Origin of the sequence: Rhodococcus sp. D-46 (assembly GCF_011290655.1) — a bacterium.
In the GTDB taxonomy this organism is placed as follows: domain Bacteria; phylum Actinomycetota; class Actinomycetes; order Mycobacteriales; family Mycobacteriaceae; genus Rhodococcus_F; species Rhodococcus_F qingshengii.
Genome location: NZ_JAANTF010000006.1, coordinates 56,847 through 171,454, shown reverse-complemented (window position 1 = coordinate 171,454; position 114,608 = coordinate 56,847). Strand labels below are relative to the sequence as shown.

At 61.8% G+C, this 114,608-nt stretch carries 107 protein-coding genes (2 of these 107 cut by a window edge); 62 read left to right on the top strand and 45 right to left on the bottom strand.

Translation table 11 applies throughout. The features are described from left to right. The 3 genes in view from G9U53_RS16545 to G9U53_RS16535 are tightly spaced (each overlapping or abutting the next) and all read left to right on the top strand, a layout consistent with a single transcriptional unit that may run on beyond the window. Window positions 1-1,589, top strand: the 3' portion of a protein-coding gene (locus tag G9U53_RS16545) for an AMP-binding protein (RefSeq protein WP_042448397.1). Its footprint begins 115 nt before the window's first position; only the last 1,589 of its 1,704 coding nucleotides appear in the window; its start codon lies off the left edge, out of view; the stop codon is at window positions 1,587-1,589. Beyond that, window positions 1,586-2,416 (top strand): SDR family NAD(P)-dependent oxidoreductase, encoded by an 831-nt coding sequence (locus G9U53_RS16540; protein WP_054187455.1) that lies wholly within the window; start codon window positions 1,586-1,588, stop codon window positions 2,414-2,416. Before G9U53_RS16545 ends, G9U53_RS16540 begins: the two co-directional genes overlap by 4 nt. Next, on the top strand, window positions 2,413-3,294 hold the full coding sequence (locus tag G9U53_RS16535; RefSeq protein ID WP_030536995.1) for an LLM class F420-dependent oxidoreductase: 882 nt from the start codon (window positions 2,413-2,415) through the stop codon (window positions 3,292-3,294). The genes G9U53_RS16540 and G9U53_RS16535 overlap by 4 nt, the downstream gene beginning before the upstream one ends. A gap of 65 nt (window positions 3,295-3,359) precedes the next feature. On the opposite strand, the gene G9U53_RS16530 is transcribed toward G9U53_RS16535, so the two are convergent. Further along, entirely contained in the window at window positions 3,360-4,481 is a 1,122-nt protein-coding gene (locus tag G9U53_RS16530) for a tyrosine-protein phosphatase (RefSeq protein WP_082845730.1), read from the bottom strand. A 55-nt stretch (window positions 4,482-4,536) separates the two neighbouring features. Between G9U53_RS16530 and G9U53_RS33315 the strand changes: the two genes are divergently transcribed. After that, complete coding sequence (locus G9U53_RS33315; RefSeq protein ID WP_207624344.1) at window positions 4,537-4,695, top strand: hypothetical protein; 159 nt, start codon at window positions 4,537-4,539, stop codon at window positions 4,693-4,695. A 36-nt stretch (window positions 4,696-4,731) separates the two neighbouring features. Here G9U53_RS33315 and G9U53_RS16520 read toward each other — a convergent pair whose 3' ends face one another. Next, window positions 4,732-5,295 (bottom strand): GtrA family protein, encoded by a 564-nt coding sequence (locus G9U53_RS16520; RefSeq protein WP_003939753.1) that lies wholly within the window; start codon window positions 5,293-5,295, stop codon window positions 4,732-4,734. Between the two features lie 65 nt (window positions 5,296-5,360). Then, complete coding sequence (locus G9U53_RS16515) at window positions 5,361-6,716, bottom strand: enhanced intracellular survival protein Eis (RefSeq protein WP_165638921.1); 1,356 nt, start codon at window positions 6,714-6,716, stop codon at window positions 5,361-5,363. Between G9U53_RS16515 and G9U53_RS16510 the strand changes: the two genes are divergently transcribed. Beyond that, on the top strand, window positions 6,700-7,920 hold the full coding sequence (locus G9U53_RS16510; RefSeq protein ID WP_007732653.1) for a fatty acid desaturase: 1,221 nt from the start codon (window positions 6,700-6,702) through the stop codon (window positions 7,918-7,920). The genes G9U53_RS16515 and G9U53_RS16510 overlap by 17 nt on opposite strands. 4 nt (window positions 7,921-7,924) lie before the next feature. Here G9U53_RS16510 and G9U53_RS16505 read toward each other — a convergent pair whose 3' ends face one another. From G9U53_RS16505 to G9U53_RS16490, 4 genes are all read right to left on the bottom strand, one after another. Next, window positions 7,925-8,593: a methionine ABC transporter permease gene (locus G9U53_RS16505; RefSeq protein ID WP_007732650.1), complete on the bottom strand. Its 669-nt coding sequence runs from the start codon at window positions 8,591-8,593 to the stop codon at window positions 7,925-7,927. After that, window positions 8,590-9,591, bottom strand: coding sequence for an ATP-binding cassette domain-containing protein (locus G9U53_RS16500; RefSeq protein ID WP_030536999.1), 1,002 nt, complete (start codon window positions 9,589-9,591; stop codon window positions 8,590-8,592). The genes G9U53_RS16505 and G9U53_RS16500 overlap by 4 nt, the downstream gene beginning before the upstream one ends. A 12-nt stretch (window positions 9,592-9,603) precedes the next feature. Continuing rightward, the gene (locus G9U53_RS16495; RefSeq protein ID WP_003940478.1) at window positions 9,604-10,461 is read right to left on the bottom strand and encodes a MetQ/NlpA family ABC transporter substrate-binding protein; all 858 of its coding nucleotides are present in this window, start codon (window positions 10,459-10,461) and stop codon (window positions 9,604-9,606) included. A 114-nt stretch (window positions 10,462-10,575) separates the two neighbouring features. Next, window positions 10,576-11,034, bottom strand: coding sequence for a nuclear transport factor 2 family protein (locus tag G9U53_RS16490; protein WP_030537000.1), 459 nt, complete (start codon window positions 11,032-11,034; stop codon window positions 10,576-10,578). Window positions 11,035-11,164: 130 nt separating this feature from the next. Between G9U53_RS16490 and G9U53_RS16485 the strand changes: the two genes are divergently transcribed. From G9U53_RS16485 to G9U53_RS16460, 6 genes are read left to right on the top strand one after another with little or no spacing between them, the layout of a single operon-like run. Beyond that, window positions 11,165-12,331, top strand: a complete 1,167-nt coding sequence (locus tag G9U53_RS16485) for an acyl-CoA dehydrogenase family protein (RefSeq protein ID WP_003940442.1) — start codon at window positions 11,165-11,167, stop codon at window positions 12,329-12,331. After that, window positions 12,328-13,275, top strand: coding sequence for a MaoC family dehydratase N-terminal domain-containing protein (locus G9U53_RS16480; RefSeq protein WP_042448383.1), 948 nt, complete (start codon window positions 12,328-12,330; stop codon window positions 13,273-13,275). The genes G9U53_RS16485 and G9U53_RS16480 overlap by 4 nt, the downstream gene beginning before the upstream one ends. Further along, on the top strand, window positions 13,275-14,390 hold the full coding sequence (locus tag G9U53_RS16475; RefSeq protein WP_030537002.1) for an acyl-CoA dehydrogenase family protein: 1,116 nt from the start codon (window positions 13,275-13,277) through the stop codon (window positions 14,388-14,390). The genes G9U53_RS16480 and G9U53_RS16475 overlap by 1 nt, the downstream gene beginning before the upstream one ends. Continuing rightward, complete coding sequence (locus tag G9U53_RS16470; RefSeq protein ID WP_003940399.1) at window positions 14,387-14,815, top strand: MaoC family dehydratase; 429 nt, start codon at window positions 14,387-14,389, stop codon at window positions 14,813-14,815. The genes G9U53_RS16475 and G9U53_RS16470 overlap by 4 nt, the downstream gene beginning before the upstream one ends. Further along, entirely contained in the window at window positions 14,815-15,993 is a 1,179-nt protein-coding gene (locus tag G9U53_RS16465) for a lipid-transfer protein (protein ID WP_003940050.1), read from the top strand. Before G9U53_RS16470 ends, G9U53_RS16465 begins: the two co-directional genes overlap by 1 nt. A 12-nt stretch (window positions 15,994-16,005) precedes the next feature. After that, window positions 16,006-16,827: a MaoC/PaaZ C-terminal domain-containing protein gene (locus tag G9U53_RS16460; protein ID WP_165638920.1), complete on the top strand. Its 822-nt coding sequence runs from the start codon at window positions 16,006-16,008 to the stop codon at window positions 16,825-16,827. Between the two features lie 110 nt (window positions 16,828-16,937). Here G9U53_RS16460 and G9U53_RS16455 read toward each other — a convergent pair whose 3' ends face one another. Then, window positions 16,938-17,714, bottom strand: coding sequence for an SDR family oxidoreductase (locus G9U53_RS16455; protein ID WP_003940546.1), 777 nt, complete (start codon window positions 17,712-17,714; stop codon window positions 16,938-16,940). 199 nt (window positions 17,715-17,913) lie between these two features. Between G9U53_RS16455 and G9U53_RS16450 the strand changes: the two genes are divergently transcribed. After that, the gene (locus G9U53_RS16450; RefSeq protein WP_081558427.1) at window positions 17,914-18,675 is read left to right on the top strand and encodes an SDR family oxidoreductase; all 762 of its coding nucleotides are present in this window, start codon (window positions 17,914-17,916) and stop codon (window positions 18,673-18,675) included. A gap of 15 nt (window positions 18,676-18,690) precedes the next feature. Here G9U53_RS16450 and G9U53_RS16445 read toward each other — a convergent pair whose 3' ends face one another. Together G9U53_RS16445 and G9U53_RS16440 are read right to left on the bottom strand one after the other, a co-directional pair. Then, a complete protein-coding gene (locus G9U53_RS16445; protein WP_165638919.1) occupies window positions 18,691-19,467 on the bottom strand; it encodes an SDR family NAD(P)-dependent oxidoreductase in 777 nt (258 codons plus the stop codon). Continuing rightward, on the bottom strand, window positions 19,464-20,102 hold the full coding sequence (locus G9U53_RS16440) for a hypothetical protein (RefSeq protein WP_007732640.1): 639 nt from the start codon (window positions 20,100-20,102) through the stop codon (window positions 19,464-19,466). Before G9U53_RS16440 ends, G9U53_RS16445 begins: the two co-directional genes overlap by 4 nt. A 188-nt stretch (window positions 20,103-20,290) precedes the next feature. Between G9U53_RS16440 and G9U53_RS16435 the strand changes: the two genes are divergently transcribed. From G9U53_RS16435 to G9U53_RS16415, 5 genes are all read left to right on the top strand, one after another. Beyond that, window positions 20,291-21,190, top strand: a complete 900-nt coding sequence (locus G9U53_RS16435; protein WP_065455831.1) for a LysR family transcriptional regulator — start codon at window positions 20,291-20,293, stop codon at window positions 21,188-21,190. A gap of 84 nt (window positions 21,191-21,274) precedes the next feature. After that, complete coding sequence (locus tag G9U53_RS16430) at window positions 21,275-22,306, top strand: hypothetical protein (RefSeq protein ID WP_081558426.1); 1,032 nt, start codon at window positions 21,275-21,277, stop codon at window positions 22,304-22,306. Between the two features lie 5 nt (window positions 22,307-22,311). Continuing rightward, on the top strand, window positions 22,312-23,298 hold the full coding sequence (locus tag G9U53_RS16425; RefSeq protein ID WP_030537005.1) for a hypothetical protein: 987 nt from the start codon (window positions 22,312-22,314) through the stop codon (window positions 23,296-23,298). A gap of 12 nt (window positions 23,299-23,310) precedes the next feature. Further along, window positions 23,311-24,597, top strand: coding sequence for an adenylosuccinate synthetase (locus tag G9U53_RS16420; protein WP_081558867.1), 1,287 nt, complete (start codon window positions 23,311-23,313; stop codon window positions 24,595-24,597). Next, a complete protein-coding gene (locus G9U53_RS16415; protein WP_020909123.1) occupies window positions 24,594-25,244 on the top strand; it encodes an NUDIX hydrolase in 651 nt (216 codons plus the stop codon). The genes G9U53_RS16420 and G9U53_RS16415 overlap by 4 nt, the downstream gene beginning before the upstream one ends. A gap of 6 nt (window positions 25,245-25,250) precedes the next feature. Here G9U53_RS16415 and hppD read toward each other — a convergent pair whose 3' ends face one another. Beyond that, window positions 25,251-26,456, bottom strand: coding sequence for a 4-hydroxyphenylpyruvate dioxygenase (gene hppD / locus G9U53_RS16410; RefSeq protein ID WP_058037677.1), 1,206 nt, complete (start codon window positions 26,454-26,456; stop codon window positions 25,251-25,253). 195 nt (window positions 26,457-26,651) lie between these two features. Here hppD and G9U53_RS16405 point away from each other — a divergent pair, with 195 nt between their 5' ends. After that, window positions 26,652-27,164: an Lrp/AsnC family transcriptional regulator gene (locus tag G9U53_RS16405; protein ID WP_051649709.1), complete on the top strand. Its 513-nt coding sequence runs from the start codon at window positions 26,652-26,654 to the stop codon at window positions 27,162-27,164. Here G9U53_RS16405 and G9U53_RS16400 read toward each other — a convergent pair. After that, on the bottom strand, window positions 27,152-28,696 hold the full coding sequence (locus G9U53_RS16400) for an MFS transporter (protein ID WP_058037678.1): 1,545 nt from the start codon (window positions 28,694-28,696) through the stop codon (window positions 27,152-27,154). The genes G9U53_RS16405 and G9U53_RS16400 overlap by 13 nt on opposite strands. 56 nt (window positions 28,697-28,752) lie before the next feature. On the opposite strand from G9U53_RS16400, the gene G9U53_RS16395 reads away from it, so the two are divergent. Further along, window positions 28,753-29,403, top strand: coding sequence for a TetR/AcrR family transcriptional regulator (locus G9U53_RS16395; RefSeq protein ID WP_030537009.1), 651 nt, complete (start codon window positions 28,753-28,755; stop codon window positions 29,401-29,403). 4 nt (window positions 29,404-29,407) lie between these two features. On the opposite strand, the gene G9U53_RS16390 is transcribed toward G9U53_RS16395, so the two are convergent. After that, complete coding sequence (locus G9U53_RS16390; RefSeq protein WP_208690623.1) at window positions 29,408-30,400, bottom strand: adenylate/guanylate cyclase domain-containing protein; 993 nt, start codon at window positions 30,398-30,400, stop codon at window positions 29,408-29,410. Between the two features lie 314 nt (window positions 30,401-30,714). Here G9U53_RS16390 and G9U53_RS16385 point away from each other — a divergent pair, with 314 nt between their 5' ends. Together G9U53_RS16385 and G9U53_RS16380 are read left to right on the top strand one after the other, a co-directional pair. After that, complete coding sequence (locus G9U53_RS16385) at window positions 30,715-31,434, top strand: DUF6319 family protein (RefSeq protein WP_003940205.1); 720 nt, start codon at window positions 30,715-30,717, stop codon at window positions 31,432-31,434. 74 nt (window positions 31,435-31,508) lie between these two features. Next, window positions 31,509-32,165, top strand: coding sequence for a S1 family peptidase (locus G9U53_RS16380; protein ID WP_007732621.1), 657 nt, complete (start codon window positions 31,509-31,511; stop codon window positions 32,163-32,165). Window positions 32,166-32,178: 13 nt separating this feature from the next. Here G9U53_RS16380 and ilvD read toward each other — a convergent pair whose 3' ends face one another. Beyond that, complete coding sequence (ilvD, locus tag G9U53_RS16375; protein ID WP_003940201.1) at window positions 32,179-33,873, bottom strand: dihydroxy-acid dehydratase; 1,695 nt, start codon at window positions 33,871-33,873, stop codon at window positions 32,179-32,181. A gap of 103 nt (window positions 33,874-33,976) precedes the next feature. On the opposite strand from ilvD, the gene G9U53_RS16370 reads away from it, so the two are divergent. The 3 genes from G9U53_RS16370 (at window position 33,977) to G9U53_RS16360 (ending at window position 37,246) form a co-directional block, all read left to right on the top strand. Then, window positions 33,977-34,183, top strand: a complete 207-nt coding sequence (locus G9U53_RS16370; protein WP_223304509.1) for a hypothetical protein — start codon at window positions 33,977-33,979, stop codon at window positions 34,181-34,183. A 103-nt stretch (window positions 34,184-34,286) separates the two neighbouring features. Next, complete coding sequence (locus G9U53_RS16365; RefSeq protein ID WP_075834393.1) at window positions 34,287-35,975, top strand: alkaline phosphatase D family protein; 1,689 nt, start codon at window positions 34,287-34,289, stop codon at window positions 35,973-35,975. Continuing rightward, a complete protein-coding gene (locus G9U53_RS16360; RefSeq protein ID WP_007732611.1) occupies window positions 35,972-37,246 on the top strand; it encodes an alkaline phosphatase family protein in 1,275 nt (424 codons plus the stop codon). The genes G9U53_RS16365 and G9U53_RS16360 overlap by 4 nt, the downstream gene beginning before the upstream one ends. Here G9U53_RS16360 and G9U53_RS16355 read toward each other — a convergent pair. Continuing rightward, window positions 37,243-37,800 (bottom strand): TIGR03086 family metal-binding protein, encoded by a 558-nt coding sequence (locus G9U53_RS16355; protein ID WP_007732609.1) that lies wholly within the window; start codon window positions 37,798-37,800, stop codon window positions 37,243-37,245. The genes G9U53_RS16360 and G9U53_RS16355 overlap by 4 nt on opposite strands. A gap of 101 nt (window positions 37,801-37,901) precedes the next feature. Between G9U53_RS16355 and G9U53_RS16350 the strand changes: the two genes are divergently transcribed. From G9U53_RS16350 to G9U53_RS16325, 6 genes are all read left to right on the top strand, one after another. After that, window positions 37,902-38,897 carry an aldo/keto reductase gene (locus G9U53_RS16350; protein WP_042924858.1) on the top strand — a complete coding sequence of 332 codons (996 nt, stop codon included), beginning with the start codon at window positions 37,902-37,904 and terminating at the stop codon, window positions 38,895-38,897. 45 nt (window positions 38,898-38,942) lie between these two features. After that, window positions 38,943-40,214 carry an MFS transporter gene (locus G9U53_RS16345; protein WP_019745275.1) on the top strand — a complete coding sequence of 424 codons (1,272 nt, stop codon included), beginning with the start codon at window positions 38,943-38,945 and terminating at the stop codon, window positions 40,212-40,214. 70 nt (window positions 40,215-40,284) lie between these two features. After that, the gene (locus tag G9U53_RS16340) at window positions 40,285-40,713 is read left to right on the top strand and encodes a DUF6325 family protein (protein WP_007732604.1); all 429 of its coding nucleotides are present in this window, start codon (window positions 40,285-40,287) and stop codon (window positions 40,711-40,713) included. A gap of 24 nt (window positions 40,714-40,737) precedes the next feature. Beyond that, a complete protein-coding gene (locus tag G9U53_RS16335) occupies window positions 40,738-41,064 on the top strand; it encodes an SHOCT domain-containing protein (RefSeq protein WP_003939954.1) in 327 nt (108 codons plus the stop codon). Window positions 41,065-41,127: 63 nt separating this feature from the next. Further along, window positions 41,128-43,035 carry an alkyl sulfatase dimerization domain-containing protein gene (locus G9U53_RS16330; protein WP_075834389.1) on the top strand — a complete coding sequence of 636 codons (1,908 nt, stop codon included), beginning with the start codon at window positions 41,128-41,130 and terminating at the stop codon, window positions 43,033-43,035. Window positions 43,036-43,149: 114 nt separating this feature from the next. Further along, window positions 43,150-44,388, top strand: coding sequence for an HNH endonuclease signature motif containing protein (locus tag G9U53_RS16325; RefSeq protein WP_165638918.1), 1,239 nt, complete (start codon window positions 43,150-43,152; stop codon window positions 44,386-44,388). A gap of 67 nt (window positions 44,389-44,455) precedes the next feature. Here the strand turns inward: G9U53_RS16325 and G9U53_RS16320 are convergent, their stop codons facing one another. Both G9U53_RS16320 and G9U53_RS16315 read right to left on the bottom strand, forming a co-directional pair. Next, complete coding sequence (locus G9U53_RS16320; RefSeq protein WP_064074311.1) at window positions 44,456-45,451, bottom strand: endonuclease/exonuclease/phosphatase family protein; 996 nt, start codon at window positions 45,449-45,451, stop codon at window positions 44,456-44,458. A gap of 67 nt (window positions 45,452-45,518) precedes the next feature. Beyond that, window positions 45,519-46,940, bottom strand: coding sequence for a short-chain fatty acyl-CoA regulator family protein (locus tag G9U53_RS16315; protein ID WP_003939891.1), 1,422 nt, complete (start codon window positions 46,938-46,940; stop codon window positions 45,519-45,521). A 167-nt stretch (window positions 46,941-47,107) separates the two neighbouring features. On the opposite strand from G9U53_RS16315, the gene prpD reads away from it, so the two are divergent. The 6 genes from prpD (at window position 47,108) to G9U53_RS16285 (ending at window position 53,022) form a co-directional block, all read left to right on the top strand. Continuing rightward, window positions 47,108-48,610 (top strand): 2-methylcitrate dehydratase PrpD, encoded by a 1,503-nt coding sequence (gene prpD, locus G9U53_RS16310; protein WP_003939787.1) that lies wholly within the window; start codon window positions 47,108-47,110, stop codon window positions 48,608-48,610. Beyond that, the gene (gene prpB / locus G9U53_RS16305) at window positions 48,610-49,527 is read left to right on the top strand and encodes a methylisocitrate lyase (RefSeq protein ID WP_042448311.1); all 918 of its coding nucleotides are present in this window, start codon (window positions 48,610-48,612) and stop codon (window positions 49,525-49,527) included. Before prpD ends, prpB begins: the two co-directional genes overlap by 1 nt. Further along, the gene (locus G9U53_RS16300) at window positions 49,524-50,645 is read left to right on the top strand and encodes a bifunctional 2-methylcitrate synthase/citrate synthase (protein WP_020909098.1); all 1,122 of its coding nucleotides are present in this window, start codon (window positions 49,524-49,526) and stop codon (window positions 50,643-50,645) included. Before prpB ends, G9U53_RS16300 begins: the two co-directional genes overlap by 4 nt. Before the next feature lie 189 nt (window positions 50,646-50,834). Further along, window positions 50,835-51,617: an enoyl-CoA hydratase gene (locus tag G9U53_RS16295; protein ID WP_042925048.1), complete on the top strand. Its 783-nt coding sequence runs from the start codon at window positions 50,835-50,837 to the stop codon at window positions 51,615-51,617. Window positions 51,618-51,677: 60 nt separating this feature from the next. Next, the gene (locus G9U53_RS16290) at window positions 51,678-52,538 is read left to right on the top strand and encodes an SDR family NAD(P)-dependent oxidoreductase (RefSeq protein ID WP_165638917.1); all 861 of its coding nucleotides are present in this window, start codon (window positions 51,678-51,680) and stop codon (window positions 52,536-52,538) included. A gap of 10 nt (window positions 52,539-52,548) precedes the next feature. Then, entirely contained in the window at window positions 52,549-53,022 is a 474-nt protein-coding gene (locus tag G9U53_RS16285) for a MerR family transcriptional regulator (protein WP_165638916.1), read from the top strand. A gap of 5 nt (window positions 53,023-53,027) precedes the next feature. Here the strand turns inward: G9U53_RS16285 and G9U53_RS16280 are convergent, their stop codons facing one another. The 4 genes from G9U53_RS16280 to G9U53_RS16265 form a co-directional block, all read right to left on the bottom strand. Next, entirely contained in the window at window positions 53,028-54,533 is a 1,506-nt protein-coding gene (locus G9U53_RS16280) for an MFS transporter (protein ID WP_037127420.1), read from the bottom strand. Window positions 54,534-54,645: 112 nt separating this feature from the next. Then, window positions 54,646-56,049, bottom strand: coding sequence for a dihydrolipoyl dehydrogenase (gene lpdA, locus G9U53_RS16275; protein ID WP_047269781.1), 1,404 nt, complete (start codon window positions 56,047-56,049; stop codon window positions 54,646-54,648). A 26-nt stretch (window positions 56,050-56,075) separates the two neighbouring features. Continuing rightward, a complete protein-coding gene (locus G9U53_RS16270; RefSeq protein ID WP_230587729.1) occupies window positions 56,076-57,572 on the bottom strand; it encodes an MFS transporter in 1,497 nt (498 codons plus the stop codon). Between the two features lie 240 nt (window positions 57,573-57,812). Beyond that, window positions 57,813-58,448 (bottom strand): TetR/AcrR family transcriptional regulator, encoded by a 636-nt coding sequence (locus G9U53_RS16265; protein WP_037127430.1) that lies wholly within the window; start codon window positions 58,446-58,448, stop codon window positions 57,813-57,815. A gap of 235 nt (window positions 58,449-58,683) precedes the next feature. On the opposite strand from G9U53_RS16265, the gene G9U53_RS16260 reads away from it, so the two are divergent. The 7 genes from G9U53_RS16260 to lipA all read left to right on the top strand — a co-directional run bounded on the left by G9U53_RS16260 (window position 58,684) and on the right by lipA (window position 67,650). Next, window positions 58,684-59,667, top strand: coding sequence for a thiamine pyrophosphate-dependent dehydrogenase E1 component subunit alpha (locus G9U53_RS16260; protein ID WP_030538053.1), 984 nt, complete (start codon window positions 58,684-58,686; stop codon window positions 59,665-59,667). Beyond that, the gene (locus G9U53_RS16255; protein ID WP_007735418.1) at window positions 59,664-60,686 is read left to right on the top strand and encodes a transketolase C-terminal domain-containing protein; all 1,023 of its coding nucleotides are present in this window, start codon (window positions 59,664-59,666) and stop codon (window positions 60,684-60,686) included. Before G9U53_RS16260 ends, G9U53_RS16255 begins: the two co-directional genes overlap by 4 nt. Before the next feature lie 25 nt (window positions 60,687-60,711). Next, window positions 60,712-62,025, top strand: a complete 1,314-nt coding sequence (locus tag G9U53_RS16250) for a dihydrolipoamide acetyltransferase family protein (protein WP_165638915.1) — start codon at window positions 60,712-60,714, stop codon at window positions 62,023-62,025. Between the two features lie 25 nt (window positions 62,026-62,050). Then, a complete protein-coding gene (locus G9U53_RS16245) occupies window positions 62,051-63,148 on the top strand; it encodes an alcohol dehydrogenase catalytic domain-containing protein (protein ID WP_165638914.1) in 1,098 nt (365 codons plus the stop codon). A 25-nt stretch (window positions 63,149-63,173) separates the two neighbouring features. After that, on the top strand, window positions 63,174-64,211 hold the full coding sequence (locus G9U53_RS16240; protein WP_030538055.1) for a phosphotransferase family protein: 1,038 nt from the start codon (window positions 63,174-63,176) through the stop codon (window positions 64,209-64,211). 72 nt (window positions 64,212-64,283) lie between these two features. Next, window positions 64,284-65,495: an acyl-CoA dehydrogenase family protein gene (locus G9U53_RS16235; protein WP_165638913.1), complete on the top strand. Its 1,212-nt coding sequence runs from the start codon at window positions 64,284-64,286 to the stop codon at window positions 65,493-65,495. Window positions 65,496-66,621: 1,126 nt separating this feature from the next. Then, window positions 66,622-67,650, top strand: a complete 1,029-nt coding sequence (gene lipA / locus G9U53_RS16225; protein ID WP_064443745.1) for a lipoyl synthase — start codon at window positions 66,622-66,624, stop codon at window positions 67,648-67,650. 36 nt (window positions 67,651-67,686) lie between these two features. Here the strand turns inward: lipA and G9U53_RS16220 are convergent, their stop codons facing one another. Further along, window positions 67,687-68,208, bottom strand: a complete 522-nt coding sequence (locus G9U53_RS16220; RefSeq protein WP_083056713.1) for a MarR family transcriptional regulator — start codon at window positions 68,206-68,208, stop codon at window positions 67,687-67,689. 94 nt (window positions 68,209-68,302) lie between these two features. Here G9U53_RS16220 and G9U53_RS16215 point away from each other — a divergent pair, with 94 nt between their 5' ends. Continuing rightward, the gene (locus G9U53_RS16215; protein ID WP_165638911.1) at window positions 68,303-69,271 is read left to right on the top strand and encodes an NAD(P)/FAD-dependent oxidoreductase; all 969 of its coding nucleotides are present in this window, start codon (window positions 68,303-68,305) and stop codon (window positions 69,269-69,271) included. On the opposite strand, the gene G9U53_RS16210 is transcribed toward G9U53_RS16215, so the two are convergent. Next, window positions 69,229-70,149 carry a TIGR01777 family oxidoreductase gene (locus tag G9U53_RS16210; protein ID WP_050656413.1) on the bottom strand — a complete coding sequence of 307 codons (921 nt, stop codon included), beginning with the start codon at window positions 70,147-70,149 and terminating at the stop codon, window positions 69,229-69,231. The two genes, G9U53_RS16215 and G9U53_RS16210, sit on opposite strands and share 43 nt — an antisense overlap. Beyond that, on the bottom strand, window positions 70,146-70,823 hold the full coding sequence (locus tag G9U53_RS16205; protein ID WP_042453557.1) for a TetR family transcriptional regulator: 678 nt from the start codon (window positions 70,821-70,823) through the stop codon (window positions 70,146-70,148). The genes G9U53_RS16210 and G9U53_RS16205 overlap by 4 nt, the downstream gene beginning before the upstream one ends. A gap of 145 nt (window positions 70,824-70,968) precedes the next feature. Between G9U53_RS16205 and G9U53_RS16200 the strand changes: the two genes are divergently transcribed. Both G9U53_RS16200 and G9U53_RS16195 read left to right on the top strand, forming a co-directional pair. Next, window positions 70,969-71,373, top strand: a complete 405-nt coding sequence (locus tag G9U53_RS16200) for an EVE domain-containing protein (RefSeq protein WP_030535154.1) — start codon at window positions 70,969-70,971, stop codon at window positions 71,371-71,373. Window positions 71,374-71,385: 12 nt separating this feature from the next. After that, a complete protein-coding gene (locus tag G9U53_RS16195; protein WP_165638910.1) occupies window positions 71,386-71,832 on the top strand; it encodes a MarR family transcriptional regulator in 447 nt (148 codons plus the stop codon). A 6-nt stretch (window positions 71,833-71,838) separates the two neighbouring features. On the opposite strand, the gene G9U53_RS16190 is transcribed toward G9U53_RS16195, so the two are convergent. Then, on the bottom strand, window positions 71,839-72,492 hold the full coding sequence (locus tag G9U53_RS16190; RefSeq protein ID WP_003939740.1) for a TetR/AcrR family transcriptional regulator C-terminal domain-containing protein: 654 nt from the start codon (window positions 72,490-72,492) through the stop codon (window positions 71,839-71,841). Window positions 72,493-72,586: 94 nt separating this feature from the next. Between G9U53_RS16190 and G9U53_RS16185 the strand changes: the two genes are divergently transcribed. The 9 genes from G9U53_RS16185 (at window position 72,587) to G9U53_RS16145 (ending at window position 82,346) form a co-directional block, all read left to right on the top strand. Beyond that, entirely contained in the window at window positions 72,587-73,048 is a 462-nt protein-coding gene (locus G9U53_RS16185; protein WP_047271233.1) for a MaoC family dehydratase, read from the top strand. Window positions 73,049-73,076: 28 nt separating this feature from the next. After that, a complete protein-coding gene (locus G9U53_RS16180) occupies window positions 73,077-74,249 on the top strand; it encodes an acyl-CoA dehydrogenase family protein (protein WP_165638909.1) in 1,173 nt (390 codons plus the stop codon). A 9-nt stretch (window positions 74,250-74,258) separates the two neighbouring features. After that, entirely contained in the window at window positions 74,259-75,398 is a 1,140-nt protein-coding gene (locus G9U53_RS16175; protein WP_165638908.1) for an acyl-CoA dehydrogenase family protein, read from the top strand. Between the two features lie 130 nt (window positions 75,399-75,528). Then, complete coding sequence (gene htpG / locus G9U53_RS16170) at window positions 75,529-77,457, top strand: molecular chaperone HtpG (protein ID WP_054781209.1); 1,929 nt, start codon at window positions 75,529-75,531, stop codon at window positions 77,455-77,457. Window positions 77,458-77,611: 154 nt separating this feature from the next. Continuing rightward, window positions 77,612-78,151, top strand: a complete 540-nt coding sequence (locus G9U53_RS16165; protein WP_165638907.1) for a DinB family protein — start codon at window positions 77,612-77,614, stop codon at window positions 78,149-78,151. A 92-nt stretch (window positions 78,152-78,243) separates the two neighbouring features. Next, window positions 78,244-79,824: an FAD-binding oxidoreductase gene (locus G9U53_RS16160; RefSeq protein WP_165639018.1), complete on the top strand. Its 1,581-nt coding sequence runs from the start codon at window positions 78,244-78,246 to the stop codon at window positions 79,822-79,824. Continuing rightward, complete coding sequence (locus G9U53_RS16155; protein WP_007731349.1) at window positions 79,821-80,738, top strand: diacylglycerol kinase; 918 nt, start codon at window positions 79,821-79,823, stop codon at window positions 80,736-80,738. The genes G9U53_RS16160 and G9U53_RS16155 overlap by 4 nt, the downstream gene beginning before the upstream one ends. Before the next feature lie 46 nt (window positions 80,739-80,784). Further along, window positions 80,785-81,612, top strand: a complete 828-nt coding sequence (locus G9U53_RS16150) for a potassium channel family protein (protein ID WP_007731350.1) — start codon at window positions 80,785-80,787, stop codon at window positions 81,610-81,612. A gap of 47 nt (window positions 81,613-81,659) precedes the next feature. After that, complete coding sequence (locus tag G9U53_RS16145; RefSeq protein ID WP_007731351.1) at window positions 81,660-82,346, top strand: TetR family transcriptional regulator; 687 nt, start codon at window positions 81,660-81,662, stop codon at window positions 82,344-82,346. Window positions 82,347-82,352: 6 nt separating this feature from the next. Here the strand turns inward: G9U53_RS16145 and G9U53_RS16140 are convergent, their stop codons facing one another. Further along, on the bottom strand, window positions 82,353-83,537 hold the full coding sequence (locus G9U53_RS16140; RefSeq protein WP_165638906.1) for a metallophosphoesterase: 1,185 nt from the start codon (window positions 83,535-83,537) through the stop codon (window positions 82,353-82,355). Window positions 83,538-83,660: 123 nt separating this feature from the next. Here G9U53_RS16140 and G9U53_RS16135 point away from each other — a divergent pair, with 123 nt between their 5' ends. Then, window positions 83,661-84,290, top strand: coding sequence for a GyrI-like domain-containing protein (locus tag G9U53_RS16135; RefSeq protein ID WP_007731353.1), 630 nt, complete (start codon window positions 83,661-83,663; stop codon window positions 84,288-84,290). Between the two features lie 3 nt (window positions 84,291-84,293). Here G9U53_RS16135 and G9U53_RS16130 read toward each other — a convergent pair whose 3' ends face one another. The 6 genes from G9U53_RS16130 to G9U53_RS16105 form a co-directional block, all read right to left on the bottom strand. Then, complete coding sequence (locus G9U53_RS16130) at window positions 84,294-84,686, bottom strand: S4 domain-containing protein (RefSeq protein WP_029256216.1); 393 nt, start codon at window positions 84,684-84,686, stop codon at window positions 84,294-84,296. Between the two features lie 24 nt (window positions 84,687-84,710). Next, entirely contained in the window at window positions 84,711-85,604 is an 894-nt protein-coding gene (locus tag G9U53_RS16125; protein ID WP_065351385.1) for an oxygenase MpaB family protein, read from the bottom strand. A gap of 164 nt (window positions 85,605-85,768) precedes the next feature. Continuing rightward, the gene (locus G9U53_RS16120; RefSeq protein ID WP_003940434.1) at window positions 85,769-86,617 is read right to left on the bottom strand and encodes a 3-hydroxybutyryl-CoA dehydrogenase; all 849 of its coding nucleotides are present in this window, start codon (window positions 86,615-86,617) and stop codon (window positions 85,769-85,771) included. A gap of 87 nt (window positions 86,618-86,704) precedes the next feature. After that, window positions 86,705-87,862: an acyl-CoA dehydrogenase gene (locus G9U53_RS16115; RefSeq protein WP_003939784.1), complete on the bottom strand. Its 1,158-nt coding sequence runs from the start codon at window positions 87,860-87,862 to the stop codon at window positions 86,705-86,707. A gap of 159 nt (window positions 87,863-88,021) precedes the next feature. Further along, the gene (locus G9U53_RS16110) at window positions 88,022-88,714 is read right to left on the bottom strand and encodes a TetR family transcriptional regulator (RefSeq protein WP_003939674.1); all 693 of its coding nucleotides are present in this window, start codon (window positions 88,712-88,714) and stop codon (window positions 88,022-88,024) included. Between the two features lie 28 nt (window positions 88,715-88,742). Continuing rightward, a complete protein-coding gene (locus G9U53_RS16105) occupies window positions 88,743-90,347 on the bottom strand; it encodes an acyl--CoA ligase family protein (protein WP_030535166.1) in 1,605 nt (534 codons plus the stop codon). Window positions 90,348-90,478: 131 nt separating this feature from the next. Here G9U53_RS16105 and G9U53_RS16100 point away from each other — a divergent pair, with 131 nt between their 5' ends. Together G9U53_RS16100 and G9U53_RS16095 are read left to right on the top strand one after the other, a co-directional pair. Continuing rightward, a complete protein-coding gene (locus G9U53_RS16100; protein ID WP_058037699.1) occupies window positions 90,479-91,345 on the top strand; it encodes a response regulator transcription factor in 867 nt (288 codons plus the stop codon). A gap of 115 nt (window positions 91,346-91,460) precedes the next feature. Beyond that, window positions 91,461-92,888 (top strand): amidase, encoded by a 1,428-nt coding sequence (locus tag G9U53_RS16095; RefSeq protein WP_058226227.1) that lies wholly within the window; start codon window positions 91,461-91,463, stop codon window positions 92,886-92,888. A 28-nt stretch (window positions 92,889-92,916) separates the two neighbouring features. Here the strand turns inward: G9U53_RS16095 and G9U53_RS16090 are convergent, their stop codons facing one another. The 12 genes from G9U53_RS16090 to G9U53_RS16035 form a co-directional block, all read right to left on the bottom strand. Continuing rightward, window positions 92,917-93,597, bottom strand: coding sequence for a 3'-5' exonuclease (locus G9U53_RS16090; RefSeq protein WP_003940028.1), 681 nt, complete (start codon window positions 93,595-93,597; stop codon window positions 92,917-92,919). Window positions 93,598-93,720: 123 nt separating this feature from the next. After that, window positions 93,721-94,854: an o-succinylbenzoate synthase gene (menC, locus tag G9U53_RS16085; protein WP_003940422.1), complete on the bottom strand. Its 1,134-nt coding sequence runs from the start codon at window positions 94,852-94,854 to the stop codon at window positions 93,721-93,723. Beyond that, window positions 94,844-95,665: a GNAT family N-acetyltransferase gene (locus G9U53_RS16080; RefSeq protein WP_007731362.1), complete on the bottom strand. Its 822-nt coding sequence runs from the start codon at window positions 95,663-95,665 to the stop codon at window positions 94,844-94,846. Before G9U53_RS16080 ends, menC begins: the two co-directional genes overlap by 11 nt. Further along, a complete protein-coding gene (locus tag G9U53_RS16075; protein ID WP_042925004.1) occupies window positions 95,643-96,806 on the bottom strand; it encodes a M20/M25/M40 family metallo-hydrolase in 1,164 nt (387 codons plus the stop codon). The genes G9U53_RS16080 and G9U53_RS16075 overlap by 23 nt, the downstream gene beginning before the upstream one ends. Continuing rightward, window positions 96,803-100,186, bottom strand: coding sequence for a serine hydrolase (locus G9U53_RS16070; protein ID WP_165638905.1), 3,384 nt, complete (start codon window positions 100,184-100,186; stop codon window positions 96,803-96,805). The genes G9U53_RS16075 and G9U53_RS16070 overlap by 4 nt, the downstream gene beginning before the upstream one ends. Further along, window positions 100,183-100,974 (bottom strand): ATP-binding cassette domain-containing protein, encoded by a 792-nt coding sequence (locus G9U53_RS16065; RefSeq protein ID WP_003940215.1) that lies wholly within the window; start codon window positions 100,972-100,974, stop codon window positions 100,183-100,185. Before G9U53_RS16065 ends, G9U53_RS16070 begins: the two co-directional genes overlap by 4 nt. Next, entirely contained in the window at window positions 100,971-102,851 is a 1,881-nt protein-coding gene (locus G9U53_RS16060) for a dipeptide/oligopeptide/nickel ABC transporter permease/ATP-binding protein (RefSeq protein ID WP_225320135.1), read from the bottom strand. Before G9U53_RS16060 ends, G9U53_RS16065 begins: the two co-directional genes overlap by 4 nt. A 1-nt stretch (window position 102,852) precedes the next feature. Then, complete coding sequence (locus G9U53_RS16055) at window positions 102,853-103,866, bottom strand: ABC transporter permease (RefSeq protein ID WP_003940249.1); 1,014 nt, start codon at window positions 103,864-103,866, stop codon at window positions 102,853-102,855. 62 nt (window positions 103,867-103,928) lie between these two features. Then, the gene (locus G9U53_RS16050) at window positions 103,929-105,530 is read right to left on the bottom strand and encodes an ABC transporter substrate-binding protein (RefSeq protein WP_003940335.1); all 1,602 of its coding nucleotides are present in this window, start codon (window positions 105,528-105,530) and stop codon (window positions 103,929-103,931) included. A 227-nt stretch (window positions 105,531-105,757) separates the two neighbouring features. Continuing rightward, window positions 105,758-107,356: an ABC transporter substrate-binding protein gene (locus G9U53_RS16045; protein WP_007731371.1), complete on the bottom strand. Its 1,599-nt coding sequence runs from the start codon at window positions 107,354-107,356 to the stop codon at window positions 105,758-105,760. A gap of 144 nt (window positions 107,357-107,500) precedes the next feature. Beyond that, window positions 107,501-109,102 (bottom strand): helix-turn-helix domain-containing protein, encoded by a 1,602-nt coding sequence (locus G9U53_RS16040; RefSeq protein WP_007731373.1) that lies wholly within the window; start codon window positions 109,100-109,102, stop codon window positions 107,501-107,503. Between the two features lie 49 nt (window positions 109,103-109,151). Beyond that, the gene (locus G9U53_RS16035) at window positions 109,152-110,066 is read right to left on the bottom strand and encodes an SDR family NAD(P)-dependent oxidoreductase (protein ID WP_007731375.1); all 915 of its coding nucleotides are present in this window, start codon (window positions 110,064-110,066) and stop codon (window positions 109,152-109,154) included. A 100-nt stretch (window positions 110,067-110,166) separates the two neighbouring features. On the opposite strand from G9U53_RS16035, the gene G9U53_RS16030 reads away from it, so the two are divergent. After that, complete coding sequence (locus tag G9U53_RS16030) at window positions 110,167-110,784, top strand: TetR/AcrR family transcriptional regulator (protein ID WP_007731377.1); 618 nt, start codon at window positions 110,167-110,169, stop codon at window positions 110,782-110,784. Window positions 110,785-111,086: 302 nt separating this feature from the next. After that, a complete protein-coding gene (locus G9U53_RS16025) occupies window positions 111,087-112,238 on the top strand; it encodes a magnesium and cobalt transport protein CorA (RefSeq protein WP_007731382.1) in 1,152 nt (383 codons plus the stop codon). An 88-nt stretch (window positions 112,239-112,326) separates the two neighbouring features. On the opposite strand, the gene G9U53_RS16020 is transcribed toward G9U53_RS16025, so the two are convergent. After that, entirely contained in the window at window positions 112,327-112,944 is a 618-nt protein-coding gene (locus tag G9U53_RS16020; protein ID WP_007731384.1) for a hypothetical protein, read from the bottom strand. Window positions 112,945-113,053: 109 nt separating this feature from the next. Here G9U53_RS16020 and G9U53_RS16015 point away from each other — a divergent pair, with 109 nt between their 5' ends. Together G9U53_RS16015 and ligD are read left to right on the top strand one after the other, a co-directional pair. Next, complete coding sequence (locus tag G9U53_RS16015; protein ID WP_165638904.1) at window positions 113,054-114,100, top strand: ATP-dependent DNA ligase; 1,047 nt, start codon at window positions 113,054-113,056, stop codon at window positions 114,098-114,100. After that, window positions 114,100-114,608 carry the start of a non-homologous end-joining DNA ligase gene (gene ligD, locus G9U53_RS16010; protein ID WP_165638903.1) on the top strand. The gene runs 532 nt beyond the window's last position, so only the first 509 of its 1,041 coding nucleotides appear in the window; its start codon is at window positions 114,100-114,102; its stop codon lies off the right edge, out of view. The genes G9U53_RS16015 and ligD overlap by 1 nt, the downstream gene beginning before the upstream one ends.

Below are 114,608 nucleotides of genomic sequence, written 5' to 3'. Positions count from 1 at the left end.
CGCGGACGCAGGACTGGAGCTGGGACGAGGTGGTGCGCGAGAGCGCAGCGCGCGGCTCGCTGGCGAAGTCGCTTCGCGCGCCCGGACCGTTTCACATCGGAGTTCTTCTCGAGAACGATCCGGAGTTCCTGTTCTGGCTCGGCGGCGCGGCCCTGACCGGGGCCACGATCGTCGGCATCAATCCGACCAGGCGTGGAGCTGAACTCGAGGCTGAGGTCCGGTACGTCGACTGCCAGCTGATCGTCACCGACAAAGCAGGCTACGAGAAGCTTGCCGGCCTGGACCTCGGGCTGACCGAAGATCGTTTCGTCCTCGTCGACGACGCGTCGTACCCGGACAAGATTGCAGCACATCACGTCGAGTCGCCTCAGATCGACCTCGGTGTCGACGCGTCGACGCTGTTCTTGCTTCTCTTCACCTCGGGCACCACCGGAATGTCCAAGGCGGTGCGGTGCAGCCAGGGGCGTCTGACGCGGTTGGCCTACGCGAACTGCGCCAAGTACGACATCGACCGCGACGACGTCTGCTACTGCTGCATGCCGCTCTTCCACGGCAACGCGTTGATGGCTCTGTGGGCGCCGGCCCTTTCGCAGGGAGCTACGGTCTGCCTCGTTCGTAAGTTCACGGCCTCGGGATTCATGCCGGACGTTCGGTTCTACGGCGCAACATATTTCACCTACGTCGGTAAGGCCTTGGGGTATCTCATGGCGACGCCGGAACTGCCCGACGACATCGAGAACACCCTCACCCACGGCTTCGGGACCGAGGCGTCGCCGGGGGACAAGGCAGAGTTCATCCGTCGTTTCGGTGCACAACTTTTCGAGGGATACGGTTCGAGTGAAGGTGCCGGTTCAGTAGTGCTCGATCCGAACCAACCTGCCGGAGCGCTGGGCCGTCCCGCGAGCGAGAACATCGTCATCGTCGATCCCGATACGCGCGAAGAGCGACCCCGCGCAATTCTCGACGAGCACGGTCACGTGCTGAACCCCGACGAATCCATCGGCGAGATGGTCGACAAGGCCGGATCGAAGAAGTTCGAGGGGTACTACAAGAACGAAGACGCGATCGCCGAGAAGATTCGCCACGGTTGGTACTGGACAGGCGATCTCGGCTACGTCGACGAGGCCGGCTTCATCTACTTCGCGGGACGCAAGGGCGACTGGATCCGCGTCGACGGTGAGAACACCTCGGCTTTGATGATCGAGCACATCCTGCGTCGGCACCCCAAAGTGATTGCCACGGGTGTCTTCGCGGTACCGGATCCGCGTTCGGGTGATCAGGTCATGGCTGCGATCGAGGTCGCCGATCTCGCCGATTTCGATCCGGTCGAGTTCGCCGACTACCTTGCCGCGCAGGCGGATCTGGGTACGAAGGCGGCGCCACGATTTGTTCGCGTTTCGACCGACCTGCCCGTCACGGGCTCCAACAAGGTACTCAAACGTGAACTTCAAGCCGATCGCTGGCGGACCGACGAACCAGTGTTCCACTGGGTGGGCCGAGGCACTCCCGAATACACGTTGATGACCGAAGCTGACGTGGTGAACCTGGAGAAGGAGTTCGAGACTCACGGCCGCACGCGGTTCCTGTGAGTGGAGTTGCGCTGGTGACCGGCGCTTCCCGGGGGATCGGCCGAGAGTGCGCGCTGGCATTCGCGCGCGCCGGATTCGACGTTGCAATCACTGCTCGCACCGTTCGTGAAGGAGAGGGGCGGGCAGCCCCGCGAACGAGGCAAGGCGAGCAAGTGATTCCGGTGCCCGGCAGCCTGGAGACGACGGTTGCCGAGATCGAGTCCTTCGGTGTGCGCGCATTGGCCGTTCCGATGAACCTGCTCGATCTGGCATCCGTCCGCGGCGCCGGTGAACGGGTGCTGGCCGAGTGGGGACGCGTCGACGTGCTGGTGAACAACGCCTATGCGCAGACGGTCGGAAACATGGACCGGGTGCTCGACATCGAGATCGACGACGCTCAGGCGATGGCGATCGGGAATTATCTGCACCAACTCGCTCTGGTCCAGGTGATACTCCCGTCGATGATCAAGAGCGGCAACGGCGTAGTGGTCAATCTGGCATCGGGCTCGGCGACCATGGATCCGCCTGCGCCTCCCGGCGAGGGTGGTTGGGGTCTGTCGTACGCCGCGTCGAAGGCGTCGTTCGGACGTATTGCCGGAGCGATCAACTCCGAGTACCGAGACGCCGGAATCAAAGCGTTCAACCTGAGTCCGGGATTTGTCATCACGGAATCAGGGAAAGCCCGTGGTGGCGCGGACGCAATCGTGGACGCCGGATTTGCGGCCACACCGGCATCCGTACCCGCTGCAGCGGCGGTGTGGCTTGCAACAGATCCCGATGCGGACCGGTACCTCGGTCGCGTCGTGGATGGTCCGAAATTGATGGCGACACTGGAGGAAACGGTATGAAGCTCGGCGTGGTCGTTCCGGTCGAACTGGGTCGAAGCGGAGACCCTGATTGGATTCTGCAATTCGCCCGTGCGGCCGAGTCGCTGGGTTTCGACGAGATCTCGGCAGTGGAGCACTCGGTGGTCATCGCCGACACCGAGAGCGAGTACCCCTATTCTCCGACCGGAAAATCGCATCTTCCCGATGACTGCGACATCCCGGATCCGCTCGAACTGCTTTCGTTCGTGGCGGGTGCCACAACCACTTTGGGCTTGTCCACTGGAGTTCTGGTGCTGCCCAATCACAATCCGGTAGTGCTCGCCAAACGATTGGCGACGCTCGATCGCCTTTCCGGTGGGCGATTGCGCATCTGCCTCGGCCTGGGGTGGATGAAGGAAGAGATCGAGGCGTGCGGCGGTGACTTCGAGCGCCGCGGCAAGGTAGCCGATGAGGCCATCGCGGTGATGCGTTCACTCTGGGCGGGCAAGGAAGCAGTCGATTTCGACGGCGATTACTTCTCGTTCAAGGGTGCGTACAGCTGGCCGAAGCCGCACCGCGAATCCGGAGTTCCGCTCTACATCGGTGGACACAGTCTCGCTGCTGCTCGGCGAGCAGGCCGGTTGGGTGACGGTTTCCAGCCGCTGGGACTGGCCGGTGAAGATCTCGACAAGGCCGTAGCAGCGATGAAAGCTGCTGCGGTGAAGGCAGATCGAGATCCTGCCGACGTCTCGCTGGTACTCGGTGCGACACTGCCCAGGCTCGACGAAGCGAAACTCGAGTGGGCACGCGGGTTGGGAGCCGATCGAATCGTGCTGTCCGCCAGTCGTCGTGGCACGTCGCTGGAACTGATCATCGACGAAATGGCCGAATGCTCGAAGCGGCTGGGGCTGAGTAACTAGGAGTGCGGGCGTGACCGGCAGCCATCGGAGCGGCTGCCGGTCATTGCTGTCGGAACGTCGATCAGTTATTGCTTGGTCAGCAATTTGCTCCGGAGCTTTGCGATCGTGTCGGCGTCAAGTTTCAGCACGTCCTGCGAAAACTTCTCCCACCCACCGAACTGGTCGCGAATCTTGTCGAGTACTGGCTGAATCTGGCTGGGACGCTGCTCCATCAACGGTTTCAACAGATCGACATCGATTCCTTTCGAAGACAGAAACGTGTAGGTCTGTTCGTTCTTGGCTTTGTTGTAGGTGTTCGACAGGACGAAGTCGTCGACGATGGTCTTGTCAGGAACACCCAGAATGCCGAGAAGTAGAGCTGTCATCAGTCCAGTGCGGTCTTTGCCTGCCGTGCAGTGGTAAGCGACTGCGGACTCGGAATCGGCGATGGTCCGTAGGGCTTGGGAATACCCAGTCATTCCGTCAGGCTTGGACAGTTGGTCGACGGCGCCGGTGTCGCTGATCCGGACGGCTTCACCGCCCCCGAGCACCTGCTCCACAATTGCAGGGTCACCAGATTTCAGGGCACTCGTAATCGCTGTGGCAAGAGCCTGAGTGCCGGCATCCAGGACTGCCGTGTTGACCACTTTCACGTTCGCGGGAACCTTGTCTGCTCCGTCCTTTGCGATCTCGCTGTCACCTCGGAAATCGACAACGGTCCGGATGCCTGCGTTCTCGATCGTTTGTTGATCGTCAGCAGTCAGATCGCTCAAGCGGTCGCCACGAAAAACCAGGCCCCACTTGACTGATCGGCCGTCGGCTGTCTCGTATCCGCCGACATCACGCACGTTGGCTGCGCCCTGCAGCGTCACGTGGCGGGTTGACGCGATGGTGGAAGTGCCGTCCTCGTCTATGACCTCGAAGTACCAGCGTGACAGTGGGTCGAGGCCGTCGACCTCAGTGGAGAAGCCGTCGACCGTGCCAATTTCCTTTCCTTCTGCGGCTGGGTTTTTCGGGTCGGTGGCGGCGAATACACGCACCTTTTCCGAGCCGCCGTGTTCCCAGACCAGTGAGTAGTGTCCGGCGGACGCTGATGTCACGTCGAGGTCGGTCGGCGTTTTCGCCGACTCGGCCTTGCTGCATGCGCCGAGTACGAGCATGAGTCCTGCCGCCGACAGCGCAAGAACTCGAGTTTTGCAAGTAGCCATGGGTCCTCCGAATCCAATTGGAAATCGGAGGCTACGCACCAGAGATCACTGTGTCGTGACCGTGTTGTGCAGAGCGGGAAAACTGCAGGCTGGAGTGCTTGTCGCCGATGATGATCAGGGATGGGCCAGCCCGTTCAGGAGCATCGCGCCGACAAAGATGGCACTGCTTGTGCGGGCGCTGCAGGACGGGTTGATCGCAATCGACGAACTCTGATCGAAGCGCGAGCGATCGGGTGCGTCGATCCGGGAGTCAGTCGAGGGCGGTGGCGTCGGTTGTCGGCGTCTTGGTGCCGGGAGTCGCTTCGATGTCGAGAACGACCTGGCTGTCGGTGGCTTCTTCGGGGAAGACGTACCGACGCATGGCCCACCAGCGGAAGGCCGTCGCCAGCAGGGTCCCGATGATCGATCCGCTGATGAAGTCCGCGAAGTTTTCCATCAACACCGACACCTCGGGTTGACGCAGATGGAACACGTACCGGGAGGTCCAGAGTGGTACCTGGTTGATGGCCAAACCGATACCCGCGACGATGAAGAACAGAGCGGCCTCGTGATGGCGCTGTCGACCACCGCGCTGCGCAAACGACCATTCGCGGTTGAGGACGTAGGACAGAACCGTCGCGATCAGGACCGCAAGGATGTTGGCCGTCACCGGGTGCTGAGGCAGAACCGTCCACTTGATGCCGAAGAACAGCACCGTGGTGACGATGAAGGCGATGCCGCCGACCACCAGGAACTTGAGCATTTCTGCGTGCGGCAGGACGCGCACGAGAACCCGCTCAGGAAGCCTATTGACCATCTTTTCGACAAACGCCATTGTTCGAGGCTAACCCTGAATACGACCGAGGGCACAAATCGTCGATGCCCGTGTCGGCAAGATCATCAGAATCCGTACCCGAGAATTGCGGGCTTCTGCGCGTTGAAAGCGAAGTCGAAATTCAGGATCTCCTGCGGATCGGACGCGTGGAGTCGGTGCGCCGCCGCGAAGGTCTTGGCCTGGTGCTCGCCCAGGTACAAGCTGCTCAGGACATCAGAGGGCATCGTGATCGCAGGCACCGCGTCAGTGGCCGTACAGGTGGCCTTGCCGTCCTTGACCTGAAGTGCGAAGGTTCCGCCGGCCTTCAGGAACGGATCTTCGACCTTGATGACTGTGTCCAGGTCAGCAGCATATTCACGAGCCTCGAGAGCCGCGGGAACGTCCATGATGCGCAGCCACAGTCGATCGGAGCGCGTCGTCGTCCGGGCAAGGCGGTAGTCCGTGAGCATCAGCCGGAGTGGATCGGCAGGATGCTGGCGTGTCTCGATCCGGGTGACGAGGTCGAGGCCGCAGATCGTGCGCCACAGCGCCGCGTGCGCATCTTCGGTGATCGTCACGAACTCGTCGATCCGGGCGATGCTGTCGCGGCCCTCGCTCGTGTGCCGGTAAGCGATGTATCCGTCCGCGTGTGTCAGAAAGAACAGTCCGGAGGCGCCGTCACGATCCTCGGACGGGTCGGCGAACATGTGGTCCCAGAGTGGTTGCGGACGGACCTGCGCGCCGGGAGTCTGCAGTCGCCAGCGGTCGTAGATCTCGGGAAGAAGCGTCGAGGCAGCTTTGATGTCGACGATGGACACGCCACCGTTGTCGGGCACCTCGGGGCGGAATCGTGCGAAGCGGCGATCGAGGGTGATGCCTTCGCTGAAGGTGGCCGGGCCGTATCCGAAGCGGTTGTAGATGCCGGCCTCGCTGGCCGTCAGGGCGGCAAGCGGTGCTCCGGTCGACTCGATGTGGGCATGAAGCGCAGTGAACATCGAGCGTAGGACGCCACGACGACGGTGAGTCGGGGCGACGGATACCCAGGTGATTCCGCGCGTGGGGAGTTGGCGTCCGCAGGGCACGGTGAATTCCATGTCGATTTCGATGGCCACGCCGACGGGTAGGTCACCGTCGACGGCGAGGATGATGTCCTCGGGCTTGTAGAGCGCCTTCGTCAGTTCGCTGACCGCGGGAGACGGGTGAAAACCGAACCCCACCGAGTCGAGTAGTTGGAGAGCCGGCCAGTCACTCTCGGTAGCGGTGCGGATGGTGATCTTGTTTTCGGGGCTCACGTGTATCGACTCTGGCATAGATTGCGTGAAGACGCACATGAATATCGGGGCTGACGTTTCCGCACCGGCTCCCAGGGGTACCGCCCGACGGACCAGTCCTGCGGCACGGAGAAAACCGATACGGAGAAACACTGTGGCGATCACCGACATCAAGGAATATGCCCATCTCACCGAGGAAGACGTCGAAGCGCTCGGGCGCGAGTTGGACGCCATTCGGCTCGACATCGAGGAGAAGCGCGGCGCGCACGACGCTCGATACATCCAGCGGACGATCGCGTTTCAACGCTCTCTGATGGTGGCCGGCCGCATCGTCTTGTTCGCCAGCAAGAAGAAGCCTGCCTGGATTCTGGGGACTGCGCTCCTGGGGGTCGGCAAGATCATCGAGAACATGGAACTCGGCCACAACATCATCCACGGCCAGTGGGACTGGATGAACGATCCCGAGATTCACTCGAGCAACTGGGAGTGGGACAACACCTGCCCGTCCTCGGGATGGAAGCACTCGCACAACTTCACCCATCACAAGTTCACCAACATCGTCGGACTGGACAACGACGTGGGCTACGGAATCATGCGCGTCACGCGCGATCAAAAGTGGCACGCCGACTACCTCTTTCAACCGATCACGAATTTTGTGCTCGCGACCCTCTTCGAGTGGGGAGTGGCACTGCATCACCTCGAAACGGACAAACTCCGCAAGGGTGAGGTGAAGTGGTCCGAGAAATCGGAGATGGCCAAGGACGTCGGTAAGAAGATCGCGCGTCAGGTGGCGAAGGATTACATCCTGTTCCCCGCCCTGACCGGCCCCGCGTGGAAGACCACGTTGACGGCGAACGTCGTTGCGAACCTCATCCGAAACTACTGGAGTTACGCCGTCATCTTCTGCGGGCACTTTCCCGACGGTGCCGAGAAGTTCACGCTCGAGGAATTCGAGAACGAATCGCGCGCTCAGTGGTACCTACGACAGATGCTGGGCTCTGCCAACTTTCATGCCGGTCCCGTCATGGCCTTCATGAGCGGCAACCTCTGCTACCAGATCGAGCATCACTGCTTCCCGGATCTGCCGAGCAATCGGTACTCGGAAATCGCGGTGCCGTTGCGCGACCTGTGTGACAAGTACGACCTCCCGTACACGACCGGGCCGCTGTGGAAGCAGTACGGATTGACTCTGCGCACCATCTGGAAGTTGTCGCTGCCCAACAGGTTTCTCTCGGCTTCCCAGGACGACGCTCCGGAGACGCACTCGGAGTTGAAGTTCCGCATCCGAGGCGGAATCAAGGAAGTGTTCGGCGTCGATCCGCAGACGGGTAAGCGGCGCGGACTGCGAACAGCGATCGCGATGGTCTCGAGCTGATCAGTTACCGCTTGTGCGCCATTGAACGAACCACGAGATCGCCGGTCGACTGGATTGCCTGCACCAGCACGATCAAGATCACGACTGCGACGAACAGCACCGGTGTGTTGAATCGTTGGTAGCCGTACTTGATTGCGAAGTCGCCGAGTCCACCGGCGCCGATGGCACCTGCCATGGCCGAGAAGCCGATCAGCATCACCGCCGTCAGGGTTGCTCCTGCTACCAATCCCGGAACGGATTCGGGCAGTAGCACCTTGGTGATGATGTCTTTGTCGGTGGCGCCCATGGACCGCGCTGCTTCGACGCGTCCGGAATCGACTTCACGCAAGGCGTTCTCGACGACGCGCGCAAAGAAGGGCACCGAACCGATGGTCAGCGGGACGATCGCTGCCGTGGCGCCGAGCGCTGTTCCGACGATCGCCCTCGTTGCCGGGATGAGGAGCACCAACAAGATGACGAACGGCAGCGAACGGCCGATGTTCACCACGGTGCCCAGAACCGAATTGAGGACGCGGTTGGGACGGATTCCGTCGGGCGCGCTCGCGTGCAACAGAACACCGAGAGCGATACCGATGATCACGGTGAGCACGAACGAGACACCGACCATGTAGAGCGTGTCGAGTAGGGCTTCCCATGCTTCGCCCAGGGAATCCTGCCAGGACGTCTTGTTCATGAGAACGTCACCTTCACTCCGCGCTGCGAAAGATGTTCTTCGACAGACTTTCTTGTCTCTTCGTTGCTGACGAGTCCCGTGTGCGAGGCGAACTCCACGCGAAGGCGACCGACCTGATGGGATCCGATGTCCTCGATACCGCCGGAGATCACGGTGACGTCGACGTCGAGATCTCTTGAGAGTTGGGAAATCACGGGTGAGGTGGACAGTGAATCGACAAAGGTGAGGAGCGCCGGAATTCCGGTCTTGGACGTTCGTACCGTTCCGGTCGGCAGTAGCGCCTCTCCGAGGGGTGAGTCCGGGTCTGCGACCAGTTCGGTGAGCGTTCCCTCGTCGACGATGCGGCCCTGATCGATCAGCGCAGCGCGATGGCAGATCCGTCGAACCACGTTGAGCTCGTGGGTGATCAGAACAATGGTCACACCGAGTCGTCGATTGAGATCGGCGAGCAGGTCGAGGATCGAATCGGTTGTGTCCGAGTCGAGGGCGCTGGTGGCCTCGTCGCACAGGAGGACGTCGGGTGAAGCCGCCAAGGCTCTCGCGATGCCGACGCGTTGTTTCTGGCCGCCGGACAGTTGCGAGGGGAAGGCGTCACGTCGGTCTTCCAAGCCCACCAACTCGATCAGCTCGTCGACGCGGGCACGTCGATCTGCCCGCGAGTATCCCGCCACTTCGAGAGGGAAGGCGATGTTGGCGGCGACCGAACGGGAATGCAGCAGGTTGAAATGCTGGAACACGACACCGATCCGCTTGCGTGTGTCGCGCAGTTGCGCTGGGCTCAACGCGGTCAGATCGGTGTCGCCCAACAGAATCCGGCCACTGGTCGGGCGTTCGAGCAGGTTGAGGCAGCGCAGCAAAGTCGACTTGCCGGCGCCGCTCTTGCCGATGATGCCGAAGATTTCGCCGTCTTCGATTTTCAGGGATACGGAATCGAGTGCATGCAGAACTTGTGTGCCGCTGCGGTATTCCTTGGAGACCGATTCGATCGAGAAGACCATGACGGGTCTCGATCAGGTAGCGCTGGCCGGAATGACCGAGCCCTGATAGGTCTGCTCGATGAACGTCGCGACGTCGGCGGACGTCAATGCCTCGGCCAACTTCTGTACTCGCGCATCGTTTTCGAGCGAGGTGCGTACGGTCAGGACATTGGCGTACGGGTTGCCCTCGGCCTTCTCGAGCACCAGGGCGTCCTTGGCCGGGTTGAGGCCACCTTCGATTGCGTAGTTGCCGTTGATGATTGCGAGATCGACATTTCCGTCGTCGAGCGTGCGCGGCAGCTGCGGGGGATCGACCTGGGTGAACGTGAGTCCCTTGGGGTTGTCGATGATGTTCTTCTCGCTGATCTGCGTGATGTCGGTGCCGGGGGCGCCCAACTGCTGATCGAGCTTGATCAAACCGGCCTGCTGCAGCAGGTACAGCCCACGGGCGAAGTTCGTCACGTTGTTGGATAAAGCGACCGTTGCGCCCTGGCGCAGGTCGGCCACGTTGGTGACCTTCTTGGAATATGCACCGAGGGGCTCGACGTGGACCTTCGCCACGGCGACCAGGTCGTCGACACCCTTTTCCTTCGACCACGATTCCTGGTACGGCACGTGCTGGAAGAAGTTGGCGTCGGTGTCTCCGGCTTCGAGCACCTCGTTGGCGTCGAGATCGCCGGTGATCTCGCTGACCTCGATCTTGGTGTCACCGAGCAGGCCCTTTTCTTCGACGAACTTCAGGATCTCGGCGTGCGGAACCGAAGAAGCGACGATGCGAAGAGGTGCGTTCTCGTCGGAGGAGTTGTCGCTCGAGCACGCGGCTACGGTTCCGACTGCGACGGCGGCCACTGCGAAGGCAGCGAGGAATCTTCTGGTGCGCGAGCGTGACATGTGAATCTCCAAGACATAGCCGAACGCACGCCGAGATGGCGTGACAGTTGCTGAACGCTAGCCCGGTAAACCTCCCGTGAGGAGATACAGAATCACCGCGATTTTTTCATGTACCTATTGTCCGAGCAGGATGACCGGAACGTCCTCGGCAAAATCGACTACCAGTTCGCGACGCGAGAACAGCCAGGTGCCGTCGATCTTTTCGAAGCTGTCCTGGTAACGAATCTCGATCCGGTTGTCCCGGTGGCCCTCGCCCCGCGGATAGATGTGGTGAGCGGAGCAGTAAGCCTCACCGTGTGCGGTGGTGGGGCCGTCGAGGTCGAGGATCTGCTGCTCGACGATGTGCCGGGTCGAGTGCAGATGTGAGACGGCATCGACCACCGAACTGCTGACGACGGAGTTCCCACGTATCTCCGTCGGCGCACCCGTTCCGTTCAGTGCCGGCGGCAAGACGAATGCCACGTCGTCAGTGAAGAGAGCCGCAAGTGCAGTGGTGTTTCGGCGGTCGACGGCCTGTGCGTACCTGGCGGCCAAGTCGGTGAGAGCGACGCGATCCGAGGAGTCCATGCGCATATCTCACCCTATGTGACGCCGCTCATGTTTCGGCTTCCCGCTCATCGAGACACTCACAGCGCCCACCTGGGCATCTGGTTAGCGTCCAGGCCAAGAGTTGCCAGCCATGAATGCCATAGGAGAAACAGCGATGGATCTGAGGGAATCGCCCGAGCAGCAGGAGCTCCGCAAGGAGTTGCGCGCGTACTTCGCGGCGCTGCTGCCGGAAGAGAAGCGTCGCGCGGCCGGCGAGCAAGGTGTGGGTGGCGAGTACTTCCGCGAGATCGTGAAGTTGCTGGGCAAGGACGGTTGGCTCGGTATCGGCTGGCCCAAGGAATTCGGTGGACAGGGACGCTCCATCGAAGAGCAGTTCGTGTTCTTCGACGAGGTTCAGCGCGCAGGTCTGCCGTTCCCCTTCGTGACGGTCAATACCGTCGGACCGACGTTGATGAAGTACGGCACCGAAGAACAGAAGGAACGTTTCCTGCCCGGCATCCTGGCCGGCGACATCGTCTTCGCAATCGGGTACACCGAGCCCGAGGCCGGCACCGACCTCGCGTCACTCAAGACTCGTGCGGTTCTCGACGGTGACGAGTGGATCGTCGACGGCAACAAGATTTTCACCAGTGGCGCCAACACTGCCGACTACGTGTGGCTGGCCTGCCGCACCGACGCGGATGCCCCCAAGCACAAGGGAATCTCGATCCTGATCGTCCCCACCGAGGACGCAGGCTTCGAGTGGTCACCGATCAACACCGTCGGCGGCTTGATGGTGACGTCCACGTACTACTCCGGCATTCGAGTTCCGTCGAAGGACGTTGTGGGCGAGGTCAACGGCGGCTGGCAGCTCATCACGGCTCAGCTCAACCACGAGCGAATCGGCCTGGCGGCCATCGGTGGTCGCACGTACGGTCTGTGGAACCTGGTCCTGGACTGGGCCAAGGAAAACGGCGCCATCGACATCCCGTGGGTGCAACAGGACTTCGCTCGCACACACGCCAAGCTCGAGGCCATGCGACTGCTGAACTGGAAGATGACGGCAGCCGTCGCACAGGACACGCTCTCCGGAGCCGACGCCGGTGCCACCAAGACGTACGGGACCGAGACTCACGTCGACGTCTACCGCACCCTGCTCGGAATTCTCGGCTCCGCCGGTCGCATCCGCCCCGAGTCTCCGGGCGCTCTGCTTGCCGGTCAGATCGAGCAGATCTCGCGTCAGGGTGTCGTGAACACCTTCGGCGGCGGCGTCAACGAAGTTCTGCGTGACATGGTCGGCACCATCGGCTTGGGACTCGTTCGCGAAAAGAGGGTCAAGTGAGCGACATTTCGGCGCAACTCGACGCTTTTGTCGGCCAGACGCTTGTTCCCACCACCTGGGGGCCAGACGAGGTCAACATCCCCATGATCCGGCATTGGGCCGAGACCATGGGCGATACCAACCCCGTCTACCTCGACGACGACGCTGCCCGCGCCACCGGCCGTGACGGCGTCGTCGCTCCCGCTCAGATGCTTCAGGTCTGGATCATGCGGACCTTTACCGACAAGATGGCGGGCAACGACCCGTCGCAGGTGTGGACCGATCTGATCGCCACCCTCGACGCAGCCGGCTACAGCTCTGTCGTGGCCACCGATTCCGATCAGGAGTTCTTCGCCGAACTGCGCCCAGGCGATCGCGTTAACTACACCGAGGTCATCGAGTCGATTTCGCCGGAGAAGAAGACCGGCCTCGGTGTCGGACACTTCGTCACGACGCTCAAGACCTACCGCAACGGTGACGATCAGGTTGTCGGCACCCAGCGGTGGCGGACGCTGCGGTTCAAACCTCAGGAATCTGCTGCGCCCGAAGCTCCTCGTGCACTGCGTCCGCGTCCGGCTCTCAACGCGGACAACGCTTTCTGGTTCGAAGCAGCCAAGGAGCACCGTCTGGTGATCCAGCGCTGCACGTCCTGCAAGACGCTGCGTCATCCCACCGGCCCGATGTGCGGGGAGTGCCGGTCACTCGAGTGGGACACGATCGACGCGTCGGGTCGTGGCACGGTGTACAGCTTCGTGGTCAATCACCACCCCAAGATCGACGCGTTCGACTACCCGCTCATCGTTGCGGTAATCGAACTCGAAGAGGGAACCCGATTGATCGCCAACATGGTGGGTATCGCGCCCGAAGATGTCGTGGTCGACATGCCCGTGGAACTTGACTGGATCGACGCCGACCCGGATCTGACGCTTCCCGCGTTCCGGCCGGCCGTACGCGAGGAGCACTGATGGACTTCAATTTCAGCGAAGAGCAGGAAGCAATTCGCGCACTGGCCGACGAGGTCTTCACCAGCAAGGCAACGATCGAGCGCACCAAGGAGATCGAACTCTCCGCCGAGCGCGTCGACCGTGAACTGTGGCGCGAACTCGCGAGCACCGGGTTGCTCGGTATCGCCCTGCCGGAGGAGTTCGGCGGCGGTGGCCTCGGCTTGTCCGAGCTGTACGCACTGCTCGAACAGCAGGGACGTCACGTTGCGGCCGTGCCGATCTGGGAAACGACCCTTGCAGCATTGGCTGTCAACGAATTCGGCTCTGATTCCCTTCGCGCCGAACTCCTTCCGGGAGTTGCCGACGGCAGTCGATTCCTGACCGTCGGTCTCGAAGAGTTCGGTCCGTACACTGGCGGCGACCCACTGACCACGGCTGAGCAGGACGCCGACGGCAACTGGACTCTGACGGGTGAGAAGGCAGTAGTGCCGATGACTCACGTCGCGAACCTTGCTCTCGTTTCGGCAACCGCTTCCACTGGTACGGCACTGCTGCTGGTCGACCTGAGTGCCGAGGGAGTGACGCTCGAACAGACGCAGTCCACCAGTTGGGAGATCTGTGCCAACGTCACCTTTGCCGGTGCCCCCGCGCAGCTGATCGGTGCGGCTGACGGCACCACGGTTCCGTGGCTGATCGACCGCGTTCAGCTGGCATTGGCCGCAATCCAATGGGGCGTCGGGTCGGGTGCAGTCGCGCAGGCCGTCACGTACCTGAACGGCCGCAAGCAGTTCGGCCGTCCGCTGGCGACCTTCCAGGCCGTCAATCATCAACTCGCTGACTGCTACATCGATCTCGAAGCGATGCGCGTGACACTGTGGCAGGCCGCCTGGCGCATCTCCGAGGGACTTGATCTCGGCACCTCGGTACTGGTCGCCAAGTGGTGGGCTACCGACGGCGGACAGCGCGTCGTGCATCGCACCACGCATGTTCACGGCGGCATGGGCGTCGACACCGACTACCCGGTTCACCGTCACCTGTTGTGGGGCAAGCAGATTGCTGCCACCCTCGGTGGTTCCAGCTCCGATCTAGCGCGTCTGGGTGCGCAGCTCGCATCCGGTGTGGAGGTGCTCGCATGACCGTACTTGCCGGTCGCAGTTACGCAGACGTCGTTGTCGGAGAGGCATTGCCCGAGTTGGCGATCCCGCTGACCCGCACGTTGATCGTCGCCACGGCAATCGCCACTCGCGATTTTCAGGACGTGCACCACGATCCGAGCCTGGCGCAGGAGCGTGGCTCGAAGGATGTCTTCATGAACATCCTCACGAGCAACGGTCTTGTCGGTCGATACGTCACGGACTGGGCCGGATCTGCATCGACCCTGCGCCGCATCGCCATTCGTCTCGGGGCGCCCAACTACCCGGGTGACACCATGACGATGACCGGTGAGGTCGTGTCCAAGGAAGACGGAGTGGTCGTGGTCAAGGTGCAGGGTGCAAACAGCCTCGGCAACCATGCATCCGGCACCGTCGCAGTCGCTTTCAAGGAAGAGGAGAGGCCCTGATGGCGATCAGCCCACTCTCGGGAGCCGCCGCCATCGTCGGCATCGGATCCACCGAGTTCTCCAAGAACTCCGGCCGCACCGAACTGCAGTTGGCGTGTGAGGCCATCGTCGCGGCACTCGCTGACGCCGGTATCGATCCGTCCGAGGTCGACGGTCTGTCCACCTACACGTCGGAGACGAACGGCGAAGCGATCGTGGCTCGCAACTGTGGTCTCGGCGAGCTGAAGTTCTTCTCGCGCATTCACTACGGTGGCGGCGCTGCGTGTGCCACCGTGCAGCAGGCGGCCATGGCAGTTGCGACGGGTGTTGCCGACGTCGTGGTTTGTTACCGCGCCTTCAACGAGCGCTCCGGTGTGCGCTACGGCCTAGGGCAGCACGATCGCCCCATGGACAGCACCGCGGATCGCGCGGCATATGCGTGGATGACTCCGCAGGGATTGTCGACTCCCGCTCAGTGGGTCGCCATGTTCGCCCGCCGCTACATGCACCAGTACGGTGCGACGAGTGAGGACTTCGGACGAGTTGCAGTGGTGGCGCGCAAGCATGCCGCCAACAACCCGGCCGCTTGGTTCTACGAGCGTCCGATCACGCTCGAGGACCACCAGAACTCGCGCTGGATCGCCGAGCCGCTGCACCTGCTCGACTGCTGCCAGGAAACCGACGGTGGCCAGGCATTGGTCATCGTCTCTGCCGAGCGCGCAAAGGATCTGGCCAACAAGCCCGTCGTCATCAAGGGCGCCGCTCAGGGCAGTAGCAAGGATCAGCACATGATGACCAGCTACTACCGGCCCGACATCTCCGGTATCCCGGAGATGGGCCTGGTTGCTCGTCAGTTGTACGGCCAGAGCGGCCTGACCCCTGACGACATCAACGCCGCGATTCTGTACGACCACTTCACTCCGTTGGTGCTTCCCCAGCTCGAAGAACTGGGCTTCTGCAAGCCAGGCGAAGCAAAGGACTTCATCCGCGAAGGCAACCTCGAGATCGGTGGACGCCTGCCGTCCAACACTCACGGTGGTCAGGTCGGCGAGGCGTACCTGCACGGTGTCAACGGAATTGCCGAAGGTGTGCGACTGGTGCGAGGCACGTCGACCAACCAGCCCGAGGGCGTCGAAAACGTATTGGTCACAGCCGGAACAGCAGTACCCACCAGCGGTCTCGTTCTCGGCGCTGTTTGAGAGGAAAAGACAGTGACAACTTCGGAAGCTGCGAAGACCGCCGGCGATTGGCGTGGAGCCGATCTCGGGACCCGCACCGTGTCGTACACCGAGCGCGACGCAATCCTGTACGCACTTGCCGTGGGCGCCAAGGCGACCGAGCTGGACCTCGTCTTCGAGGATCAGCTTCGGGTACTGCCGACCTTTGCTCTGACGCTGGCGCAGTGGGCTCCCGACGCTCTGGGTTCGGCGGGCGCCTTCGACACCTCGACGGCGTTGCACGGCTCGCAAGAGCTGAAAGTGCTTGCTCCGCTTCCGCGTAGCGGTGACGTGACCTTGAAGGCTTCGGTCGGCGAGGTGTGGGACAAGGGCGCAGCGGCCGTGTTCGAAGTGAAGGTGGAGTGCGAATACTTCGTCGCGACCTGGTCACTTTTTGCCCCCGGTGCCGGTGGATTCGGCGGAGAACGTGGACCCTCACGTCCGGCGGAGCCGACCGGCGAGCCTTCGTTGACCGGTGTGCTGACCACAGCGGAGAACCAAACGGCGATGTACCGGCTCCTGGGCGACAAGCACCACATCCACATCGATCCCGAGGCTGCGGCGCGGATCAACCAGCCGCGTCCGATCATGCACGGCCTGTGCACGTTGGCCGCGAGCACGCTCGAGCTTGCCCGGGTCGCCGGAGTGCATCCGGCGGACCTCGTGAGCCTCGAGGGTCGATTCGCTGCGGCAATCCATCCGGGTGAAGCGCCGTCCATCGTTGCGTGGGGAACTCCCGACGACCTGGACTTCCAGGTCACCAAGGGTGATCAGGTAGCGATTTCCGGTGCACGAGTGAGCTTCTCCGCTCGCTAGTCCCTCCAGACTCAACTGCGGGGTGCTTGACCCCTCGTCGCGCCCCGCAGTTGTTCACACGAAGAAGCAGCCCCCGAGCGAATCCGCTCAGGGGCTGCTTCGTATTTGTTTCAATCCTGGTGGGTCGCCATGTAGCGAGCCGGGTACTCACCGCCGCCGTGAACGGCGATGTCGGCGCCGTTCACGTACGAGGAGAGCGGGCTCGCCAGGAACAGGCAGGAGTTGGCGATATCGGCCGGCACGGCCATGCGCTCCATCGGAATGGTCCTGGTGACCGCAGCGCCGCCGTCGGCGCCGTAGACCTCGGCGGCAGCCTCGGTACGGATCAGGCCGGTGGTGATGTGGTTGATCCGGACCTTCGGCGCCCATTCGAGGGCCAATGCCTTGGTCAGAACGAGGAGGCCTGCCTTGGCTGCGCTGTACGCCGCGGTTCCGGGCTGCGGATCGATCGCCGAGACACTGCCGATGTTGATGATGGCACCGCCGTCGTCCTGAGTCTGCATCACTGCATTTGCGGCCTGGGCAACGTTGAAGGGTGCCAACAGGTTCAGGGCCACGATCTTCTCGACGAAGCGGGGTGACACCGTCGCAGCGTCGGCGTCGGGGGAGCCGCCGGCGTTGTTGACCAGGACGTCCAGACGGCCGAAGCGCTCGACGGCATCCTGGACGAGGGCTGCGGCGTCGGCGGGATCGCGGACGTCCGTGGCGCGAAAGGCTGCGCTACGACCGTCGGCGGTGGGTAGGTTTTCGGGCTCGTTACGGCCACAGACCAGCACGTTCGCACCCGCGGCGAGGAAGGTTTCGGCGATGACGTAGCCGATGCCTTTGGTGCCGCCGGTGACGATCACCGAGCGTCCGCTGAAATCGACGGGGTTGGGCAGTGTCACGGTGGAGCCTTCCTGGTGCGGTGCCGAGCTGAATTGCCGCCCAATGTGATTGACGCGACGTGGTCGCACACCTTAGGGTCAAGCAAGTGCTTGGTTGTTTTGTAGGTCGAGTGTAGACGACAAACAGCGGCAGTCACCAGAATCGACCGGTCCCTCCCGCAAAAGGGACCTCTGCGTCGACGGACATTGGAGTAGTCACATGGGCAAGCTCGAAGGCAAAGTCGCACTCATCACCGGTGCGGGTCAGGGAATCGGGCAGGGGATTGCCCTGGCCTTGGCCAAAGAGGGCGCCGTGATCGCCGTTGCCGGCCGCACCGAATCCAAGTTGCACACCACGTGCGGACTACTGGCTGACATCGGTGCGCGCGGTGAGGCGGTGGTCTGCGACGTCAGCAAGAAGGACGACATCACCGACGCCGTGGACCGTACCGTCGAACTGTTCGGCGGAATCGACATCCTGGTCAACAACGCCAACGACTGCAAGCCCGGCCCACTCTTGAGCGTGCTCGACGAAGACTTCGAGCGTTCCTTCGCGACGGGGCCGCTCGCCACCCTGCGCATGATGCAGGCGTCGTACCCCCACATGAACAGTCGTGGCGGTGGCGTCATCATCAACATGGTCACCTCGGCGGCGGTGCGCTGGGATGCCAGTAACTACGGCGCTTACGGTTCCATCAAAGAAGGCATGCGCTCGTTGACCCGCGCTGCCGCCTGCGAATGGGGCAAGGACAACATTCGCGTTCTCAATGTTGCCCCGCACGCCAAGACTCCCGCGTTGCAGTGGTGGATGGAAAAGAATCCCGAAGAGGCAGCGGCATTTGTCGCAGGTATTCCGCTGGGACGCGTCGGAGACCCCGAGACCGACATCGGTCGTGCCGTCGTCTTCCTCGTCAGCGAAGACGCCGGGTACCTCACGGGTGCCACGATCCCGCTCGACGGCGGCCAGTCGCGCTGGGGCTGACCGCCATCGACCCGATCAGGTCATCACGGCGCCGCCGTCGACGGCAATCGTCTGGCCGGTGACGTTGCGAGCCTTGTCACTGAGCAAGAAGGCGACCATCTCGGCGATGTCTCCGGGCGTCTGAGCTCGACCCATCGGAACCATCTGTGCGACAAAAGAATCGAAGACGTCAGCATCGGAAACATCTGTGAGCGAGGGATCGCGTCGACGCAGTTCCTTGATGGTTCGAAGCCACATGTCGGTGAGGATCAGGCCGGGCATGACCGTATTCGAGCGAAGTCCTCGAGTCGCACCGATTCGGGCGACGCTGTGACTCATCTCGATCACGGCGGCCTTCGACGGTCCGTAGTGCGCGAGCATGTCACCGCCCAAGCGGGCACCGATCGACGCGATGTTGACGATCGATGCCGGACCCTCGGTTCTGCTCACGAATTCGCGGCACATCAGGAAGCTGCCCTTGGTGTTCACCGCAAAGGTGTTGTCCCACTGGTCTTCGGTGATCTCGAGGAACGGAGTGAAGACGCCGATTCCGGCGCCGTTGACGAGTGCAGTCGGGCTTCCGGCCGATGCAGCCACGTCGAAGGCGTTCTTGACGTCACCTTCACGTCGAACATCGCATCGTGCCGTGTGGACTGCTACGCCAAGGCTTTCCAGGCGTGCTGCGGTGTCGGCGAGTGCGGCCTCTTCGATGTCGAGGAGAAGCAGGGTGCCGAAGTCCTCCGCAAGGCGCTCGGCAATAGCGGCGCCCAACCCGGCAGCTGCGCCGGTGACAATGGCTACGGGCGCGCTCACGGCAGGTGCGTTTCGAGCAGTGGGGCAAGCAGTTCGGCTGCGCGCGCCGCAGTGATGACCTCGCTCGGGTCCACCTTGGTCACGACTTTCGAAGCAGAATCTTCGTAGACATGCTCACCGATGAGTCGCCCCTGCTCGTCGTACGGCCAGACAAATGCCAAGGTCCGACGCACGAGATACCAACCGTCGGGGTCGATGTCCGACGACTGTTCGGGGGCTGCGGGGGTGGATCCACCCGATTCGTGCACCGCGCCGAACACCCCGTCTCCCAGAATCGATCCTGGGACGAATTGACTGAAGAGAGTCTCACCCGAGAATCCGCTGTCGGAGACCGCGAAGTCGGACTGTCCGGTCCACATGACAAGGGTGTCCGTCTCGGCGAGTGACTGGTAGAAGTTGGTGACGGCGTCCATGCCGTCGAGGACAATCGACTGCCCGTCTTCGAACAACCGGTAGACGGGTTCTTCGACGGTCATGTCGGGCGAGAGGATTTCCTTGTAACGACCGGAGACCTCGAGCAATGCGTGGCGCCGGTAGTTTCGGAGGATCTTCTGGTGCCGCGGATTGTCGATGGTTTCCAATTGCTTTTCGACGCCATCCATCATGTGGACGAATTCGTGCTCGTACTTGCTCATCACATCTCCTGGTTTCGCGGATTCGGCGGGCTGTCCGGATCTGCGACAACTGTGACCTGACGTGGCATTCGCTGTACATGTAGAACTTCGTTCGACAATTGCCGGTTTGCTTAACTCCGCTGTTCAGATACCGTGATGGTCATCACTTTGCTGGCGAACGGCGGCCTAAGACAACCGAATGGACGGTAATGAAAAAGGCGAGAAGAGGTGAAGATCTGAATCTGCGGTTGGTGTCCTCGTTGCTCGTCGTCGTGGCGGAAGGGCACTTCGGACGAGCGGCAGACCGGTTGTTCGTCACGGCGCCTGCTCTCAGTCAGCAGATTCGTCGACTCGAGGAGCAGGTGGGAGTCGAGTTGATCGATCGCAGTTCGCACCCGGTGGTGCTCACCGCCGCGGGTGAGGTGTTCGTCGCGGATGCACGGCCCGCTCTCGAGTTCGCCGTCCGCGCGATGAACGGGCTCGACGCACTCGAGCGTCGGCGGGCCAGGCGGTTGCGGATCGGATTCATCAACGGGGCGGCCGGAAGTTTGGGACGTGCGGTGATCGATTCGTTGCATGCGGAGGTGGAGCTGGTCCAATTGGACTGGTCCCAACAGGTTTCCGCGGTGGCGAGCGCGACCGTCGATGCCGCCTTCGTGCGCCCTCCACTGCCGGTGCTCGACGGTGTGGTGCTCGAACGGATCGGCGTCGAACCGCGGGTGGTGGCCCTGCCTCGAGGGCACCGACTGGCGGGCCGTACGAGCATCGAGATTTCTGAAATAGATGGGACTGTGCAGGTTTCGAGTGACGGTGCGCCACCCGAATGGGTGAAATGGTGGTCGGTGGACCCGCGCCCCAGTGGTGTACCCGTCCGGTACGGTCCCTCTGTCCGCACGATGGACGAAGCGCTCGAGGTTGTCGCCAACGGTCGGGCGGTGGTGATAACGGCAGCAACCATTGCCGAGTACTACACCCGCTCGGATATCAGTTTCGTGCGCATTTCCGATATCGAGCAGTGTTCGATCGATCTGTGTACCCGTGAGGGCGACAGCAGTCCGGCAGTGATCGAGCTACGCAAAGCTGTTTCAGCCCTCGGTGCCGACAGGTGATTGCTGTGTCCTGATGTGATGCGCATGTACTCGGATGAAATACGCATTCTTGCCGTTTTCGTTTTAGTCGCTTAGACTAAAACCATGAAAACGACGCACACTGCACTCGAAACGGTCGAGACGGCAAAGGTTTCGGCTGATGTGTTCGGGGGAGTCCCCAGTGATCTCGACTCCCGCCGCGCTGCAAAGCGTCGTTTTCATCGGCTCGCCTCAGCCATTCATCCGGACCGGGCGAAGCCCGAAGATCGGGTGCGATACTCGGCCGCAACATCTCGATTGAACGAGCTTTACCGCAGTTGGACAGTGGAGTTCGAGCCGGCAGATTCTCGACCCGTTTATGTCGGCGAGCGGGGCGAGTACATGTTGGGTGGACTGGTAGAGCGCGGCTCGGTCGCTAACCTGTACCGGTCCGATGCCGGTGTCGTACTCAAGATTCCGCGAAACCCTCGGGCGAACTCGATGATCGAGGCCGAACGGAATGTGCTGACGGACATCGAGAATTCGTGCGAAGCCGGTTGGGCAGTCTCGTACTTCCCGCGATTGATCGATCGAATCACCCATGTGGGCAGCGGCACGAGACGTCAGATCGATGTGCTGGACGATCTGACCGAAGGTTTTGTGAGTCTCGCCGACGTCCGTGAGGCGTATCCGGGTGGCCTCGATCCACGGGACTGGGCGTGGATGCACCGACGGCTACTTCGGGCTCTGGCAGCAGCACATGCGACTGGTTGGGTGCACACCGCGATTACCGCGGAGAACGTGCTGATCGAGCCTGATCGGCACGGGGTGGTGCTGGTCGGCTGGTCCTTTGGCACCCGTACGGGCAGCCGCCCGGTGGCGACGATCGGTTCCGATCGTGATTCGTACCCACCGGAACTCGGCGAAGGAGCGTCTCCGGCCTGGGACGTCTACATGGCTCATCATTTGATGCTCCGAATGCTGGGCGAGCAGACCCACGAACGGATGAAGGTGTTTGCCGACGGCTGCATGCAGGACAACCCGAGATTGCGTCCCGACGCGGTCGACCTACTGGGTGAGTTCGACGAACTCCTCGATCTTCTCTATGGCCAGCGGACATTTCGTCCGTTCGCCGTTCCATCCACGAAAGGACAGTGATTGTCATGGGCTACGGATACTGGGACGACAACACCTATTTGGCGGGCAAGACTTTTCGTGCCGCACGCGGTGTCGACGATTTCGGTTACACCGATTCGCTTCGGTCGCGTCCGCGAAGCAGTTGGAAAGCGGACCCGACCCTCGACCCCTTCGGCGTCGACAAGCGTGAATGCCGAGACTCGGCCGGGCACCCCGATTCTCTCCCGATAGCAGTGCTTTTCGATGTCACCGGCTCGATGGGCGCTGTTCCGCGAATCATGCAGGACAAGCTCGGAAAGCTGCACGGGCTGCTGCAACGCAAGGGATACGCGGATGATCCGCAGATTCTGTTCGGTGGTATCGGCGACGCCGATTCCGATCAGGTGCCACTACAAGTCGGTCAGTTCGAGTCGGGTAACGCGATGGACGAGCAGCTTCGGACGATCTTCCTCGAGGGCAACGGTGGCGGACAGAAGTCGGAAAGCTATGAATTGGCAGCATATTTCATGGCGCGCCACACCAGTACGGATGCCTGGGAGAAGCGCGGAAGGAAAGGCTACCTCTTCATCATCGGCGACGAGCTGAACAAGCCGCGGCTCTCGGCTCGTCACATCCGTTCGGTGATCGGGGACAAGGTACGTCAGGACGTATCGGTCTCGTCGATCTACCGTGAACTCGAAGAAAGATGGAATGTCTACTTCGTTCTGCCAGATCAGTCGTCGTACTTCAACGATCCGGAAATCGCGGATCACTGGAAGAAGTTGCTCGGTGAACGCTTCGTCAAACTCGACGACCCCGCTGCGGTGTGCGAACTGATCGCGCTGACGGTCGGAATCGGCGAGGACCGCATCGACCTGCGTGACGGACTGGCGGATCTCCGCGACATCGGTTCAAGAGCTGAAGCCGAGACCGTCGGCAAGGCTCTCGCTCTAATTCCAGGGCGCAGCACCGCGACGGTGGCCGGGTTGCCCCACGATCTCGGAACCGATACGGACGATGTCGATTTCGCATAGAAGGAGAGCATGATGGAGCCGTTCGAAGACCGCGATATCGTCGTCGTAGACCTCGGGTTCGGAGATGCGGGGAAGGGAGCAACCGTCGATTGGCTTTGCTCCGACCAAGCCGATTTGGGTGTGGCCGCAGTGGTCCGCTTCAACGGTGGGGCACAGGCAGCGCACAACGTGACGGTCGGCGAGCGCCACCACACGTTTTCGCAGTTCGGTTCGGGAACGCTGTCCGGCGTCCCGACGTTTCTCTCGAGATTCGTGTTGGTCGAGCCCATCGCGCTCGCCCGGGAGGCGCGTGCTCTGGAAGCGCTCGGAGTTCGAAATCCGTTCGATTTGATACGGATCGACGCGCGCGCATTGTTGACGACGCCGATTCACGTGGCCGCCAACAGGGCCCGTGAGGATGCTCGCGGCGGTAACCGACACGGCTCGTGTGGCAAGGGGATCGGTGAGACCGCGGCGTACGCGCTCGAAGTTGCGAATGCGCCTACGGTGGGAGACTGCCGGCGACCTGACTCCTTGCGTCGTAAGTTGTCGGCGTTGGTCACATTCTACGGACCGTTGATCGCGGAGAGTCGCCACGGTTTTCCGCCGATCGACGACATGGTCGACATGTACGCGGAATTCGGTGCCGTCGTGGACATCGCCGACCCGGATGCGCTGGGCGCGTTGGGTGCCGGTGGTCGTCTGGTATTCGAGGGGGCACAAGGTGTCCTTCTCGACGAGTGGCGGGGGTTTCACCCACACACCACGTGGTCGACGGTCGAGCCGTCCAACGCGCGAGCAATGATCGACGAGTTGGGCCGGGACAGTTACGTACTCGGCGTCACCCGCACCTACATGACACGACACGGAGCTGGGCCCTTCCCGACGGAGGATCCGGAGTTGGCGAAGGTGTTGCCCGAGCTGCACAACGGGACGGGTGAGTATCAAGGCGGATTCCGGACGGGCCACTTCGACGAGTTGTTGTTGCACTACGCAATCGAGGTGAGCGGTGGCGTCGACGGTTTGGCGCTTACTCATCTCGATGCGATGGATCGCGCGCGGGCTGCAGGCATCCCGATCCACGGGGTGCACGCGTACGAAGGATTGCCGTTCGTTCCCGTCGGAGAGTGGAAGGATCTCGATCACCAGCAGGCGCTGACAGATTCCCTGAAAGCCGTAGGGGTCGTGCCGAAGGAACTTCCGGCCGACCCGGAGGATTTCGCCCGGTATCTGAGCGAGGAAATGGGTGCGCCGGTAGTGCTGACCGCGAACGGTGCCGACCGGGTCGATCGTCAGGTGCGCTGCCCAGTGCCTGCATGATGGACGGTGTGGACCAGTCACTTGTCTCGATCGATGTCATCGCGCTCCGGTTCGGCAATCCGGAACCCGGGATGTTGCGATTTGCCGTCACTCCGCGGCAAGCGGAGCCGTACACCGGGCAGTTGGCGCTGCCCGGTGTACTGCTGGGCGCCGGTGAGCGGTTGCAGGACGCCGCCAGGCGAGCCGTGACCACCAAGCTCGGAATTCCCGACGAGAAGATCCTCGTCAGCGGTCAATTGACCGTGTTCGACGAACCCAATCGAGACCCCCGCGGTCCGACGCTCTCGGTGACCATGTGGGCAGTGATCTCGTCGGACGAGGTGCCGGGTTCGGCCGAATGGGTGAGCTGGGACAACCCGGGGGACCTTGCGTTCGACCACAATCGGATAGTCGCCGATACCCGCCCGATCCTTGCTGACACCCTGTTGTGGCGAGATCAGGCATTCACGCGGGCACTACTGGGTCCGTCGTTTCCGGCGTCGTACGCGCTGGCCGTGGCGGAGGAGCTTTCCGGTGTGCGTCCGGACCCGGGCAATTTGAACCGGACGCTCAAAGCGTTGCCAGGGCTGGAACGTACGGACGAACGAGTCCGGGTCAGTGCCACCGGGCGACCCGCGGTGGTCTGGGCGTGGACCGAAAACAGCTGACCTACCTCAGAAGTTGCCCCGCGCGGCCTGCTCACGCTCGATCGCTTCGAACAGGGCTTTGAAGTTTCCCAGTCCGAATCCCAGTGAGCCGTGGCGTTCGATGATCTCGAAGAACACGGTGGGACGATCTCCGATCGGCTTGGTGAAGATCTGAAGAAGATAGCCGTCCTCGTCGCGGTCGACGAGGATGCCTCGCTTCTGCAATTCCTCGATCGGAACTCGAACCTCTCCGATACGCGCGCGCAATTCGGGATCCTCGTAATACGAAGCCGGAGTAGAGAGAAACTCGATTCCTTCGTCGACCAGAGCATCGACTGCTCCGAGGATGTCGTTGGTCGCAAGCGCGAGATGCTGAGCGCCGGGACCTTGATAGAACTCGAGGTACTCGTCGATCTGTGACCGCTTCTTCGCGATGGCAGGTTCGTTGAGTGGGAACTTGACTCGGTGATTGCCGCTCGAGACGACCTTGCTCATCAGCGCGGAGTAGTCGGTGGCTATGTCGCCGCCCACGAACTCGGCCATGTTGGTGAATCCCATGACCCGGTTGTAGAAGTCGACCCACTGGTCCATCTTGCCGAGTTCGACGTTGCCGACGACGTGGTCGAGGGCCTGGAAGATGCGCTCGGGCGCGCCGTCACGCTTGCGGTACGACGACGTCCGTTCGACGTATCCGGGAAGGTAAGGGCCGGTGTAGCGGGAACGGTCGACGAGGGTGTGCCGAGTCTCGCCGTACGTCGCGATGCTGGCCAGGCGAACGGTGCCGTGCTCGTCGGTGACGTCGTGCGGTTCGCTCAACACCGTCGCACCTTGGGTGATGGCGTGCGCGATGCACTTGTCCACGTCAGGGACGCTGAGCGCGATGTCGCGGATGCCGTCGCCATGACGGCTGTGATGCGCGATCAACTCGCTTGTCGGATCCACAGCACCTTTGACGACAAAGCGCACGGCACCGCTCTTGAGTACGAACGCGTGGTGGTCGCGGTTTCCCGTCGACGGGCCTGAATAGGCCACCAATTCCATGCCGAATGCGGACTGGAAGAAATGTGAAGTCTGCGTGGCGTTTCCGACGATCCATTCGAGGCCGTCCCAACCACTCACCGGGAAGGGATCGTGATCGCTGTCGTACTCGACCAGTCCGACCAGCTGGCGTAATTGCTCCAGATCCAGGCCGGCCAACTGTTCGTCGTCGGTGAGAGTCTGTTCGACGGTCATGGTGAGTCCCCTCTGAGTGCGATGTACACAGCGCGGTGCTCGAGTTATGTTCGGCACTGCCGGTACAAACAGATAAGTCCTTCAGAGGTTGGGTAGTCAACGGAGGTAGTTGAAAGTAGACACAGCGCCGGAATGCGAAGATGGTGGCACTGTTTTGTAGGCAATTTGCATAGTTGAACGACGAGTGGAGCGGACGTGAATCTCGACGCAGTGGATCTGGCTCTGTTGGACGCGATGAACAAGCACCCGAGAGCCGGTGCGTTGGAGCTTTCGCGTCAGGTCAAGGTTGCGCGGGCGACAGTGCAGGCGAGATTGAAAAGGATGGAAGATGCGGGCGTCATCGCCGGATACGCGCCGCACGTCAATTTGGCTGCAGCGGGTTTCGGAGTACAGGCATTCGTGACTTTGCAGATCGCCCAGGGGGCGCTCGACACCGTCACCGCGGAACTCGAGGCGATCCCCGGTGTGCTCGAAGCCTTTGCCACCACCGGCTCCGGCGACGTGCTGTGCCGGATTGCCGCTGCGTCGCACGAGGATTTGCAAGCGACGCTGCTCGAACTGAATCGGTCGGGGATAGCCACCCGGTCGACCAGCGTCATGGTTCTCTCGGTTGTGGTGCCGCTCCGGTCGATGCCCCTCCTGCAGACTCTGCAGTCGGAGCAGACAACCAAGGCCCCGGCGTACCGACGAGGCGGTCAGTCTCGCTGACGACCCGGAGCCCAGAATCCCAGAACGATCGCGGATACCCACATGATCGCAGCGAGCGTGAGTGCTCCTTGATCCATGCCTTTGATGAAGGCTTCACGGGCGAATTCGGCCAACTGGGCACCCTGCGGCCCGGCTGCTTCGGCGACGTGGAGAGCGGCGGCCAGAGAACCGGATACCGGCTCCTTGGCCGGTTCGGGTAGCAAGTCGACCGCGGGCTGGACGTGATTTCCGTAGCCGGCGGCGAGGATACTTCCCGCCAGTGCAACGCCGATGGCGGAGCCGATCTCACGGGTTGCGTCGTTGACTGCTGATGCAACACCCTGTTTGGAGTCCGGTGCGTTGGAGACGATGGCAGCAGTGGCGGGGGTTGTCGACAAACCCAATCCAATAGCGGCCACTACCAAGGGAACACAGACTTCGGCATAGGTCGAACTGGCGTCCAAGCGCGTCAAGAGCGCAATTCCGGTTCCGAGGAAGGCAACCCCGGTGGCGGTGAGGGCGCGAAGGCCGATACGCGGAATCAGCAGGGGAGCAACCACGGACAGCGCCATCACCGGCACGGCGATCGGCATGAGGGCGAGCGCCGATTGCAGGGGGGAGTAGTCGAGCACCAGTTGGAGATACTGCACGATCAGGAAGAACAAGCCGAAAGTCGCCAGGAATTGCAGGGTCAGTGACGCTGCGCCGCTGCCGAATGCACGATTGGCAAACAGTCTGACGTCCAGAAGTGGGTGGCGAGTGCGTAATTCGACCCAGCTGAAGATTGCTGTCATGGCAATTCCGCCGACCAGCAACGCGAGAACTACCGGATCGAGCCAACCACGGGCCGGCGCCTCGATCATCCCCAGGACGAACAGTCCGATCGAGCCGGCGATCAGCGCTGTACCAGGTAGATCGAGTGGAGTTGCCTCCGTGTCCTTCGACGTCACGATCGTGAACGACACCACGAGGATGAGGACCGAGACGACGGCCAGGCTGACGAAAATCGAATGCCAGGACCATTTTTCGAGGAGTAGCCCGGAGACGACGAGTCCGGCGATTGCACCGGACCCTGCGACGCCGGACCAGACTCCGACGGCGCGGGCACGCTGCGCCGGCGGGAAACCTGCAGTGAGTAGAGACAGCGTCGCCGGCATGACAAATGCGGCGCCGACGCCGGATATCACGCGGGAGACGATGACCCACGACGGTTCGTCCGCGAAGACCGGAATCGACGAGCCGGCAGCAAAAACGAGTAGTCCGAACATGAGCAGTTCTCGTCGACCGTATCGATCGCCGAGTGCGCCCGCCGGCAACAAGAGACAAGCCAGCGTGAGCGTGTACCCGTCCACGATCCACGTGAGCTGGCTCTGTGTTGCACCGGTATCGCGGGCCAAGTCGGGAAGGGCCGTGTTGAGAGCGGCCATCGCTGCGACGACCAGCGCGACGGCGCAGCACGCGACCGTCAGCATCCAGATCTGTCGGATGGTCCACGTGGACTGTTCGAGCGTCGTATCGCTACTCACGAAACCTCCCGATAGAAACAAGACCATCAGTATCGTTACAAGAACAGCAGTTCCACAACCCCCAAGTGGGTATAACTGAAGTTGTGACGGTGGGAATCGACAAGCAGGGAATCGAACAGCAGGGAAACGACGAGGACCCGCGCAAACAGCGTTCCAGGTCCAGGTTGCTCGACGCAGCGACCACGCTGCTGGCAGAAGGCGGCGTCGACGCCGTGACGATCGATGCCGTCACCAAGTTGGCCAACGTCGCGCGTGCGACGCTGTACCGCCATTTCGACAGCGGCACGGAGTTACTCGCCGCGGCATTTGCACGTCTACTGCCGCCGGTGCCGGAGATGTCCGGTGAAGGCGATCTCCGCGCGCAGTTGCTCGAGTTGTTGACCAGTCAGGCCAAGGCCATCGAAAGCGCACCGATCCAGGTGACGGCGATGTGCTGGCTCGGCTTGGGGCCGGAACTGAAGGGTTATTCGAGCGTCGATGCCCTGTCCACGGACAAGCCCGAATTGCGATCGCTGCGCCAGACGGTTTTCGAGCAGTACCGACACGCGTTCGATCGGATCCTGCGCTCGCCGGACGCGATCGACGCGTTGGGGGAGTACGACTACGACGTCGCACTTGCTCAGTTGGTCGGACCTTTGGTGCTCACCAAGCTGGCCACGCTGACGCCTCTCGGGGAGGCTGCGTGTGAGCAGATCGTGGACGACTTTCTGGCTGCACGCGGAGTGTCGAGCTGAGAGCTCACGGCTCCAGATTGCGGCGTAGCACGTACTGCTCGAGCCTGTCGATGCCGCGCACTCGTCGCGGACGAAGGTGTCGCAGTTTGAAATTGGCGTCCGAGCCGAGCTGGGTGGCCAGCTCGGAGTCGATCAGCACAGTGCCGGGACGAGCAGAGCTGGTGAGACGCGCGGCCTTGTTGACCACCGAACCGTAGAGATCTCCGAAGCGAACCAACGTCGGCCCCATGGCCAGACCCACCCGAAGCTGCGGATCGTCGTGATCGGCGAGGACCGCCTGCTGGATCTGCAAAGCGATCTCGGCGGCGTGATGAGGACTCTCGGCGGCAAACATGACCTCGTCACCGACGGTCTTGACCACCCAGCCGTAGTTGCGACCGATGATTTCGGTGGACGCGGACTCGAACCGCTCGAGCAGATCGTTGAGTTCGGCGGAGTCGAGGCCGCGGGTCAGCGAGGTGTACCCGACGATGTCGGCGAAACCCACGACCAGAACACGACTCGCTACTTCTTCGCCCGGGTTTCCGACGTTGCGGCCCGTCGACGACGCGACGTGGCGCTTCCACACGTACGTCTGCAGAGATTCGACAGCGGGAATGATCTCGGCGCCGAGGCGCAGAACGATCTTCCGGATCGCTTCGGGCTCGTGATCTGCCGAGTCGGCGAGCTGGTCGATGATGTGTGTGCTGATCAGCGAGACCTGCCACTCAGCCAACCTCGACATCGACTGCCCCAGTGAACGGGCGGCAGCCACCTCACTGCTCTGCGAGATGACTCCTCGATTGACCATGTCGATGATCGTCTTGAGGGCGTTGGCGTCTTGCTGGGTGAACATGACGGCGTCGGGATCCTCGTCGACGGCAAAGCCCATCGCGACCCACAAACGATCGGCACGCTCGCGTGTCACACCGGCGAATTCCGCGATCTGCGATTGCGTGAAGCAGCGCGGTCCGCCGAGGAGGGACTCCTCGATGTCGGCTTGAATCCGGCTGAGCAGATGAGCATCGACGTCGACCGGATCAGCGGTGTGAGGTTCGGCAACGTGAGATTCAGCAGGGGCGGGTTCGGTGACCTCGTCGATCCACTCTGACTCCGAACTGCTCACCGTGCTCCTTATTGCCGCAACGAATTTCTGTCCACCATCTTCCACGCGGTGCCACGAGAACAGTACTGAATTGGCCGAACCGTCTACGGATCCTCGGGCTCAGGCGGGCGGTGAGAGTCAACACGTCGGTGGCTTGTGCAAGAGTTGCCCCGAGAAAAGCACTGTCGATACCGAAATGCACGAGATACTTCTGAAAGGACCTGCGCATGCCACCCCGTAGACGTTCCGGCGCTGCCGCATCAACGCCGGATCACCTCACTGCGGACAATCTGGCAGCGCTCGCCACGGCTGTCGCCGAAGGCAAGCGCGCCACCGTCTATCTGCGCGAGGCGACTCCCAGCTTGGGGATCGAAGCCGGTACCTCGGCGAAAGTCGTGTCGGTGGACGGCAACACCGTGATGATCCGCCCCAAAGGCGTCAACGACGAATTGCCTTTCGAGGCAGAGGAATTGCGCATAAACCGCGTCTCCGCGGCACCGGCCAAACCGGCGCCACGGCCCAAACCAGTTGTGGAGTCCGAGCCCCTGATGGAGCCACTCGTAGAGCCTGTTCGACCGAAGCCGCGTGCGCAGCCTGCACCCGCTCCGGTCCCGACTACCACTGCTGCCCCTGCCGCGACACCTCGTCCGGCCGTCAAGCGTGCGAAGAAACTGCCGGCCGGCATCAGCGTCACGATCCATGCGGGCGCGGACAACGACTGGAGCGTGACGGTCACACAGGGCGCCAAGCGTCCGGGCAAAGCAGTTCCGGTCGCACCCGATGCGGTCGAGCGAGCTGTCCGCGAGTTGGGTGAGCCCACCGCAATCGAGGCTGTCGAGTCCATCATCGTCGCTGCACGGGACATGGCTGCAGCGCGAGTCGACGAGTTGAGTCGTCAGCTCGAGGAGGCACGCAAGATGCTCGAAGCGCTCGGAGCTACCGACTAGAAACGCTGCGTAGGTCCGCACTTTCCGGGGTATGCGTTTTTTGCAGCGGGGAGATTACCGGCGGAGAGATTGTGATGTTGCAGCGAATTGTTTCGGCTCTGGCAGCGTTGGTCTTGGCACTCGGACTCGGGTTCATCGTCAGCAGCAACGCTGTTGCTGCACCCACGCCCATGGGTGGTGGTTCGGGCATCATCATCGACAATCAACTGGTCTGTACGTTGACCACTATCGGTCACGACAACGGCGGCAGACTCGTGGGTATCACCGCAGGTCACTGCGGTGGTCCTGGATCGTTCGTGATCCCGGAAAGCAACGAGGACGCAGGCGTGGTCGGCACGTTCGTCGAGTCGAACCCGGACCTGGACTACGGGGTCATCCAGTTCGATCCGGGCAAGGTCACACCAGTTCGAACGGTGGGCGCGGCAACCATCACCTCGATCGGCGCTCCGGCCAGCTTCCCGGCTACAGCCTGCAAGGAAGGCCGTACGACGGGCACGACCTGCGGCGTCGTCTGGGGAGACCTGAGCGCCGACGCATCCACCTGGACTCAGATCTGCGTCGACCACGGTGATTCGGGAGCCCCGGTCACGGTCGGGACGACGCTGGTCGCGATGGTCAACGCCTACCTCTGGGTGCCATGCCTGGGGCCGGAACTCGGCACCAACATGACCTCCATCGTGGACACGATCAATGCCCACGGAGGCGTCGGCGCCGGGTACCGGCCCATCTAGCAGCGGGCTGGGATCAGCCGCACACTGCTCCACCCGAGGCTGATCCCACGAGCTTGGAGTACTTGGCCAACACACCACGTGTGTAGCGAGGCGGCAACGGCTCCCAGCCCTTCTTGCGGGCTTCCAATTCGGAGTCGTCGACCAACAATTCGAGTTGTCCGGTACCCACGTCGAGTCGGATCTGATCGCCGTCGCGAACGAACGCGATGGGACCGCCGTCAACCGCCTCGGGCGCAACGTGTCCGACACACAGGCCGGTGGTGCCGCCCGAGAATCGTCCGTCCGTCAGCAGCAGGACGTCCTTGCCGAGACCCGCGCCCTTGATCGCGCCCGTGATGGCCAGCATCTCGCGCATGCCGGGACCACCCTTCGGGCCTTCGTAGCGGATGACGACAACGTCACCGCCGGTGATGGTGCCGTCCTCGAGAGCATCCATCGCGGCGCGCTCGCGTTCGAAAACCCGTGCAGTGCCGACGAATACATCAGACTCGAATCCTGCCGACTTGACCACCGCGCCGCCGGGCGCGAGTGACCCCTTCAAGATCGTGATGCCTCCGGTGGGGTGAATGGGCTTGTTCATCGCCCGCAGGACCTTGCCGTCCGGATCGGGCGGGGTGATGTGCGCGAGATTCTCCGCCACGGTCTTACCGGTGACGGTCAGGCAATCTCCGTGCATGAGTCCCGCGTCGAGCAATGCCTTCATGATCACGGGGACGCCGCCGATACGGTCGACGTCCGTCATGACGTGCTTTCCGAAAGGCTTGACGTCGGCGAGGTGCGGGACCTTCGCGCCGACGCGAGCGAAGTCGTCGAGCGTCAGGGGGACGTACGCTTCGTGCGCGATCGCGAGGAGATGGAGCACCGCATTGGTGGATCCGCCGAATGCCATGACTACTGCAATGGCGTTCTCGAACGCTTCCTTGGTGAGGATGTCCCTCGCGGTGATACCTCGACGCAGGAGTTCGACAACGGCTTTGCCGCTCTCGCGGGCGAAGCCGTCGCGGCGACGATCCGGTGCGGGCGGTGAAGCGCTGCCGGGCAGCGACATTCCCATGGCCTCGGCGGCGCTGGCCATCGTGTTTGCCGTGTACATGCCGCCGCACGCGCCTTCGCCCGGGCAGATCGCCCGTTCGATGGTGTCGACGTCGGCGCGGCTCATCAGCCCACGCGAGCAGGCGCCAACCGCCTCGAACGCGTCGATGACGGTGACTTCCCGCTCACTGCCGTCGGAAAGTTTGGCGACGCCGGGGAGGGTGGAGCCGGCGTAGAGGAACACGCTGGCGAGGTCGAGGCGGGCCGCCGCCATCATCATGCCGGGCAACGACTTGTCGCAGCCGGCGAGAAGGACCGATCCGTCGAGACGCTCGGCCTGCATGACGGTCTCGACGCTGTCCGCGATCACTTCACGGGAAACGAGGGAGAAGTGCATGCCCTCGTGCCCCATCGAAATGCCGTCGGAGACGGAGATAGTGCCGAATTCGAGAGGGAACCCGCCGGCTTCCCGTACGCCCTCCTTGACGGCCTTGGCCAGGCGATCGAGGGACAGGTTGCATGGCGTGATTTCGTTCCAGGACGAGGCGACGCCGATCTGCGACTTGACCCAGTCGTCGTCGCCCATTCCTACTGCACGCAACATGCCGCGCGCTGCGGTCTTTTCGAGTCCGTCGGTGACGTCACGACTTCTGGGCTTGATGTCGGGTTCGGTCATTTTCCAAGCATAGGCGTCAGCGGGGTGTGTTTCCGGCAGACGAGCGACTCGACTTGCCGACAAACGCCGTCCGTCGTGAATAGACTCGTCGCATCGGGTGTGGGTGACTTTCTTTGCCGCTCTGCTGATACTGCCCATCCTGTTCGGCGCGTTGATCGCAGGTTATTCCGCGTTCTCCGAGGTCGACGGGTCCGAGGCTCTGCTTCCGCCGGCGTTCTGGATCCTGATCGCGGCCGGGGGTGCACTCGGCGGTTACATCGGAGTCAAGGTCGGTGTGGTTCGAGGCTCGGCCCTCGATTACCGGTTGTAATCGGGATCGACTCGATCAAACTTCCAGAGAAGCGCAGGCGAAGCCTGGGTGAACATCCCGAAGCTCTCTTGAACGCCCGTTCAGGTGCGGGTTCACTCCTAGCGTGCACACGAATGCCTTCGATCGAATATCCAGACGTGGCCTGCTGCAGGGATCGGCGGCCCTCGCCGGCGCAGTAGGTCTTGGTGTCGCTTCGGCGAGCCACGCCGGTGCCGAGGTTCCGGGTGGCAGCCCGGGCTTCGCGCACGGCGTGGCATCCGGTGACCCGTTGCCGGATGCGGTGATCATCTGGACCCGCATCACCCCGACGGCAGACGCGACGCCCGGTTCCGGCGTCGGGCCGGCGGTGACTCTCAACTGGCAGGTCGCGACCGATGAGGGGTTCGCGAGCGTCGTTGCGTCCGGAAGTGTTGCTGCTTCGGCGGATTCCGATCACACCGCGAAGGTCGACGTCACCGGACTCGATTCGTCGACGGCGTACTGGTACCGATTCACTGCGGGTTCGGCTGTTTCTCCGGTGGGCCGCACCCGTACGGCTCCGTCGAACTCGGCAGATCTCGATCGTCTCCGCTTCGGCGTGGTGTCCTGCTCCAATTGGGAGGCGGGGTATTTCGGTGCCTATCGTCACCTCGCATTCCGCGAAGACCTCGACGCGATCATCCACCTCGGTGACTACATCTACGAGTACGGGCAGGGGGAGTACGGCGCGAGAAACGGATCCGTTCGCCTTCACGAGCCGGCCCACGAGATCATTTCGCTGGCCGACTACCGAATTCGGCACGCGCAGTACAAGACAGACCCGGATCTGGCAGCTCTGCACCTGAAGCTCCCGTTCATCACCACGTGGGACGATCACGAATCGGCCGACAACGCGTACCGGGACGGCGCCGAAAACCACACTCCCGGTGTCGAAGGTGACTGGGCAGATCGAAAGGCCAACTCGGCCAAGGCATATTTCGAGTGGATGCCCGTCCGCCCGTCGGGTAATGGTTCGAGCGTTCAGCTGTATCGTCGGTTCCGCTTCGGGAATCTGGCCGAGATCTCGATGCTCGATCTGCGTACCTACCGCGACGAGCAACCGACCATGAAGCAGGTCGACGATCCGTCGCGCACCATTACCGGACGCGCACAGATGGATTGGTTGACCAACGGAATCGTCACCTCCCCGACGCAGTGGAAGGTCGTCGGCAATCCGGTCATGATCACGCCCTGCGTGTTCCCGCCGCTGGAACCGGCGACCACCGCGGCGTTGACCGAACTGGTGGGTGTGCCGCAGGCCGGTGTCCCGTACAACACGGATCAGTGGGACGGGTACACCGCCGACCGCACCAGGCTTTTCGACGCGATCACCTCGAACGGTGTGGACAACACCGTCTTCATCACCGGTGACATCCACACGTCGTGGGCCTGCGACCTACCGACCAACGCCGCCAACTATCCGGGTGGGCCGACCGTCGGCGCCGAGTTCGTCGTCCCGTCGGTGACGTCGCCCAATATCGACGACATGCTGAAAGTGCCACCGCGCACGGTAACCGTTGCGGCAGAAGAAGCATTCAAGGCCGTGAACCGACACGTGCGGTACGTCGAACTGGATTCGCACGGCTACGGCGTATTCGAAATCGCCCGCGAAGGTACTCAGATGGACTGGTACTACGTCGACGATCTCACCAATCCGCAGAGCAATGCGCACTACGCCGTGAGCTACCGTCTTCCGGCAGGCGCGGGCAGTAGAGTCTCACCCACCTCGGCCGCCCTCGATCAGGCCTCGTACCGACCAGGAGTCGACCAGTGAGCATCGAAGTTTCGCGTCGTAGCGTTCTGATCGGCGGAAGTGTTGTCGCCGGAACGGCATTGCTCGGAACGCCCGCTCGCGCGAGTGTTCCCACCAGCGCCGGAATCCCAGACCTGGACGTGCATGTCATAGTCGTCGACGGCATGCGGCCGGACGAGCTGCGATCGGAGCTCACCCCGACGCTGACCGGGCTTGCGGCCGGCGGTATCCACTACCCGGACGCCAGTGCCATCACGATCGCAGAGACGCTGCCGAACCACACGGCGATGATGACGGGAGTGCTGCCGGCGCGTTCGGGTGTACCCGCCAACTCCGTCTACGATCCGGCCATCGACAAGAAGCGTGACCTCGATCGGCCTTCCGACCTGCAGGCATCGACGGTTCTGGATCGGGTGCGCACCGAACTCGGATTGACCACTGCGAGTGTGCTGTCGAAGCGCTACCTGCACGGGTTGTTCGGTGACCGCGCCTCATTGGTGTGGGATCCGCAGCCGCTCGTTCCCGGTACCGAGCATGCGCCGGACAACTTCACGATCGACGCCTTGATCCGTATCGTCGGCGGGAACTCGCCGCGGCTCTCGTTCACCAACCTCGGTGACGTCGATCGGGTCGGGCACCTGGATCTGTCCGGTCCGTCCATCCGGATCGCTCGCACGGCTGCACTTCAGAACACCGACAACCAGGTTCGCCGCTTCGTCGACTTCCTTCATGACACGGGTCGCTGGAATCGGAGCATTCTGATCGTGTTGGCCGACCACTCCATGGACTGGTCGGAGCCCGCGCGGCTCATCGGCTTGGATCGACCGCTGAACGCGGACCCGTTGCTGGCAGGCAAGATTCGAATCGCCCAGAACGGTGGCGCAGACCTGATCTACTTCATCGGACCCGATGGCGAACGGGCGGAAGCCGTCAGCCGGATTCAGCAGATCGTGGATGGTGTGGACGGCGTCGAATCCAGCCACCTCCCCGCCGAATTCGATCTCGGCACCAATGCCGGTGACGTCGTTGCGTTTTGCGCTCAGGGCTGGCGGTTCAGTGATCCGACTCCACTGTCCAACCCGATTCCCGGCAACCACGGCCATTTCGTGACACTGCCCATTCCGTTCTTCCTCAGCGGCGGGCATCCCGCTCTGGACGGTGGACGGAAGATCGACACGCAGGCTCGCACGATCGACGTCGCGCCGACGGTTGCGGCTCTGCTCGGCCTCGGTGCACCTGCCGGCGGCTGGGACGGCGTCGCCCGCACGACGGGTGTGTCGCTGAACGTCTAACGAGGATCGCGACCGGTCAGGGCAATCAGCTTGTCCTGCAACGACGCATCGTCCGGGAGGTCGACGGGATCGGAGAAGAGTCCGCTCTCGGCGAGCATGTCGCGCTGCCCGTCGAGGTCGGACCAGACGGCCTCGACGAGGTCTGGATCGAGTCGCTCGTCTGCTCCGACCGCTCGCGCGAGGTCCCAGGTGTGGATCGTGACGTCCGAGGTCTGCTGGCGCAGATAGGGTTCCACCTTCACCGTGCCGTACGAGAGGTGAACGTGGGCACTGAGGTCCGTCGATTTCCACGCTTTGATTGCGGCATCGGAGTACTTCTGCCATTCGGTCCACAGGTCGTCCCCGACGGGAACGATGTCCGGTGTCGCCTCGCCGACCGTCAGTCCGGCCAGGAGCGGCGGTACCCACTGCTGCTCCTCGATGACGTGGCGGACGAGGTGTTCAACGTGCCAGTCGGAGTCGGGCGTGGGTGCGTTCCAGTCCTCGACCGCAGCGAGTCGTGAACCGAATTCGCGGTGGGCGGTGAGTACGAGTTCGAGCCAATCGAATGCCATCACTCGAGGGTAACCCGATCAGCGTGACGTTAATCGGTGCGTGAGGCTTCGATTCGGTGAAGACTGTCGGGGTTGTCGCTCAGTCGAATCGAGGAGTTTTCATGACCGTCCCCACCGTCACTCTGGCCGAAGGTCTCACTGTCAGCGCCCAGGGATACGGCGCGATGTCCGTCGCCCCGGTCTACGGCCCGGTGGATCCGGCCGAGGCGCTCGCCACGCTGCACCATGCGGTGGACATCGGGATCACGTTCATCGACACCGCCAACGTGTACGGCGAGGGCTCGAGTGAGCGTGCGGTGGGAGAGCTTCTCAAAGACCGCCGGGACGAAGTGCAGTTGGCGACCAAGTTCGGTCTGGTCGGCAACATCGCCAACGGTCAGCGCGGGATCAACGGAGACCCGGCTTACGTGCCGCGGGCACTCGACGAGTCTCTGGGACGACTCGGCGTCGATCATGTCGACCTCTACTACTTGCACCGGGTCGACCCGAACGTGCCGATCGAAGACACCGTCGGCGCGATCGCGGAGCAGGTGAAGGCGGGCAAGGTCCGCAACATCGGACTGTCCGAGGCGACCGGCGATGAACTGCGTCGTGCGTACGGGGTACATCCGATCGCGGCGATCCAGTCGGAATGGAGCATCTGGAGCCGTGACGTCGAGAACAAGGTAGTACCCACCGCGGCGGAACTCGGAGTCGGGTTCGTGCCCTTTTCACCTGTGGGCCGAGGCTTCTTGGCGGGATCGTTCGATGCGGCGACGCTCAGTGACAACGACCTACGCCGACGCTTCCCCCGCTTCTCGGACTCCGCACTTCCCGCCAATCAGAAGGTTCTCGACGTGGTCCGCGCCGTCGGTGAGGAGCTCGGCGCGACGCCTGCACAGGTTTCCCTGGCATGGCTCGATGCCAAGGGCCGCCAGTACGGGTTGCCTTCCGTTTCGATTCCCGGCACTCGGTTCGCTGCACGAGTCACCGAAAACGCCGGAGCGTTGGACATCGTTTTGAGCGAAGACCAGATCGCTCGCCTCGACTCCCTCGCCGCGATCACCGAAGGCTTCCGTTCGGCCGATCTGAATTGGGTGTCTCAGGGCCGCGAATAATCATGTCCTGAGCCTTGCGAAAGACAGGAGTAACATACAGACCCGATGAAAAAAGTGTGGTTGGTCTGGGGTGTCGGTGTTTTTGCCTACGTGATCGCCGTGCTTCACCGCACTTCGTTCGGCGTCTCGGGTCTGTCTGCTGCTGATCGGTTCTCGATCTCGCCCAGCGTTCTGTCGAGCTTCGTCGTGCTGCAGATCGTCGTGTACGCCGGCATGCAGATTCCGGCGGGAGTCCTCCTCGACCGCTACGGTTCGCGGATCATGATCGCAGTCGGTGCGTTCATCATGATGTCCGCGCAGTTGGCTCTCGCCTTCACCGAATCGCTGCCCGTCGCGATCGGTGCACGTATTGCCGTCGGTGCCGGGGATGCACTCACCTTCATCTCGGTGTTGCGGTTGGTACCGCAGTGGTTCCCGCCCCGGCAGGTGCCGTTGGTCTCGCAGTTCACGGGCATCCTCGGTCAGCTGGGCCAGGTGATGTCTGCGCTTCCGTTCATGTTGCTGTTGTCCGGACCGGGCTGGACTTTTGCCTACGGCAGCGCTGCCGCTGTCGGACTGTTGGCGTTTGCGCTGGCGTTGAGTGTCATCCGCGACGCGCCTCCCGGTGCCGACGTGGTCGCCGTGCCGGCCGGCGCCAAGGAGATCGGGCGACAGATCAAGACGGTGTGGATGCGGCCCGGCACCCGACTCGGGTTCTTCAGCCACATGGGGACTCAGTTCTCGATCACGACGTTCGCGCTGCTGTGGGGTGTGCCGTACCTGAAATCGGCTCAAGGCCTCGACTCCACGACGGTCGGCTCGCTGCTGACGCTGTCAGTCATCTCGGCAATCGTGGCCGGCCCGATCCTCGGTATTCTCACCGGTCGCTATCCCATGCGTCGATCGTGGTTGGTTCTCACCATCATGGTGGCCAGCGCGCTCATGTGGACGATCGTGCTTTCACGAAGCGAACCGTCTCCGCTTTGGTTGTTGACGATCCTGGTGGTCGTCATCTCGGTGGGTGGGCCGGGTTCGGTGATCGGCTTCGACTACGCGCGCACATCCAATCCGAGTTCGGCGATGGGCACCGCCCAGGGCATGGTCAACATCGGGGGATTCCTCGCTTCCCTCATCGTGATTCAAGTGATGGGCGTCATCCTCGGGCACATGGGCGGGTACACGTTCGACGGATTCCGCGTCGCCTGGATGGTGCAATATCCGGTCTGGGTTCTCGGCATCGTCGGCGTGCTCGTCACCCGAGGCAAAGCCCGGCGCGCCCTCGCAGCAGAAGGCGTACACGTACGGCCGATTCGCGAAGTCATTCGTCGCAACAAATAACTCGATCGCATCGGGTAATTCATCCCCTGCGGGTGAGGTTCCCAAGCGTCCGAGCCACCAGGCTTGATGGATGAACGACGCAATGAACATCGGACCGGTCGAGCTCGTGGTGCTGGCATTCCCAGGTTCAACTGTGGATCCTGAAGCTGTCGCCGCGCTGCAGAACGTGGTGGAACGAGGTTTTGTCACTCTGCTCGACCTCGTGTACATCGCCAAGGACGCGGACGGACAGGTGTCGCAGATCGACGTCGACGAAGATCTCACCGACATCGGACTGGCGATTCTGTCCATCGAAGCCAAGGCATTGATCAGTGACGAGGACCTGGACGTGGTCCGTGAGTCACTCGAACCAGGAACGTCAGCCGCAGTCATCGTCTACGAGCAGACGTGGGCGCGTGAGCTCGCGTCGACGGTTCGCGGTGGCGGCGGCGACGTAGTCCTTCACGTTCAGATACCGCGCGAGGTAGTCGTCGCAGCGGTCGAAGCAGCATTTCAGTAGCGACAATTACCCAAGGAGTTCGGCATGGTTTTTCGAGGTGGACGCAGAGGGCGGCCGGGGTTGCTCGGCACGGTGGCGCGCACGGCGGTAGTGGCTGGAACCGCAAAGGCGACGTCCAACGCCATGGATCGACGGAGTCAACGAAAGGCCAGCGAGCAGCAGCAGGAATATCAGCAGGAGTACCAGCAGCAACAGCCGCCGCCGCAGCAGCAGGTCGCCCCCGTGCAGTCCGTTCCCCCTTCAGGCGCGGACGATCTGGTCTCCAAGCTGCAGGAGTTGGGACAGCTTCATCAGTCCGGCGTGTTGACCGATGCCGAGTTCGCGGCGGCAAAGGCGCAGTTGCTGAGCTAGCCCTGCTGTTCTCTTCAATTGCGGCAATGCGCATTGCCGCAATTCGGCGTGAAAGGCTGACTTATGATCGACCCACGTGCGGCATCGGCCGCAATCGAAGCCGCGAACGCCCGAGTCGCCGAGACTCTACCGTTCTCCGACGACGCCGACTTCACCGAGGCGAAGCGGGGTTTCGTCGCCGCGCTCGATCCGGGGCTGGTTGCCGATTCGGACGGGAAAGTCCTGTGGAACAACGATTCCTACGCCTTCCTTGACGAGGACTGCCCGCCAACGGTCAATCCGAGCTTGTGGCGTCAGTCGAAGTTGGTCGCCAAGCAGGGACTCTTTGCGGTGACGGATTCGATCTATCAGATTCGCGGACTTGATCTGTCGAACATGACGTTGATCGAGGGAGATACCGGAATCATCGTCATCGATCCACTGATCTCCCGGGAAACCGCTGCTGCCGGGCTCGCGTTGTACCGGGAACACCGTGGTGATCGACCAGTAGTCGCGGTGATCTACACGCATTCGCACATCGACCACTTCGGCGGGGTCAAAGGTGTGACCACCGACGACGACGTCGCCGCCGGGCGATGCGTGATCGTCGCACCCACCGGGCTCGTGGAGCACGCGGTCGAGGAAAACGTCTATGCGGGAACGGCAATGGCTCGACGCGCGGCCTACATGTACGGGGCGGCCTTACCCCGAGGTCCCCGAGGTAGCGTCGGAGCCGGGTTGGGGCAGACCACCTCAACCGGCACACCGACGCTCATTTCGCCGACGGTGTCGATCTCGAAGACAGGTCACACGGAGACGATCGACGGCGTTCGGATCGAATTCCAGATGACGCCCGGAACCGAGGCCCCGTCCGAGATGAACTTCTACTTCCCGTATTTGCGCGCACTGTGTATGGCGGAGAACGCAACTCATACTCTCCACAACCTGCTCACGCTTCGCGGTGCCCTGGTACGAGATCCTCACGTCTGGTCTGCGTACCTGACGGAATCGATCAATCGTTACGCCTCACGATCCGACGTTCTGTTTGCGTCCCACCACTGGCCGACGTGGGGGACCGAACGGCTCACCGAGTTCCTGTCATTGCAGCGCGACCTCTACGGGTACCTTCACGATCAGACACTTCGTCGAATCAATCAGGGGTGGACCGGTCTCGAGATCGCCGAATCGATCGAGCTGCCAACTGCATTGGCGCAAGCGTGGCACACGCACGGGTACTACGGTTCCGTCAGTCACAACGTCAAAGCCATCTACCAGCGATACATGGGTTGGTTCGACGGTAACCCTGCGCATCTGTGGGAGCATCCACCCGTCGAATCGGCCAAGCGTCACGTGGAGTTCATGGGCGGATCAGCAGAAGTGTTACGGAAAGCTCGGGAATCGTACGAGCGCGGCGACTTTCGCTGGGTTGCGCAGGTGGTGAACTACGTGGTCTTCGCTGAACCGGACAACGTCGAGGCCAAGAATCTGCAGGCCGATACCTTCGAGCAACTCGGGTACGGCGCCGAGAACGGCACCTGGCGGAACTTCTACCTCACCGGTGCATACGAACTGCGCAACGGCTCAGTGGGGACGCCCACGGTTGCCGCGGCGCCCGACATCACCGCAGCGCTGTCGGTAAGTCAAGTCTTCGATGCAGTATCGCTGCGCGTGGATGGAGTGCGCGCAGCGGGCTCGCACATCGTCGTCGATTGGAACATCACTGACGAAAACATCGTTCACCGAACGGAACTCAGCAACGGAGTTCTGATCCATTTCGACGTGGAAGGTGGGTCTGCAGATGCTGGGTCTGTGGATGCGATGTTCAGTTTGAGTCGGCGCGACTTACTCGGTGTGCTGCTCGGTGGTGTGGACTTGGGTGCCGAGATTGCGAATGGAACCATCTCGGTTTCCGGCGACCCGGCGAAGCTCGCAGAACTTGCCGGATACCTCGACGAGCCGGATCCGAACTTTGCGATAGTCACTCCGACCTAGCGCTGTATCAGTCGTGAACGAGCCTGTACTTCAACAGGTCTCGAGTCGCGCACCTTTTTGAAGTTGTCCGTTTTGTCTCTGGTTCTCGAAAGTATGTTCGATTAAACTTTCGGCATGGATAGTCGGGGAGCGTGGCAGCTGGATGGTGAGGACCTCAAGAGTGAGGTTCTGGATCTGGTGCGTGTCCGGCACGAGTTGCAGTCGCGGTTGGTGTTGTTGATCGTGGAGATGTTTTCCCGTGAGGTTCTCGGTGGGAAGGGTTTTCGGGCGATCGCGCTGTGGTTGCATGGTTCGACGAATTTGGAGATCGGTGAGTGCAGTCTGCTGGTCGGGTTGGCGCGGTTGTTGATGCTCGAACCCGTGGTGGGCGATGCGTTTCATCGTGGTGACGTGGATGCGTTGAAGGCGCGGCAGGTGGCGTCGTTTTGTCAGCATCCACCGAAGAACATGACGCCGGCGGATGTGGACAAGGCTCGCGGGATTCTGTTGGGGTTGGCGTCGCAGAACATTGCCGATTGTGATGCGGTGCGGGCGGCGATTCGGCGGATCGAGAAGCAGTACGGCAAGCGCGAAGACGGGGTTCCGGTGGGTGAGGATTCGGAGCGTAACGAGTTCTACGCGTCGAAGGGCTTGTACGGGCGCGTGTCGGTGAAGGGTGATCTGGATGCGGTGAACGGGGCACGGTTGATCACGTTGTTGTCGAGTCTGTCGGCTCCGACGCCGGAGAAGGACGGTGTCAAAGACACCCGCACTCCGGCACTGCGGCGGGCGGACGGGTTCTGCGAATTGTTGCGCCGGTACGAGCGGGCGGGGTTGGGTCCGATCGAGGGCGGGGTGAAACCGCACATCACGGTGACTGCGTCTGCGAAAGACATGACGGACCTCAAAGCCTTGAAGGATCTACTGCCGTCGACTCAGGAACTGGGTTTCGCATGGACGGATTGGGTAGGTCCGATCAGTATCGATACCGCGCGGATGTTGGCGTGCGACTGCACGGTAACGCGGATCCTCCTGGATGAGAACGGTGTTCCGCTCGACTGCGGCAAAGAAGCAAGGACCGCGACGGTACCCCAGCGGCGGGCGTTGGCGGTTCGTGATGGTGGGTGTGCGTTTCCGGTGTGCGGAACTCCGTCGGGGTGGTGCGATGCTCATCATATTGTTCACTGGAACGATGGTGGCCCAACAGATCTCGATAATCTGGTCTTGTTGTGCGGTCATCATCACCGGACGCTGCATCACACGGAGTGGCGGGTGGAGATCGGGCCCGATCGGAAATCGGTGTTCTATCCGCCGATGTCGATCGATCCGTATCAGCAGCCGATCGGCGGGAACAGCCCACCGACAGCGGCGTGAACCGCGACAACTGACGAATACGCCGGGGCACAACCATGCCCCGGTGCTTGCTCAATCCAGTATTTACTCAAGACAACGTGATGTCGGCAATCAGGCCGTGGTGATCGGATCCCTCGATCTCGATCCGTTCCAAGGATGTCGCCACGGCGCCTTTCGTGATGATGTGGTCGATACCGACCACCGCCGGATACCGCTTGTCGGTCGGATAGGTCGGGATCAGGCCGGAACCCAATTGGTCGGCGGCGCTGGTGTATCCGTTCGTGAGAAGATTCCGGAACTGTTTGTTCGAGTACGACGCGTTGAAGTCGCCGCTCACTATCACGTTGTCCCGTCCGGCGACTTTGTCCATGTAAGACCCAAGCCTTCGCTGCTCGTCCGCCCACACCGAAGGCGGTGAGATGTACGCCGGTGCCGGATGCACGGCGAACAATGTGACTGGCTGCGCCAAGCCGACATTCAGTTCTGCGGACAGCGTTTCGGGTGAGAATCCGTCGAGGCTACGCGGATTGGAGAGTGGAAAGCGACTGTAGATTCCTGCCCCGCCACCACCGTCGGTGTACGGGACGAGGAATTGGTGGCTCAGAACCTCGTCAAGCCCGGCGGCTTTGAGCGCGTCGGCTTCCTGGTACGTCAACTCCTGGACCGTCACCACGTCGACCTCGCGTTCGCGGACCATCGCCACAAGCGACTCCGGATCCGCTGCACCGACCATCAAGTTGGCCTGCATGATTCGAATCGATGGACCGTTCGCAGACGTCGACTCCCCAGTTCCGCCGATGTACAGCGGGCTCACAGACCATCCGAACAACCCAAGGACGAGGATCGAGGCGGCGCACACGATCCACTGACGCCCGATACCCGAGACGACGGCACCGATCAGCGGAGCAATCATCAACAAGGGCGCCACCGACGCCAGAACGATCACGATGTTGTGATCGACGTCCGACTGAGTTGCGATCAAGGCAACCAAACCAGTCACGATGCCGGCCACACCGGCCACGGCCGAAAGGCGGCGAAGAACCAGTCGACGAGGGGTCACGGCATCGGGTTGCATGACGTCCATGGAAGCAGAAGAGCGTCGTAGCTCCGGGAAACTGCAGGTGGAGTCGGTGCGCCCTATTGTTTGCGCCCTATTGTTGCGGATACGGAAGATGGCTGCTGCTGTTCTCACTGACGGAGATCGAGCGGCCGAGTTGGGGGAAGGCGCGTTGAGAGCACGCTGGCCTGTCACAGACTTTGCACCCCGCGCCGATCGGCACGATGGTCGCGGGGTCGTCCGTCTGAATTCCGTGTGAGTAGACCATGCGATCGGCGTAGCCGATGTCGCAACCGAGTCCGACGGCGAAGTTGCGCTCGGGTGCGAGGTACCCGAGTCCGCCGCTGTGGGTAGTGCGCGCCACCCAGAGGTATGTCCGGCCGTCGGGCATCTTCGCGACCTGAGTGAGGATGCGACCTGGGCTCGCGAATGCCTCGTGGATGACCCACAGCGGGCAGCTGCCTCCGACTCTGGAGAAGTGAAAGGCGGTAGCAGACTGACGCTTCGAGATGTTTCCGGCGCGATCGGTTCGGACGAAGAAGAAAGGGATGCCGCGTTGGCCGTGTCGTTGGAGAGTGGACAACCGGTGGCAGACTGTCTCGAAGCCGACCTCGAACTTGAGGCTGAGCAGGTCGATGTCGTACCGCAAGGCCTCAGCGGATTGCAGGAATTGGGTGTACGGGAGTAGCAGTGCGCCGGCAAAGTAGTGTGCGAGTCCGACGCGGGCCAGCGCTGCGGACTCGGCGCTCAATGATTCATCCTCGGCGACAAGGGAATCGATCACGTCGGCCTGCGTGAAGAAGGCCAACTGCATTGCGATCTGGAACGCGCGTTGTCCTGCCGACAGACGACGGGCGAGTGTGAGGACCGACTTGTTCGGATCGTAGTAACGCTTGGGGCCGAGCTTGTCGGGTTCGTCGGTACGGATCGTCACGGTGACGCCGTGCTGATCGCGAAGTAGTCGTGCCAGTTGCAAATCCACTGCGCCCACGGACAATCCGTTGTCCAGGAACATCTGCTCGGCAGCGTCGTCCAGAACGGCGATGTGATTCTTTCGGTCGTAGAAGAAGTCCCGAACTTCCTCGTAGGGCATCGGTACGAGTGACACATCGGACGCTGGTTCGCCGGACAACTGCGTCGAGAACTGGTCCAACTGCTCTGTCGCGGCGTGAAGGCGGCGGTGCAACATCACGAGGGTGCGTCCGACCGCCGGCATGCGGGCCACCAATTCGTCCACCTCGGCCAGAGATACGTCTCCAGATTCCGAAGTTTCGGCCAAGGCGTGATGAACGTCCGCAACCAGGCGTGCGTCGGAATCGGAGGCGAAGAATTGCACGTCGAGATCGAACTCGGCGTTGAGCTTGAGAAGGACGGGCACCGTCAGCGGTCGTTGATCGTTCTCCAGTTGATTGACATAGCTGGGGGAGAGTTCGAGTGCCTTCGCCAGTGCGGACTGTGACAGGTTTCGTTCCTCCCGCAGCCGTCGCAGCCGCGCTCCCGCGTACATCTTCTTCATCGAATCTCCTCGGTGCCGATCGCGTTCACCCTACCGAGAAGCTATTCGCAACATTCGCAACATCGCAGCATTGTCATTGCACAAATAGGCAATTGCGAGGGCCTATCCCGAGGTGAATGAGCTGCGTAGCGTGCAAATAGATACCGAAGAACGTGAGAAGAGGACCGATGAAGACGCATCTCGTACGCACTCACCGCTCTGCCGAAGAGTTCCCCAAGGAAGACCACCTCGCGTGGAAGATCGCGGAAGTTGCGACGGATTCCGTCGACGTCACCGACGCCACATCCGACATGATCGTCAACCGGATCATCGACAACGCGGCAGTTGCCGCAGCTTCCCTGGTGCGCCGTCCCGTGGTGAATGCGCGGGCGCAAGCACAGTCGCATCCGTATACGCCGGGCTCCACCGTGTTCGGTATCCCCGGTACGTTCTCGCCTGAATGGGCCGCCTGGGCCAACGGTGTCGCGGTTCGTGAACTCGATTTCCACGACACGTTCCTCGCCGCCGAGTACTCGCACCCCGGAGACAACATCCCGCCGATCCTCGCCGTCGCTCAGCACACCGGCCGTGACGGTCGAGACCTGATTCGTGGTCTGGCGACCGGCTACGAGATCCAGATCGACCTGGTTCGGGCTATCTGCCTGCACGAGCACAAGATCGACCACGTCGCACACCTCGGTCCCTCGGCTGCGGCAGGTATCGGAACTTTGCTGGGCCTGGGCACCGAGACGGTCTACCAGGCAATCGGCCAGGCGCTTCACCTCACGACGGCGACACGTCAGTCCCGCAAGGGCGAGATCTCCAGTTGGAAGGCGTACGCGCCTGCGCTGGCAGGCAAGGTTGCCGTAGAGGCGGTCGACCGCGCGATGCGCGGTGAGGGCGCACCGTCACCGATCTGGGAAGGCGAAGACGGCGTCATCGCCTGGCTACTCGGTGGCCCGGACAAGGAGTACCACGTTCCGCTACCCGGTTCGGGTGAGGCGAAGCGCGCCATCCTCGACTCGTACACCAAAGAACACTCCGCGGAGTACCAGAGCCAGGCGCCGATCGACCTCGCTCGCCGAATGCGTTCTCGTGTCGGTGATCTCGACCAGATCGCGTCGATCGTCCTGCATACCAGTCACCACACCCACGTCGTCATCGGCACCGGTTCCGGCGATCCGCAGAAGTTCGACCCGACCGCCTCGCGTGAAACCCTCGACCACTCGGTGATGTACATCTTTGCCGTTGCGCTACAGGACGGTACGTGGCACCACGAACATTCCTACGCGTCCGAGCGTGCACAGCGCGCGGACACGATCGAGCTGTGGAACAAGATCTCCACGCGCGAAGATCCCGAATGGACACGGCGTTACCACTCGACGGATCCGGACGAGAAGGCTTTCGGTGCGCGCGCCGAGATCACCTTGAAGAGCGGCGAAGTCATCGTCGACGAGCTTGCGGTGGCCGATGCGCACCCGCTCGGCGCACGTCCGTTCGCTCGCGATCAGTACGTCGCGAAATTCCGCACCCTCGCCGAGGGCGTCATCGAGCCGAGCGAACAGGACCGCTTCCTCGATGCGGCTCAGCGCACCGCCGAATTGAAGGCAGGCGAACTCGATCAGCTGACCTTCACCGTTTCCGAAGACGTTCTCGCTCGGGCTCCCAAGGTCGCCAAGGGACTTTTCTGATGTCGGGCCTCATCGCAGCAGCGACGTCTGCAGCCGACAAGCGGATTGCCTTCCGGGCGGGGCTGACGTCCGGAAAGATTCAACGACTCCCGGGTGCGATCAATCCGCTGACAGCCAGACTGATTCAGGAAATCGGGTTCGAGGGTGTCTACGTTTCAGGTGGTGCGTACTCCGCCGGATTGGCACTTCCCGACATCGGACTGACCACCTTGACCGAGGTCGCCGGCCACAGCAAGCAGATCGCGCGCGTCACGGACCTCCCGACGCTCGTCGACGCCGACACCGGTTTCGGTGAACCTATGAGCGCGGCCCGCACGGTCACGATCTTCGAGGACGACGGAATAGCCGGTCTGCACCTCGAGGATCAGATCAACCCCAAACGCTGCGGGCACCTCGACGGCAAAGCGATTGTGCCCACCGAAGACATGGTTCGCCGTGTTCGTGCTGCAGTGTCGGCGCGTCGTGACCCGAACTTCGTCATCTGCGCGCGCACCGATGCTGCCGGAATCGACGGTATCGACGCGGCGATCGAGCGAGCAAAGGCCTATGTGGATGCCGGTGCCGATCTGATCTTCACCGAAGCTCTTGCCACCGAGGCCGACTTCGAGAAGTTCCGCGCAGCGGTCGACACTCCGCTCCTCGCCAACATGACCGAGTTCGGGAAGTCGAATCTCATTTCGGCGAAGACGTTGGAAGAGATCGGTTTCAACGCCGTCATCTACCCCGTGACCACCCTTCGGCTGGCGATGTTCGCTATCGAAAAGGGTCTGCGCGAGATTTTTGCGGAGGGCACGCAAGAAGGACTGCTCGGCGAAATGCAGCATCGCAGCAGGTTGTACGAGATTCTCGAGTACGAGCGCTACAACGAATTCGACAGTGGCATTTTCAATTTCAGCTTGGAGGGGAGTAGGACATGACCGAACAGATTCCGACGATCTACAAGGGCTTGGCCGGAGTTGTCGTCGATACGACGGCTATCTCCAAGGTAGTGCCCGAGACGAATTCGTTGACGTATCGCGGTTACGCAGTGCAGGACCTTGCCGCGAACTGCAGCTTCGAAGAAGTTGCGCACCTGCTCTGGTACGGCGAACTGCCGACTCCCGAGCAGCTCGAATTACTCTGCCTGCGTGAGCGTGCGGCCCGTCGTGCCGACCGCTCACTGCTCTCACTCCTGACCAAGATGCCGGACAACTGCCACCCCATGGATGTTGTCCGCACGGCGATCAGCTACCTCGGCGCCGAGGATCCGGCGGAGGACGACAACTCGGAGAAGGCCAATCTGGCCAAGGCGCTGCGGATGACGGCTGTGCTGCCGACCATCGTCGCAGCCGATTTCCGCCGCCGGCGCGGTCAGGATCCCATCGCGCCGCAGTCGGACCTGGGTTTCGCCGAAAACTTCTTGAACATGTGCTTCGGTGCTGTTCCGGAGCCGGCGATCGTGAAGGCCTTCGAGGTCTCGCTGATCCTGTACGCGGAGCACTCCTTCAACGCCTCGACGTTCGCCGCTCGTGTTGTGACGTCCACACTTTCGGACATCTACAGCGCAGTGACCGCTGCTATCGGCACGCTCAAGGGCCCGTTGCACGGCGGTGCAAACGAAGCTGTCATGCACGACATGCTCGAGATCGACGACCCCGACCGCGCCGAAGCCTGGATGTCGGAGAAGTTGGCTGCCAAGGAGAAGGTCATGGGCTTCGGTCACCGCGTCTACAAGAACGGTGATTCGCGTGTTCCGACCATGAAGCAGGCCCTCCTCGACGTCGCGGCAGCGACCGACGGCGAGAAGTGGGTGCAGATGTACGAGATCCTCGAGAAGACCATGGTCAGTGCCACCGGAATCAAGCCGAATCTCGATTTCCCTACGGGCCCTGCATATTTCCTCATGGGCTTCGACGTCGAGATGTTCACGCCGATCTTCGTGATGAGCCGCATCACCGGATGGACGGCGCACATCATCGAGCAGGGGCAGTCGAATGCACTGATCAGGCCGCTGAGCCAGTATTCGGGCGTGCCACAGCGCACTGTCGTGGCATGACACTTTTTGCTGTCGTGGCATGACGCCCCTTTGATACTGCGTCGGCGAGGTTCGGTTCTGGCATCACCGTCTCCTGGCCTCGTCGACGCTTCTCCGTTCGCACTATCTGCAACTTTGCATCGAGAATTCGCAAAGATATTCAAGTGCAATGTGTTTCGACTTTTCTCTACCGGAAATAACGTGAGTGTCATGACTGAAACGCACGAAGAAATCTTGATCATCCGTCGTGGCGAGACCCTCGACGTCGTGTTCAACCGGCCGGAAAAGCGCAACGCATTGACCCCGCAGATGTACGACGCCATTGCCGGAGCCTGCCGGCGCGCCGACTCCGACCGCGAGATTCGGTTACTCACTCTCCGAGGTGCTGGGGGAGAGGCGTTCTCGGCGGGCTCCGACATTGGCCACTTTCAAACCTTCTCGAGCTTTCAGGACGGGCTCGACTACGAAAGCCGGTTCGTCGGCGTACTGACCGAACTCGAGAAAGTGAGGGTTCCCACCCTCGCGGTCATCGACGGTGTGTGCGCGGGAGCAGGGCTGTTGCTGTCGGCAGCGTGCGATGTGCGGATCGCGACGCAGGGGTCACGCTTCTGCCTACCGATCGCGCGCACACTCGGAAACTCGTTGTCGATCCATTCCGTGGCGTTGCTGGCGGACAGGATCGGCAGTTCGCGTCTGATGTCGTTGATCGCTCGGGCTGGGGTGATGTCGAGTGGCGAGGCTCTGCGGAGCGGCTTCCTCAGCGACTGTGCAACAGAGTCCGAGTTCGCGACCCTGACGGCCCAGGTATCTCGCGATCTACTTGCCGCCGCCCCGATGACCGTCTGGACTATTCGGGAGTCCCTGCGACGCATCAGAACCCGAGTGATTGCCGACAACGATGATCTGATGAGCATGATCTACAGCAGTGACGACTTCAAAGCCGGCGTCGACGGTTTCCTTCGCGGGGAACGACCGCTCTGGGCCGGCGTGTAGTTCGGCGGTAGAACCACAGGCTTGCGTTGGAGCGCGCTCTAACCCCTAGCGTTGCCGACCATGACAACAAAGACCTGGATCATCACCGGAGTTTCTCAGGGTTTCGGCCGTGAACTCGCACTGTCTGCACTTCGATCGGGCGACGCGGTAGTCGCTGCAGTTCGTCGTCCCGAGTCCGTTGCAGATATTGCGTCGGCGAATCCGGATCGGTTCTCGGCGGTGACGTTCGACGTCAGAGACACCGCAGCGGCTCCGGGCGTCGTCGAATATGCGCTCGAGCGCTTCGGTCGCATCGACGTGCTGGTCAACAATGCCGGTCGTGGGATGGTCGGCGCGGCGGAGATGGTGGACGATTCGACCTTGCGGGATCTGATGGAACTGCACCTGATCGGACCCGCCGCGTTGGTGCGCGCCGTCCTCCCGTCGATGCGAGTGCAGGGCAGCGGGACGATCGTGCAGATGAGCAGTCAAGGCGGCCGTATGTCGTTTCCCGGTGTCGGGGCGTACTCGGCGTCGAAGTTCGCTCTCGAGGGTTGGTCGGAGGCTCTCGCCGGTGAGGTCGCGCAGTTCGGCGTTCGGGTGATGATCGTCGAGCCCAGCCGATTCCGTACAGCATTCAACACGCCTGGCGTTCTGAGCTTCGCCGAATCATCATCGGAATACCGTGATTTGCTGGATCCCGTTCTGCGGGACATGGCGGCCGCAGACGGTGTTCAGGAGGGTGATCCGGAGAAAGCAGCAGAGATCATCACCTCGCTTGTGCACAGCGAGAAAGTGCCATTTCGTCTGCCACTCGGAAAGGAAGCCGTGGAGCGTGTCTCCGCGTCGTATCGGAAGAATCTCGCCGAGGTATGCGTCTGGGCCGACCTGGCTCGCAGCGCCGATTTCGCGGATGCTGCCGGACCCGTCCGTCCGTTCTAGGCTGAGAAGCATGGCTACCGAAGACTTGATGCGTAAGGCACTCGAGGCACTTGGGGAAGTGAACGGGCCCATGTCGATCGAGGTGATTCACCGACTCGTCGATGCAGGGGACGTTCAGGAGCCGATGTCGATCGCCGAAGTCTCGGACCTGCTGGATGTCTCGGCACATACGCTGCGCTACTACGAGAAGATCGGTCTGGTCGAGGTCGATCGTGACTCGAGCGGACATCGTGTGTACGGTCCGGAATCGGTTCGCAGGCTGGTGTTTCTGACCCGCATGCGTATTTCAAGTATGGCGATTCGCGACCTGCAGCACTACGTCGAACTGGTCGACGCCGGTGAAGGGACAGTTCCGGAGAGGCTCGACATGCTGCTCGAGCACCGGGACACCGTTCGTCGGCAGATCAAGGAGCTCACGGTGTCTTTGGCTGCGACGGAGTACAAGATTGCGACGTACGGCGGGCGGACCGGAGAGCAGGAGTGATCCGTTCAGTGGATGTGAGTGGCTGTTTTCGTGACTCGCCCTCTTCTGATTCCGATCGAGACGAACGCGCCAATCAGGGAGACGATGGCGCCCACCCACATCGTCGTCTGCAGCCCATACATGAATGCAGTCTCTGTCGCTGATCGCAGTGTGAGGGAAAGAGCCGGGTCAATTTCTGTCACGACTGGTGTGGTGCCCTGGGCGACGGCGCGAACCGCATCTTCCGAGACTCGATCGACTATGAAGTCGGGAATGACGTTGCCCAGTAGTGTTTCGTGGAACTTTGCTGCGGATGCCGCCGCCATCACGGCTCCGAGCACTGAAGTTCCGAGGATACCGCCAACTTGAAGTGAGGTCTGATGGACGCCCGCGGCAGGTCCGGCGTCTGCGACGTTCGCATTCCCTAGGATCGCTTGGACTGACGCAGTCATCACAAACCCGATTCCCAGGCCCAGTACCACAAACGGAATGGCCAGAGAAAGGTAGCTTCCGTGTGGTTCGATGGTGGTGAACAGTAGGAATCCCACTGCGCTGAGCAACATTCCCATAAACAAGGGCGGACGTGCGCCGTACCGTTTGATGATCCAACCGCAACTGCTCGAAGCGATTACATTCGCGATACTCATCGGGAGGATGTGGAGTCCAGCGGCCATGGGGGAGTCACCGTTGATCTGTTGCAAGAACAAGAGAATGAAGAACAGTGAGCCGACAAGCGCAAAGAAGGAGATGATTGTCAGGATGACTCCGAGTGTGATTGACCGGTCAGCGAATAGCCGAAGCGGCACCAAAGGATCCGATGCGCGTCGCTCCGCTTCTACGAAGGCCAAACCAGTGACGGTTCCACCGACCAGCCACCCGATGACATGCCAATCAGTCCAACCACTTTCGGGGGCTTTTATAAGTCCATAGGTTATGGCGAGGAGTGAACTCGTCAGCAAGATCGAACCCAGGACGTCGAACTTTACAGTCCGTACGACCCGGCCCTTGGGGAGCAGAAACAATCCTGTAGCGAGGGAAATCGCCGCAACGGGGACGTTGATCAAGAAGGCCCATCGCCAGCTGGTGTGCTCGATCAGCAATCCGCCGATCAGGGGGCCGGCGGCGGATGAAGCGCCGATCAGCGATGCGAAGACCGCAAGCGCCTTCGGAAGTGTTGCCTCGGAGAAGAGGGACCGAAGCAACGCCAGAGCGTTGGTGACGATCAGTGCGCCGAAAATTCCCTGGCCGAGTCTCGAGAAGATCACCATTTCTACACTGTGCGCCAGGGCAATTCCCGCTGATGCCAGCCCGAAACCGACGATCCCTGAAAGGAATACAGATCGTCGTCCGAAGCGATCGCCCAACCTTCCCGCGAGAACGAGCGTTGCCGCCATCGCGAGCAGATAGATGTTGGTAATCCATTGCAAACCAGAGAGACTCGCGCCTAGATCGACGACAAGAACCGGATTGGCCACTGCCGTTATCGTGCCGTCGAGCGAAACGATGAGAACGCCGAGTGCGATCGCAGTCATGGCGACCCAGGGATTGGAGTCTCGAGGTGGATCGGTGACTGGGAGTGCGTGGATTTCAGTACTGCCAGTAGATGTCACTGAGGTCTACTACTTTCTGATCGATCGGAGTTCTTCAGAGGTTGATCATGTGGCCGGCGAGGCCGTGGATCGCTTCCTGCAGTGCCTCACTGAGCGTGGGGTGGGTGTGGACGTTGCGTGCCAACTCGTTGACCGTGAGGTCCCACTTCTGGGCCAAGGTCAGCTCGGGCAGCAGTTCCGAAACGTCCGGTCCGATGAGGTGCCCGCCGAGCAGTTCGCCGTACTTCTTGTCGGCGATCAGCTTGACGAAACCGGTCGGGTCACCGAGACCGTGTGCCTTGCCGTTGGCAGCGAACGGGAAGTTCGCGACTTTGACGTCGTAGCCCTCGGCCTTGGCCTGCTCCTCGGTCAAACCGAACGAGGCGACCTGCGGCTGGCAGAACGTCGCACGCGGCATCATCCGGTAGTCACCGAGTGTCTGCGTCTCCGCGCCGCCGATGGTCTCGGCAGCGACGACGGCCTGAGCTTCTGCGACGTGCGCGAGCTGCAGCTTGGCGGTGACGTCACCGATGGCGAAGATGTGCGGGACGTTGGTGCGCATGTAGTCGTCGATCGCGATGGCGCCGCGATCGGTCAACGCGACACCGGTGTTCTCGAGACCGAAGCCCTCCACGCGCGGTGCGAAGCCGACGGACTGCAGAACCTTGTCGACGACCACGGTCTCGATCTCGCCGGACTTGTTGTCCTTGATCGAGACGGTGACCTTGCTGCCGTCGTCGCTGATGGACTGCACCGCGGCACCGGTCTTGATGGTGACGCCGAGCTTCTTGTACTGCTTGGCGATTTCCTTCGAGACGTCGGCGTCCTCGTTGGGCAGTGCCCGATCGAGGAACTCGACGATCGTGACGTCGACGCCGTAGTTCTTGAGGACGTAACCGAACTCCATGCCGATCGCGCCGGCACCGACGATCAGGATCGAACCCGGAAGGTCACGGGTGAGGATCTGCTCTTCGTAGGTCACGACGTTCTCGCTCAGCGAGGTGCCGGGCAGCAGCTTGGTGTACGAACCGGTCGCGATGATCGCGTTGTCGAACGTGATCGTCTCGGTGCCACCCTTGCTCAGCTCCACGCTGATGGTGTTGGCGTCGACGAACGTGCCCTTGCCGTCGTACTCCGGGATCTTGTTCTTCTTCATCAAGAAGTGAATGCCCTTGACTCGCCCGTCCGCGACCTTGCGGCTGCGATCGAAAGCGGAGCCGAAATCGAAGGACACGTCTCCGGACATGCCGAACGTCTTCGCTTCTTTCGTGAAGATGTGCGCGAGTTCGGCGTTACGGAGAAGCGCCTTGGACGGAATGCAGCCGACATTCAGGCATACACCGCCCCAGTACTTCTGCTCGATGATGGCGGTGCTCAGGCCCAGTTGTGCCGCGCGGATAGCAGCGACGTACCCACCGGGGCCGGCTCCGAGGACAACGACGTCATAGTGTGAGGTCACGATAATTCTCAGATAGTCGATTCAGATCAGGTCAGTGCTTCCACAGACTGGGGCTTTCGGCCGTGCGGCATGAGGAGAGTCGCGGCGAGTCCGACTATCGCCAGACCTGCTGCAACGAAATAGACTGTTGTGTAGCCAATTCCAGCGTAAATAGGCGTTCCGTCGGCAACCGTTGCAATGTTCAGGGCGAGGATGGCAAAACCAATCTGTACAGCAACAGCACTGCCGACGGATCCCACCACATTGACCGTCGAGGCTGTGACGGCCTGCAGTCGAACCGGCGCGGCGGCGATCACCAGGTTGGGTATTGCCGCACTGATCAGACCGGCCCCGAATGCATATACCAAGTATCCCAACAGTATCGGCCAGAATTCCTTGTGGGAGAGGGCGAGTGATGCGGAGCCGATCGCCATCAAGGCGAAGCCGATCCAGTTCGGCAGGCGTGCGCCCCGACGTTCTGCGATTATGCCGACAAGCAACCCCATTGCGACGGTGGCCACGCCGGCCGGTGTGGTCAACCGCGCCATGTAGCTTGCGCTTTCCCCCAACCCGTAGGTAACGCCGAGGGCGATGGGTGTCTGAACGATGAAGGACAACAAGACGAATTGGAGAACGATGACGGCCTGGCCGGTAAATTGCGCGACCAGTGTCGTCACGACAGCGCGACCACGCAGCACCGCAATGTCGATCAGTGGGTTCTCGATTCGCTTTTCGTATCGAGCCCATCCGATGAAAATTGCCACCGCGGCGATGGCGCAGAGAAGTGTCTTCCACGACGTCCAGCCCCACGTTCCGCCTTCGCCGATGCAGTACAGGAGGAGTGCGATCGAGAGCCCGAGCATGATCCCACCAACCCAGTCGATGGACGTTTTCACTCGGATCGGGGACTCGGGAACAACGAGCATGACCAAGGCACCCAAGAGCACAGGGAAGAGTGCCAATGCGAAGAACACTCCGCGGAATCCGAAATTGTCGATCAAAACTCCGGCAATGACAGGACCGGTGATCGTGGTGACACCAATTCCAGCGGTTGTCATGCTGACCGCCATCGCCAGCATCCGCTTCGGGAAGATGTCGCGCATCAGCGAGTAGGTTATCGGCACGATTGCAAGACCGAGTCCTTCAACGGTACGACCGACTAGTACTACGGAAAAGGTCGGCGCGATTGCGACGATCAGCGAGCCTGTTGCCATGCAGGCGGTTGCGATCAGAAGCCATTTCTTCTTGCCGTCTCGATCTGCGAGCTTGCCGATCAACGGTGCGCTGATAGCGCCGGAGAGTGTGAACAGTGTTGACACCCAAGCGATGTTCGAGGTCTCGAATGAACCGGCCATGCTGGGGAGTGCAGGCGTCACCAGATTGAACGCGTATGCGACTTCTTCGGACAGAAGGCAGAGGATCAGGAGGATTCCGACCCAGCCGGCGGTTGATCGATTTCCCACGCCTTCTATCGCGAGAGTGGGGTTTTCGGAGGAAGACTCCGATGGAGTCGAGGAAGGATTATCCGTGGATGGAGCGGTCATCGTGGCTCCTGCATCTTTCTGACGGGAAGACGGGGCAGTGAGCGGGACAGTCGGCGCGGCGAGTGTGCAGACCCACTGAAGCATTTTGTGATGTGAGGCACAGTAAAATGGATCGATTGATTCTGTCAAGTGATCCACTAAATTTTTCCCGAGAAAATTGCAAAAGCGCGCACGGAGACGGCGCGTTCTGTGGGTAGGTGGTGGATCCGCAACCCTACCCGGGAAGATCCATCCACAAAGCTAGGTCCGGGTTGGATCCATGAGTGACTCGAGTCCGCCTGCGACAAAATCCGCCAGTGTGTCGAATCGACCGTTGGATAGCGCGCGAGATCCCTCGATGCTTGCGTCCGACCATCGTGCCGCCATCACGATCAGCGTGTTCACGGTGAGTGACCAGTTCAGTTCGATCGCGGTGTCGTCGGCTGAGGGGTAGGCGCGTTCGAGTAGTTTGCGCAGCAACTCTGCTGTGTCGTCCTTGACGGGGAATAGCCGAGGATCGTTGGCGAGGCTGAGTTGGCCACAAATAGTCAGCCACCGAACACCTTTGTCAGGTTCCTGATCGAGGAACTGGCGATACGGCAGTGCCAGGAGATCGACGATCTGCCTCGCTGTCGGAACGGTGTCGGAATCGACCATGTTCTTGGCCAGGCGATGAATGTGCGCGAGCACTTCGGCGCCGGAGTCGAGGAGGACGGCGTCGAGGATCGCGTCCTTGGATCCGAAATGATAGTGCGCGGACGCTGCTCCCAATCCGGCTTCGGCATTGATCGCTCGAATCGAGACGGCCTCGACTCCCTCTGCTGCGAACAGCTTTGCCGCTGAGTCGATCAGAGCACGGCGAGTTGCTGCGCCGTCGCGTGGACTGGATCGTGGCATTTCCGCAACCTTTCGGTTTGTTGACCCCATCATATCGCGATGTCGCGGCCTGATTTCCGGCCTGCTGACCCGGTGATGTCTGAGTAGATCTCAGTCGATTTAGAGAATGCACTTGATTGAATCATTTGATCCACATATGGTGATGTGACAGCAGCCACACGAATGGCAATCGATGCCGGGTTGTCAAAGGCGCGAACCTCGTACTTGCATGTCGGACTGTCAGAAGGAGATCGGAATGGCCACGCACACAAGCGAACAGCTGACCGAAGTAGTGGAACCGGAGTCACTCGACCCACGGTTGGCGATCGACATTTTCACCGTCATGGCCCGTGCGCGTGCGATCGAGGACGCGGTGCAGATTCACATCCGGGACCACGGATTTGCCGGATTTTGGCATCCGGGCAAAGGGCAGGAAGGTGCTGTCGCTGGAGCGGTGGCAGCCATGCGAGACGACGACTATCTGTTCTATCAGGGAAGAGGAGCCACATGGCCGCTTGCCAAAGGGATGGCGATGGGGCCGATCATCGGTGACCTGCTTGGAAAAGTGACAGGTTCTACCGGCGGAAAAGGCGCCGGGGTTCCTCACTGGGCAGATCCGGCGCTCGGAATCATGGGGGAGGGGGCGACGCTCGGATCGGTGTATCCGGTGGCAGCAGGCGCGGCGTTGTCGGCGCAAATGAGAGGCACCGGGCAAGTTGCGCTGGCTGACTTCGGCGACGGAACGGCGGCACGTGGCACCTTCCATGAAACTCTGCTCGAGGCATCGCGGTGGAAACTACCGCTGGTCTACTTCTGTGAGAACAATGGAATCTCGGTAACCACCTCTTTTGAGTCTGTAAGTCCGACAAGCACTATCGCCGAACGGGCGTCTGCATACGGGATTCCGGGAGTTCGCGTCGACGGTCACGACGCCGTCGCTGTCTACCATGCGACACAGACCGCGATCGATCGAGCGCGCGATGGTCATGGGCCGTCGTTGATCGAGGCAGTCGTCACCCGGGTCGGCGGACACTGGGAAGGCGACGCGCAGAAGTATCGCCCGGAAGATTTCTTGTCGACGTACCGAGATCCGTTGGACATCATGCGTTCTCGACTCGATGCTTCACTGGCCGACCAGATCGTCGCCGCAGCACGTGCGGAAGTTGCCGAAGCGCTCGCCGAGGCAGAAGCCGCTCCTTTGCCTGACCCCTCCGTTATCATGAAGGACGTTTTTGCATGACTATCACTGACGACACGTCTGTCAACCGCACGGCTCCGGAAACTACGGTGCAAAGCTACGAGGCCGCACAGGGTGCGGCGATTGCCGAAGAGATGCGCCGTGACCCCTCGGTGTTTCTCATGGGGCAGGACATTGCCTCAGGCGGGTTCTTCGGCGGAACCCGAGGCCTGGTAGAGGAATTCGGCCTGGACAGGATCCGAAACACCGGAATCACCGAAGCATTCATGGTGGGTGCAGCTGCCGGTGCCGCCATGACCGGAATGCGTCCGATCGTTCAGTTGGGGTTTGCAGACTTCAGTTTGATCGCCGGGGACGAGATCTTTCAGAAACTGGGTAAGTGGCGCCATATGCACGGTGGTCAATTCGAACTTCCCGCTGTGATCATCATGCCGATCGGGCCGAGCGGTGGTGCAGGACCAGAACATTCGGGTTCGATGGAGATGCTACCGATGCATTTTCCGGGACTCAAAGCAGTTGTCCCGTCCAATCCTGCCAACGCGAAAGCCCTACTCAAGGCCGCAATCCGGGACCCAAATCCTGTTCTGTACTACCCGAGCAAGCAGCTCAACTTCAAACGGGGTGAGGTATTCACCGATCCCGAGTACGTAATGCCCTTGGGTAAAGCATCGATTCCACGGCGTGGCGACACAGTGACCGTCATCAGCTATGGATGTATGGTGCCTCGCTCGCTCGAAGCAGCACTCGTGCTGGCTGCGGAGGGTATCGAACTCGAGGTCGTCGACCTGCAGACGCTGGTTCCGCTGGACCACGACACGATCATCGCGTCGGTGATGCGGACCGGGCGGGCGATGATCGTTCACGAGGCGCCGAGAACCGCTGGTCCTGGCGCCGAGATCGCTGCGCTCATCCAGGAGCGTTGCTTCTACTGGCTCCACGCTCCGATCGCGCGTCTCGGTTCTGTGGATGCGCCTATTCCGGCGAGTCGGTTCCTCGAAGATCATTGCTTCCCAAGTGTTTCCGACATCATCGAGACGGCCCGTCACCTGGTTCGCGACTAATTACTCGACTACGAGGACATTCACCATGCTCACACTATTCGACGTCCACATGCCCCACATGGGGTCGGTGGAATTCGCGTTGCTCACCGAATGGCTGCTCAAGCCTGGGGACAGGGTCGCCGAGGGCGATCCGCTTTGTGAGGTGTCGACCGACAAGGTCGACACCGAAGTCGACTCGCCAACTTCGGGAATCCTCATCAGCTACGTTGCCGCAGTGGATCAGGAGGTTCCTGTCGGTGACGTCATTGCTCGATTTGCCTCACTCGACGCCGACCCGGTAGCCGTCGCGCAAGCCATTGCCGGTGAAGAGGCAGTCGGTGAAGATGTCGCGCCGGCGGCGCCGACATCGGGTCCGATCGCGGGTCCGTTCCCGATCTCGCCGGATCGGGCTCTCGAGAGCGCGGCCCCGACAGTCGCCGCCGAGGGTTCTCGCCCACCCAACGATTCACTGGTGTTGGCTGCGTCGTGGTTCTCTCCGGTCAATCGTCCGCCCGAAGGAAGTCGACGCCTCCGCCTCGATTCGGGCTCGACTGATATGTCGCTGGAGAGCAAGAGCGAATTCTTGCCGGGAGCCAGGGATCGAGTACCGGAAGATGCTGACACCGTGGCGATTCCCGCCGGATACGAGGCGGTGACCTACACGGCTATCGAACACACTCGCCTGCGTAGGGCAATCGCCAAGAATCTGACAGAATCGTGGAATACGGCTCCTCAATTGACGGCGCAGGTTGATGTCGATTTCACTGCGGTCTCAGTAGCCCGAGCGAAGATCAACCGTGAGAGATCAGCTCGAGGTGAAGGGAAACTCAGTTTCCTTCCCTTTGTCGGTCACGCACTGTGCCGGGCGCTCGCAGACCACCCGGATGCCAATGCCACGTTCACGGACAAGCACCTCGTGCGATGGAACACTGTCAACCTGGGAATTGCCGTGGACACTCCGGACGGACTGATCGTCCCCGTCATACGTGATGCGCAGAATCTCGAACTGGAGGCACTGTCGGACGCAATAGTCGCGACCAGTAGTGCGATACTCTCGGGTTCCGCGCAGCCGGAGGATCTTTCGGGCGGAACAATTACGATCAGCAACTCGGGAAGTGTCGGCGGCGTGGTCTCGACTCCGATCCTGACTCGTCCGCAAGTTGCCTCGATCGGTCTCCCAGCCATCGTGCGTACCCCCGTCGCGCGAAAGAGCGTCGACGGTGAATCCGAGCTCCTCACCATCAGGCCCATTGCACGACTCGGATTGACCTTCGACCACAGGGCATTCGACGGCGCCGAAGCCTTGCGCACGCTGATGTCCGTACAGAAGTATCTCGAACAATGGCCGACAAAATCGTAGGCACTTCTCGACGTGAGGACATCAGATGAGGGCAGCAGTGCTTCGAGGTGGAGACGTCATACTTGCCGACATTCCGGAGCCGTCACCGGGACCGAATCAGCTTCTGGTGGAGCCGATAGCTACCGGGATCTGCGGCAGTGATCTTTCGGCCTGGCAGCACACCGATGATTTCCTGGCTGCGCATCGTGAGGCGGACGTGCCGGGAGCGCTGTTCGATCCGGCGCACGATGTTGTATTCGGACACGAGTTCACTGCAACGGTGACCGAGTTGGGAACCGGAGTGGTCGACTACGCAGTCGGTGACCGTCTGGTGGTTCTGCCGTGGGTCGTTGACGACGATGGATTGACTCATACAGTCGGATACTGCAATTCGAAGCCGGGAGGGCTGGCTGAAAGGGTTGTTATCCAGGCTGGAGGGCACCTGCACATCCCTCCGGACGTGGATCCGGTTACCGCTGCAGCGACCGAACCTCTCGCTACTGGTGTTAACGCCGTGCTGCGTTCACGAATCGTTGCCGGCGCCGCCGCAGTGGTGACCGGTTGCGGGCCTGTGGGACTCGGCGCAGTCATCGAATTGGCGCAACGTGGCGTTCACCCCATCGTCGTATCCGACCCTTCGGAACTTCGACGAACTGTGGCTTTGGCGTACGGGGCCGATGTGGCAGTCGATCCGAGGCACTCGGATCCACTGAGCACACTTGCAGGAATGATTCCGGCAGATACCGAAGTATTTGTCGTCGAAGCATCCGGAGCGCGGAATCTACTGGGTTCCTTGATGTCTGTCGTTCCACCGTTCACACGCATTGTGATTGTCGGATCGGCAATGGAGCACGAGTCGATTCGACCCGTAATCGGGATTCTCAAGAATGTGAGTTTGGAATTCGTGGGTGGTCCGGGGCGTGGAGAACATACGTACCAAGCGTTTTCCCGAACTTTCGAACATATCGTGGAGCGTCGTTTCGATCCGGGATTGATGGTCACGGGCTTTGCCGGGCTGGATGCGGTGAGTGAGGTGTTCTCTGCGCTGCGCCCGGCCGCGGGTGACGAGATAGAGCACGTGAAGGTTTTGGTTCGGCCCGACCTGCCCGCCGGTGCGGGTGTGGTGCGTTGTGGCGTCGAGTAACGGACTATGGGATGAGGACGTTGTAATGAATGAGGTTGAATCAATAGCGGAGAGCGAGCAGTTCAACGCCGACTTGGTTCGGTCCAGGTTGGTCGAGATGGGCGAGTTGGGTACGGGCGAGGAACTGACTGTGCGACTATTGGCAGGCGGTCGATCCAACCTGACGTTCGAGTTGGCGAGTAAGTCGAGAAGATGGATTCTGCGTCGTCCGCCGATCGGTCACCGTCTGGAGACTGCTCACGACATGGGTCGGGAAGTGACCGTTCAGCGAGCCCTCGCGGAAAGTGCTGTCCCGGTTCCGCGGATCGTGTTCTCCGAGGAGTTCGACGCGACATCGGGTGGAAGTTTCTACGTCATGGACAAGATCGAAGGTCAGGTGTTGCGAACCGATGACGACTTCGCTTCCGTGGACGAGGGCAATCGCTCCGAGTTGGCGCATCGCTACGTCGATTGCCTGGCTGCACTGCACACGCAAGACTTTCGTAGCCTGGGTTTGTCTGGTTTCGGTAGGCCGGAGGGTTACCTCGAGCGCCAGGTACGGCGATGGAGCAAGCAGTTGGCGTCGTCGAAGTCCCGCGATCTTCCGATGTTGGAAAAACTGGGGGCGCGGGTCGCGTCGTCGATTCCGGGGCAGTCTGCAACCTCGATCGTTCACGGCGACTTTCGATTCGACAACATGATTGTTCGGTTAGGTGCCCCGTCGGACATTGTCGGAGTGCTGGATTGGGAGATGTCAACACTGGGTGATCCGTTGACAGACTTGGGTTTAGTCCATCTGTTCTGGTCGGGATGGGCGGGTATCGATAATCCGATTGCCGGGACGCCCTCTGCGCATGAGGGTTTCCCCTCGTTCGACGACCTTGTCGAAAGATATTCCCTAGGTACCGGGTTCGATACCGATGCGCTGCAGTGGTATTCGAGCTTCGCATTCTACAAGATGGCAGTGATTCTGGAAGGCATCCATCTTCGCTTCGTCAATGGGGAAACAGTCGGCGACGGTTTCGAGGACATCGGCTCGATGGTCGTTCCTTTGGCAGAGCGCGGGCTCTCGGCACTTGCGTAGCCGAAAATTGTTGTGAAACAGTAATTTCTGATCTCGGTCGTACTCGGCCCACGAAGGGTGAAGGTGTGTGACATGGACTTCGAGTTCGACGCGAAGACTATTGATTTGAAGGAACTCGCGTCGGCATTCATGGACGAGTTCGTTTTTCCTAAAGAGCATTTCTTCCACGACAACCCGGAAGCTGGGGATCGGCAGTGGGAGCGTCCGGCGGTGATGGCGGAGCTGAAGGAACACGCGAAGGCGCGGGGGTTGTGGAATTTGTTTCTTCCGCACGATCCGCGTGGTGCGGGACTGTCGAATCTGCAGTACGCACCGTTGGCCGAGGTAACGGGTTGGAGTCCTGAGGTTGCGCCGGAAGCGTTCAACTGCAACCCGCCCGATACCGGGAACATGGAGTTGCTGACGCTGTTCGGGACTGAGGCGCAGAAACATCGGTGGCTCGATCCGTTGTTGAACGGTGACATCAGGTCGGCGTATTGCATGACGGAGCCAGATGTGTCGTCGTCTGATCCCGCGAACTTGACCTGCTCAATCACTGATGAGGGTGATTGTTGGAGGATCAATGGACGTAAGTGGTGGTCGACCGGCGCGATGAGCAGCGATTGTGCGTTGTTGATCGTGATGGGGGTGTCAGATCCTGATGCGGATCCGCGGTCGCGCCACAGTTTGGTTCTGATTCCGCGTGAGACTCCCGGCGTGCGTATTGTCCGGGGGCTGAAGATGTTCGGCTTCACTCACGGTGCCCATGGCGGTCACGCGGAGGTGCATTTCGAGGACGTGCTTGTTCCCAAGGACCACATGCTCGGCGAGCGTGGTCGGGGGCAAGCGTTGGCGCAGGCCAGGCTTGGTCCGGGGCGCATTCATCACTGCATGCGCATGATCGGGATGGCAGAGCGTGCGATCGAGTTGATGTGCCGCCGGGCGAACGAGCGTGAGGCCTTTGGTAGGTCTTTGGCGGATCAGGGGATCATTCAGCATTGGATTGCGCAGTCCCGTGTGAAGATCGATCAGTTGCGGTTGTTCGTTCTGCGGACTGCGTGGTTGATCGACACAGTTGGGGCGCGTGAGGCGCGTACGGAAATTTCGGCTATCAAGGTGGCTGCCCCGGATGCTGTGGGTTGGGTGATCGACAAGGCAATTCAAGTGCACGGCGCCGGCGGAATGACGCAAGACTATCCGCTGGCGATGTTGTGGGCGCAGGCTCGGACCATGCGTTTCATCGACGGCGCTGACGAGGTTCATCGGATGGTTGTCGCGTCACGAGAATTGCGCCTTCATCGATAGCGGTCCGGGTTTCACGAATGACGAATCGATGCCGAATGGGGATAACTGGTGGGAATGCAACTCCCATTCGATATCGGTGAGATTCGACGGCGTCTGATCGACTGTGGCGAGTTGGATCGGTACTCGCGATTCAGTGCTAACAAGGTTTCCAGTTCGCCGCCGGGTCAGGCCTACTCCTTGACCAGCGGTGAAGGAGCATGGATCTTGCGCTGTTCGTCGAGCAGTGATGACAGTCTTGGAACACGAGGAATTCGAGCGGAGGCCACTGCGCTGCACATGCTCGAAAAGAGCAGCATTCCAGTACCTCTCCTTGTCTACCGGGACGAAGTCTCTGGATTGGTCGTCTCTCGACGGGTGCATGGATCATCTCTCCGGACCGACATTCAGTTAGCCGACGTCGAGATCGGCGCGAGAAGCCTGGTAGCGAACTCATTTGCCGACACGCTTGCCGGGATTCATTCGCTCGAAGTCGGCCTCAACGGTGTGAGTGCTCTCCCCGGGATGTGCGGGGAACTGCACAACTACTTGTCCGAGATTGGAATAAGGCTCGCTCGGCACGAATTGAGTGTGAGGCCTGCGTTGAACGCGCTCCTCGATTCCCTCGCGCGATCGGTGCCGGCGCCGCAGAAGCCCTGCTTGCTCCACGGCGAATATCGTCTGGATCGAACGATTTTCGACCTCGCCGACTCCCCACTATTGCGCGCAGTGACAGATTGGCGTCGAGTAGGTTTCGGTGACCCGCTGTTGGACGTTGGTATCGCTTACGTTTTCTGGGCAGGTTTGAGAGGAATTCCCAGCGTTGTATCGGGTTGCCCTTCAGTTCATTTCGGATACCCGGCATTCGAGCAGTTGTTGTCCCGGTATCGAAGGTCAGTTACCTTCGATGTCGATACACGCGTGTTGCCGTGGTTCTACTCGGTGGGGTTTCACGAGGTTGCTGCACGCGTGCTCGAACTGTGCGATGAGAGACGCGAATGGCTCTCGAGCACAAATAGATTCGGCGATGTGTCGGCCTTGGTGACACCATTGATCACCCGCGCAGTTGCAGCCTTGGAAGGCAGTCACCTTGCCGCATCCTTTGTGCTCACGCGATGACAGAGACCCAACGAATGCTTGGAGGAAAGTCGTGACGCACGACAATCGAACCACCGGGGAGGGGCGCAAGCTGCTCCGTCTCGAGATCCGAAACGCGGAGACGCCCATCGAACGCAAACCCAACTGGATCAAGACCCGAGCAAAGATGGGCCCCGAGTACACGGAGCTCGAGGGCCTGGTCAAGCGTGAAGGTTTGCACACCGTCTGCGAGGAAGCGGGCTGCCCCAACATCTACGAGTGCTGGGAAGACCGCGAAGCCACGTTCCTGATCGGCGGTGAGCAGTGCACACGCCGCTGCGACTTCTGCCAGATCGACACCGGCAAGCCCGAAGCCCTCGACCGCGACGAGCCCCGTCGCGTCGCGGAAAGCGTTCAGGCCATGGGCCTTCGGTACTCCACGATCACCGGCGTCGCCCGCGACGACCTCCCCGACGGTGGCGCCTGGCTCTACGCCGAGACCGTCCGCAAGATCCACGAACTCAACCCTGGCACCGGCGTCGAGAACCTGGTTCCGGACTTCAACGGCAAGCCCGAACTGCTCGACGAGGTCTTCGCCTCACGTCCCGAGGTACTCGCACACAACCTCGAGACCGTCCCCCGCATCTTCAAGCGGATCCGTCCGGCATTCCGGTACCAGCGCAGCCTCGACGTCATCACCGCAGCACGCGACTACGGACTGGTCACCAAGTCCAACCTGATCCTCGGCATGGGCGAAACCCCTGAAGAGGTCACCGAGGCGATGGCAGATCTCCACGCCGCCGGTTGCGACATCCTCACCATCACCCAGTACCTGCGACCCTCGCCCCGGCACCACCCCGTCGAGCGGTGGGTCAAGCCCGAGGAGTTCGTCGCACACTCGAAGGCTGCAGAAGAGATGGGCTTCGCCGGCGTCATGGCCGGTCCGTTGGTTCGCTCGTCGTACCGCGCCGGCCGCCTGTATGCGCAGGCCATGGCACATCACGGCCGCGAACTTCCCGAGGCGCAGCGTCATCTGACCGAGGGCGGCGACGCTTCCCAGGAAGCCAGCTCACTCATCGCACGCCTCGTCGTCGATATCTAGTGCGCCGACGTCAGTTCGATACAGGAATTGGGCGACTCAGGTACGCGAACGGGCATCGCTCATCCGATCGAGCCCACTTTCCATGGATACTGCCAGTCGCTCGAGTGCGGCAAGGACCTTCCCCCGGTCCCGGCCGAGTTGGGTGAACAATTCACCGTGAGCGGCGAGTTCGCGAGGAAAGACGTCGTCGACGACAGCGTTTCCCTGGACCGTCATCGTGATCAGTGCAGATCGCCTGTCTTCGGGATTGCTTGTGCGGGAGACGAATCCTCGCTTCTCGAGTCGCGCGAGTGCCTTGCTGACCCCGGCCCGAGACATACCGAGGCGTTCGGCGAGACGAATCGCGGTGACCGGTTCCTCGGCGTATCGAAGTGGCACAAGCAGTTCCACTTCCGACACGGTGAGATCCGCGGTTTGGTATACCGGTTCGACTGCTAGTTCGAGAAGCGCCGTAATCCGTTTGAGTTGCGCGACTACTTCCATGGGCGAGGTGTCGAGGTCGGGATTGTTTTCGGCCCAGAGGTTGCAGGTACGGGAGCGGAGTGTTGGTTCGTTCACGATTCCTCAACTTTGTTAACCGGTAAACAAATTTGCTAGATTGCCAGAATAGCCCACCGTCTCGGGTGGGACGATCTGCGGACTGGGGGAGCACATGAGGTTCGACGTGGTGATTGTCGGTGGCGGTGCGGCGGGGTTGAGTGCCGCGCTTGTTCTGGCTCGTGCTCGGCGGCGAGTGATGATCGTCGATGCAGGTAACCCGCGCAATGGTGTCTCCGAGCACCTGCACGGGTACCTGACGCGGGATGGTGAGAGTCCTACGCAATTACTTGCGGCCGGCCGCAAGGAGGTTCTCGAGTACGGCAGCGAAATGACGACTGGCACCGCAATCCGAATCGAGCGCACGGACGACGGTGGGTTTCTTGTGCAAACCGACGCGACTGCGTCGCTGGAGGCACGGACTGTTCTGGTTGCTAATGGGTTACGTGACGAGCTGCCGAACATCGCTGGGCTGCAAGATCGCTGGGGCGTCGACGTTCTGCATTGTCCCTACTGTCACGGGTACGAGGTTCGAGATTCCCCGATCGGTGTGCTCGGTGGTGGCAATAGGCCGTTCACCATTCATCAGGCGTCGTTGGTGCGTCAATGGTCGGAGGATGTCGTCTTCTTTCCCAACCGTACCGAGCTGACGGGAGCCGAACGGGAGCGGCTGATTGCCAGGGGGATTCGCATTGTCGAAGGCGATGTGGCTGGCGTGTCGGTTGGCGATGGTAGATTGGACGGCGTCGAACTGGCCTCCGGTCAGGTCATTCCGCGAAGCGTAGTGTTTGTCGGCCCACGGTTTGTTCCGCGAGGCGATCTGTTGACTGACCTGGGGTGTGAAGCCGACGAAAATGGTTGGGTGGTAACTGATCCTGCAGGCAGCACAAGTGTGCCTGGAGCCTGGGCCGCGGGGAATGTGTCGGATTCTCCGGCGCAGTTGATCACCGCCGCCGCTGCCGGATCAAAGGCTGCGATTGCACTGAATCACTATCTGCTCGAGCAGGATATCGTGCGAGCGGTTGCGATCGCAGCCGAACTTCAGCCGAGTGAAACCGGAAGCAACCCTCGCGGGGTCTCTTGAGCGATCTGGTTCAGCGCAGACTCCAACGTCGGAAATTGATACTGGAAGCCGCTGTCCGCGAGCACCCCTGGTGAAACCCAGCGACTCTTCGTTACCAGTTCAGCCTCGGTGCGGATGATTCGTGCGCCGAACTCGAGCATCCAGCCCGGCGTCGGAAACCCGTATTGTCGGCCAAGTTTCGCTCGTACCATCCGCATCATGTCGGTGTTGGTTACCGGATACGGGGATGCGATATTGACCGGGCCTGAGATCTCCGGATTCTCGTAGACGTGGATGATCGCGCGAATGACGTCGGCGATGTGAATCCAGCTGAACATCTGTCGGCCGTCGCCCATTCGTCCGCCGAAGCCCATTCGGGCGAGGTTGACGAACGGATTGATCGCCCCACCGCCGGCTCCGAGGACGATCGACATCCGAAGTGCCACTTTGCGAACAGGCGTTGGGGCTGAGAACAATTCGTGTTCCCACGCTCGCGCGACCGCTACGGAGAATCCCTTTCCCAGCTCTCCGTTCTTCTCGTCCATCGGTCGATCTCGTGCGTCTCGGTAGATCGTGCCGGTACTGGCATTCGCCCAGAGTGAGGGTGGCTGCGGCGTGCGGGTCAGCGCACGACCCAACAGTGCAGTCGTTTCCACTCGGGAGGAGAAGATGTCGTCGGCATTGCGCTTGTTGTAGCGGCAGCTCACGGAGCGGCCGGCGAGGTTGACGAGCAGATCCGTGCCGCTGAGTACATCGGCGACGCCGTGCTCGTCGGACCACGTGGCATCGCTCGTTCCTCCCCGGCCGATCGTCCGAACGTCGACCCCGTTGGATTCGAGCGTTCGAAGAAGGTGTTGGCCTACGTAACCCGACGCACCACAGACAACAACGGTCTTCATGGTTTTGTGTTCCCCTCTGCAGAAACGACTTTTGTCATCAGGGCGGCGACATCGCCGACCAGACCTCGTGCCACTGGCAGCCGGGCGAGGGTGAGCGCTTTCGCGATGATCGGTACCAGGCCGTCGACGAGGGATCGGGTACGAGTTTGCCCCGGAGACGCGTCGGTGACCCAGTGCAGCGTCACGCCCAGATAGCTGAGCCACAAGAGCGTGGGGAGCTGGGTCTCCAATGACGCCGGCGTCTTCTGCTTCGACGCCGCCAGTGCTTCACGCATCAGATCGACGGCCATCGATCTCGCATCGGTCGACTCGGCCGAGAACGGGCTGGACTGTGATGTGGTGGGCAGGGCAACGTGCAGAAACGTGCTGCCGAAGCCGTGATAGGGCCCCATGACATCGAGTCCGGTGTGCAGAACAATCCTGAGATTTTCTGTCAGTGACCCACCTTCGCGAAGGAGTGGAAGCGCCCGCGCGCGGTGATCGCGTTGGATGACGAGATACAGCTCGTGAACCAGTTCGTCTTTACTGGCGAAGTAGTAGTAGGCGTTCCCGAGCGAGACCTCTGCCTCATTTGCGATCTTGCGCATGGTCGTCGCTGCGAAGCCTTCGTCGCGGAAGAGCCGCAATGCTGTTTCCACCAGCTTTTCCCTGGTCTCGATCCCGCGAGTACTCATCGACACTCCTTCTTTGAACATGTTCAAGTGCAGCGTACGCCCTGGAGTTGAACACGTCCAAGAGTGGATCTGTTGCGTGAAATATAATAAGCGCGCATACTAAATGTATGAATGAATGTGCTTTCGGTTCGCCAGGGGGCCGGCGATGAATGCCTGGTTAGGGGTTGTCTCTGCCGAACATGTGCGTCGCGCAGTGGATCTCGGTATCGCACAGATCGGGCACGGAAAGAGAGCTGGTTTGGTACGGATGAAAGCAGGTGACGTGCTTGTCTATTATTCGCCGGTCGAGTCCATGGGCGACCGAGATCCGTTGCGCGAGTTCACAGCTCTCGGTGTGATCGAAGAGGGTGAGATCTGGCAGGCGGACGAGGGGTGTTTCAAGCCGTTTCGGCGGCGAGTTCGGTACGAACAGTTCAACCCCGTTCCTCTCGACGCAGTCCGGAGTCGATTGGCGCTGACCTCGGCACCGAATTGGGGGTATCAACTCCGGCGTGGCTTGATTCCGTTGGATGACAACGACGTCGAGGTTCTGCGTTCGACGACGAGCTGACACACTGGCGCTGTGGCGAAGAAACTGGAAACCGACTTCGAGGACGCGGACGAGAGTCCCGGTCTGATGTTGTGGCGTGTCACCAATGCTTGGCAAGCCTCGATTCGCGTGGCGCTGCGACCTTTCGACCTGACCCACGTGCAGTTCGTTCTGCTCGCCGCACTGACCTGGCTGGATGCAGAGACGCCGATAACTCAACGCGGTCTTGCCGAGTACGCGCGCACCGACGCGATGATGACGTCACAGGTGATTCGGACCCTCGAATCCAAGGGGTTTGTCGAACGACGTCCACATCCGACCGATGCTCGTGCTCGCTCGCTTGCCGTCACGCCGGTGGGTGCGGCCTTGGCCGGCAGGGCGAACCGCGCGGTGGAATCTTCGGACCGGGAATTCTTCGCCGCTCTGGGGGATCGTCAGGCGGCCTTCGTCGCGATGCTCGGCACGCTTGATCGACGGTAACAACCCTCAGTTTCGAGGAGGTTGCTCTGTAGTTCTCTGCAGCAGTGCGTATTTGGCGTCCAGCCCGTCCAGTAGGGATTCCAGTGCGAGTTCGAAGCTGGCGCCGTCGATCTCGGTGGCACGCTCACGCAACAGGTGTGCTCGTGTGAGGTGCGGGTAACGCTCGGCGTAGATAGCGGGATCGTCCACGAATCCGCCGGAGAACGTTGCCGTCGCAGCACCCATGACCACGTACTTGACGGAAGCGCCGATCAGCGTTGCCGTGCGCTGCGGCCATCCGGCGCGCACCAGGCCGCCGTGGATGGCGTTCGCGCGATCGAGGGCGATGGGCCTGACGCTCGGACCGTAGGCCAGATAGGGAACGATGTTGGGATGCTTGCCCAGGGCGGCGTGGTAGGACCGCGCCCACGTGCGTAGCGCGCCGCGCCAATCGTCGGAGTCGAAGCCGCTCACGTCGACGGACTCCATGATGACGTTCGCGACGTCGTCGAGTAGCTCATCCTTGTTGGCGTAATGGCTGTACAGCGACGGTGCCTGCACGCCGAGGACGGTGGCGAGTTTGCGCATCGAGAAGTCGGTCAAACCGTTCTCGTCGACCAGTTTCAGGGCGGTGTCCCTGATGATCGGCTTGCTCAGTAGTGGAACCCGCGGTCGCGCCATCGCACAGAAACCTTTCGTCTGAGTACTGGACAACCTTACACTGTGAGTTTATTATCCAATTAACCTAACAGTGTTCGGGAACGTGGAGGATCAGATGACACGGGTGTTCGAGAACAAGTCCGATCTCCTGGGGGCGGTCGGTGAAACGCTGGGCTCGAGCGAGTGGGTCGAGGTCACCCGCGAGATGGTCCATCAATTTGCCGACGCGACCGGTGACCATCAGTGGATTCATGTCGACGACGAAAGAGCCAGGCGCGAATCACCTTTCGGTGGACCAATTGCGCACGGGTATCTGACGCTCTCACTCCTGCCGCTTCTGTCGAAGTCCGTGTATCGCATCGACGGCGCGAAAATGGTCGTCAACTACGGGTCCGACAAGGTTCGATTCCCGAGTCCGGTGCCAGTCGGGGCCAAGGTTCGAAATACCGCAGTGCTCTCCGCAATCGAAGAATTGCCGAACGGTTCACTACAGAGTCAGATCACCAACACCGTCGAGATCGAAGGCGTGGGCAAACCTGCCGTCGTTGCGCAGACCGTCGCGCGAATCTTGTTCTGAAATCCTGCAAGAAGAAAGCAGACTCCACATGAATCTCGAACTGACCACTGAGGAAGTTGCGTTCCGCGAGGAGATGCGAAAGTTCTTCACCACCGAATTCTCGCCCGAACTTCGAGCACGTGCAGCGGGATTCGGAAAGCTGACGCGTGAAGACATCGTTGCGGGCCAACAGATTCTGAACGCACACGGACTGGCGGTTCCGCACTGGCCGGTCGAATGGGGTGGCAAGGACTGGACTCCGGTACAGCGCCACATCTATTCCGAGGAAATGCAGTTGGCGTCGGTACCCAACCCGTTGCCGTTCAACGTGAGCATGGTTGGGCCCGTTATCGCTGCCTTCGGTTCGCAGGAGCAGAAGGAGAAATTTCTCCCCGCTACGGCCAACGCCGATATCTGGTGGTGCCAGGGTTTTTCGGAACCCGAAGCCGGTTCGGATCTCGCTTCACTCAAGACGGCCGCTGTTCGTGACGGCGCAGACTACATCGTCAATGGTCAGAAGACGTGGACTACTCTCGCGCAGCACGCCGAGTGGATCTTCTGTCTGGTTCGTACAGATGCCAGTGCTCAGAAGCGGCAGGCCGGAATTTCGTTCTTGCTCATCGATCTGGCAACTCCCGGCATCACGGTTCGCCCCATCAAACTGATCGACGGCAGCGTCGAGGTCAACGAGGTGTTCTTCGACAACGTCCGCGTACCTGCGGAGAATCTTGTCGGCGAGGAGAACAAGGGCTGGGACTACGCCAAGTTCCTGCTCGGCAACGAACGCACGGGGGTCACACGGGTCGGGTTCTCCAAAACCCTTGTCGCCACGGCAAAAGAGAAGGCGCGGGAGGTCCGCGTCGGAAAAGGCACACTCCTCGATGATCCGTTGTTCGCGGCTCGGTTGGCTGAGCTGGAAAACGATTTGCTTGCGCTGGATCTGACTCAACTGCGAGTTGTGGCGAGTTCGGCAGACGGCAAGCCGAACCCGGCGTCCTCGCTGCTCAAGCTCCGCGGCTCCGAATTGCAGCAGGCAGCAACGGAATTGCTGATGGATGTTGCGGGTCCGGACTCGTTGCCGGTGAATACGGTCGAGATCGACTCGCCGGAGTGGGCGCAGCAAGCGGCGCCGCGCTACCTGAACTACCGGAAGGTTTCCATCTACAGCGGATCAAGTGAGGTGCAGCGCTCCATCATTGCCTCCTCGATTCTCGGATTGTGAGCATCTGACATGAATTTCGAACTCGACGACGAGCAGACGATGCTTCGCGACACGACGCGTGAATTGCTCAACCGCAGCTACGACGCGGAGAAGCGTAACGCCACCTCGGCCACTGACGAGGGATGGAATGCCTCGGTGTGGAAGCAGTTCGCGGAGCTCGGGCTGCTCGGCCTGCCGTTCGCGGAGGCTGACGGCGGAATGGGCGCTGGACCGGTCGAGACCATGGTCGTGATGACCGAACTGGGCCGTGCGCTTGCACCCGAGCCGTACTTGGGTGGTGTTCTGATCCCCGGCGGTTTGATCGCGGCTGTCGGTTCGGCAGATCAGCGGGCGCGGCTCCTGCCGGCGCTCAGCGACGGGACCACTCTGTCGGCCTTCGCGCATACGGAACCCGGCACGCGCTGGCCGGTCGCCACCGTCACGACCACGGCGTCGCAGTCGGGATCGGGATCGGGGTGGACTATCACCGGCGTCAAGAACCCGGTCCTGCAGGGCGACAGCGCGCACGTCGTGATCGTCAGCGCCGCACTTCCAGACGGGGGCACCGGGCTCTTTCTGGTAGATGCGGAAAGCGCGGGTGTCGCATGGAGCAAATACGCAACTCACGACGGCCGTCGCGGTGCGCAGTTCACGTTCACCGATGCCGCGGCCGAACAGCTTGGTGAGGGCGGCGATGTCACGGAGGCGATCGTCGAAGCAGAGGTTCGGGCGCAGGCAGCTCTGTGCGCCGAGGCGATCGGGATCATGATCGAAGCTCTGCGACTGACGACGGAATACCTGAAGCAGCGCAAGCAGTTCGGTGTTCCGCTCGCGAAGTTCCAGACGCTGACTCATCGTGCGGCCGACATGTACGTGGCGCTCGAACTCGCGAGCAGCATGAGTCTGTACGCCACCATGGCCATCGCCGACGGAGTGATCGATCCGACGATCGCGTCGCGAGCGAAGCTGGCTGTCGGTCGTGCCGCGCATCAGATCGGTCAGGAAGCAATTCAGATGCACGGTGGTATCGGTATGACAGCCGAGTATCCGGTCGGGCACTACGTCTCGCGGCTGGTGGCCATCGAACACACTTTGGGCGCATCGGACGATCACCTCAGGGTGCTGGCCGCCGGCGTCTCGAACTATTCGATGGTGAACGTCACCGATTAGATCGGTGGTGAAGATAACGGGAGGTCACGCGCAGGTCGCGTGGCCTCCCTTGTCTGTGCGGGGGCCGACCCGCGGTATTCGCGGTCAAGTAAAATTCCTGTGATCAGTCCGAGAAGAGAAAGGGATCGAAGTGACCGCGCATACCGAGCAGCTCGAGTTCCAAGCAGAAACACGTCAGCTGCTGGATCTGATGGTTCATTCAATCTATACGAACAAGGACAGCTTCCTTCGTGAGTTGATCTCCAACGCTTCGGACGCGCTGGACAAGCTCCGCCTCGAGTCTTACCAGGACAAAGACCTCAACGTCGACGTCTCCGATCTGCACATCGAGATCGACATCGACAAAGCGGCGCGCACCCTCACGATCCGCGACAACGGCATCGGCATGTCGCGTGACGAGGTCGTCGACCTGATCGGCACGCTCGCCAAGTCCGGCACCGCCGAGGTACGTCGTAAGCTCAAGGAAGCCAAGGATGCAGCGGCATCGGAAGAACTGATCGGTCAGTTCGGCATCGGCTTCTACTCCACGTTCATGGTCGCGGACAAGGTCACGCTGCTGACCCGCCGTGCCGGTGAAGATCACGCGACGCGCTGGGAATCGACCGGCGAAGGCACGTACACGCTCGAGCATGTGAACGAGGCACCGCAGGGTAGCTCCGTGACCCTGCACCTGATGCCCGAGGATTCCGAGAACGGCCTGCACGACTACACGTCGGAATGGAAGATCAAGGAACTGGTCAAGAAGTACTCCGACTTCATCGCGTGGCCGATCCGCATGGATGTCGCTCGTACGTCGACGCCGGCCGAGGGCGAGGAGCCCGAGGTCACCATCGAGACCGAGACGATCAACTCGATGAAGGCGCTGTGGACTCGCTCCAAGGACGAGGTGTCCGAGGACGAGTACAAGGAGTTCTACAAGCACGTCAGCCACGCCTGGGACGAGCCTCTCGAGGTCATCCCGATGAAGGCCGAAGGTACTTTCGAATACCAAGCGCTGCTGTTCATTCCGTCGACGGCGCCGTTCGATCTGTTCATGCGTGAGCGCAAGGCCGGGATCCACCTCTACGTCAAGCGCGTCTTCATCATGGACGACTGCGAAGAGTTGGTGCCCGATTACCTGCGTTTCGTCAAGGGTGTCGTCGACGCACAAGACCTCTCGCTCAATGTCTCTCGTGAAATTCTGCAGCAGGACCGGCAGATCGCTGCCATCCGTCGTCGTCTGACCAAGAAGGTCCTCTCGACCATCAAGGACATGAAGGCGAACGAGCCGGAGAAGTACTCGACCTTCTGGACCGAGTTCGGACGCGCGCTCAAGGAAGGCCTGATGGCCGATGCCGACAACCGCAAGACGCTGCTCGACATCTCGTCCTTCGCCTCGACCAACAGCGAAGAGGGCGTGACCACTCTCGCCGAGTACGTGGAGCGCATGAAGGACGGTCAGGAACAGATCTACTTCATGACCGGCGAATCTCGTCACCTCATCGAAAGCTCGCCGCACATGGAGGCTTTCAAGGCCAAGGGCCTCGAGGTTCTGGTACTTACCGATCCCGTGGACGAGATGTGGGTCGACGCAGTCTCGGACTTCGACGGCAAGACCTTCCAGTCGATCGCCAAGGGCGAGGTCGACCTCGACACCGAGGACGAGAAGAAGGCGGCCGAGGCCGAGCGCGAAGAGAAGGAAAAGGAATTCGGCGCGCTACTGACGTGGCTGACCGAAACCCTGTCCGACGACATCAAGGAAACGCGTCTCTCGACGCGCCTGACCACGTCGGCTGCCTGCATCGTCGGCGACGCGTTCAGCATGTCTCCGACGCTCGAGAAGATGTACAAGGCTTCGGGTCAGCCTGTTCCACACAGCAAGCGCATTCTCGAGCTCAACCCGGAGCATCCGCTTGTCTCGGGTCTGCGGGAGGCGCAGGCCGCCAATGACAATGCAGAGAACCTGACGGAGACGGCTCAGTTGCTCTACGGCATGGCGTTGCTTGCCGAGGGCGGTGAACTGAGCGATCCGGCGCACTTCACGCGCCTGCTGGCCGATCGTTTGGCTCGCACAGTCTGATCTCGTCTAGCTCGCTCGAACTCCCGGCACTCACCTTCATCGGTGGGTGCCGGGAGTTTTTTCTTGATCGTTTTCTAATGAGGACCGTTTCTGTCCGCAATAACTTCTAACGTAGTTCTCACAGGGCACGAACCCACGAGCGAAGGAAAACATCATGAACGCACCGATCACCACCGTCACCGGCGAGCGCGCGGATCTCCTCGAGAGCCTGCGTCGGCATCGTGAATTCCTTCTTTTCACTGTCAAGGACCTCACCGACGAGCAGGCTGCTTCGAGGCCGACCGTGAGCGAACTGTGCCTCGGTGGATTGATCAAGCATGTGGGTCAGGCGGAGAAGGGATGGGTCGACTTCATTCTGGAAGGGCCGGCCGGACTTGGTGGGGACTTCGACCCGACCCAGTGGTCGGAAGAGATGCAACAGGAACGGGCGAACGAATTCGCCATGGTCGAGGGTGAAACCTTGGCAGGCATCGTTTCCGAGTACGAGGGGATCGCGGCCAGGACCGACGAGTTGGTGGCCTCGCTGGACAGCCTCGACATCTCGCATCCACTGCCGTCGGCGCCGTGGTTCGAAGCGGGAGCTCGCTGGTCAGCGCGGCGCGCATTGCTGCACATCATCGCCGAGACGGCCCAGCATGCGGGCCACGCGGACATGCTTCGCGAAGCCATCGACGGTTCCAAGACGATGGGTTGATGGATGGATTGATCCACCGGGATGTTTACACATCACACAAATATGTAACACTAGTGTCTATGAGCACCGAAAAGTCTGCCTTGCAACCGCCGATGCAGTGGGACGCCTGGGGCGATCCGGCCAAGAAGCGTGAACTGTCGGACGCAGTCACATCATTGTTGACCGGATTTCTCGGTGTCTCCGCACCGACTCGATCGCGTCTCGCCATCGAAGACGTCCAGGTGGCTCCGTCCGCTATGGCCCAGTCGCATGTCGAAGCGCTGTCCGGGCTGGTCGGGGCCGAGTACGTCAGTACCAAGGATTCCGATCGAATCCTTCGGGCCGGTGGCAAGAGCACCCCGGATCTGCTTCGCCGTCGTAGCGTCGAGCCACAGGACGCACCGGACGCAGTCGTCACCCCAGGGACAGACGCAGAGGTCGAGCAGGTTCTCCGATACTGCTCTGCCAACCGGATCGCAGTGGTCCCGTTCGGCGGCGGCACCAGCGTCGTCGGCGGGCTCGATCCCATCCGCGACGGGTTCGACGCAGTTCTTTCTCTCGACCTGCGTCGGTTCGATCAACTCGTCGGGTTGGACGAGGAGTCGGGCATCGCGACGTTCGGCGGGGGAACCACCGGCCCTCGTGCCGAGGAGCTACTGCGTGAACACGGCTTCTCGGTCGGGCACTTCCCGCAGAGCTTCTTGTTCGCCACTTTGGGCGGGTTTGCCGCTACCCGATCATCGGGACAGGCGTCGGCTGGATACGGACGCTTCGAGGACATGGTCCAGGGCCTCACCGTCGTCACCCCGAGTGGTGTGGTCGAGACCGGGCGCGCGCCGGCATCCGCCGCCGGCCCCGACCTGGGTGAGCTCTTTGTCGGCTCCGAGGGCACCTTCGGCGTCATCACGCACGTGCGTGTGCGGGTTCACCGCCTGCCGGAGACCACAGTGCGCGAAGGGTGGAGCTTCCCCGACTTCGCCACCGGCGCAGCAGCATTGCGTGAGCTTGTCCAGGAAGGATCGGCTCCGACAGTATTGCGGTTGTCCGACGAGGCCGAGAGTGGCGTGAATCTGGCGACCACCGACAAGATCGGCGAGAACGCCTTCACCGGTGGTTGCCTCGGCATCACTACCTACGAGGGCACCGCTTCGCACACCGCTGAACGGATGGCGGAGGCCCGCGCAATTCTCACCGCTCACGGCGGCACGTCGCTCGGTGAGGAGCCCGGAAACAGCTGGGAACACGGGCGATTCGATGCGCCGTATCTGCGTGACGCTCTGCTCGACGTCGGCGCACTGTGCGAAACCCTCGAGACGGCAACCACCTGGGGTAACCTCGCGAACCTGCGCTCCTCGGTCACCGAGGCGCTGACCAAGGCTCTCGTCGAGCAGGGGACTCAGCCGCTCGTGATGTGCCACATTTCGCACACCTACAAGACCGGTGCTTCGCTGTACTTCACCGTCGTCAGCGCGCAGACCGAGGATCCGATCGCTCAGTGGCACAAGGCGAAAACTGCCGCTGGCGATGCGATCATCGCCGCCGGTGGCACGATCACCCATCACCACGCTGTCGGCGCCGATCACCGCCCATGGATGAAGGACGAGATCGGTGAATTGGGCGCGAACATCCTTCGCGCAGTGAAGAATGCAGTGGACCCTGCCGGCATTCTCAATCCTGGAAAGCTGATTCCGTGACCGAAACCCGCAGTCAGATCGAGAAGGTTACCGTCCTGATCAATCCGATGGCGGGACATGGTCACGCGCCTGCAGCCGGACGCAAAGGTGTTGCGCGACTGCGCGCTCGGGGAGTTGCCGTCACCGAGATCATCGGAACCGACGCCGACGACGCCAAGAAATTGGCCCGTCGTGCGATCGAGGAGGGTACCGACGCGCTGGTGGTGGTCGGCGGTGACGGTGCCATCAGCATCGGATTGCAGGCTGCCGCGTTGACCGATACTCCTATCGGGCTCATCCCGGCGGGCACCGGTAACGATCACGCCCGTGAGTTCGGCATTCCCACAGGCGATCCCGAGGCAGCCGCCGATGTGATCGCCGACGGCGTCGTGCAGCAGTCCGACCTGGCGAAGATCACGCTGGCCGACGGTTCCGTCGTCTGGTCGGGAACGATCATCGCGAGCGGATTCGATTCGCTGGTCAGTGAACGGGCCAATCGGATGTCGTGGCCCAAGGGACCGATGCGCTACAACTTGGCGATGCTCGCCGAGTTGGCGAAGATGAAGCCGCTGCCGTACCGGATCGAACTCGACGACGAGGTCATCACGGTGGACGCGACGCTCGTGGCTGTTGGCAACGGGCGCTCGTACGGTGGCGGCATGCTCATCACGCCAGGAGCGTCGAAGTCGGACGGGTTGCTGGATCTGACCGTCGTCGGGCACGGTTCGAGGTTGCGTCTGGTGCGCCTGTTTCCGCGGGTGTACAAGGGAACTCACGTCTCGCTCGACGCCGTGCAAACGTACCGATCCAAGAAGGTCCGGCTGGTCTCCGAAGGCATCATCGCTTACGCGGACGGTGATCGGGTGGGACCGTTGCCTATCACGATCGAGGCAGTTCCCACGGCGCTCAACATCTTGACGCACACTCGGATCTGAGTCGGTTCTGCCGGGCACTAGGTAGCGGTGGTGTCAGACTTCTCGGATGAACGAATCGACGAAGTCGGCGCACCGCCGCACTGCGTGGACGTCGGAGAAATGGCAGCTAGCCACCGACATCCCGTTGACCGCTGCGGCCTGCCTTTTCTTGGTGGCGTACGCGTACCAAGTGCTGGCGCAACCGACGGGCCTTCCACATCGTCTGACCGAATGGACGATGTGGGCTGCGTGGGTCGTTTTTGCCGTCGACTACGCAGTTCGCCTGTGGTTGGCACCTGCCCGCGGTCGCTGGTTCGTCAGGCATCTCTTGGACTTGGCGATGGTGGTGTTGCCCATGCTGCGTCCGCTGCGCCTACTTCGGTTGGTCACACTGCTTGCGATAGTTCACCGCTCGAGCGGGCAAAGCTTGCGTGGACGGGTGGTTATTTACGCCACTGGTGCCACGGCCTTGCTGATCGGTGTCGCGGCGCTGGCCATGCTCGATGCCGAGCGTCACGCGCAGGGCGCTGCCATCACGTCGTACGGAACGGCATTGTGGTGGGCGATGGAGACGGTCACGACCGTCGGTTACGGAGACATGGCGCCCGTTACCACGACCGGGCGCATGATCGCCGGAGCATTGATGATCGGCGGAATTGCGTTGCTGGGCATCGTGACTGCCACACTCGCTTCCTGGTTGGTCGAGCGCGTGGCGGAACAGGACGAGGCATCCCAGGCCGCGACGCGTAAGCAGGTGGCGGACCTGTCCGAGGAAGTCCGAGCCTTGGCCACCCGCACGCACCGAGTCGATCTCGCGTCCGTCGATACCGATTCGCTGCGTCGCGAACTGGCGTCGAGGGGAGTCGTGGCGCAGCATGCACCTTCGGACAATTGACCCGCAGTACAGCAAACAATAGAACGATGGTCTGATAATCTTGCGTGATGGTGGCGACCCACGGATTTCAGCGCGCGCGCAGGCCTGAGCAGATCGAAGCGCGTCGGTGCGCGATTCTCGATGCGGCCCGCGCGATGCTCGGGTCCAGGCCCGTCGCCGACATCAGCCTGCGTGAGCTCAGTGAGAGCGTCGGACTGGCGAAGTCGAACGTGCTTCGCTACTTCGACAGTCGCGAAGCCATCTTTCTCGAAGTGCTCGACGAGAACTGGGTTGCGTGGTTGGACGGGTTGTCCGAGTCGTTGACCCCGACCGGCGACGACTCGCCGTTCGCCACTGAAATCCATGTGGCATCGACGGTTGCGGAATCGCTTGTCGCACAGCGTTTACTGTGTGAGTTGATGAGCGTCATGGCAGGTGTCCTCGAAAGAAACATCTCCGTCGACTTCGCCCGTGACTTCAAGAAGCGGGCAACGGTCAACTCGGGAAGGTTTGCGTCGCTGATTCATTCGCAATTGCCTCACCTCTCGGAGGGCGACGCGGCTCAATTCGCCAAGGTAACCCTGGTGATTGTTGCAGGCTTGTGGCCGACTGCCGAGCCTGCCGAATCCATGGTCGTCGTACTGAACGAGATGCAGGCGCCCCCTGCTGCCGACATGTTCGCAACCGGCCTACGTGAAGGTCTGATCAATCAGCTCGTCGGGCTGTCGGCGCGAGCGGCAACCCGAACGAGCTGAGCCCGTTCAGGCGCTGTGCAGCGTCAGGACGGTGATCTCGCTCGGTGCGAACACGCGGAATGGTGGACCCCAGAACCCGGTTCCGCGGCTTGTGTACAACTGCGTGCGGTCGCCGTGACGGGTGAGCCCGTGCACCGACGGTTGATCGAGTTTGACCAGAAGGTTGAACGGCCAGATCTGTCCGCCGTGGGTATGACCGGCGAGCTGCAGATCCACTCCCGCGGAAGCGGACTGAGTTACCTGCTTCGGTTGATGGGCGAGCATCAGGATCGGCAAATCGGGGTCGGTGCGGGCAAGGGCCATATCGAAGTTCGCGCCGTGACCGTCGAGCTTCGATCCCAGAGCGGTGGCGTCGTCGACTCCGGCGATGACCAGGTTGTCGCCGCCCTTGGTGACGACGAGGTGCCGGTTGTGCAGGGCATCCCAGCCGATCGAGGTCATGTAGTCGAGCCACTCCTGAGCCTCGTGGAAGTACTCGTGATTCCCGGTGACGTAGACACGAGCGAGTCTGGCTTCCACCGACGCGAGTGGGGTGGCTTGGCCGAGGCGCTGCTCCACTGTTCCGTCGGCAATGTCACCGACGTGGGCCACGATGTCGGCGTCGAGATCGTTGACTGCCGCGATCACGCGCTCGGACCACTTCTCGCGATTGATCGGCCCGAAGTGAGTGTCGGTGATCGCGACTACCCGAAGTTTGTCCATCCCCGCACCAAGGCGGGGGATGGTGACGTCGACCTGCTTGATCCGTGGCAGTCTCATGGCTTCCCGATAGCCCCAGATCAGCAGAACGGCCGAGGTGATCAGTGCCGCAACGGCGACGATCCTCGATCGAAGCGGGTCATCCACGCCGCCGACGAGCAGTCCGAGCCTCAGGACTTCACCGAGCAGGGTCCACACGAACACGACCCAGATGATTCCGAGGAGGGCGTCGCCGACCAGGCGAACTGGATCGCGGTCAGTGTGTCCGTGGCTGAGCATCATGGTGGCAGGCAGGGTGATCAGGAGGGCGGCAAATAGAACGGTGCCGAAAACTGCCACCGCTGTCGGCCAGTCCGGCCGGACGAACAAGCTCCACCACGGGTACACGAACAACAGAGCCAAGATCGACGCGACAATCGCGGATATGGCAACGATCCGCAACGGTCTGCGGCGCGGAACTCGAGCGACGTCGGTCGCCTGGGGTGTAGTCACCCCGTCCAGAGTAAAGGTCCACTGGTCTATTAACAAGGGGACGGTGGTCCGCTATCGGAATGTCGGTGTTCTCGGATAGGTTTCCGAACGTTGAAACTCGGCCAGTGATCAGGTGGGTGGCGCATGGAGAAGTACGACGTCAAGAAGGCATACAAGGATCTCTATTCCCCCGGGCGCCGCGATTTTGCCCTCGTGACCGTCCCGCGCTTCGGCTACTTCGCCGTCGACGGTCACGGTGATCCCAACACTGCCACCGAGTACTCCGAGGCGCTCGAAGCGCTGTATTCGGTGTCCTACGCGACCAAATTCGCGAGCAAGAAGGAACTGGATCGCGACTTCGTCGTGGGCCCGCTGGAAGGGTTGTGGCGGGCAGATGACCCCGAGGTGTTCGTGACGCGGGACAAGTCGTCGTGGGATTGGACGATGATGATCTCGCAACCGGAGTGGATCACGGAGACCGAACTGTCTGCGTCGATTGACGCAGTCCGGGCCAAGGCAGTGCGGGCCAAGAAGGAGATTGCCGCTCTCGACAAGGTCAGGTTTCTCGAGTTGGAGGAAGGTCTGTCCGTCCAGATTCTTCACGTCGGCTCGTACGACGACGAAGCTCCTACCCTGGACCGGCTGCACAACACGTTCATCCCGTCGAACGGCCTGAGCTTCAACGGCGATCATCACGAGATCTATCTCAGCGACGCTCGCCGTACACCGCCCGAGAAACTGAAGACGGTTCTGCGTCAGCCTGTTTCGAGGTAGCAATCAGGGCTCGAGGCCGCGCAACTTCTCGAGGTCGCGTCGCTCGCGTTTGGTCGGTCTGCCGGCGCCACGATCACGTCGCGGAATGGACGCGATCAGTTCGGGCGGTGGTGGGGGCGGCGAATTGTCCTGCAGGCAATCGGCGGCCAGCACCGCGCTGACTCGTTTCGTGATCGGCTTGACCACGACGACAATGCGTTCGATGCCGGATACACGCACCCGCACCTCGTCGCCGGCTTTCACCTGCTGAGCCGCCTTTGCCGACGTTCCATTGACCCGAACGTGTCCCGATCGGCAGGCCGTCGCCGCCTGCGAGCGTGTCTTGAACAGCCGAACCGCCCACGTCCAGCTGTCCACGCGGACACTGATCGCGTCGGAGGGGAGTTGGGCTGGCACGCACTCCAGCCTACCGACGAGTGCTCACAGACCCTGCGCGCGGATGCCCGAGTAGGCGCGCGGCGCATACCGCAGTCGTAGCGGCAGCAGATGCCAGAACCGATCTGTCAATGTCAGGAAGCGGGCGAACCAGAAGTACATCCGTTCGTCGCGCGGCGTCCATTCCCATTCAAGGGTCTTGCGTGCCTTCTCCGGCATCAGTGCCTTGCCGATCCAGTTCGCCACGGCCATCGTGGGGCGAGAGCTAAGACGCCACAGCCACGTCGGAACCTTCGGAGCCGGTGCGATGTCGTGCTCGGCGATGCGCGTCGACCATTTTGTGGTGTGGGTGTTGATCAGGTGGTTGTCGAGCATGTCTTCCCAATACGTGCGGAAGCTGACGTAGTCGTCGAAAGCCGGTCGATCGGTGAGTCCGTAACAGCGCCACCAAGTTACGGCCTCACGGACAAGTTGGTCCTTCTGCTCCGCCGTGAACTTCTTGTACGCGAATCGCTCGTTGAAATCGAGTATCACCTCGAAGAACGTGACGTGTGTCCACCAGAAAGTGTCAGGAGCGAGGGCGTGGTAGCGCCCGCCGGTTTCGTCGATTCCTTTGAGATCGGTGTGGAAGTTGCGAACGAGCGTGCCTGTGCCCTCTTCGGTCCGGTCGTACACGACGCCGTAGATGGGCGGCAGTGAGCGGAACAGGCGGTCGAGCGGGTTGTCGAAAAAATTCGAATGGTCCTGCAGCGCTCCACTTACCGCGGGATGCATGTTCTGCAGCGTGCCTGCGCGTCCGAGATACAGCAGACCGCGAACGTCGCCGAAGTGTGTCCACGTCAGGGAACCGGGGCCGATCGGATCTGCTCGCAGGGCCCGGGGCGCTGGCAGTTCCCGGGGCTTCGGCCGACGAGTACCTGTGTCCGCATCGCTGCTCATCTGGTTGACCCTCCGCCTGCGTTCATGTGACAACGGTTGTTGTCACATGATGACTTTTGCTGCGCCGCGCGAATTTGTCAATGGATTCGGCTAGATCTGCCCGAAAACAACTCCGGCCCCTCACCTGCAACAGGTGAGGGGCCGGAAGAGTGAAGCGGTCAGACTCAGGCGTATTCGTAGAAGCCGCGACCGGTCTTCTTGCCGAGGCGACCGGCGTCGACCATGCGGCGAAGCAGCGCCGGCGGAGCGTAGTGCGGTTCTGCGAATTCCGCGTACAGGGACTCTGCCGCTGCGAGGGCAATGTCGAGACCGACGGTGTCGAGCAGCGTCAGCGGGCCCATCGGGTAGCCGCAGCCGCCCTTCATGGCCTCGTCGATGTCTTCTGCTGTGGCGTAGCCGGATTCGAGCATCCGGACAGCCTGGCACAGGTACGGGATGAGCAGAGCGTTGACGATGAAGCCCGAACGGTCGCCCGCGCGAACCGTCTTCTTGCGCAAGGTGTTCTTGGCGTAGTCGGTGACGGCGAGAACGGTCTCTTCGGACGTCGTCAGGCTGACCACGATCTCCACGAGCGGCATGACCGGCACGGGGTTGAAGAAGTGAACGCCGACAACCTGGCCGGGGCGCGAGGTGGCCTTGGCGATCTTGATGACGGGGATCGACGAGGTGTTGGTCGCCAGAATGCCTGCAGGCTTGACGATCTTGTCGAGCTTGCCGAAGATCTCGTACTTGAGAGCTTCGATCTCGGGAGCAGCTTCGATCACCAGATCGCGATCGGCGAACTCTTCCATGTCCAAGGTGACGCGGACGCGTGCGATCGCGGCGTCGGCTTCTTCCTGGGTGATCTTGCCCTTGGCGACGCCGCGGTTGATCGACTTGGCGATCCGTTCGCGAGCAGCGGCGGCAAATTCTTCTTTGGTTTCGAGCACCAGTACCGAGCTACCGGCTTTTGCACAAACTTCGGCAATGCCGGCACCCATGGTGCCGCCGCCGATTACGCCTACGAGTTCCACGATTCTCCTCAAAAATTAGGGGCAAGCCCCTGTGCGCCGTTCCGGTAGTCAGAACTACCAGAAAGGCGCACAGGGGCGCGAAGTGCCTTACTTCAACAGCGCACGCGACATCACGACGCGCTGAATCTGGTTGGTGCCTTCGTAGATCTGCGTGATCTTGGCGTCGCGCATCATGCGCTCGACCGGGAAGTCGGTGGTGTAGCCGGCGCCACCGAACAGCTGCACGGCGTCGGTGGTGACCTCCATGGCAACGTCCGAAGCGAAGCACTTCGCCGCAGCGGAGATGAAGCCGAGGTTCTTCTCGCCGCGCTCGGCGCGTGCTGCGGAGGTGTAAACCATCAGACGTGCGGCTTCGACCTTCATCGCCATGTCCGCGAGCATGAACTGAACAGCCTGGAAGTCGCTGATGGACTTGCCGAACTGCTTGCGATCCTTGGTGTATGCCAGCGCCGCGTCGAGTGCGCCCTGGGCCAGGCCGACAGCCTGAGCACCGATGGTGGGACGCGTGTGGTCGAGGGTCTCGAGTGCCGTCTTGAAGCCGGTGCCCGGTTCGCCGATGATGCGGTCGCCGGGGATGCGGCAGTTCTCGAAGTACAGCTCAGCGGTGGGGGAGCCCTTGATGCCGAGCTTCTTTTCCTTCGGTCCGACGACAAAGCCCTCGTCGTCCTTGTGGACCATGAAAGAGGAGATGCCGTTTGCGCCCTTGTCGGGATCGGTGACAGCCATGACGGTGTACCAGGTGGACTTGCCGCCGTTGGTGATCCAGCACTTGGAGCCGTTGAGGATCCAGTCGTCGCCGTCAGCCTTTGCGCGGGTACGCATCGAAGCGGCGTCGGATCCGGCTTCACGCTCGGACAGTGCGTACGACGCCATTCCGCCGTTGACGAGGTCCGGGAGCACCTTGGACTTGAGCTCTTCGGAACCCTTGAGGATCAGGCCCATGGTGCCGAGCTTGTTCACAGCGGGGATCAGCGAGGAGGAGCCACAGACGCGGGCGACTTCCTCGATGACGATGCAGGTGGCGACGGAATCGGCGCCCTGGCCGTCGTAAGCCTCGGGAACGTGGATGGCGTTGAAGCCGGACGCGTTGAGAGCGGTGAGCGCTTCCTCGGGGAAACGTGCGTTCTCGTCGACGTCCTTGGCGTACGGCGCGATTTCCTTCTCGGAGAGTCCGCGGATAGCAGCCCGCAGTTCGTCGTGCTCTTCGTTCAGTGCGAAGAGATTGAAATCCGGGTTTCCTGCCATGGGAACGCTCCTTGGTGAAGGTGGCTTGAAGGCGGTCGGTGCGGCTCCGGCGTTACCAGCGAGATTCGCGGACAGACCGGTGCCCATGACCCCAGTCAAACACGGCACTGAGTGCCAGGTCAAGGGATGGGTGTGTGAAGTTTCGGTGCACGAGCAGTGTCAGCCGAGTTGTTCGTGGATTTTTCTGCTGATCTCATCAGCGGACGTGCCCGGGGGAAAGGCTACTACCAGCACGGACTTCGATTCTGGCGTGCTGGTCTTGGACCCGGGTGCCACGCCGTATGTCCGCCGAACGTCGAGCAATGCCTGACTTAGTGCATCAGCTGTGGCGTCCTCGTCGCCTTTGATCATGCTTCGCAAGAGGTAGTTGTGGCACGCGGTGACAGCTGCGGCAAAACCGACAACCTCGAGGACAGGCTCGCGGGGCACAGCGCTGCGCAGGTAGTCGACGAAGAGGCGCTCGTAGCGGAATCCGGTGACGAGTTCGCGGTCGCGAAGAGCCGGAACATGCTGTACGACGCGGTATCGCCGCATCGACAGGTCTCGGTTCCTGCGGAAGAAATCGAAGACCAGTCCCGCGGCCTCGCACACGGACGCCCAGGGGTCGGCGGAATCGGACGCGAGGAACTCTGCGACGTGTTCGAGGAGGGACTCGTGATCGGCGAAGATCACGTCTTCCTTGGAGCGGAACTGCCGGAAGAACGTCCGACGCGACACACCGGCGGCAGCGGCGATCTGCTCGACGGTGGTGGCTTCGTACCCGTTCTCCGAGAACAACCGGATCGCTTGAGACGCGACGTGTACCCGAAACTGTGCGGGGTCAGTTCCGGGTACATCGGAGCGCTCGGTCATGGATGCAAGTATCCAGGTTTCGTCGGCGTCAGTTGTCGGCGCGTAGCTGGAACTTGAGAACCTTGCCGGTGGGGGTGCGAGGAAGGTCGAGCGGGAAGACGATGTCGCGGGGAACCTTGTACCCGGCCAGCAAAGTGCGGGTGTGCTCGACGATGTCTTCGGCGGATGCCTGTAATCCCTTGCCCAGCACCACGAATGCCTTCGGGCGCTCGCCCCACTTCTCGTCCGGAACGCCGACGACTGCCACGTCGATCACCGCGGGGTGACTCATGATCGCCTGCTCCACCTCGACGGTGGAGATGTTCTCGCCGCCGGAGATGATGATGTCCTTCGCGCGGTCCTTGAGCTGGATGTATCCGTCGGGATGCATGACGCCGAGGTCGCCGGAATGGAACCAACCACCGGCAAATGCTTCGGCTGTCGCGGCCTCGTCGCGGTAGTACCCGAGCATCACGTTGTTGCCGCGGAGCACGATCTCACCCATGGTCTGGCCGTCGGCGGGGACGTCGTTCATCTCGGCATCGACAACGCGAGCATTTTCGGCCTGCACCATGCCGACTCCCTGACGAGAGAGAAGTGCGGCGCGCTCGGACTGCGGCTTGTCGTCCCAGGCTTCCTGGTATTCGCAGATCGTGTAGGGGCCGTATACCTCGGTGAGGCCGTAGACGTGAACGACGGTGACACCGATGTCTTCGAGTTTTCCGATGATCGTCGGTGACGGGGGAGCGCCGGCGGTGGTGATGCGCAAGGCGTCGACCTTGTGGGCCTGGTCTGCGTCGGCGATGGTGGAGCAGACGGTAGGAGCGCCGCACAGATGTGTCACGCCCAGATTGTCGATGGCGTCCCAGATCGCATCGGCGCGGACCGCGCGCAGGCAGATGTGTGTGCCCGCGGCCTGAGTGACGGCCCACGGCGTGCACCACCCGTTGCAGTGGAACATCGGCAGTGTCCACAGATACTTCGTCGCTCCGTCGAAGCCGTTGTGGAATGTCTCGCCGAGCGAGTTCAGGTACGCCCCGCGGTGGGAGTACATGACGCCCTTGGGTTTTCCGGTGGTACCCGAGGTGTAGTTGATGGCGATACACTGCTGCTCGTCGTCGACGCCCCAGTGCAGTGGCTGATCGGAGAGAGCTTCGCCTTCGGCAATCAGATCGGCGTACTGCCCGGTGACGATTCCGGTGGGAACGTCCGGATAGGGGACGGTGGAGTCCGGGATCTCGACGATCTCACGCAGGCTCCCCACGTTTGCCTTGGACGAGGTGACCGAACCGACGAATTCGGAGTCCACGAACAGGATCGTGGTTCCCGAGTGATCGAGAATGTATTCGAGTTCGGGACCGGCGAGGCGTGAGTTCAGGGCGATCAGGACCCCGCCGGCGAGGGGAACGGCAAAATGCGCGAACAGCATCTCGGGTACGTTCGGCGCCAGGTATGCAACGCGGTCACCGGGCTGAATGCGTTCACGCAGGACGCGGGCCAGAGCCGCGACCTCGTCACCGAACTCTCGGTACGAGTAGGTCCGGTCGCCGTGAACGACGGCGGTGCGCTCGGGGAACACCGCGGCGCTGCGCTCGAGAAAACGCAGCGGACTGAGCGGGGTGTTGTTGGCTGCAACAGCTGTCGGGACAGACACGGTTCCTCCGAAGGCGACGTGGCACGGTTGGTGTCACGATAAGTGTGATCGGCACTACAAATGGCCTGGATGCACGCTATTGCCCAGCCAAAGGTGCCGCTACCCTCTGAATTGGGTACGTGGAGGTGAGAGTGAACAGGGTACTGAGACCGAGCGACGACGACGCGTTGCGCGCCGAACTGCGTCGGCTGCACCCCAAAACCGAGTTGCCGGTTCTGTTCGGCGGCTGCGTCAGCGACCGGTCGCTGACCATCACCGGTCACGTCGGCACGCGCAGCAACATCCTGCGAAACCTGCGGATCGACGCCGAATGCGGACTCGGCGGTCGGGCGATCGCAGAACAACGACCGGGCGCGGTCCAGGACTACGCGAACTCGTCGCACATCACTCACGACTACGACTACGAAGTGGGCACCGAAGCGATCGAATCCTTGATGGCAGTCCCGATCGTCGTACGCGGGGTTACTCGCGGAGCGATCTACGGAGGACTGCGTGCCAACCTGCCGATCGGCGACGTGATCGCCGAGACGATGATGCGATCGTCGTACGCGTTGGCCCGAGAATTCGAGATTCGCGACGAAGTGGATCGTCGGGTGGCGATGCTCGATACCGCTGCGGTGGAACATGGTTCGAACCGCGATGCCCAGATATCCGAAGGGTTGACCGAGAGCGTCCTGGCGCTCGGCGAGATCGCGGCGAACCTCGAGGACATGGCTCTCAGCGCGCAGGTCCTCGCGGTCGAGGCAAAGTTGCGGTCGTTGGCGTCGCCGAAACCTTCCGCGAACACTCCAGTCGCGAACACCGTTGTCCTGTCGCCACGCGAGCGGGAGGTGATGGGGTACGTCGCTCTCGGACTGCGCAATGCCGAGATCGCCGAGAGGTTGTCCCTGAGCGTCGAAACGATCAAGACGTACATGAGGAATCTGATGGGAAAACTCGACGTCCGCAGTCGTCACGAAGCGGTCGTGGAAGCGCGGCGGCAAGGTTTGATTCTGTGAGGGCTTGATTCTCTGATCGGTCCCGCCAAGCGGAATTTCGGAACTGCGTCGCCACTCCGGTTGATATGACGGACCTCACTATCGGCAGAGTTCGACACGAGTGATGAGGGCATCGATGCAGGATTTGTTCGACAACAACGACATGACCGGCCTGGCCGAAGCGATCAAGAGCGGCGACGTCTCCGCCAAGGAAGTCCTCGAGTTCAGTCTGGACAGGCTCGACGAGCGCAACCCGGCAGTCAACGCGGTGATCAGTGAGCGCCGAGAGGAAGCGCGCAACGAGGTATCAGGCGGCCTGCCGGATGGCCCACTGCACGGCGTCCCGTTCGTGATCAAAGACCTCGGCATGGACGTCGCAGGATTGCCGAGCACCAATGGATCTCGATTGTTCGCCGACGCTGTGGCAGAAAAAGATTCGACGCTCGTCGAGCGCTACCGCCAGGCTGGTCTGGTTGTCATCGGCAAGACGAACACCCCGGAGTTCGGCAAGAACGCGAGTACCGAACCTGCGCTGTTCGGACCCACCCGTAACCCTTACGCCCTTGATCGTTCGCCCGGCGGATCTTCGGGTGGCACGGCTGTAGCTGTTGCCGTCGGGATCGTGCCAGGCGGGCATGCCAGCGACGGTGGTGGATCGATCCGTATTCCCGCATCGGCCTGCGGCCTGGTAGGCCTCAAGCCGAGCCGAGGACGTACTCCGACGGCACCGGCGCGCACGCTCTTCTCGTCGCCGATGAGTGTTCATCACGCGCTCACCCGAAGTGTCCGCGACACTGCGTTGCTTCTCGATCTGTCCGCCGGGCCGACAGTGGGCGATCCTTACGTGATCCTGGCGCCGAAGCGGCCGTACATCGAGGAAGTGGGTGCCGATCCCGGACGGTTGCGGATCGGTCTGAGTAACGCTCTTCCTGACGGCACACCGGTGGACCCGGAGTGCTCGGCCGTCGCGACCGGTGTTGCCGGCCTGCTCGAAGAACTCGGTCACGATGTCACCGAGAGTGCCCCGAACTTTCCGCTCGATGCGCTCACTGCCGGGCTTTCGGTGTTGATGGGCATTCCGATGACGATCGAGGTCGACGAACGACTCGACGCCCTGAACCGCGCGATCCGCGACGACGACCTCGAGCCGATGGCGCGGATGATCTACGACCGCGCGAAGTCCGAAAGTGCGACGAACGTCGTCAAGGCGCTGCAGGAACTCGAGCGGGCCGCCCAGGTGATCGGTGCGTTCTTTGTCGATCACGACCTGTTGCTGACTCCGACGATGGCTCGGCCGGCAGCTCCGCTCGGTCTGCTCGATACGGCGAATCCTATGTCGATCTGGGAGCATTCGGCCGGGTACAGCGGCTTGACCAGTCCGTTCAACAGTTCAGGTCAGCCGGCGATTTCCTTGCCGATGGGTCATGACTCGGCCGGCGTTCCGATCGGCGTGCAGTTGGTCGGCGCGTTCGGCCGTGAAGATCTGCTGATTCAGGTTGCGTCGCAGCTCGAAACAGCCCGTCCGTGGTCCATTGCGCCGGTGTGGCCGCCGGTCCCGGCGTAGCGCGCGGTCGTCCGAGCCGGGGAGGACGTCAGGCGATGATGCGAATCGGCCACTGGCCGTTCACATCTGCCACGTCCCTCCCTTGGCTGAGAAGGTACTCGGCGAAATCGCGTTGCCGCTCGGCGTGCCAATCGGCTTGATCGACCATGAGATCGAGCCCCAGGATGTCGGGGAACCGCACGGCCAACTCGCGGGCCAACGCTGCCGCAGCTTTGGCATCGGCCTCGGCTTCGTGCGCCGACTCCAATGAAATTCCGTAGTGCTCGCACACGGCCGCAAGCGTTCGCTTGCCCTTGCGGAACGTATCCATCGCCCGATCGATCACGTACGGATCGATCACCAACCCCGGAACGAATGCAGGCTTGCCGATGCGCAGACCCTCGGCATGCATGACCGTCAGATCATAGGAGGCATTGAACGCCACGACGGCGTGATCGCGCGCCCAGGAATTGTGCAGAGCCTCGCGAATCTCTTCGTAGCCCTCGGAATAATCCTGGCCGTGTTGCGCCGCGAACTCGGTGCTGATGCCGTGAACAGCCGAGGCGCCGGCGGGGATGTCGACGCCGGGATCGAGTAGCCACGTGCGTGTTTCGACACTCGAACCGTCGATCACCGCGACGCAGGCACTGACGATACGAGCGGTCGACGGATCCCGCCCCGTGGTCTCGAGGTCGAACGCGCAGATCGGGCGATCGGACCAGCTACTCATCGGGGGCCTTTCGGTGCAGAACGTCATGTCCGAATCACTATGCACCCCCCTACCGACACAAACGACGAACAGCCACCTCCGGGGTGAAGGTGGAGGTGGCTGCTGCGTAACTGTGTGACGGACCTACAGAATCTCGGTTCCGACCGTGAAGCGATCCATGACGTCTTCGCGCGGAGTCACACCGAAGCCCGGTCCCTGCGGCACGGCGATGTGGCCGTCCTCGATGACAAAAGGTTCGGTGATGTCTTCCTTGTAGAAGCGATCGGACGCCGAGATGTCGCCGGGCAGCGTGAATCCGTCCAGCGCCGCGAGGGCTGCGTTGGCGGCGCGGCCGATTCCGGTCTCGAGCATCCCGCCGCACCACACCGCAATACCGTGTGCCGAGGCGAGATCGTGGATGCGCTTGGCTTCCAGATATCCACCGACACGGCTCGGCTTGATGTTGATGACCGAAGCGGCACCGAGCGTGATGGCATCCGCCGCATCCTTGGCCGACTCGACCGACTCGTCGAGGCAGATCGGAGTCGAGAGGGACTGGGCGAGCTTGGCGTGCTGCACCAAATCGTCCTCGGCCAGCGGCTGTTCGATGAGGAGCAATGCGAATTCGTCCAGGCGGCGCAGCAACTGCGCGTCGACGAGGGTGTACGCGGCATTCGCGTCGACCTGCAGAGGAACGTCGTAGCCGAACTCCTTGCGCACCGCAGCCACGGGAGCGATGTCCCAGCCCGGCTTGATCTTCAGCTTGATTCGCACGTAACCCTGCGACAGATAGTTGCCGACGGTCTCGAGCAGTTGAGGGATGCTGTCCTGGATGCCGACGGACACTCCCGAGGGAACTCGCGTGCGAGTGGCACCGAGGTACCGAGCGAAAGACTGTCCGCGAGCGCGCAATTCAGCATCGAGAATTGCCATTTCGATAGCCGACTTCGACATCTGGTGACCCACGATGTGGTGAAGTACGCTGCCGACCGTCTCGGCGGTGAGCGGTTGATCCGACTGCGACTTACGTAGCGTCGGAACAAGATACTCGCGAAGCATCGCCCGCGCACCAGCGGTGTATTCGGAGTTGTAGTACGGATCGCTGAGCGAGCCGCACTCGCCCCAGCCGACGGTCTCCACCGGACCGTTGGGGCCGTCGGTGGTGCCGCTCACTTTCAGGACGAGGGTGTTGCGCTCGAGCTGGGTGCTGAATGACGTGGTGAAGGGGGAGACGAGAGGGATGCGCAGTTCGCGCAATTCGACGGACTCAATGTGCATGGACTTGCTCTTCTCCGGTTGTCTCGCAGATTTTCGTGAACATGTAATAGCCGCTGGGGTCGAAGCCGGTCGATTGCCATTCCTTCGAGGCGATCAGTGGTTCGAGGTACTCGCGAAGCGCGTGTCGCCAGGCAAAGGCAGAGGCGCGGTCGACTGTTCTCAGATGCTCGATGTCTCTGGGTATTCCGACTGCGATATCGACGCAGTCGGGTGGGATCGGGAGCATTCGAGGCGTACCGTCTTCGGTGGGTTGAAGCACCTTGAATGTATCATTCACGGCCACAGTAGAACTCGGAGATCCATCGACGTCGAGGTCCCAGCTGACGAGCATACGATCGCTGGCGTCGCCTGCGTTGATTCCGTCTGCCATCGACCCGTAGAAATCCGGGTTGTATTCGGCCGGTTCGGCTCCGAGACGCTGAATGTTGAAATAGGCATTTCGTGCGACCAGTGGATCGAAGGTCCACCGGATCGTCCTGACGCCGCGCTCGATGCACCAGTCTCGCTGATGATGCTTGAGGGCGCGGCCGATTCCCTTGCCTGCGTGTCCCGGTAGTACTCCGGCGATGTGTGAGTGCAGAACCTCGCCGAGAGGCTCGACGAAGAATCCGACGCAACCACCGATCATTTCGCCTTCGGAAAAGGCTCCCACCACGTAGTGACCACCGTGGTGAAGCGCAACCAACATCGCAGTGCCGAAATGAGCCGGTCCGGGACTGGTAGCCCAGATCTCGTCGAAAACGGCGGATAGATCGGCTATTTCGCGGGTATCGACCAGTTCTCGAAACTCAACCGCTTTGCTTTTCGACACGAGGGCCCCCTTCAGACGTGATCGAACGAATAAGGCCCGCAACCAACGCCGTTCTCGGAGCGATTGCGGACACGAGCGCATGCTCGGTCTCGGCGTGTGCACCGCCGCCGACGCCACCGAGGCCGTCGAGGGTGGGGATGCCGATGCCGGCAGTGAAGTTTCCGTCCGAGGCTCCGCCGACGGCGAGGCCGACGGGAGGAGTCAGATCATGCTCGAGCGCAACGCGTTCCGCCAACGCCAGCAACGGTGCGGACATCGTCGCTTCGAGAGGGGGACGGTTGACGCCACCCGAGACCGTGACTACGGCTGCGGGGTGGATTGCCTGCAGGGCTCGGATATTCGCATCGACGCGCTCCTGCTCGGCAGCGCTGGTCGCGCGCACGTCCACGTCGACGAAGGCTTCTGCCGGAACGGTGTTGGTTGTGGTTCCGGCTGAAATGACAGTCGGGGTGACGGTGGTTGCCTGCGCAGGCGAGGACAAGTCGTTGATCGCGATCACGAGACGAGCCAGTTCTACTGCAGCGTTGATGCCCTTTTCCGGCTCCAGCCCGGCGTGGGCGGCGCGACCGGCAACATGGATCCGATACAGCGACACTCCCTTGCGGACAGTCTTCAGTTCGCCACCGTCACCGCCGGCCTCGAGAACCAGTACCGCGCCTGCCGCAAGTTCCTCGATGAGGGACCGCGACGTGGGTGAACCGATTTCTTCGTCACCGGTCACGAGGAGTGTGATTCCGTCGAGTGCATCGTCGCCGTGCAGCTCCCGGACGATAGCGAGAGCGTGGATTGCCTGAACGACACCAAGTTTCATGTCGAGTCCGCCCGGACCTCGGAGCGCTCCGTCGGTGACGGCTGCGGGCAGGCGTGTCAGGGTGCCGATCGGCCACACGGTGTCATGATGACCGAGCAGCATCAACCGCGTCGGTGAGCTGCCGAAACGGGTCACCAGATGGGTTCGGCCTTCCGTCACTATCGACTCCGGTGTCACGCCGAGTCGTTCGTGGACAAGATCTGACGTCCACTTCGCGCTGCGGGCAACAGCTTCGAGATCGTGTGACGGCGACTCGACTTCGATGAGCGCGATGGCGTCCTCGAGGATCTGAGGAAGTTGGCGCTCGGCCAGATCGCGGAGAATGGTCATCGGTTGTTCACTCGCGGATACGCGCGGCTTCCGACGTGTAGCAATTGTGTACTCCCGTTGTCGGAGAAAGTGATCCGGATCCAACCTGCTGATTGAGGTAGTTGGGTCGCGAATACTCCAGGGTGAACTTCGATCAGGCTGAGAGAGACGGACTCTGCGCTTTCGGCGGTGACCGAAGGGTCGATGTGATCGGTGCGGCGGGCGGTCAGGGAACCGCCGGTCCTTTCCAAGACGAAATCGGCTGCGGCATCGCGGTACAGGCCGCACAGCGCATCGAGTTCTTCAGGTGAGGACGTGACGCGGGTGTGGGGGTCACCAGGCGAGAATGCCGGTGTCACACTGACGCCGCCTATGGAACCGATTACTTCAGCCAGAAGATCGCCGGAGAGAGCGTCCATTGCTCCACCGTTGGCCATCAGGACCACGGCTAGACCGCACGACGGCACCACTCGCAAGAACGACTGCTGGCCGAGAGTTCCGCCATTGTGGCCATGAGCCAGTACCCCGCCCCAATTGTGCAGCAGCCACGTGGTTCCCATGATGTCCGCTGACGACACGTCACCGATCTGGCGGCGCTCCTCGAGCATCGCCAGATGAGTGGAACGCCGAAGGAGAACCGGGTCCTCGCGCATCGAGTCCTGAGCGAACAGGAGTAGATCTTCGGCCGTGCTGTTGATGAGGCCGGCGGGGCCCATCGAGCGGGGGATGAGGAACTGTGGTGTCTGCTCGAGATTGTCGGCGCCGCCGACGTGCCCGACTGCGGCAGCGCCGACGTGTCCGACTGCAGCGCGGTGCAGTGCCGTCTCCTCAGGCAGGGTCGTGGTTTTGGTCAGGCCGAGCGGTTCGATGATCCGCTCGCGCAGAACCGCGTCCCAACTCTTACCTCGGAGAACCTCGATGATTCGTCCGGCGATCACGAAGCCGGTGTTGCAGTACGACCAATCGGTGCCGGGGGCGAAGAGCTGCACCGTTGATTTCAGTGATGCGACGTATCGCTCGACGCAGTCGTCGCCGCGCCCGCCGTCGATGAAAACGTCACCGTCGATGCCACTGGTGTGAGTCAACAGGTGGCGAGTCGTGACCGTTTCGGTGGCTACCGCGTCGGCAACTGCGAAGTCCGGCAAGATGTTCCGGACAGGTGAGTCGAGATCCAGCAATCCTTCTTCGACGAGCTGCATGATCAGGGTGGCCGTCCAGACCTTGCTGATCGAACCCATCTGGAACAGCGTGTCGGGCGTAGCCGCGACGCCGGTGCGGGTACTGACGACACCGGACGTGACCACGGTGCGGGAGAATCCGCTGCGGGTTGTGGTCAGAATTCCCAGTGAGGCGCCGGGCACCCCGTACTTCGCACTCAGGGTGTCGAGTCGGTACTGCCAGTAGTCGGGATCGACCGTGGTCAGTGCGGGCTTGGGGGAGAGGTGCCGTTCGATCCAGTCGACGAGACGAGTGCTGTACTCCAGTCGGTGGGACGGCCGACCCGTCAACACGAAGGCATGTGACGCGTCCGGGAAAACCACCAACTCGGTCGGGGTGCCGGCCAAACGCAGTCCACCGAACCACTGTTCGGCCTGGTTGACCGGGCAACGGACGTCGCTGCCGCCGTGAAGGATCAGCGTCGGTGTCGTCACCTGGGAGACTCGCCCCAGCGGCGAAAGTTCCTGTACCCGAGATGACTGCGGGTCGAATTCGACCGTCTGCAGCAAGATGCCCTCGTCTGAGGGGCCGGCCGTGTTCGCGATGTCGCAAACGAGACCACCGGCGACTGCGACGGCAAACCGATCGGTGACGGACGTCAGGGCGCACGTCATGAATCCGCCGTAGCTGTAGCCCGTGAGCACCAGTTGCTCCGGATCTGCCATCCCCTCGGCGACAAGGGTTTCGACCGGTTCGAGCAGGTCGGCACGATCCGCCTCACCCCAGCCGTCCCGCACACCGTCGAAGAAGTCGTTTCCGTAGCCGTCACTTCCGCGCGGATTGATCATCAAGACCGTGAATCCCAGCGCGACCAGTTCCGCGTGGTATGCGTGCATCACGGTGGGCGTTCCGGTCCAGGCATTGTGTGGTCCGCCGTGGACGTCCAGAACCAGCGGACCGGCGCCCGTGACGTTCGGGTCGCGCAGGATCCAACCCTGAACACGGGTGCCGTCGCTGATGTCGAACCAACGCTCGGAGGCGACTGGAAACGCGACGGAAGTTGTCAGTTCCGTGTTCAATTCGGTGACCGTTTCGACTGCACGAGTCTCGAGGTCGATGACGGCGACCTCGCCGAAGGATGTCGCCGTTGCCAGCGCGACGACGGCTCGCCCGGACGTCAGGGCAAGGCCTGAGACCACTGTCTGCTCGCCGGTGAGAAGTGGTGAGACGGAGCCTGATCCGAAATCGACCTTGTGCAGTTCGGTGGAGCCGTGGTTGCGGATGCAGAAGACGATGTCGCCGTCGGCGGTGAAACTCGGTGCGCCACCGGGATAACCGGTCCCGCCCGGCATGACGTTTCGGTCGAGTCCGGACGTCAGGCTGCGGTCTTCCGCTCGCTGGTCGCGGTGCAGGACAAGAAGTTCGTTGTTGTGAATGATCGGCGTGTGCCAACCGACGGCTACGACCGCGTCGCCGGCAGGTGTCCATGCAAGTGGTCCTGCGATGCCGCGTGCGTGCCCCAACATCCGCGGAGCGGAGGCGAGATCAGTCAGCGATACGGTCCAGGCGGAACTCGCCCGCGTCAGATCGGCGTCGCCGTCCATCGCCGCGGTGAAAGCCAGTTCGGTGCCGTCGGGACTGTACGCGGGATGCGAAGCGTCCCAATCGCCGTCCGTCAGCTGCCGTAGTGAGCCGGCGGCCAGATCGAACTCGAACAAGTGCGCCCGAACGCTGCCCCGGACACCGGATCCGTCGACCTTGTAGTTGAGGCGCTTCGCCACCAAGAGGCATGACGATCCGGCGGCAGTGCGGTCGACGGGGGCGCTGAAGGCGATCCGAGCGCCGTCGGGAGAGAACACCGGTGCCCCCGCGCCGAGCGGGAGCTGCGCCGTGGTGGTCAGCTGTGTTGCCGGGCCCCCGGTGGCGTCGACCTTCCACAGTTGTGGTGTGCCCGAGGAATCCGGCCGAACGAAGACCAACAGCGTCGAAACGGGATGCCAAGCCGGCGAGGTGTCGGCAGGTCCCGCGGTGAGCTGTAGTTGCGGGGAAGCCAACCAGATCGAGTGCTCGTTGGTATCCGCAGCCGGATTCGCTTCGGTACGTACGTATGCAATGCGTCCCGACGCCGATACGGCGATGCTGGTCGGTGTAACCACGGACGCGTAATCCTGGATTCTCGCCGAACGACGTTCTTCGGCACGGGCTACGGCAGCGGGGGAGTCGAGAGTGGTCGGCGTTGTCATTGGAACATCGGCTCCCCGAATGTCGGGATCGCGGACAACAGCTTTGCCGTGTACGGCTCCTTCGGCGAATCGATCACGTCGAGAACCGGCCCGTGCTCGACGATCTCGCCGCCGAGCATGACTGCGACGTGGTCACAGACGTAGCGGATCACCGCCAGGTTGTGACTGACGAACAGAACCGTCAGACCAAGCTGCTTCTGCAGATCCACCAACAGATTCAGAACCGCGCCCTGCACGGACACGTCCAGAGCAGAGGTGATTTCGTCGGCAAGCAGAACTGCCGGTGCGGCTGCCAAAGCCCGCGCGAGGGCAACTCGTTGGCGCTGACCACCCGACAACGACGATGGGTATTCGTGCGCCTTCTCCACCGGCAGTTGGACGGTGGTGAGGAGTCGAGCGACCTCGGCAGCGCGGTCGCCGCGGCTGCGCCGAGCTTTGTCACGACGCTCGGTGGACCTCAGCGCCTCGGCGAGTGACTGGCCGATGGTCATTCGCGGGTCGAGGCACGAGTACGGATCTTGGAAGACCATCTGGATCCGGTGGCGCAGACGAGCCGTCGCGCCGCGGGCGTGAGCGACGTCCACACCGTCGAGAAGGATCTGGCCGGAACTGGGCTCGGCCAGGCCGACAGTTGCTCGCGCCAGTGTCGACTTTCCGGAACCCGATTCACCGACGAGACCGACCACCGATCCGGAGGGGATGTCGAGATTGATGTTCTTGACGGCGTGGAATTTTTTCGAACCGCTACCGAGGTGGACGTTGACGTCACGGAATTCGAGTCTGCTCATCGGATCTCCTCTGCAACAGCCAACAGTTCTTCCAACTCGATGTCGGCGGTGCTCTCCTCGGCGTCGAGGCTCTCCACCTGCCAGGCTTCGTCGACGGTGGCAAGCGGCTTGTCGCGATCGGTGCTCATGGTGGGGACCGCGGCGATCAGCGCGCGGGTGTACGGATGCTTTGCACGGCCGGCAATCAGATCGTCGACTGCGATGTCTTCGACGATTTCGCCGGCAAACATGACGAGGACACGGGTGCACATGCCGGTGATGACGGCCATGTCGTGCGAGATGAGAAGGATTGCGGCGCCGGTTTCTTCGCGAACCTCATGGAGCAGCCCGAGGACCTCACGCTGAACGGTCACATCGAGCGCAGTGGTGGGTTCGTCCGCGATGATCAGAGCGGGCTTACCCATCAGACCCATGGCGATCATCGCGCGCTGACGCATACCGCCGGAGAACTCGTGGGGGTACTGCTTCGCACGCCTGGGCGCGTCGGGGATCTTGACGGCGTTCAGTCGCTCGACTGCCGCCTTCTTCGCGTCGGCCTTGCTCATACCTTCGTGGAGCCAACCGATCTCGGCGACCTGATATCCGACCTTGAGAGACGGATTCATGGACGACATCGGATCCTGGAACACCATCGCCATACGTGTGCCGAGTTGGCGGGCAACCTTGCGCGAAGCCGCGTCGTCCGGCCGCTTGCCGTCCTTCATCAGCACGGTGCCGTCGAACTCGATGAGCCCGGCGTCGACCACGGTGGGGTGGTCGGTCAGCTGCGCGATTGCCATGCAACTCAGTGACTTTCCGGATCCGGATTCACCGACGATGCCCACGGTTTCGCCGCGGTGAACTGTAAAACTGATGTTGTCGACGGGGCGACGCCAGTCGTCACCCGCGGGGACTGCGACGGACATGTTGCGGACGGTCAGTACCGCGTCTTCGTCGGTGGGCGCCGAATCGGCCTGGGCAGTTTTCCGGTTGATCGGCTTCCACTTCGGCAGGCGACTGCTGATCGGGCTGCGAACTCCCGCGCCGCGAGCAATGGCCTCGCCGAGCAGCGTGAAGGTCAAGCCGGCGAGCACGACGGCGATGCCGGGGGCGAGTGCGGTGGCCGGGTTGACGAAGATCTTCGACAGACCTTCGTTGAGCATCCGGCCCCAGTCGAATGCAGGCGGCTGAATGCCCAAGCCGAGGAACGAGAGTCCGGCGAAGACCACGAGGCCGCTGCCGACAGCGATGCTGGCATTGACGATGAGTGGTTCACGGATATTGGGGAGAATGTGGCGGAACAGCAGCCCCGGCTTGGTAACCCCGAGGATGCGTGCTGCGTCGATGAAGTCGCGTCCGTTGACCGACGAAGCCAGTGCGTACGTCAACCTCGCGAACGGCGAGGCCAGGGCGAGACCGATGGCGATCACCGCGCTGCCAGCACCCTGTCCGAGAACGACCAACAGGAAGATCGCGAGGAGCAGTCCGGGGAATGCGATGGCGAAGTTGAGGAATGCCACGACCATTCGTCCGACCCAGCGGGGAGCGAGCGTCGGGAGCGTACCGAGTATCAGGCCAATTGTGACACCGAGTGCGACGGCTCCGAGAGCCATGAGCACCGACAGTCTCGCGGCGGTCATCGTGCGGGCGAAGACGTCACGCCCGCCGGCGTCGGTGCCGAAGATGTGCTCGGAACTCGGTCCCTGAGAGAGTGCCTTCGGGTTGGCTGCGACAGCGGCGTCACCCCAGATCATCGGTCCGAAGATGACGAGGGCGATCAGAGCGGTCAGGAAGGTGAGGGCCAGGATTCCCAATGGGGTGCGGAACGTTCCGACGATCCAGTGTCGTCGCGGGGGCGTCTTGGGGGCCGCAGTGGGGGCCGTAGGTGAGGTGCTCAACTCAGTTCTCCCGAATTGTGGATCGTGGGTCGATGAGAGCGAGCACCACGTCGACGATGAAATTGATGAGAAGGACGATGGCGCCGTAGATCACGACCAGTGTCTGGGCGAGCGGGTAGTCCTTCTCGGTGATGGACTTGACCAGCGCCATGCCCATGCCGGGCCAGGCGAAGATGCTCTCGATGAGCACGGTGCCGGCAATCAGACCACCCAGGAGGAGTCCGGCGAGCGTCAGCGTCGACGTCATGAGGTTGGGCATTGCATGACGGAAGTAGATTCGTGCCACGGGCATTCGCTTGGCGCGCGCCGTACGGATGTAGTCCATGTCCAACACGCCGAGCGCCTCTGCACGGACGATGCGCGACATCGAGGCGATGGCACCGATCGACATGGCCGCGACCGGGAGGATGTAGCTTTCCGGTCCACCTCGGCCGGCGACGGGCAGAACAGGGAACGTGACGGCAAAGAGGTAGACCAGCGCCGTACCGAACATGAACTCGGGGATCACGGCGATGGTGCCCGACGTTGCGGTGTAACCGATCTCGACTCCGCGTCGTCGACCGTTGCGGGTCAGTGCAGCGAAGATGAGGCCGATCGGAATGCCCACTAGCAGCACCGTGACGACTGTGAGTACAGCCAGTTCGAGTGTTGCCGGTAGGCGGGACGCGATCACCTCGAAGACCGGAGTCCTCAAGGTGATCGAGTCACCGGGATTCCCGCTCAGCAACCCGCCGACGAATCGGAAGTACTGCTGCCACAAGGGAAGGTCGTAACCGAGCTGAGACCTCGTTGTCTCGACCAGTTCGACCGGTGCGTTCATTCCCAGTGCCAACCGAACCGGGTCTCCCGGAATCAGTTGGAGCATCAGGAACGCCGCAGTCACCAGCGCCCAGAGTGAAATCACGAAGGTGCCGAAACGACGCAGAAGATATGCGGGCCAGCTGTCGGACTCGAGCCACTTTGCTCGAGCCTGAGGCGCCGCTTCTGGTTTCGCGGCTTCAATAGTTTGACTCATGGGCTGTCTTTCCGGAGGGCGGGATGCTGGGGCGGGAAGATATTTCAGAGTGGGCGGACGGCCTACTGGTAGAGACGCAGCGCAGAACCGTTGAGCGACTTGCCGAATGAGAGTCCGGCCTTGTTGAAGTACACGTTCATGACGGAGTCTGCGAAGGGCACGGCCGCGATCGTCTTGGTGAGCTCCGACTCGGCGTCGGCCCAGGCGTCACAAGCGTCGCTACCGGTCAGACCGGAAGCCTTGGTGGCTGCTGCTTCGTAGGCGGGGTTGCTGACCGATCCGAAGTTCTTGCCTGCTGCGGGAACCGGCCCGGCAAAGTACGCAGTGAAGGTGCTGGGCAGCGAGGAGTTGACCTGGACCCAGGCGATGTCCCAGGCAGAGTTGTCCTTGCCGCTCAGAATGACGTCGATGATCTTGTTCGAGTCGCCCCCGGTCACCTCGACGTTTGCGCCGAGTTCGGACCACGCCGACTGAGCAAGTTCGGCCGCCGCGTTGCGCGGATCGTCGGTGCCGTCGTACACGAGGCGGAGATTGAGCGGCTTGCCATCCTTGCTTCGCTTGCCGTCAGCGCCGGCGGTCCAACCAGCGCCGTCCAGTGTTGCCTTGGCGGCAGTGAGGTCGAAGTCCGGAATGTTGCCTGCGACAGAGTCGTAAACGCAGGCGCGCGGTTCGACGGCGACGAGGCTGGTTGCCCGGACCCCGTGTCCGGCGGTGATGACCTGAGTGAGGTCGTCGAGATCGACCGCTTGGATCAGGGCCTTGCGCACTGCGGGATCGCTGGTGGGATTACTCGCGATCTGGTTGAAGTACATCTGGCCTGCCGGCAGAGGCCGACCGACGGAGTCCAGATTGGCTGCCGCGACGCGGTCCTTGTCCGGACCGGCGATCGGAGCTGCGTTGAGTTCACCCGAGAGCAGCTGATTTGCGGCGGTGCTCACGTTCGGCGACATGGCGGCGACGACCGTCTTGGGGACGCCCGGGGTGTCGGAGGTCGTGCCGTCGGGGCCCCAGTTGTAGCCCTCGCGACGCTGGAACGTGTAGTGGTCGTTGGCGGCAACTTCGGTGACTTCGAACATGCCGGTGCCGAGCGACTTCTTGTTCGACGCTGTCGGATCTTTCAATCCGGCCTCGCACAGGATCGGCAGGCGACCGACGTTGAGAAGAAGGAACGGGCTCGGCGCCGGAGTGGTCACCGTGACACTGCGCGTTGCCGGATCGGCAGTCGCAGTGGCGCCGGTCGGTACGGAGGACCCGCGCAACTGTGAACCGTTGTCCGGGTTGGCCACGAAGTTGATGTTGTCCGCGACGGTCTGCGGTGTCAGCGTCGATCCGTCGGTACAGGTCACCCCGTCACGGATGGTGAAGGACGCCGAGGTCGGGGTCTCCTCCCACTTCTCCGCCAACCACGGTCCGACTTCACTGGTATCGGGATCCTGGTAGATCAGGTAGTCGTACGCCAAACGAGACAACTCGGCGGTCGCCGAGGCGGCCGACATGATCGGGTTGAGTGCACCCGGATCGGCCTGCAGGGCGAAACGGAAGGTCCCGTCGGTGGCCGGTTCACCGCCACTGGCGCCCGAGGACGTGCCTCCCGAGCCACAAGCAGACAACACAAGCGTGAGCCCTGCGGCTGCCGCAAGTGTTGGATAGAAGCGGTGTTTCATGGTGCCTCCGTGATGGAGCAGGGGCCCGAGCGAAAAACGTGAGGGCGCGGTTGAGTGTTGACTGCTAAATCTTGGCGCATGACGTGACGCGCATCTCTGTCGATCCTCACGAAAATCGGGTCGATTTTCGTCCGCTCCCACGAAAACCGTCAGGATCAGTGAATACCTGTCCGTATACCGACAGCGACCGGCGAAACACGACGATTTCCCCGGTCGCTACCGGCGGTCTACTGGTACAGGCGCAGGGCCGAACCGATGAAATTGCGGCCGAATGCAAGACCCGCATTGTTGAAGTAGAGAGTCGTGATCTTGTCGGCAAAAGGTACCGCCGAGTTTGCTTTGATGATCTCGGACTCAGCGTCTGCCCAAGCGGCACAAGCGTCCTCGCCCGTCAGCCCGGAAGCCTTGGTGACGGCTGCGTCGTAGGCCGGGTTGGAGATCGACGCAAAGTTCATTCCCGCAGCGGGCACCGGACCGGAGAGGAAGGGGACCAGCATGCTGGGCAGCGCGACGTTGATCGGCTCCCACGCGACATCCCACGCCGTGTTGTCCTTGCCGCTGAGTGCGACATCGAGAATCTTGTTCGAGTCTCCACTGGTGAGTTCAACGGTGGCGCCCAGGTCGTTCCACGCGTTGACTGCGACGTCGGCGGCAGCATCGGTCGCGTCGCCGAACGTCTCGTAGACCATCCGAATTCGGAGCGGTGTGCCGTCCTTGCTGCGTTTACCGTCCGCGCCGACCTTCCAGCCCGCAGACTCGAGAGTTGCTGCGGCCGCACTGGTATCGAAGTCCGGTAGGTTTCCGGCGACAGAGTCGTAGATGCAGGCCCGCGGTTCGATGGACACCATCGTGGTCGATCGGGTTCCGCGGCCGGCGGTGAAGATCTCGGCGAGGTCGTCGAGATTGAGAGCCTGGACCAGCGCCTTGCGTACGGCAGGATCGCTCGTCGGATTGCCGGGACTGTGGTTGAAGAACATCTCGCCCGCTGGAGCAGGCTGCTTGACGGTATCCAAGTTCGCGGCGTTCATGCGGTCCTGATCGGGGCCGGAGACGGCAGCGGCATTCAGATCACCGGACAACACCTGGTTGGCCGCTGTGCTGTTGTTCGTGATGATGGATGCGACGACATTCTTGGGTACACCGGCAGTGTCGGAGGTAGTGCCGTCCGGTCCCCAGTTGTATCCGTCGCGCCGAACGTAGGAGTAATGATCGTTGGCGACTGCCTCGGTCATCTGGAACATGCCCGACCCGAAGGTCGTCTTGTTTGCCGCCGTCGGATCCTTCAACCCGGCCTCGCACATGATCGGTATTCGCGCCAGGTTGAGAAGCAGGAACGGAGAGGGTTCCGGAGTTGTGACCGTTACGGTCCGGGTCGCCGGGTCGGCGGTGGCAGTTGCAGTTGCCGGTGCGTACACCCCGCGGAGAGCGGATTTGTTTGCTGCGTTGGTGATGAAATTGACGTTGTCGGCGACGGTCTGGGCAGTCAGAGCGGATCCGTCGTTACAGGTGACGCCGTCGCGAATGGTGAAGGACGCGGAAGTGGTTGTCTCTTCCCATTTCTCGGCGAGCCACGGCTTGGTTACGCCGGTATCGGGATCCGGATGGAGCAGATAGTCGTAGCTCAGACGCGCCAGTTGGTGCGCCGGCGAAGCGGCGGTCATCAGCGGATTCAGAGCGCCAGGGTCGGCCACGAGAGCCAATTTGAAGGTGCCGTCCGTGACGGGTTCACCCCCACCCGAACCCGATGAGCCACCCGTTGAGCACGCGGTCAGGGCAAGAACGGTGCCAGTTGCCGCAGCCAGTAGTGCGTAGGACCGTTGTTTCATGGTGCCTCCGGAAGGTGTGGTCCCGCCCGAGTGACGCGAGGTCTGTCGGGTCGGGAGCAAAAGACGATTGCTTGAATCTTCACCCAACAAAAGAACGAGAACATCGTCCGGATTTACGAATGTTTCGTGAGACTTGGTAGATCGCTACAACATTGTCGGATGGAAGAGACGAAGCTGGAGCATCAGGCTGAATCGAGTTTCCGGATCATCGAGATCGATGCCGGCAATCCCGGCAAGCTTCTTGAGGCGGTACCGGAACGTGTTGACGTGGATGTGAACCAAGGACGCAGCAGCCGGAATGTCGCCGAACGTGTCGAGCCAGGCACGGAGAGTGTCGACAAGGTTGATGTCGTGACTGCGGTCGTACTCACGCAGCACCGCGAGCGGACCCGATGCGGTCTCGTTCTCGTCCGCCAGGGCGTCGGAGAGGCGCAGAAGTAGGGAATTGATCTGCACGTCGTCGGCGCGCGCGACGGTCCGGCCCGAAGAATTCCACGTCGACCTCAGAACGCGAAGTGCTCGGTCGGCTTCGTCGCGTGACTTCTCCAGCGTCATCACGTCGGCCACTGTCGCACCAATTCCGATGACCACCGACTTTTCCGAACGGGAACGGTCTGCAAACTCCGACGCGATCCGACGCACGTAGTCGTCGTCGGTCTGGTGCCGGGTGTGTGGGATGACGGCGTAGACGGTGCCGCCGATCGCTGCCGCCACCGACAGCGGAAATACTTGGTCGAGATAGGTATTGAGTGTCAGGGCCAGTTGATCGACGTCGGCTTCGGCCTCCAACGATGCACCGGCGCCGCTACGGAAGCCGGCCGCAAGCACGTTTGCCTTCGAACGGCCGTAGCCCAGTCGCTCGGCCGCTTCCTTCGCTGAAGTGCCGCCACTCAGTAACGTGATCACCTCACCCAACCTCAGTCGTCGTGCGGAATCGGCGGCCAGCTTGGCGCGAAGTAAACTCATCGCGGCCACGCCCGCTGCCTCGACGAGCGTTTTGACCTGCAATTCGTTCGGCTCCTCGTCCAAGATCACCCAGATCGAACCGAGGATCTGCGATGCCGCATGTATTCGCATGCCGACGCGGGGCCTGATGCCCGGCCCGATACCCGGTAGAAATACCGGCAGGGTAGAGCCGTAGATCTTGTTGAAATACCCCATTGACCTGAGCCGATCGGAATAGTGCTGCGGCACTTGATGTCCGAGGACACTCTGCTTACGTGCCTCGTCGCCGAAGGCTTGATCTGCCGAGAACGCGAGGATCCGGCTCGACTGATTCTCGATGGTGACCGGGCCGTTCAATACCTGAGCGATAGAGTTGGCAAGATCGAACAGGTCGGCGTCGGCGGCCGACGTGCGGTCCCCGTTGTTGCCGGATTCGAGGATCTCGTTGATCAACGACGCGCTTTGCAGCCAGCTTGCATCCTTGACCATTCCGAGGAGTGCGACGTCGGTGTCGGCCACCGCTTTCTCGACGAGGCCGTCGAAGTCCAGGGGCTCTTTGACGATCAGCGCTACCGCACCTGCCGAGCCGTATTCTCTTACCGCCGTTGCGATATCGGCCGAACCTGCGAGACCTGCGCCGAGTACGACGGCGCCCGCACTGTCCTGGGTAGCTTCGGACCCTTCGTGCAGGGTCACGCGGCTGACAGTGCGGGCGCCGTCGACGGTGTCGCCACCGCTGAGGAACGTCATTCCCAGTCTGTCGACGATGTCGACGATCGATACTCCCGTAGGTGTGGTCACCACCACACCTTAGGGGGAGCGGGGTCGATCAGTTGTCTGGTTGCCCTGCTCAGTTGCTGGGCTGCTCCGCCACGGCCTTCTCGACGAACCGGCGGGTCTGATCGAACGCCGCGGGCACCTGGACGGAATCGGTCATGTCACTGATCTCGGACCACCGTTCGGCGACGACCTCGGGGGAGAGTGCGCCTTCGGGGATGTAGACGCCCTGCGACTCCTCCATGCGAGCGATCGCGAAGACGCCGGCGCCGGCGCTGAGGATGGTCTTCGTCGGTGCGTCATCGGAGACCATGAACAGTGCGCCGGGTGAAATCGATTCGGGTGCAAGCAGAGCGAGAGTCTTCTCGTCGAGGAGGTCTTCGGTCATGCGGGTCGCGGCGGTCGGGGCCAGCGAGTTGACGCGGATGCCCTTGCGTTCGCCCTCAATGGCGAGAACGTTCATCAGGCCGACGACGCCGGACTTCGCGGCGCCGTAGTTCGCCTGGCCGAAGTTGCCGTAAATTCCCGATGCCGACGTAGTCATGAGGATGCGTCCGTAGTTCTGTTCGACCATGTGCGGCCAGACTGCCTTGGAACAGATGACGGAACCCATCAGATGCACGTCGATGACTTTGCGGAAGTCGTCGAGCTCGGCCTTGATGAACGACTTGTCGCGCAGGATTCCGGCGTTGTTGATCAGGATGTCCACGCGGCCCCACTTGTCCACGGCCGTCGCGACCATGGCGGCAACGGCGTCGACGTCAGTGATGTCGCAGTGGTCCGCGATGGCCTCGCCGCCCAGCTCGACGATTTCCGCCACTACCTTGGCTGCTGCGGTATCAGCGCCGCCACTGCCGTTGACCGAGCCACCCATGTCGTTGACGACGACGCGTGCGCCGCGTGCGGCGAGGGCCAATGCGTGTGAACGGCCGAGTCCGCCGCCTGCGCCCGTGATGATCGCTACCTTGCCGGAAAAATCCAACGACATTGGAAAACCTCTCTGATCTGGGATACTACTCAGTATTACTATGCGATGGCGTGGAAACAGTCAAGGGCCGGCAGGCAGTGTGAATGGGAGTGGAAGTCGAATGAGTAGTGATCTTCCGGACGTGCGATCCGCGATCATCACCAGCGCCGCCGACGCCTTTGCCGAAGACGGTTACGCAGCCACGACTGTAGATTTACTGGCCGATCGAATCGGCGCCACCAAAGGTCTTGTCTACTACCACTTTCGTTCGAAGTTCGACATCTACCTGGCAATCTACGAGCGCGGGATGAGCCTGCTCCGCGCTGAGGTCGAGTCTCGGATGGGCGGGGCAGAAAGCGGCCTCGCGCGTCTCGAAGCGATGTCGCACGCCCACCTGGTCAATCTCATGACACATCTCGGGTACCACCACACGATCCACCAAGGTGTCCGGGGTCAGATGAACTCCGCGCTCAAGCCGAGGCAACAGCAAGTCCTCGTGGAACTGAATTCGCTGCGACTCGACTACGAGAATCTGTTCGTCGACGTGATGACCGAAGGTGTCGCGGATGGTTCCATTCGTGCGGGCTCACCTCGAATGGCGGCAAAAGTCCTCCTCAGCAGTCTCAACGGCATCGACCTCTGGTACCGAAGGCGTGAAGGGCAGACGTTGGCGGAGACGGAGTCGTTGGCGGACCAGATCGTCGAACTGTTGATCGGCGGATTGCGCGCTGCGAACTGACTGAAAGCTGCATTCGTCGAGCGGGTTTCCTCCGACCGGTTCGTGCTGTCCTGCGGCTTGTCGTTCGGTTTGTCCCGCTCTGACAGTCGGGGTAGAATGTTGGCGTCGTGCGCGGACTTGCGTAGGAATTCAGGGAAGAGGAGGTGTGGCTGTAATGCGTGGCCAACCTCCGAGTACCAACTGAAGCTGTAGCCGCCCGGGTTGATCCGGTATTTTGCTGCAGCTTCATCGTGTGTTCATCGGCTTCGGCTTTGCTGTGAAGCAAGCGTCGTCGTTCACTCTTCCCTCGAAAGCTGTTCAGCATGCGCGAATTTCGTCGTTCACGTTCGGTACTGCCGCGTCGTTCCGCGGGGCTCGGTGACTCACATCCCGGACACTCGCGTGCCGCACGCACCGTCGTCAAGGCTGCCCCGCCCGAGGCGGTGGCGCCCGTCGAATCGACCGTCGTCAACAGCGGCGTGTACCGCGACGGCGAGCGGATAGCGTCACCGTCCACGCTGGCGGAAGCACTGTCATGCCTTCCGGATTCGCAGTCGATGGCGTGGATCGGCATGTACCGGCCCGACGACGCCCAGTTGTATGCCGCTGCACAACATTTCGACCTCCACGAACTGGCGGTCGAGGATGCGATCGTCGCGCACCAGCGCCCCAAGCTCGAGCGCTACGGCAAGACACTGTTCGTGGTGCTGCGTGCTGCGCGGTACCGCGACGAGACCGAGCGGGTCGAATTCGGCGAGTTGCACATCTTCTGTGGTCCGAACTTCATTCTGACCGTCCGTCACAGTGAATCGCCGGATCTGTCGGCGGTGCGGACTCGCATGGAGAACGATCCTGACCTGTTGCGGTTGGGTACCGAGGCCGTTCTCTATGCCATTCTCGACGCAGTCGTCGACGGGTACGCCCCGGTGGTGGCCGGACTGCAGAACGACATCGACGAGATCGAAACCGAAGTATTCAGTGGCGATCCCGGAGTTTCGCGTCGCATCTACGAACTGACCCGTGAGGTGATCGAATTCCAGCGGGCGACGCGTCCGCTGCTGGGAATGCTGCGTGGGTTGTCGGCAGGGTTCGACAAGTACCACACGGACGAGGAACTCCAGCGATACCTGCGCGACGTCACCGACCATGCGACGACTGTGGTGGAGCGGGCCGACGGCTTTCGTCAGTTGCTCGGAAACATCCTCACGGTGAACGCAACTCTGGTGTCGCAGAACCAGAACGAGGAGATGCGCAATCTGACGCAGGCAAGCTACGCGCAGAACGAGGAGATCAAGAAGGTCTCGGCGTGGGCGGCAATTCTCTTCGCGCCGACGCTCATCGGAACCGTGTACGGGATGAACTTCGACGACATGCCGGAACTGCACTGGCACTTGGGCTATCCGTTTGCGCTCTCGATGATGTTCCTGACCTGTGGAAGTCTCTACACGATCTTCAAGCGTCGGGGCTGGCTGTAGAAAGCGCCGGCTGTAGAAAGCGCTGTGCGCCTTGCCAGCCGAGATCGGTTGTCAAGGCGCACAGGTGTTTTTCGGGAGGGCGCTCGAATCAGAGCGTTGCGACGCAGACCGTGAACTTACGTTCCGGGTGCTCGAATCCCGAGTCTGCCCCCGAACCGCATTCGTCGATCGACGTTGAGTTCTGTAGAATTTCGACGACCTCGACGACGTTGGTGCCGCTGGTATCCGAGCATTCGATGCGGGCGGGCTCGTCCATTCCGCTGCCGAGATCCATGCATCCGCCGACTACCCAGTCGACGTCGAGACAGACAGCGCCCTGCTCGTCACCCGCGAGGGTCTCGTAGTAGTACGAGTCGACGTCGGAGGCACACAGATCAGAGGTGGGAACCTTGGCGACCACCTTGTAGTTGGAATCCTTGCTACCGCAGTCCGCGTTGTCGATTTCCGCGGCCGTCGTGGTGCCGCCGAGTTTGACGCAATCACCGATCGACACGTCGATGTCGACGTCGCCGCCGTCGTCCGAACCCTCCTGGCCGGTGATCTTCGAGGTGGTCGGGGCTGCGGAGGTAGTGGTCGAATCGGCAACCGAGGAAGATGATTCCGCAATGGCTTTCGGCTCGATGTCGGAACCGCAACCGACGGTGAAGGCGGCGATTGCAGAAGTTGCGATCACCGCAGTGCAAAGTCGCCGGACGATTCCGGACATAAGGACCCCTTTGTTGATTCTTGGATAGTTCTGTTGGTTCGTGGATTGTTCGGGACCTATTCCAATACATCGGTAGTCGAATTGCCAACCGGACTGTCAGTATGGGTAGGTGGAGCTACCCCTGATGCCGCCGCTCGCCCCGATGCTCGCGAAGGCTGCGGCCACTGTGCCGTCTCAGCCCGAGTCCGGTGACCCGACGTGGTCGTACGAGCCGAAATGGGACGGATTTCGAGCAATCATCTTTCGTGACGGTGACGAAGTGGTGCTCGGATCGCGAGGAGGAAAGGACCTGGCGCGGTACTTTCCCGAAGCGGTGGAAGCCGTCAAGTCTGAATTGCCCGAAAAATGTGTGGTGGACGGAGAACTGGTGGTTCCCCGTGAGATCGACGGTGTGACGCGCCTGAGTTGGGAAGCGCTCTCCGAGCGGATTCACCCCGCCGCGAGCCGCGTCGCATTGTTGTCGGAACAGACGCCCGCGCAATTTGTCGGGTTCGATTTACTGGCGCTCGGGGATCGCGACGTCTCGATCGAGGACTTCGGGGTTCGACGTGCGTTGCTCCTCGATTGCGTCGGTGGCGGGCCGAGTTGCCACGTCACGGCAGCGACGGCCGACAGCGCCGAAGCAATGGCCTGGTTCGAAACCTTCGAAGGCGCGGGTCTCGACGGGGTTGTCGCCAAGAAGCTGGCGGGACCGTACCTGCCGAACAAGCGCGAGATGATCAAGGTGAAACACGCCAGGACCGCGGATGTCGTACTGCTGGGCTACCGTCCCCACAAGAGTCAGCCAGGTATCGGGTCGATGCTTCTTGGTCTGTACGACGGTTCCGAATTGAAGATGGTCGGTGGCGCTTCTGCTTTCACCGCGGCGCGGCGGATCGAGTTGTTGGCCGAACTCGAACCTTTGCGCCTCGGGGACGACGTTGTAGCCGAGGGAGAGGCCAGCCGGTGGAGATCGGCCGCAGACCGCTCCTGGATTCCGCTTCGTCCTGAGCGGGTGCTCGAAGTGGCGTACGACCAGATGGAAGGGGAACGCTTTCGGCACGCTGCACGATTCCTGCGCTGGCGTCCGGACAGGGTGCCCGACGAATGCACATTCGATCAGTTGGAGGTTCCGGTGCGATACGACTTCGCGGATGTTCTTGCAGGCGGTAAGTGATGGCGAGCCCGGCAGAGGAACTGGACGTCGACGGGATCGCGGTCCGATTGTCGAGCCCGGACAAGATCTACTATCCGCAGTTGGGTGAGGACGGCGGAACCAAACGGCATCTTGTCGAGTACTACCGAACGGTGGCGCTGCAGGGTGCAGCGTTGCGGGCGCTCCAAGATCGGCCCACGCATCTTCAGCGATTCCCCGACGGCATCGAGGGCGAAGAGGTTTACCAGAAGCGGCTGCCGGCAAAACGGCCCGAGCACGTCGAATCCTGCGAGGTCACGTTCCCGTCGGGTCGCAAGGCCGACGTCCTTCGAGTGCGAAGTGCTGCGAACATCGTGTGGGCCGCCAATCTCGGGACTGTCACGTTTCATCCCTGGGCCGTGCGGTGCCCGGACACCGACCACCCGGACGAACTGCGCATCGATCTCGATCCGCAACCGGGGACCGGGTTCGACGAGGCCGTTGCCATCGCGGACGAGGTCCTTCGCCCTCTGCTCGCTGAGTTGGGATT

Excerpts from the sequence above, each read along its gene's own strand:
- G9U53_RS16185 (WP_047271233.1), top strand. The coding sequence starts at position 72,587 with ATGACACGGGTGTTCGAGAACAAGTCCGATCTCCTGGGGGCGGTCGGT.
- G9U53_RS16050 (WP_003940335.1), bottom strand. The coding sequence starts at position 105,530 with ATGAAACACCGCTTCTATCCAACACTTGCGGCAGCCGCAGGGCTCACG.
- G9U53_RS16265 (WP_037127430.1), bottom strand. The coding sequence starts at position 58,448 with ATGCCACGATCCAGTCCACGCGACGGCGCAGCAACTCGCCGTGCTCTG.
- G9U53_RS16315 (WP_003939891.1), bottom strand. The coding sequence starts at position 46,940 with ATGAAGAAGATGTACGCGGGAGCGCGGCTGCGACGGCTGCGGGAGGAA.
- G9U53_RS16150 (WP_007731350.1), top strand. The coding sequence starts at position 80,785 with ATGAACGAATCGACGAAGTCGGCGCACCGCCGCACTGCGTGGACGTCG.
- G9U53_RS16210 (WP_050656413.1), bottom strand. The coding sequence starts at position 70,149 with ATGAAGACCGTTGTTGTCTGTGGTGCGTCGGGTTACGTAGGCCAACAC.
- G9U53_RS16345 (WP_019745275.1), top strand. The coding sequence starts at position 38,943 with ATGAAAAAAGTGTGGTTGGTCTGGGGTGTCGGTGTTTTTGCCTACGTG.
- G9U53_RS16325 (WP_165638918.1), top strand. The coding sequence starts at position 43,150 with ATGGATAGTCGGGGAGCGTGGCAGCTGGATGGTGAGGACCTCAAGAGT.
- G9U53_RS16090 (WP_003940028.1), bottom strand. The coding sequence starts at position 93,597 with ATGAGTAGCTGGTCCGATCGCCCGATCTGCGCGTTCGACCTCGAGACC.
- G9U53_RS16035 (WP_007731375.1), bottom strand. The coding sequence starts at position 110,066 with ATGTCGTTGGATTTTTCCGGCAAGGTAGCGATCATCACGGGCGCAGGC.
- G9U53_RS16135 (WP_007731353.1), top strand. The coding sequence starts at position 83,661 with ATGGAGAAGTACGACGTCAAGAAGGCATACAAGGATCTCTATTCCCCC.
- G9U53_RS16245 (WP_165638914.1), top strand. The coding sequence starts at position 62,051 with ATGAGGGCAGCAGTGCTTCGAGGTGGAGACGTCATACTTGCCGACATT.
- G9U53_RS16025 (WP_007731382.1), top strand. The coding sequence starts at position 111,087 with ATGCGCGAATTTCGTCGTTCACGTTCGGTACTGCCGCGTCGTTCCGCG.
- G9U53_RS16415 (WP_020909123.1), top strand. The coding sequence starts at position 24,594 with ATGATGGACGGTGTGGACCAGTCACTTGTCTCGATCGATGTCATCGCG.
- G9U53_RS16470 (WP_003940399.1), top strand. The coding sequence starts at position 14,387 with ATGACCGTACTTGCCGGTCGCAGTTACGCAGACGTCGTTGTCGGAGAG.
- G9U53_RS16205 (WP_042453557.1), bottom strand. The coding sequence starts at position 70,823 with ATGAGTACTCGCGGGATCGAGACCAGGGAAAAGCTGGTGGAAACAGCA.
- G9U53_RS16425 (WP_030537005.1), top strand. The coding sequence starts at position 22,312 with ATGGGCTACGGATACTGGGACGACAACACCTATTTGGCGGGCAAGACT.
- G9U53_RS16500 (WP_030536999.1), bottom strand. The coding sequence starts at position 9,591 with ATGGTCTTCTCGATCGAATCGGTCTCCAAGGAATACCGCAGCGGCACA.
- G9U53_RS16485 (WP_003940442.1), top strand. The coding sequence starts at position 11,165 with ATGGATCTGAGGGAATCGCCCGAGCAGCAGGAGCTCCGCAAGGAGTTG.
- G9U53_RS16285 (WP_165638916.1), top strand. The coding sequence starts at position 52,549 with ATGGCTACCGAAGACTTGATGCGTAAGGCACTCGAGGCACTTGGGGAA.
- G9U53_RS16495 (WP_003940478.1), bottom strand. The coding sequence starts at position 10,461 with ATGTCACGCTCGCGCACCAGAAGATTCCTCGCTGCCTTCGCAGTGGCC.
- G9U53_RS16095 (WP_058226227.1), top strand. The coding sequence starts at position 91,461 with ATGCAGGATTTGTTCGACAACAACGACATGACCGGCCTGGCCGAAGCG.
- G9U53_RS16380 (WP_007732621.1), top strand. The coding sequence starts at position 31,509 with ATGTTGCAGCGAATTGTTTCGGCTCTGGCAGCGTTGGTCTTGGCACTC.
- G9U53_RS16475 (WP_030537002.1), top strand. The coding sequence starts at position 13,275 with ATGGACTTCAATTTCAGCGAAGAGCAGGAAGCAATTCGCGCACTGGCC.
- G9U53_RS16535 (WP_030536995.1), top strand. The coding sequence starts at position 2,413 with ATGAAGCTCGGCGTGGTCGTTCCGGTCGAACTGGGTCGAAGCGGAGAC.
- G9U53_RS16420 (WP_081558867.1), top strand. The coding sequence starts at position 23,311 with ATGGAGCCGTTCGAAGACCGCGATATCGTCGTCGTAGACCTCGGGTTC.
- G9U53_RS16115 (WP_003939784.1), bottom strand. The coding sequence starts at position 87,862 with ATGGCAGGAAACCCGGATTTCAATCTCTTCGCACTGAACGAAGAGCAC.
- G9U53_RS16160 (WP_165639018.1), top strand. The coding sequence starts at position 78,244 with ATGCAGTGGGACGCCTGGGGCGATCCGGCCAAGAAGCGTGAACTGTCG.
- G9U53_RS16340 (WP_007732604.1), top strand. The coding sequence starts at position 40,285 with ATGAACGACGCAATGAACATCGGACCGGTCGAGCTCGTGGTGCTGGCA.
- G9U53_RS16435 (WP_065455831.1), top strand. The coding sequence starts at position 20,291 with ATGAAAAAGGCGAGAAGAGGTGAAGATCTGAATCTGCGGTTGGTGTCC.
- menC (WP_003940422.1), bottom strand. The coding sequence starts at position 94,854 with ATGCACATTGAGTCCGTCGAATTGCGCGAACTGCGCATCCCTCTCGTC.
- G9U53_RS16235 (WP_165638913.1), top strand. The coding sequence starts at position 64,284 with ATGGACTTCGAGTTCGACGCGAAGACTATTGATTTGAAGGAACTCGCG.
- G9U53_RS16520 (WP_003939753.1), bottom strand. The coding sequence starts at position 5,295 with ATGGCGTTTGTCGAAAAGATGGTCAATAGGCTTCCTGAGCGGGTTCTC.
- G9U53_RS16355 (WP_007732609.1), bottom strand. The coding sequence starts at position 37,800 with ATGGCATTCGATTGGCTCGAACTCGTACTCACCGCCCACCGCGAATTC.
- G9U53_RS16280 (WP_037127420.1), bottom strand. The coding sequence starts at position 54,533 with ATGACTGCGATCGCACTCGGCGTTCTCATCGTTTCGCTCGACGGCACG.
- G9U53_RS16465 (WP_003940050.1), top strand. The coding sequence starts at position 14,815 with ATGGCGATCAGCCCACTCTCGGGAGCCGCCGCCATCGTCGGCATCGGA.
- G9U53_RS16330 (WP_075834389.1), top strand. The coding sequence starts at position 41,128 with ATGATCGACCCACGTGCGGCATCGGCCGCAATCGAAGCCGCGAACGCC.
- G9U53_RS16295 (WP_042925048.1), top strand. The coding sequence starts at position 50,835 with ATGACTGAAACGCACGAAGAAATCTTGATCATCCGTCGTGGCGAGACC.
- G9U53_RS16335 (WP_003939954.1), top strand. The coding sequence starts at position 40,738 with ATGGTTTTTCGAGGTGGACGCAGAGGGCGGCCGGGGTTGCTCGGCACG.
- G9U53_RS16450 (WP_081558427.1), top strand. The coding sequence starts at position 17,914 with ATGGGCAAGCTCGAAGGCAAAGTCGCACTCATCACCGGTGCGGGTCAG.
- G9U53_RS16055 (WP_003940249.1), bottom strand. The coding sequence starts at position 103,866 with ATGAGTCAAACTATTGAAGCCGCGAAACCAGAAGCGGCGCCTCAGGCT.
- G9U53_RS16430 (WP_081558426.1), top strand. The coding sequence starts at position 21,275 with ATGAAAACGACGCACACTGCACTCGAAACGGTCGAGACGGCAAAGGTT.
- G9U53_RS16180 (WP_165638909.1), top strand. The coding sequence starts at position 73,077 with ATGAATCTCGAACTGACCACTGAGGAAGTTGCGTTCCGCGAGGAGATG.
- G9U53_RS16190 (WP_003939740.1), bottom strand. The coding sequence starts at position 72,492 with ATGGCGCGACCGCGGGTTCCACTACTGAGCAAGCCGATCATCAGGGAC.
- G9U53_RS16175 (WP_165638908.1), top strand. The coding sequence starts at position 74,259 with ATGAATTTCGAACTCGACGACGAGCAGACGATGCTTCGCGACACGACG.
- G9U53_RS16290 (WP_165638917.1), top strand. The coding sequence starts at position 51,678 with ATGACAACAAAGACCTGGATCATCACCGGAGTTTCTCAGGGTTTCGGC.
- G9U53_RS16515 (WP_165638921.1), bottom strand. The coding sequence starts at position 6,716 with ATGTCGGTGATCGCCACAGTGTTTCTCCGTATCGGTTTTCTCCGTGCC.
- G9U53_RS16045 (WP_007731371.1), bottom strand. The coding sequence starts at position 107,356 with ATGAAACAACGGTCCTACGCACTACTGGCTGCGGCAACTGGCACCGTT.
- G9U53_RS16400 (WP_058037678.1), bottom strand. The coding sequence starts at position 28,696 with ATGGTCTTGTTTCTATCGGGAGGTTTCGTGAGTAGCGATACGACGCTC.
- G9U53_RS16065 (WP_003940215.1), bottom strand. The coding sequence starts at position 100,974 with ATGAGCAGACTCGAATTCCGTGACGTCAACGTCCACCTCGGTAGCGGT.
- G9U53_RS16070 (WP_165638905.1), bottom strand. The coding sequence starts at position 100,186 with ATGACAACGCCGACCACTCTCGACTCCCCCGCTGCCGTAGCCCGTGCC.
- G9U53_RS16075 (WP_042925004.1), bottom strand. The coding sequence starts at position 96,806 with ATGACCATTCTCCGCGATCTGGCCGAGCGCCAACTTCCTCAGATCCTC.
- G9U53_RS16110 (WP_003939674.1), bottom strand. The coding sequence starts at position 88,714 with ATGACCGAGCGCTCCGATGTACCCGGAACTGACCCCGCACAGTTTCGG.
- G9U53_RS16385 (WP_003940205.1), top strand. The coding sequence starts at position 30,715 with ATGCCACCCCGTAGACGTTCCGGCGCTGCCGCATCAACGCCGGATCAC.
- G9U53_RS16440 (WP_007732640.1), bottom strand. The coding sequence starts at position 20,102 with ATGAGCAAGTACGAGCACGAATTCGTCCACATGATGGATGGCGTCGAA.
- G9U53_RS16350 (WP_042924858.1), top strand. The coding sequence starts at position 37,902 with ATGACCGTCCCCACCGTCACTCTGGCCGAAGGTCTCACTGTCAGCGCC.
- G9U53_RS16250 (WP_165638915.1), top strand. The coding sequence starts at position 60,712 with ATGCTCACACTATTCGACGTCCACATGCCCCACATGGGGTCGGTGGAA.
- G9U53_RS16260 (WP_030538053.1), top strand. The coding sequence starts at position 58,684 with ATGGCCACGCACACAAGCGAACAGCTGACCGAAGTAGTGGAACCGGAG.
- G9U53_RS16125 (WP_065351385.1), bottom strand. The coding sequence starts at position 85,604 with ATGAGCAGCGATGCGGACACAGGTACTCGTCGGCCGAAGCCCCGGGAA.
- prpD (WP_003939787.1), top strand. The coding sequence starts at position 47,108 with ATGAAGACGCATCTCGTACGCACTCACCGCTCTGCCGAAGAGTTCCCC.
- G9U53_RS16255 (WP_007735418.1), top strand. The coding sequence starts at position 59,664 with ATGACTATCACTGACGACACGTCTGTCAACCGCACGGCTCCGGAAACT.
- G9U53_RS16215 (WP_165638911.1), top strand. The coding sequence starts at position 68,303 with ATGAGGTTCGACGTGGTGATTGTCGGTGGCGGTGCGGCGGGGTTGAGT.
- hppD (WP_058037677.1), bottom strand. The coding sequence starts at position 26,456 with ATGACCGTCGAACAGACTCTCACCGACGACGAACAGTTGGCCGGCCTG.
- prpB (WP_042448311.1), top strand. The coding sequence starts at position 48,610 with ATGTCGGGCCTCATCGCAGCAGCGACGTCTGCAGCCGACAAGCGGATT.
- G9U53_RS16030 (WP_007731377.1), top strand. The coding sequence starts at position 110,167 with ATGAGTAGTGATCTTCCGGACGTGCGATCCGCGATCATCACCAGCGCC.
- G9U53_RS16320 (WP_064074311.1), bottom strand. The coding sequence starts at position 45,451 with ATGGACGTCATGCAACCCGATGCCGTGACCCCTCGTCGACTGGTTCTT.
- G9U53_RS16165 (WP_165638907.1), top strand. The coding sequence starts at position 77,612 with ATGAACGCACCGATCACCACCGTCACCGGCGAGCGCGCGGATCTCCTC.
- G9U53_RS16530 (WP_082845730.1), bottom strand. The coding sequence starts at position 4,481 with ATGGCTACTTGCAAAACTCGAGTTCTTGCGCTGTCGGCGGCAGGACTC.
- G9U53_RS16270 (WP_230587729.1), bottom strand. The coding sequence starts at position 57,572 with ATGACCGCTCCATCCACGGATAATCCTTCCTCGACTCCATCGGAGTCT.
- G9U53_RS16505 (WP_007732650.1), bottom strand. The coding sequence starts at position 8,593 with ATGAACAAGACGTCCTGGCAGGATTCCCTGGGCGAAGCATGGGAAGCC.
- G9U53_RS16020 (WP_007731384.1), bottom strand. The coding sequence starts at position 112,944 with ATGTCCGGAATCGTCCGGCGACTTTGCACTGCGGTGATCGCAACTTCT.
- G9U53_RS16145 (WP_007731351.1), top strand. The coding sequence starts at position 81,660 with ATGGTGGCGACCCACGGATTTCAGCGCGCGCGCAGGCCTGAGCAGATC.
- G9U53_RS16240 (WP_030538055.1), top strand. The coding sequence starts at position 63,174 with ATGAATGAGGTTGAATCAATAGCGGAGAGCGAGCAGTTCAACGCCGAC.
- G9U53_RS16490 (WP_030537000.1), bottom strand. The coding sequence starts at position 11,034 with ATGCGCATGGACTCCTCGGATCGCGTCGCTCTCACCGACTTGGCCGCC.
- G9U53_RS16200 (WP_030535154.1), top strand. The coding sequence starts at position 70,969 with ATGAATGCCTGGTTAGGGGTTGTCTCTGCCGAACATGTGCGTCGCGCA.
- G9U53_RS16300 (WP_020909098.1), top strand. The coding sequence starts at position 49,524 with ATGACCGAACAGATTCCGACGATCTACAAGGGCTTGGCCGGAGTTGTC.
- ilvD (WP_003940201.1), bottom strand. The coding sequence starts at position 33,873 with ATGACCGAACCCGACATCAAGCCCAGAAGTCGTGACGTCACCGACGGA.